This is a genomic window from Bradyrhizobium sp. USDA 3311, assembly GCF_054062495.1.
The window spans coordinates 1,366,518-1,480,266 of sequence record NZ_JBSSFI010000001.1 but is presented as its reverse complement, the minus strand read 5'-3'; the positions used below and the strand labels follow the sequence as shown (position 1 = coordinate 1,480,266).

General features: G+C 61.5%; 99 protein-coding genes, 2 tRNA genes and 4 pseudogenes (2 of these 105 only partly in view). 53 read left to right on the top strand and 52 right to left on the bottom strand.

The window, feature by feature from the left end; genetic code table 11:
* From ACVWW6_RS07000 to ACVWW6_RS06975, 6 genes are all read left to right on the top strand, one after another.
* On the top strand, positions 1-46 hold the 3' end of the coding sequence (locus tag ACVWW6_RS07000) for a class I SAM-dependent methyltransferase (protein ID WP_007598495.1). Its footprint begins 554 nt before the window's first position; only the last 46 of its 600 coding nucleotides appear in the window; the start codon falls outside the window, past its left edge; its stop codon occupies positions 44-46.
* A 57-nt stretch (positions 47-103) separates the two neighbouring features.
* Positions 104-682 carry an NADPH-dependent FMN reductase gene (locus ACVWW6_RS06995; protein WP_011083508.1) on the top strand — a complete coding sequence of 193 codons (579 nt, stop codon included), beginning with the start codon at positions 104-106 and terminating at the stop codon, positions 680-682.
* A gap of 6 nt (positions 683-688) precedes the next feature.
* Positions 689-1,402 carry an orotidine-5'-phosphate decarboxylase gene (pyrF, locus tag ACVWW6_RS06990; RefSeq protein WP_011083509.1) on the top strand — a complete coding sequence of 238 codons (714 nt, stop codon included), beginning with the start codon at positions 689-691 and terminating at the stop codon, positions 1,400-1,402.
* 119 nt (positions 1,403-1,521) lie between these two features.
* Positions 1,522-1,833, top strand: a complete 312-nt coding sequence (locus tag ACVWW6_RS06985; protein WP_011083510.1) for a DUF1330 domain-containing protein — start codon at positions 1,522-1,524, stop codon at positions 1,831-1,833.
* A 153-nt stretch (positions 1,834-1,986) separates the two neighbouring features.
* Positions 1,987-2,802, top strand: coding sequence for a 4-hydroxy-tetrahydrodipicolinate reductase (dapB, locus tag ACVWW6_RS06980; RefSeq protein ID WP_456680424.1), 816 nt, complete (start codon positions 1,987-1,989; stop codon positions 2,800-2,802).
* A gap of 27 nt (positions 2,803-2,829) precedes the next feature.
* Positions 2,830-3,453 carry a 2,3-bisphosphoglycerate-dependent phosphoglycerate mutase gene (locus tag ACVWW6_RS06975; protein WP_011083512.1) on the top strand — a complete coding sequence of 208 codons (624 nt, stop codon included), beginning with the start codon at positions 2,830-2,832 and terminating at the stop codon, positions 3,451-3,453.
* Between the two features lie 116 nt (positions 3,454-3,569).
* On the opposite strand, the gene ACVWW6_RS06970 is transcribed toward ACVWW6_RS06975, so the two are convergent.
* Together ACVWW6_RS06970 and ACVWW6_RS06965 are read right to left on the bottom strand one after the other, a co-directional pair.
* Positions 3,570-4,466: a methylated-DNA--[protein]-cysteine S-methyltransferase gene (locus tag ACVWW6_RS06970; protein ID WP_028172457.1), complete on the bottom strand. Its 897-nt coding sequence runs from the start codon at positions 4,464-4,466 to the stop codon at positions 3,570-3,572.
* 55 nt (positions 4,467-4,521) lie between these two features.
* Positions 4,522-5,055 carry a DUF2244 domain-containing protein gene (locus ACVWW6_RS06965; protein ID WP_161532820.1) on the bottom strand — a complete coding sequence of 178 codons (534 nt, stop codon included), beginning with the start codon at positions 5,053-5,055 and terminating at the stop codon, positions 4,522-4,524.
* A 22-nt stretch (positions 5,056-5,077) separates the two neighbouring features.
* Here ACVWW6_RS06965 and nth point away from each other — a divergent pair, with 22 nt between their 5' ends.
* The 3 genes from nth (at position 5,078) to ACVWW6_RS06950 (ending at position 8,724) form a co-directional block, all read left to right on the top strand.
* Positions 5,078-5,830, top strand: a complete 753-nt coding sequence (nth, locus tag ACVWW6_RS06960; RefSeq protein ID WP_028172458.1) for an endonuclease III — start codon at positions 5,078-5,080, stop codon at positions 5,828-5,830.
* A gap of 142 nt (positions 5,831-5,972) precedes the next feature.
* Positions 5,973-7,109 (top strand): HlyD family secretion protein, encoded by a 1,137-nt coding sequence (locus ACVWW6_RS06955; protein ID WP_456680423.1) that lies wholly within the window; start codon positions 5,973-5,975, stop codon positions 7,107-7,109.
* Positions 7,096-8,724 carry an MFS transporter gene (locus ACVWW6_RS06950; RefSeq protein WP_456680422.1) on the top strand — a complete coding sequence of 543 codons (1,629 nt, stop codon included), beginning with the start codon at positions 7,096-7,098 and terminating at the stop codon, positions 8,722-8,724. Before ACVWW6_RS06955 ends, ACVWW6_RS06950 begins: the two co-directional genes overlap by 14 nt.
* Before the next feature lie 8 nt (positions 8,725-8,732).
* Here ACVWW6_RS06950 and ACVWW6_RS06945 read toward each other — a convergent pair whose 3' ends face one another.
* Positions 8,733-9,473: a sulfate transporter family protein gene (locus tag ACVWW6_RS06945; RefSeq protein ID WP_028172460.1), complete on the bottom strand. Its 741-nt coding sequence runs from the start codon at positions 9,471-9,473 to the stop codon at positions 8,733-8,735.
* An 87-nt stretch (positions 9,474-9,560) separates the two neighbouring features.
* Positions 9,561-10,733, bottom strand: a complete 1,173-nt coding sequence (locus tag ACVWW6_RS06940) for a phosphorylase family protein (RefSeq protein WP_038965136.1) — start codon at positions 10,731-10,733, stop codon at positions 9,561-9,563.
* 271 nt (positions 10,734-11,004) lie between these two features.
* Here ACVWW6_RS06940 and ACVWW6_RS06935 point away from each other — a divergent pair, with 271 nt between their 5' ends.
* A complete protein-coding gene (locus ACVWW6_RS06935) occupies positions 11,005-12,657 on the top strand; it encodes a S53 family peptidase (protein ID WP_456680421.1) in 1,653 nt (550 codons plus the stop codon).
* A gap of 144 nt (positions 12,658-12,801) precedes the next feature.
* Here ACVWW6_RS06935 and ACVWW6_RS06930 read toward each other — a convergent pair whose 3' ends face one another.
* Both ACVWW6_RS06930 and ACVWW6_RS06925 read right to left on the bottom strand, forming a co-directional pair.
* The gene (locus tag ACVWW6_RS06930) at positions 12,802-14,217 is read right to left on the bottom strand and encodes an MFS transporter (RefSeq protein WP_028172463.1); all 1,416 of its coding nucleotides are present in this window, start codon (positions 14,215-14,217) and stop codon (positions 12,802-12,804) included.
* 325 nt (positions 14,218-14,542) lie between these two features.
* Positions 14,543-15,475 carry a LysR family transcriptional regulator gene (locus tag ACVWW6_RS06925; RefSeq protein WP_304549908.1) on the bottom strand — a complete coding sequence of 311 codons (933 nt, stop codon included), beginning with the start codon at positions 15,473-15,475 and terminating at the stop codon, positions 14,543-14,545.
* 106 nt (positions 15,476-15,581) lie between these two features.
* On the opposite strand from ACVWW6_RS06925, the gene ACVWW6_RS06920 reads away from it, so the two are divergent.
* Together ACVWW6_RS06920 and ACVWW6_RS06915 are read left to right on the top strand one after the other, a co-directional pair.
* Positions 15,582-16,757 carry a CoA transferase gene (locus ACVWW6_RS06920; protein WP_456680420.1) on the top strand — a complete coding sequence of 392 codons (1,176 nt, stop codon included), beginning with the start codon at positions 15,582-15,584 and terminating at the stop codon, positions 16,755-16,757.
* A complete protein-coding gene (locus ACVWW6_RS06915) occupies positions 16,754-17,701 on the top strand; it encodes a hydroxymethylglutaryl-CoA lyase (protein ID WP_456680419.1) in 948 nt (315 codons plus the stop codon). The genes ACVWW6_RS06920 and ACVWW6_RS06915 overlap by 4 nt, the downstream gene beginning before the upstream one ends.
* Before the next feature lie 179 nt (positions 17,702-17,880).
* Here the strand turns inward: ACVWW6_RS06915 and nikR are convergent, their stop codons facing one another.
* Both nikR and ACVWW6_RS06905 read right to left on the bottom strand, forming a co-directional pair.
* Positions 17,881-18,327 (bottom strand): nickel-responsive transcriptional regulator NikR, encoded by a 447-nt coding sequence (nikR, locus tag ACVWW6_RS06910; protein WP_028172466.1) that lies wholly within the window; start codon positions 18,325-18,327, stop codon positions 17,881-17,883.
* A 181-nt stretch (positions 18,328-18,508) separates the two neighbouring features.
* Positions 18,509-20,968 (bottom strand): heavy metal translocating P-type ATPase, encoded by a 2,460-nt coding sequence (locus ACVWW6_RS06905; protein ID WP_304549914.1) that lies wholly within the window; start codon positions 20,966-20,968, stop codon positions 18,509-18,511.
* A gap of 87 nt (positions 20,969-21,055) precedes the next feature.
* On the opposite strand from ACVWW6_RS06905, the gene ACVWW6_RS06900 reads away from it, so the two are divergent.
* Entirely contained in the window at positions 21,056-21,331 is a 276-nt protein-coding gene (locus tag ACVWW6_RS06900) for a metal-sensitive transcriptional regulator (protein ID WP_011083527.1), read from the top strand.
* Between the two features lie 179 nt (positions 21,332-21,510).
* On the opposite strand, the gene ACVWW6_RS06895 is transcribed toward ACVWW6_RS06900, so the two are convergent.
* The gene (locus ACVWW6_RS06895) at positions 21,511-22,494 is read right to left on the bottom strand and encodes a YiiX/YebB-like N1pC/P60 family cysteine hydrolase (protein WP_161532830.1); all 984 of its coding nucleotides are present in this window, start codon (positions 22,492-22,494) and stop codon (positions 21,511-21,513) included.
* Between the two features lie 192 nt (positions 22,495-22,686).
* On the opposite strand from ACVWW6_RS06895, the gene ACVWW6_RS06890 reads away from it, so the two are divergent.
* Positions 22,687-24,075 carry a flavin monoamine oxidase family protein gene (locus tag ACVWW6_RS06890; RefSeq protein WP_456680418.1) on the top strand — a complete coding sequence of 463 codons (1,389 nt, stop codon included), beginning with the start codon at positions 22,687-22,689 and terminating at the stop codon, positions 24,073-24,075.
* A gap of 157 nt (positions 24,076-24,232) precedes the next feature.
* Here ACVWW6_RS06890 and ACVWW6_RS06885 read toward each other — a convergent pair whose 3' ends face one another.
* The 3 genes from ACVWW6_RS06885 to pheS are packed head-to-tail and all read right to left on the bottom strand — an operon-like array spanning position 24,233 to position 28,544.
* Entirely contained in the window at positions 24,233-25,003 is a 771-nt protein-coding gene (locus tag ACVWW6_RS06885; protein WP_456680417.1) for a sulfite exporter TauE/SafE family protein, read from the bottom strand.
* Between the two features lie 53 nt (positions 25,004-25,056).
* Entirely contained in the window at positions 25,057-27,465 is a 2,409-nt protein-coding gene (gene pheT, locus ACVWW6_RS06880) for a phenylalanine--tRNA ligase subunit beta (protein WP_011083531.1), read from the bottom strand.
* Positions 27,462-28,544: a phenylalanine--tRNA ligase subunit alpha gene (gene pheS / locus ACVWW6_RS06875; protein WP_011083532.1), complete on the bottom strand. Its 1,083-nt coding sequence runs from the start codon at positions 28,542-28,544 to the stop codon at positions 27,462-27,464. The genes pheT and pheS overlap by 4 nt, the downstream gene beginning before the upstream one ends.
* A 150-nt stretch (positions 28,545-28,694) precedes the next feature.
* Between pheS and ACVWW6_RS06870 the strand changes: the two genes are divergently transcribed.
* Positions 28,695-29,108, top strand: coding sequence for a hypothetical protein (locus ACVWW6_RS06870; protein WP_028172474.1), 414 nt, complete (start codon positions 28,695-28,697; stop codon positions 29,106-29,108).
* Between the two features lie 32 nt (positions 29,109-29,140).
* On the opposite strand, the gene rplT is transcribed toward ACVWW6_RS06870, so the two are convergent.
* Positions 29,141-29,500 carry a 50S ribosomal protein L20 gene (rplT, locus tag ACVWW6_RS06865; RefSeq protein WP_011083533.1) on the bottom strand — a complete coding sequence of 120 codons (360 nt, stop codon included), beginning with the start codon at positions 29,498-29,500 and terminating at the stop codon, positions 29,141-29,143.
* Between the two features lie 80 nt (positions 29,501-29,580).
* Entirely contained in the window at positions 29,581-29,781 is a 201-nt protein-coding gene (rpmI, locus tag ACVWW6_RS06860) for a 50S ribosomal protein L35 (protein ID WP_008539890.1), read from the bottom strand.
* A 273-nt stretch (positions 29,782-30,054) separates the two neighbouring features.
* Here rpmI and ACVWW6_RS06855 point away from each other — a divergent pair, with 273 nt between their 5' ends.
* Positions 30,055-30,462, top strand: a complete 408-nt coding sequence (locus ACVWW6_RS06855) for a hypothetical protein (RefSeq protein ID WP_028172475.1) — start codon at positions 30,055-30,057, stop codon at positions 30,460-30,462.
* A 62-nt stretch (positions 30,463-30,524) separates the two neighbouring features.
* On the opposite strand, the gene infC is transcribed toward ACVWW6_RS06855, so the two are convergent.
* Complete coding sequence (gene infC / locus ACVWW6_RS06850) at positions 30,525-31,064, bottom strand: translation initiation factor IF-3 (protein WP_011083535.1); 540 nt, start codon at positions 31,062-31,064, stop codon at positions 30,525-30,527.
* Positions 31,065-31,313: 249 nt separating this feature from the next.
* Here infC and ACVWW6_RS06845 point away from each other — a divergent pair, with 249 nt between their 5' ends.
* Together ACVWW6_RS06845 and ACVWW6_RS06840 are read left to right on the top strand one after the other, a co-directional pair.
* Positions 31,314-32,126 (top strand): alpha/beta hydrolase, encoded by an 813-nt coding sequence (locus tag ACVWW6_RS06845; RefSeq protein ID WP_028172477.1) that lies wholly within the window; start codon positions 31,314-31,316, stop codon positions 32,124-32,126.
* Positions 32,127-32,268: 142 nt separating this feature from the next.
* Positions 32,269-32,735: pseudogene (locus ACVWW6_RS06840) on the top strand (nuclear transport factor 2 family protein).
* Positions 32,736-32,882: 147 nt separating this feature from the next.
* Here ACVWW6_RS06840 and ACVWW6_RS06835 read toward each other — a convergent pair.
* The 3 genes from ACVWW6_RS06835 to ACVWW6_RS06825 all read right to left on the bottom strand — a co-directional run bounded on the left by ACVWW6_RS06835 (position 32,883) and on the right by ACVWW6_RS06825 (position 35,671).
* Positions 32,883-33,680 carry an acyl-CoA thioesterase domain-containing protein gene (locus tag ACVWW6_RS06835; protein ID WP_028172479.1) on the bottom strand — a complete coding sequence of 266 codons (798 nt, stop codon included), beginning with the start codon at positions 33,678-33,680 and terminating at the stop codon, positions 32,883-32,885.
* 171 nt (positions 33,681-33,851) lie between these two features.
* Positions 33,852-35,030 carry a tRNA epoxyqueuosine(34) reductase QueG gene (gene queG / locus ACVWW6_RS06830; protein WP_456680416.1) on the bottom strand — a complete coding sequence of 393 codons (1,179 nt, stop codon included), beginning with the start codon at positions 35,028-35,030 and terminating at the stop codon, positions 33,852-33,854.
* Entirely contained in the window at positions 34,979-35,671 is a 693-nt protein-coding gene (locus ACVWW6_RS06825; protein WP_011083540.1) for a glutathione S-transferase family protein, read from the bottom strand. The genes queG and ACVWW6_RS06825 overlap by 52 nt, the downstream gene beginning before the upstream one ends.
* A gap of 169 nt (positions 35,672-35,840) precedes the next feature.
* On the opposite strand from ACVWW6_RS06825, the gene ACVWW6_RS06820 reads away from it, so the two are divergent.
* Positions 35,841-36,647: an undecaprenyl-diphosphate phosphatase gene (locus tag ACVWW6_RS06820; RefSeq protein ID WP_011083541.1), complete on the top strand. Its 807-nt coding sequence runs from the start codon at positions 35,841-35,843 to the stop codon at positions 36,645-36,647.
* Between the two features lie 220 nt (positions 36,648-36,867).
* Here ACVWW6_RS06820 and ACVWW6_RS06815 read toward each other — a convergent pair whose 3' ends face one another.
* Complete coding sequence (locus ACVWW6_RS06815) at positions 36,868-37,833, bottom strand: complex I NDUFA9 subunit family protein (protein ID WP_304549932.1); 966 nt, start codon at positions 37,831-37,833, stop codon at positions 36,868-36,870.
* Between the two features lie 150 nt (positions 37,834-37,983).
* On the opposite strand from ACVWW6_RS06815, the gene ACVWW6_RS06810 reads away from it, so the two are divergent.
* A tRNA-Leu gene (locus tag ACVWW6_RS06810) sits at positions 37,984-38,070 on the top strand.
* Positions 38,071-38,155: 85 nt separating this feature from the next.
* The gene (locus ACVWW6_RS06805) at positions 38,156-39,757 is read left to right on the top strand and encodes a DUF6538 domain-containing protein (RefSeq protein ID WP_456680415.1); all 1,602 of its coding nucleotides are present in this window, start codon (positions 38,156-38,158) and stop codon (positions 39,755-39,757) included.
* A gap of 185 nt (positions 39,758-39,942) precedes the next feature.
* Here the strand turns inward: ACVWW6_RS06805 and ACVWW6_RS06800 are convergent, their stop codons facing one another.
* Together ACVWW6_RS06800 and ACVWW6_RS06795 are read right to left on the bottom strand one after the other, a co-directional pair.
* Entirely contained in the window at positions 39,943-40,533 is a 591-nt protein-coding gene (locus tag ACVWW6_RS06800; RefSeq protein ID WP_212257796.1) for a class I SAM-dependent methyltransferase, read from the bottom strand.
* 118 nt (positions 40,534-40,651) lie between these two features.
* Complete coding sequence (locus tag ACVWW6_RS06795; protein WP_212257795.1) at positions 40,652-41,704, bottom strand: GAF domain-containing protein; 1,053 nt, start codon at positions 41,702-41,704, stop codon at positions 40,652-40,654.
* A 360-nt stretch (positions 41,705-42,064) separates the two neighbouring features.
* Between ACVWW6_RS06795 and ACVWW6_RS06790 the strand changes: the two genes are divergently transcribed.
* Positions 42,065-42,274, top strand: coding sequence for a hypothetical protein (locus tag ACVWW6_RS06790; RefSeq protein WP_456680414.1), 210 nt, complete (start codon positions 42,065-42,067; stop codon positions 42,272-42,274).
* Positions 42,275-42,278: 4 nt separating this feature from the next.
* A complete protein-coding gene (locus ACVWW6_RS06785; RefSeq protein WP_456680413.1) occupies positions 42,279-44,222 on the top strand; it encodes an NERD domain-containing protein in 1,944 nt (647 codons plus the stop codon).
* A 74-nt stretch (positions 44,223-44,296) separates the two neighbouring features.
* Here the strand turns inward: ACVWW6_RS06785 and ACVWW6_RS06780 are convergent, their stop codons facing one another.
* Positions 44,297-45,772: a DNA cytosine methyltransferase gene (locus tag ACVWW6_RS06780; protein ID WP_212257793.1), complete on the bottom strand. Its 1,476-nt coding sequence runs from the start codon at positions 45,770-45,772 to the stop codon at positions 44,297-44,299.
* Between ACVWW6_RS06780 and ACVWW6_RS06775 the strand changes: the two are divergent.
* Positions 45,763-46,974, top strand: a pseudogene (locus ACVWW6_RS06775) (restriction endonuclease); the annotation flags it as partial. The gene ACVWW6_RS06780 and the pseudogene ACVWW6_RS06775 overlap by 10 nt on opposite strands.
* Positions 46,975-47,011: 37 nt before the next feature.
* Here ACVWW6_RS06775 and ACVWW6_RS06770 read toward each other — a convergent pair.
* Positions 47,012-47,491 carry a very short patch repair endonuclease gene (locus ACVWW6_RS06770; protein WP_456680412.1) on the bottom strand — a complete coding sequence of 160 codons (480 nt, stop codon included), beginning with the start codon at positions 47,489-47,491 and terminating at the stop codon, positions 47,012-47,014.
* Positions 47,492-47,583: 92 nt separating this feature from the next.
* Between ACVWW6_RS06770 and ACVWW6_RS06765 the strand changes: the two genes are divergently transcribed.
* From ACVWW6_RS06765 to ACVWW6_RS06750, 4 genes are read left to right on the top strand one after another with little or no spacing between them, the layout of a single operon-like run.
* The gene (locus ACVWW6_RS06765) at positions 47,584-49,074 is read left to right on the top strand and encodes an ATP-binding protein (RefSeq protein WP_456680411.1); all 1,491 of its coding nucleotides are present in this window, start codon (positions 47,584-47,586) and stop codon (positions 49,072-49,074) included.
* The gene (locus ACVWW6_RS06760) at positions 49,071-51,833 is read left to right on the top strand and encodes a Z1 domain-containing protein (RefSeq protein WP_456680410.1); all 2,763 of its coding nucleotides are present in this window, start codon (positions 49,071-49,073) and stop codon (positions 51,831-51,833) included. The genes ACVWW6_RS06765 and ACVWW6_RS06760 overlap by 4 nt, the downstream gene beginning before the upstream one ends.
* On the top strand, positions 51,830-52,843 hold the full coding sequence (locus tag ACVWW6_RS06755; RefSeq protein WP_456680409.1) for a PD-(D/E)XK motif protein: 1,014 nt from the start codon (positions 51,830-51,832) through the stop codon (positions 52,841-52,843). Before ACVWW6_RS06760 ends, ACVWW6_RS06755 begins: the two co-directional genes overlap by 4 nt.
* Positions 52,840-54,684: an AIPR family protein gene (locus ACVWW6_RS06750; protein WP_456680408.1), complete on the top strand. Its 1,845-nt coding sequence runs from the start codon at positions 52,840-52,842 to the stop codon at positions 54,682-54,684. Before ACVWW6_RS06755 ends, ACVWW6_RS06750 begins: the two co-directional genes overlap by 4 nt.
* Here the strand turns inward: ACVWW6_RS06750 and ACVWW6_RS06745 are convergent.
* Together ACVWW6_RS06745 and ACVWW6_RS06740 are read right to left on the bottom strand one after the other, a co-directional pair.
* Positions 54,643-55,464, bottom strand: a complete 822-nt coding sequence (locus tag ACVWW6_RS06745; protein WP_456680407.1) for a PP2C family protein-serine/threonine phosphatase — start codon at positions 55,462-55,464, stop codon at positions 54,643-54,645. The genes ACVWW6_RS06750 and ACVWW6_RS06745 overlap by 42 nt on opposite strands.
* 71 nt (positions 55,465-55,535) lie before the next feature.
* Positions 55,536-55,907 (bottom strand): DUF4870 family protein, encoded by a 372-nt coding sequence (locus ACVWW6_RS06740; RefSeq protein ID WP_456680406.1) that lies wholly within the window; start codon positions 55,905-55,907, stop codon positions 55,536-55,538.
* A 348-nt stretch (positions 55,908-56,255) separates the two neighbouring features.
* Here ACVWW6_RS06740 and ACVWW6_RS06735 point away from each other — a divergent pair, with 348 nt between their 5' ends.
* Positions 56,256-56,492: a helix-turn-helix domain-containing protein gene (locus ACVWW6_RS06735; RefSeq protein ID WP_212257783.1), complete on the top strand. Its 237-nt coding sequence runs from the start codon at positions 56,256-56,258 to the stop codon at positions 56,490-56,492.
* A gap of 877 nt (positions 56,493-57,369) precedes the next feature.
* Here the strand turns inward: ACVWW6_RS06735 and ACVWW6_RS06730 are convergent.
* From ACVWW6_RS06730 to selA, 3 genes are all read right to left on the bottom strand, one after another.
* A tRNA-Sec gene (locus ACVWW6_RS06730) sits at positions 57,370-57,465 on the bottom strand.
* Positions 57,418-59,415 (bottom strand): selenocysteine-specific translation elongation factor, encoded by a 1,998-nt coding sequence (gene selB / locus ACVWW6_RS06725; RefSeq protein ID WP_456683126.1) that lies wholly within the window; start codon positions 59,413-59,415, stop codon positions 57,418-57,420. Before selB ends, ACVWW6_RS06730 begins: the two co-directional genes overlap by 48 nt.
* A gap of 25 nt (positions 59,416-59,440) precedes the next feature.
* Positions 59,441-60,832 (bottom strand): L-seryl-tRNA(Sec) selenium transferase, encoded by a 1,392-nt coding sequence (gene selA / locus ACVWW6_RS06720; protein WP_456680405.1) that lies wholly within the window; start codon positions 60,830-60,832, stop codon positions 59,441-59,443.
* 226 nt (positions 60,833-61,058) lie between these two features.
* Here selA and ACVWW6_RS06715 point away from each other — a divergent pair, with 226 nt between their 5' ends.
* From ACVWW6_RS06715 to selD, 3 genes are all read left to right on the top strand, one after another.
* Entirely contained in the window at positions 61,059-61,607 is a 549-nt protein-coding gene (locus tag ACVWW6_RS06715; protein WP_456680404.1) for a TlpA disulfide reductase family protein, read from the top strand.
* Positions 61,608-61,766: 159 nt separating this feature from the next.
* Positions 61,767-62,714 carry a transglutaminase-like domain-containing protein gene (locus tag ACVWW6_RS06710; RefSeq protein WP_456680403.1) on the top strand — a complete coding sequence of 316 codons (948 nt, stop codon included), beginning with the start codon at positions 61,767-61,769 and terminating at the stop codon, positions 62,712-62,714.
* Positions 62,715-62,766: 52 nt separating this feature from the next.
* The gene (gene selD, locus ACVWW6_RS06705; RefSeq protein ID WP_456680402.1) at positions 62,767-63,816 is read left to right on the top strand and encodes a selenide, water dikinase SelD; all 1,050 of its coding nucleotides are present in this window, start codon (positions 62,767-62,769) and stop codon (positions 63,814-63,816) included.
* 117 nt (positions 63,817-63,933) lie between these two features.
* Here the strand turns inward: selD and ACVWW6_RS06700 are convergent, their stop codons facing one another.
* The 4 genes from ACVWW6_RS06700 to ACVWW6_RS06685 all read right to left on the bottom strand — a co-directional run bounded on the left by ACVWW6_RS06700 (position 63,934) and on the right by ACVWW6_RS06685 (position 68,906).
* Positions 63,934-64,557: a hypothetical protein gene (locus ACVWW6_RS06700; protein WP_212257778.1), complete on the bottom strand. Its 624-nt coding sequence runs from the start codon at positions 64,555-64,557 to the stop codon at positions 63,934-63,936.
* A gap of 162 nt (positions 64,558-64,719) precedes the next feature.
* Positions 64,720-66,177 (bottom strand): di-heme oxidoredictase family protein, encoded by a 1,458-nt coding sequence (locus tag ACVWW6_RS06695; protein ID WP_456680401.1) that lies wholly within the window; start codon positions 66,175-66,177, stop codon positions 64,720-64,722.
* A gap of 1,073 nt (positions 66,178-67,250) precedes the next feature.
* On the bottom strand, positions 67,251-67,592 hold the full coding sequence (locus tag ACVWW6_RS06690; RefSeq protein WP_456680400.1) for a DUF2958 domain-containing protein: 342 nt from the start codon (positions 67,590-67,592) through the stop codon (positions 67,251-67,253).
* A gap of 351 nt (positions 67,593-67,943) precedes the next feature.
* A complete protein-coding gene (locus ACVWW6_RS06685; RefSeq protein ID WP_456680399.1) occupies positions 67,944-68,906 on the bottom strand; it encodes a PGN_0703 family putative restriction endonuclease in 963 nt (320 codons plus the stop codon).
* 253 nt (positions 68,907-69,159) lie between these two features.
* Here ACVWW6_RS06685 and ACVWW6_RS06680 point away from each other — a divergent pair, with 253 nt between their 5' ends.
* The 5 genes from ACVWW6_RS06680 to ACVWW6_RS06660 all read left to right on the top strand — a co-directional run bounded on the left by ACVWW6_RS06680 (position 69,160) and on the right by ACVWW6_RS06660 (position 71,871).
* Positions 69,160-69,774 carry a hypothetical protein gene (locus ACVWW6_RS06680; protein ID WP_456680398.1) on the top strand — a complete coding sequence of 205 codons (615 nt, stop codon included), beginning with the start codon at positions 69,160-69,162 and terminating at the stop codon, positions 69,772-69,774.
* Positions 69,774-69,950 (top strand): hypothetical protein, encoded by a 177-nt coding sequence (locus tag ACVWW6_RS06675; RefSeq protein WP_456680397.1) that lies wholly within the window; start codon positions 69,774-69,776, stop codon positions 69,948-69,950. The genes ACVWW6_RS06680 and ACVWW6_RS06675 overlap by 1 nt, the downstream gene beginning before the upstream one ends.
* 127 nt (positions 69,951-70,077) lie before the next feature.
* Positions 70,078-70,626, top strand: a complete 549-nt coding sequence (locus ACVWW6_RS06670) for a hypothetical protein (RefSeq protein ID WP_456680396.1) — start codon at positions 70,078-70,080, stop codon at positions 70,624-70,626.
* 80 nt (positions 70,627-70,706) lie between these two features.
* The gene (locus tag ACVWW6_RS06665; protein ID WP_456680395.1) at positions 70,707-71,333 is read left to right on the top strand and encodes a hypothetical protein; all 627 of its coding nucleotides are present in this window, start codon (positions 70,707-70,709) and stop codon (positions 71,331-71,333) included.
* On the top strand, positions 71,326-71,871 hold the full coding sequence (locus tag ACVWW6_RS06660) for a hypothetical protein (RefSeq protein WP_456680394.1): 546 nt from the start codon (positions 71,326-71,328) through the stop codon (positions 71,869-71,871). The genes ACVWW6_RS06665 and ACVWW6_RS06660 overlap by 8 nt, the downstream gene beginning before the upstream one ends.
* A gap of 255 nt (positions 71,872-72,126) precedes the next feature.
* Here ACVWW6_RS06660 and ACVWW6_RS06655 read toward each other — a convergent pair whose 3' ends face one another.
* Positions 72,127-72,366: a hypothetical protein gene (locus ACVWW6_RS06655; RefSeq protein ID WP_456680393.1), complete on the bottom strand. Its 240-nt coding sequence runs from the start codon at positions 72,364-72,366 to the stop codon at positions 72,127-72,129.
* Positions 72,367-72,599: 233 nt separating this feature from the next.
* A pseudogene (locus ACVWW6_RS06650) lies at positions 72,600-73,399 on the bottom strand (PHP domain-containing protein); the annotation flags it as partial.
* Between the two features lie 29 nt (positions 73,400-73,428).
* Here ACVWW6_RS06650 and ku point away from each other — a divergent pair.
* A pseudogene (gene ku / locus ACVWW6_RS06645) lies at positions 73,429-74,352 on the top strand (non-homologous end joining protein Ku).
* Between the two features lie 6 nt (positions 74,353-74,358).
* Here ku and ACVWW6_RS06640 read toward each other — a convergent pair.
* From ACVWW6_RS06640 to ACVWW6_RS06620, 5 genes are all read right to left on the bottom strand, one after another.
* Entirely contained in the window at positions 74,359-75,870 is a 1,512-nt protein-coding gene (locus tag ACVWW6_RS06640) for an AlbA family DNA-binding domain-containing protein (RefSeq protein ID WP_456680392.1), read from the bottom strand.
* A 104-nt stretch (positions 75,871-75,974) separates the two neighbouring features.
* Positions 75,975-76,271: a hypothetical protein gene (locus ACVWW6_RS06635; protein WP_456683125.1), complete on the bottom strand. Its 297-nt coding sequence runs from the start codon at positions 76,269-76,271 to the stop codon at positions 75,975-75,977.
* Positions 76,272-76,374: 103 nt separating this feature from the next.
* Positions 76,375-77,097 carry an SOS response-associated peptidase gene (locus tag ACVWW6_RS06630; RefSeq protein WP_456680391.1) on the bottom strand — a complete coding sequence of 241 codons (723 nt, stop codon included), beginning with the start codon at positions 77,095-77,097 and terminating at the stop codon, positions 76,375-76,377.
* 2 nt (positions 77,098-77,099) lie between these two features.
* Positions 77,100-77,549 carry a hypothetical protein gene (locus ACVWW6_RS06625; protein ID WP_456680390.1) on the bottom strand — a complete coding sequence of 150 codons (450 nt, stop codon included), beginning with the start codon at positions 77,547-77,549 and terminating at the stop codon, positions 77,100-77,102.
* A gap of 535 nt (positions 77,550-78,084) precedes the next feature.
* Entirely contained in the window at positions 78,085-78,453 is a 369-nt protein-coding gene (locus ACVWW6_RS06620) for a hypothetical protein (RefSeq protein ID WP_456680389.1), read from the bottom strand.
* Positions 78,454-79,347: 894 nt separating this feature from the next.
* Here ACVWW6_RS06620 and ACVWW6_RS06615 point away from each other — a divergent pair.
* Positions 79,348-80,736, top strand: coding sequence for a metallophosphoesterase family protein (locus ACVWW6_RS06615; RefSeq protein ID WP_456680388.1), 1,389 nt, complete (start codon positions 79,348-79,350; stop codon positions 80,734-80,736).
* 12 nt (positions 80,737-80,748) lie between these two features.
* The gene (locus ACVWW6_RS06610) at positions 80,749-82,773 is read left to right on the top strand and encodes a CHAT domain-containing protein (protein ID WP_456680387.1); all 2,025 of its coding nucleotides are present in this window, start codon (positions 80,749-80,751) and stop codon (positions 82,771-82,773) included.
* A gap of 272 nt (positions 82,774-83,045) precedes the next feature.
* Here the strand turns inward: ACVWW6_RS06610 and dcd are convergent, their stop codons facing one another.
* Genes dcd through ACVWW6_RS06595 form a run of 3 tightly spaced genes read right to left on the bottom strand, consistent with a single transcriptional unit; the run spans position 83,046 to position 85,501 of the window.
* Positions 83,046-83,708 (bottom strand): dCTP deaminase, encoded by a 663-nt coding sequence (gene dcd / locus ACVWW6_RS06605; protein WP_456680386.1) that lies wholly within the window; start codon positions 83,706-83,708, stop codon positions 83,046-83,048.
* Positions 83,705-85,060 carry a hypothetical protein gene (locus ACVWW6_RS06600; protein WP_456680385.1) on the bottom strand — a complete coding sequence of 452 codons (1,356 nt, stop codon included), beginning with the start codon at positions 85,058-85,060 and terminating at the stop codon, positions 83,705-83,707. Before ACVWW6_RS06600 ends, dcd begins: the two co-directional genes overlap by 4 nt.
* Positions 85,061-85,501 carry a hypothetical protein gene (locus ACVWW6_RS06595; RefSeq protein WP_456680384.1) on the bottom strand — a complete coding sequence of 147 codons (441 nt, stop codon included), beginning with the start codon at positions 85,499-85,501 and terminating at the stop codon, positions 85,061-85,063.
* A gap of 174 nt (positions 85,502-85,675) precedes the next feature.
* Here ACVWW6_RS06595 and ACVWW6_RS06590 point away from each other — a divergent pair, with 174 nt between their 5' ends.
* Positions 85,676-86,167 (top strand): MerR family transcriptional regulator, encoded by a 492-nt coding sequence (locus ACVWW6_RS06590; protein WP_456680383.1) that lies wholly within the window; start codon positions 85,676-85,678, stop codon positions 86,165-86,167.
* 588 nt (positions 86,168-86,755) lie between these two features.
* On the top strand, positions 86,756-90,262 hold the full coding sequence (locus ACVWW6_RS06585) for a CHAT domain-containing protein (protein ID WP_456680382.1): 3,507 nt from the start codon (positions 86,756-86,758) through the stop codon (positions 90,260-90,262).
* Between the two features lie 490 nt (positions 90,263-90,752).
* Here the strand turns inward: ACVWW6_RS06585 and ACVWW6_RS06580 are convergent, their stop codons facing one another.
* On the bottom strand, positions 90,753-92,024 hold the full coding sequence (locus tag ACVWW6_RS06580; RefSeq protein ID WP_456680381.1) for an MFS transporter: 1,272 nt from the start codon (positions 92,022-92,024) through the stop codon (positions 90,753-90,755).
* A gap of 345 nt (positions 92,025-92,369) precedes the next feature.
* Here ACVWW6_RS06580 and ACVWW6_RS06575 point away from each other — a divergent pair, with 345 nt between their 5' ends.
* The 7 genes from ACVWW6_RS06575 (at position 92,370) to ptsN (ending at position 98,973) form a co-directional block, all read left to right on the top strand.
* The gene (locus ACVWW6_RS06575) at positions 92,370-92,984 is read left to right on the top strand and encodes a ribonuclease D (RefSeq protein WP_011083544.1); all 615 of its coding nucleotides are present in this window, start codon (positions 92,370-92,372) and stop codon (positions 92,982-92,984) included.
* Between the two features lie 144 nt (positions 92,985-93,128).
* On the top strand, positions 93,129-93,863 hold the full coding sequence (gene lptC, locus ACVWW6_RS06570) for an LPS export ABC transporter periplasmic protein LptC (protein ID WP_456680380.1): 735 nt from the start codon (positions 93,129-93,131) through the stop codon (positions 93,861-93,863).
* Between the two features lie 5 nt (positions 93,864-93,868).
* Positions 93,869-94,597, top strand: a complete 729-nt coding sequence (locus tag ACVWW6_RS06565) for an LptA/OstA family protein (RefSeq protein ID WP_161532841.1) — start codon at positions 93,869-93,871, stop codon at positions 94,595-94,597.
* 221 nt (positions 94,598-94,818) lie between these two features.
* Positions 94,819-95,817 carry an LPS export ABC transporter ATP-binding protein gene (gene lptB, locus ACVWW6_RS06560; RefSeq protein ID WP_011083547.1) on the top strand — a complete coding sequence of 333 codons (999 nt, stop codon included), beginning with the start codon at positions 94,819-94,821 and terminating at the stop codon, positions 95,815-95,817.
* Positions 95,818-95,907: 90 nt separating this feature from the next.
* Positions 95,908-97,521 (top strand): RNA polymerase factor sigma-54, encoded by a 1,614-nt coding sequence (gene rpoN / locus ACVWW6_RS06555; protein WP_060909568.1) that lies wholly within the window; start codon positions 95,908-95,910, stop codon positions 97,519-97,521.
* Positions 97,522-97,677: 156 nt separating this feature from the next.
* Positions 97,678-98,289, top strand: coding sequence for a ribosome hibernation-promoting factor, HPF/YfiA family (gene hpf, locus ACVWW6_RS06550; protein WP_060909567.1), 612 nt, complete (start codon positions 97,678-97,680; stop codon positions 98,287-98,289).
* Between the two features lie 222 nt (positions 98,290-98,511).
* Positions 98,512-98,973, top strand: coding sequence for a PTS IIA-like nitrogen regulatory protein PtsN (ptsN, locus tag ACVWW6_RS06545; RefSeq protein ID WP_011083550.1), 462 nt, complete (start codon positions 98,512-98,514; stop codon positions 98,971-98,973).
* 29 nt (positions 98,974-99,002) lie between these two features.
* Here the strand turns inward: ptsN and ACVWW6_RS06540 are convergent, their stop codons facing one another.
* Complete coding sequence (locus tag ACVWW6_RS06540; protein ID WP_231166755.1) at positions 99,003-99,503, bottom strand: GNAT family N-acetyltransferase; 501 nt, start codon at positions 99,501-99,503, stop codon at positions 99,003-99,005.
* Positions 99,504-99,713: 210 nt separating this feature from the next.
* Between ACVWW6_RS06540 and ACVWW6_RS06535 the strand changes: the two genes are divergently transcribed.
* From ACVWW6_RS06535 to ACVWW6_RS06520, 4 genes are all read left to right on the top strand, one after another.
* The gene (locus ACVWW6_RS06535) at positions 99,714-100,826 is read left to right on the top strand and encodes a tetratricopeptide repeat protein (protein WP_456680379.1); all 1,113 of its coding nucleotides are present in this window, start codon (positions 99,714-99,716) and stop codon (positions 100,824-100,826) included.
* 415 nt (positions 100,827-101,241) lie between these two features.
* Positions 101,242-102,006, top strand: coding sequence for a hypothetical protein (locus ACVWW6_RS06530; protein WP_456680378.1), 765 nt, complete (start codon positions 101,242-101,244; stop codon positions 102,004-102,006).
* Positions 102,006-102,872, top strand: coding sequence for a hypothetical protein (locus tag ACVWW6_RS06525; protein ID WP_456680377.1), 867 nt, complete (start codon positions 102,006-102,008; stop codon positions 102,870-102,872). The genes ACVWW6_RS06530 and ACVWW6_RS06525 overlap by 1 nt, the downstream gene beginning before the upstream one ends.
* Complete coding sequence (locus tag ACVWW6_RS06520; RefSeq protein ID WP_456680376.1) at positions 102,869-105,370, top strand: RAD55 family ATPase; 2,502 nt, start codon at positions 102,869-102,871, stop codon at positions 105,368-105,370. Before ACVWW6_RS06525 ends, ACVWW6_RS06520 begins: the two co-directional genes overlap by 4 nt.
* A gap of 15 nt (positions 105,371-105,385) precedes the next feature.
* Here the strand turns inward: ACVWW6_RS06520 and ACVWW6_RS06515 are convergent, their stop codons facing one another.
* From ACVWW6_RS06515 to ACVWW6_RS06480, 8 genes are all read right to left on the bottom strand, one after another.
* Positions 105,386-106,726 (bottom strand): DNA methyltransferase, encoded by a 1,341-nt coding sequence (locus ACVWW6_RS06515; protein WP_456680375.1) that lies wholly within the window; start codon positions 106,724-106,726, stop codon positions 105,386-105,388.
* A gap of 646 nt (positions 106,727-107,372) precedes the next feature.
* Entirely contained in the window at positions 107,373-107,645 is a 273-nt protein-coding gene (locus ACVWW6_RS06510; RefSeq protein WP_011083553.1) for a BQ00720 family protein, read from the bottom strand.
* Positions 107,646-107,696: 51 nt separating this feature from the next.
* Positions 107,697-108,122 carry an Hsp20 family protein gene (locus tag ACVWW6_RS06505; protein WP_011083554.1) on the bottom strand — a complete coding sequence of 142 codons (426 nt, stop codon included), beginning with the start codon at positions 108,120-108,122 and terminating at the stop codon, positions 107,697-107,699.
* A 298-nt stretch (positions 108,123-108,420) separates the two neighbouring features.
* The gene (locus tag ACVWW6_RS06500) at positions 108,421-109,506 is read right to left on the bottom strand and encodes a sn-glycerol-3-phosphate import ATP-binding protein UgpC (protein ID WP_028172487.1); all 1,086 of its coding nucleotides are present in this window, start codon (positions 109,504-109,506) and stop codon (positions 108,421-108,423) included.
* 20 nt (positions 109,507-109,526) lie between these two features.
* Positions 109,527-110,375: a sn-glycerol-3-phosphate ABC transporter permease UgpE gene (gene ugpE / locus ACVWW6_RS06495; RefSeq protein ID WP_304549955.1), complete on the bottom strand. Its 849-nt coding sequence runs from the start codon at positions 110,373-110,375 to the stop codon at positions 109,527-109,529.
* Positions 110,375-111,256: a sn-glycerol-3-phosphate ABC transporter permease UgpA gene (gene ugpA, locus ACVWW6_RS06490; RefSeq protein WP_028172488.1), complete on the bottom strand. Its 882-nt coding sequence runs from the start codon at positions 111,254-111,256 to the stop codon at positions 110,375-110,377. The genes ugpE and ugpA overlap by 1 nt, the downstream gene beginning before the upstream one ends.
* Before the next feature lie 49 nt (positions 111,257-111,305).
* The gene (gene ugpB / locus ACVWW6_RS06485) at positions 111,306-112,622 is read right to left on the bottom strand and encodes a sn-glycerol-3-phosphate ABC transporter substrate-binding protein UgpB (RefSeq protein WP_011083558.1); all 1,317 of its coding nucleotides are present in this window, start codon (positions 112,620-112,622) and stop codon (positions 111,306-111,308) included.
* Between the two features lie 370 nt (positions 112,623-112,992).
* Positions 112,993-113,749, bottom strand: the 3' portion of a protein-coding gene (locus tag ACVWW6_RS06480) for a CaiB/BaiF CoA transferase family protein (protein ID WP_456680374.1). The gene runs 446 nt beyond the window's last position; the window shows 757 of its 1,203 coding nt (coding positions 447-1,203); its start codon lies beyond the right edge, outside the window — the gene reads right to left on this strand; the stop codon is at positions 112,993-112,995.

Sequence of the window (113,749 nt, the reverse complement as noted above, 5' to 3'; positions counted from 1 at the left end):
GATGAACCTTCCGCCGGCCCGCGTCTGGGTGTATCGCAAGGATTAATTCCGCCGGCATTCCTCTTTGCGCGGCGGGCTCGTTTCGCCGAACGCATGGAAGCGGATGTCCGCACCCAAAATCCTGGTCATTCCCGGCTCGCTACGCACCGGCTCGCACAATGCGAAGCTGGCCGCGCTCGCCGCCTATGAATTCGCCCAGGCCGGCGTCGACGTCACCCGCATCTCGCTCGCCGATTTTCCGCTGCCGATCTACGACGGCGACCTCCAGGCCAAGTCGGGCGTGCCCAAGCACGCGATCAATCTCAAGCGCATGATCGGCGCGCATCATGGCGTGCTGATCGTTTCGCCCGAATACAATGCCTCGGTGCCGCCGCTGCTTAAGAACGCGATCGACTGGGTCAGCCGCGTGCATGAGCTGCACGAGGCGCGCGGCGAGGTGTTCCGCAACCGCGCCTTCGCGCTCGCCGGCGCCTCGCAGAGCCGGCTCGGCGCCGCCCGCGCGCTCCAGGCGTTGCGGCTGATCCTGACCTCCTGCCACGCCAATGTGATTGCCAGCCAGCTCACGCTCGCCTTTGCCGGAGAGGCCTATGACGATATGGACAGGCTGAAGAACGAGGGCGATATCGCCGCGTTGAAGGAGCTGGTAGCGCAGTTGATCGACATTTCCCAACGCATGATGTGAGGTGACATGACGCCAGCCGAGATCGCCCCGAAAGACCGCCTGATCGTTGCGCTCGATCTGCCGAGCGTTGATGCCGCGGAGGCAATGATCGCAAGGCTCGGCGACAGCGTCACGTTCTACAAGATCGGCTATCGCCTCGCTTATGCCGGCGGCTTGCCGCTCGTTGCGAGGCTCGCGGACAAGGGCAAGAAGGTCTTTCTCGATCTCAAGCTGCACGACATCGGCAACACCGTGGCGCAAGGCGTCGAGAGCATCACCAGGCTGGGCGCGACCTTCCTCACCGTGCACGCTTATCCGCAGACCATGAAGGGCGCCGTCGAAGGCCGCGGCGGCTCGAACCTGAAGATCCTCGCCGTCACTGTGCTGACTTCCTACAACGAGGACGATCTGCACGCGGCAGGTTTCCGGCTCGGCGTCGCCGAGCTCGTCGAAGCGCGCGCGCAGCAGGCGCAGGTGCTCGGCATCGACGGGCTGGTGTCGTCGCCCGAGGAGGTGGGCGCCTTGCGCAAGATCGTCGGCCACCAGATGAGCCTCGTCACGCCCGGCATCCGGCCGGCGGGCTCGGCAAGCGGCGATCAGAAACGCATCATGACGCCGGGCCGCGCGATCACCGCGGGCGCCGATTATCTCGTCGTCGGGCGCCCGGTGGTGGAAGCCGCCGAGCCCAAGGCGATCGCAGACGCCATCCAGGCCGAGATCGGGCAGGCGCTGGGAGCATGATCCGGACCCGAAGGGCCGCGTTAGCGCAAAGTGTGCAGCGGTTTTCCATCGCGACAAACGCGGAACGCGTTTGCGCGGAGATCATGCTCAAATAGAGACAACAACAAGGGAGAAGAACAATGGCAAAAGGCTACTGGATCGGGCGTGTCGATGTGAACAGTGACGAGGGCTACAAGCCTTATGCCGTCGCCAACGGCGCGATCTTCAAGAAATGGGGCGGCCGCTTCGTCGTCCGCGGCGGCAAGTTCACCACCGTCGAAGGTGCCAGCCGCACCCGCAACGTCGTGATCGAATTCCCGGACTACGAGACCGCGATCGCCTGCTACAACTCACCGGAATACCAGGCCAACATCAAGGTGCGCCAGCCGCACTCGGTCGCCGACCTCATCATCATCGAGGGCTATGACGGCGCACAGCCGTCGGACGGCTGAGGTAGGCCGTCATTCCGGGGCGCCCAAAGGGCGAACCCGGAATCTCGAGATTCCGGGTTCGATGCTGCGCATCGCCCCGGAATGACGGTGGTGTCCCCCTCGGTTGCCGGAACTGCGTCCCCCCGCTACAACGGCCCCGAAGAGGATCACACCATGTCCGACATGCGCTTGATTGTTGCTGGAGCCGGCGGCCGGATGGGCCGGGCGCTGACGCGCGCGATTGCCGAGAGCAAAGGCGCGGTGCTGGCGGGCGCGCTGGAGGCGCCGGGCTCCGAGATGCTCGGCAAGGATGCCGGCGTGCTCGCGGGCCTGCCGGCCAATGGCATCAAGCTCTCGGCCGATCTCTGGGCGATGTCGAAGGAGGCCGACGGCATCCTCGATTTCACCGTGCCGGCCGCGACCATCGCCAACGTCGCGATCGCCGCCGAGCGCGGCATTGTGCATGTCATCGGGACGACCGGGCTTTCGGGTTCCGACAACGCCGTGATCAAGAGCGTCACCAATCGCGCGGTCGTGGTGCAGTCCGGCAATATGAGCCTGGGCGTCAATCTGCTTGCCGCGGTGGTCAAGCGCGTCGCCAAGGCGCTCGACCAGAGCTTCGACATCGAGATCGTCGAAACCCATCACCGCATGAAGATCGATGCGCCCTCGGGCACCGCGCTGATGCTGGGCCAGGCCGCGGCGGTCGGCCGCGGCATCTCGCTCGACGAGCATGCGGACCGTGGCCGTGACGGCATCACCGGGGCACGTAAGCCCGGCAACATCGGCTTCGCCTCCTTGCGCGGCGGCACCGCGGCCGGCGACCACAGCGTCAGCTTCCTCGGCCCGTTCGAGCGCCTGACGCTGTCGCATCAGGCTGAGGACCGCATGCTGTTCGCGCATGGCGCGCTGAAGGCGGCACTGTGGGCGCATGGCAAGAAGCCGGGGCACTACTCCATGGCCGACGTGCTCGGCCTCGCCGATATCTGAACGAAAGAAAGCAACGGAAAGCAGTCAATGAGCGAACGTCTTCTCGTGCTCGTCCGCCACGGCCAGAGCGAATGGAATCTGAAGAACCTGTTCACGGGGTGGAAGGATCCTGATCTCACCGAGCAGGGCGTCGCCGAGGCCAGGGAAGCCGGCCGCAAGCTGAAGGCGCAGGGGCTCGTGTTCGACGTCGCCTACACGTCGGTGCTGACGCGCGCGCAGCACACGCTCGACCTCATCCTCGGCGAGCTCGGCCAGAAGGGTCTGCCCACGGAGAAGAACCTCGCGCTGAACGAGCGCGACTATGGCGACCTCTCCGGCCTCAACAAGGACGACGCCCGCAAGAAATGGGGCGAGGACCAGGTCCTGATCTGGCGCCGCTCCTACGACGTGCCGCCGCCCGGCGGCGAAAGCCTGAAGGACACGCTGGCGCGTGCGCTGCCCTATTACGTGCAGGAGATTTTGCCCAGCGTGCTCAACGGCAAGCGCACGCTGGTCGCCGCCCACGGCAACTCGCTGCGCGCCCTGATCATGGTGCTGGAGAAGCTGTCGCCGGAAGGCATCCTGAAGCGCGAGCTCGCGACGGGTGTGCCGATCATCTACCGCCTGAATGCGGATTCGACCGTGGCCTCGAAGCTGGATCTGGCGGGGTAACAGACGCCGTCATTCCGGGGCGCCCGAAGGGTGAACCCGGAATCTCGAGGTTCTCAGGTGCGCAGTTGCGCACCATAGTTCGATGCCTTGCATCGCCCCGGAACGACATCAGACAATCACTGCATCCCCAGCTGCCCCGCTTCCCACCCGAGCATCGCCTGCTTGCGGGTGATGCCCCAGTGATAGCCGGTGAGCGTGCCGCTCTTGCCGAGTGCGCGGTGGCAGGGCACGACGAACGACACGGGGTTCTTGCCGACCGCAGCGCCGACGGCGCGCGAGGCCTTCGGGCTGTTGATGTTGCAGGCGATGTCGGAATAGGACACCGCGCGGCCCATCGGGATCTTCAAGAGCGTTTCCCAGACCCGCACCTCGAAATCGGTGCCGATCATCACCACGCGCAATGGCTGGTCCGGCCGCCACAGCTTCGTGTCGAAGATGCGCTGGGCGAGCGGGGCGGTGCCTTCGTGATCCTCGACGTAAGTTGCGTTCCGCCAGCGCCGCGTCATGTCGGCGAGCGCGACCTTCTCTTCACCGGGATCGGCGAAGGCGAGCCCCGACAATCCGCGATCGGTCGCGATCACGATGGCCGTGCCGAAGGGCGAGGCATGGAAGCCGTAGCGCAGGGTGAGGCCCGCGCCGCCATTCTTCCATTCACCCGGCGACATCGCCTCGTGGGTGACGAAGAGATCGTGCAGCCGGCCCGGCCCCGACAGGCCGGAGTCGAGCGCGGCGTCGAGCACGCTCGCGGAATCCCGCAGCAGGCCCTTGGCGTGGTCGAGCGTCAGCGCCTGCATGAAAGCCTTCGGCGTGATCGAGGCCCAGCGGCGGAACAGATGGTGCAGCTCATCGGGCGTGACGCCGGCCGCATCCGCCATCGCCTCGATGGTCGGCTGCGCGCGCCAGTTCTCCGAGATGAAGGCGATCGCCCGGCGCACCGAGTCATAGTCGCGTAGCGCGGCATTCTGGTGGCCCGGCTTGGTCAGGCGCTGGTCATGTATGGCGAGTGTCATCATGACCGGAAATGTAGGAGAGGGGAGGGTTCGAAACCACCCGATTTCCGACGTGAACTCAGCGGATGGGGTTGAAGGTCGGTCCGCGCTTGGCGGCGTTCAGCGCCTCAACCAAGCCATTGTAAAAGCTTGTTTTTTCTTCAGGTCCCAAAAACCCGGCGAGCTGGAGCCGGCGGCCGCGCGAGATCAGGTAGAGGTGTTCGAGGCCAAAATCCTCGTCGATCTCCAGGTCGAGCCGGACCCAGAGCGGATTGAACGTCCATTCGGCGACCTGGCCGCGATGGCTGACGCGCCGCACCCGCAGTTCCGAGGGCGTGACCACGATCTCCTCGCTGGCCCGCGCGGCGCGGAAATTGACCTTGAAGGCCCACCAGATCACCAGCATGTCGAGGCCGAAGAAGCCGAGCACCGGCCACGCGCCCATCATCAGGAAGACGAGGCCGGTGACGAAGCTGACGGCGCTCAGGAACAGCATCACGGCGAGGAAGCCGGTGCGGTTCAGCGAGCGGTGCGGCGTCAGCAGCGCCGAGAAGATTTGAGCTTCGCTCTGATCTTCAGAGTCCCTGCGCTCAATTTCGTTGCCTGTGCTCATCGTCCCTCAGTATATCCCGATCATGGCGAAAATCACCCGCAAGCCGGTCCCGCGCAAAGCCGCCGTGCCTAAGAAAAAAGCAAAGGCGGCTGTGGCGAAGCCGCGGGCCCCCGCGAAGAAATCGCTCAAAGCGATGAAACCTTGGACGCCCGCCGAGATCCGCGAGGTCTTCAGCCGTTTCCGCAAGGCCAACCCGGAGCCGAAGGGCGAGCTTGAGCACGTCAATCCGTTCACGCTGCTGGTCGCCGTGGTGCTGTCGGCGCAGGCCACCGACGCCGGCGTCAACAAGGCGACGCGCGCATTGTTCGAGGTCGCCGATACGCCGCAGAAGATGCTCGACCTCGGCGAGGAGTCCTTGCGCGAATACATCAAGACCATCGGCCTCTATCGCACCAAGGCGAGGAACGTCATTGCGCTGTCGGCCAAGGTGCTCAGCGAGTTCGGCGGCGAGGTGCCGCGCACGCGCGCCGAGATCGAGTCGTTGCCGGGCGCCGGGCGCAAGACCGCCAACGTCGTGCTCAACATGGCCTTTGGCGAACACACCATGGCGGTGGATACGCATGTCTTCCGCGTCGGCAACCGCACCGGGCTCGCGCCCGGCAAGACGCCGCTGGAAGTCGAGCTCGGTCTCGAAAAGGTGATCCCGGCCGAATTCATGCTGCATGCCCATCATTGGCTGATCCTGCACGGCCGCTATACTTGCCTCGCGCGCAAGCCGCGCTGCGAGGTATGCCTGATCAACGATCTCTGCCGATGGCCGGAGAAGACGGTGTGAGGCATTAGCTATCGTCTGTCATTCCGGGGCGATGCGCAGCATCGAACCCGGAATCTCGAGATTCCGGGTCTGGTCCTTCGGACCATCCCGGAATGACAGTGGTGAGATTCGCATTCGGGCAAAGTGGCTTTGGGGGCATACCGTGAGTCAGCAGGAACAAGTCTCGTCGCCACCACCTGCCGCCACACCCGCCCCGCCGCCCAAGCCTACACAGCGGCCGGCGAGCTCGCTGTGGAGCCGCCTCGTAATCCCGCTGTTCGCGGTCATCGTCGCGCTCGCTTTCGTCGCGCTGGCGACGCTGCGCTTCGACGAATGGGTCGGCAACGCGGTGATCCAGACCACCAATGACGCCTATGTGCGCTCCGAGCTGACGCGGCTGGCGAGCCGTGTCTCCGGCGAGGTGCTGACCGTAGGGGTGACCGACTTCCAGCGCGTCAAGGCCGGCGACCTCCTGATTCAGATCGATCCGGCGGACTATGAGGCGCAGGTCGCGCAGTCCGAAGCCGCGGTCGCCGCCGCGCAAGCCACGCTCGACAATCTGGCCAACCAGGTCGAGCTGCAATATGCGACGATCGCGCAGGCGCAAGCCGCGCGGCTGTCGGCCGAAGCCATTGAGGTCGAGGCGCAGCAGGAGCAGGAGCGTCAGCAATCACTGTCGCAGACCGAGTCCGGCACGCGGCAGCGGTTCGAGCAGGCGGTCGCCGCCTACGCCAAGGCGCAGGCCGACGTGCGCGCCAGCCGCGCCGTGATCGCCGCCCAGCAGCATCAGCTCGAAGTCCTGCAAGGCACCAGGAAACAGCGTGCCGCCGATCTCGAAGCCACCAAGGCGTCGCTGGCGAGTGCGAGGCTGAAGCTCGGCTACACGAAGATATCGGCGCCGTTCGACGGCGTCGTCGGCGAGCGTCAGGTGCAGCCCGGCGACTACGTCAATATCGGCACCAACCTCATCAACGTGGTGCCGCTGCCGAAGGTCTATGTGATCGCGAACTACAAGGAGACCCAGCTCACGCACGTCGCACCGGGCCAGCCGGTCGAGATCACCGTCGACAGTTTTCCGCGCGAGAAGCTGCGCGGCCGGGTCGAGCGTATCGCGCCGGCGACCGGCGCGCAGGTCGCGCTGCTGCCGCCTGATAACGCCACCGGCAATTTCACGAAAGTGGTGCAGCGCATTCCCGTGCGGATTCAACTCGACGACAACCAGCAGCTAACGGCACGGCTCGTGCCCGGCATGTCGGTCGTCACCAGCATCAACACCGCGGGCGCGAATGGCGGGAAATGACGATTTCGATCGCGGACCGCTCTCGCGCGGCGGCGTCGCGCCACAGCCGCTGTTCGCCGTGGCGGCGGTGCTGCTCGGCTCGTTCCTCGCCAATTTCGACAGCCGCCTGACCACGGTCGGACTGCCCGACCTGCGCGGCGCGTTTTCGCTCAGCTTCGACGAGGGCGCCTGGCTCTCCACCGCCGGCATCGGCTCGCAGATCTTCATCGCGCCCGCGGTGGCGTGGCTCGCGACGGCGTTCGGGCTCAGGCGCGTGCTCGGGATCCCCAGCCTGGTCTACGCCGCGGTCTCGCTGATCATTCCCTTCGTGCACGATTATCCGACGCTGATTGCGCTCAGCGTCGTGCATGGCCTCTTGCTCGGCACCTTCGTACCGGCGACGCTGATGATCGTGTTCCGCAACCTGCCGATCCGCTGGTGGCTGCCGGCGATCTCGATCTACTCGATCCGCGTCGGCTTTGCGTTGGACACGTCGAGCTCGCTGGTCGGCTTCTACGTCGACCATCTCGGCTGGCAATGGTTGTACTGGCAGGGTGTCGTGATCGCGCCGCTGATGGGCCTGATGGTCTATCTGGGCACACCGAGCGAGCCGGTGAACCGCGCGCTGCTGCGCGAGGCCGATTGGGGCGGCATGCTGCTGCTCGGCGCCTCGGTCTCGATGATCTATGCCGGGCTCGACCAGGGCAACCGGCTGGACTGGCTGGGCTCCGGCACGGTGATGGCGCTGCTCGCCGCCGGCGCGGTGCTGTTCGCAGGCTTCCTCGTCAGCGAGTCGCTGGTGCGCCAACCCTGGGCGCATGTGAACGTGCTGTTCTCGCGCAATATCGGCCTGTCGCTGGTGGTGATCCTGCTCTACACGCTGACTTCCCTTTCCAATTCATCGCTGGTGCCGAACTTCCTCGGCAATGTCGGCCTGCTCCGGCCGGAGCAGAGCGGTCTGCTGCTTTTGACCTACGGCGCGCTGCCGATGTTCGTGCTGGTGCCGATTTCGATCTGGCTGCTGCGTCATTTCGATGCGCGCGTGGTGACGGTGCTGGGCTTTGCCTGCTTTGCCGCCGCCAACCTCTGGGGCACCCAGCTCACCCATGACTGGGCGCGCGAAGATTTCATCGGCATCGTGCTGCTGCAATCGGTCGGTCAATCGACGACGCTGCTGCCGATCATCATCATGGCGCTGTCGAACTCCGATCCGAGCCGGGCCACGTCGTTCGCCGCCTATATCCAGATCATGCGGCTCGGCGGCGCCGAGATCGGCGTGGCGCTGATGGGGACCTGGCTGCGCGTCCGCGAGCAGGTCCATTCCTTCTATCTCGGTCAGAACCTCGGCGTCGGCGACGTCGATGTGGTGCGGACGCTGAAACAGCTCGCCGACCATTTCGCCGCCCATGGCGCCGGCCTGGCCCAGGCGCGCGCGGTGGGGACGCTCGCAAGCTTCGTCCAGCGCGAGGCCAATGTGCTCGCCTATATCGACGGCTTCTGGCTCTGCTTCTGGCTGGCGATGGCCGCGCTCGGCGTCGTTGCGCTGATCACCCGCGCCCCGCCGGGCCCGTTCACGCCGGCGCCGTTCGGCTTCGCCAAGATGCTGCTGCGCAAATGCGGGGCGCAGGTGACTTAAGTCCAGCGTCACCGCATCTGCCGCGCCGGCTCGATCAGCTCCGGCCGCGGGCCGGAGAGCCGCTTGTGCATGTGGACCATGAAGGCCATGCCGAAGATCGGCGTCGCCAGGTTGACGATCGGAATCGAGACGAAGGCCGCGATGATCAGGCCGGCGGCGAAGACGGTCGCGGCATTGTCGCGCCGCATCGCCTTGGCTTCCTCCGGCGAGCGGAAGCGCATCGCAGCGAGCTCGAAATATTCGCGTCCCAGCAGCCAGGCGGTGGCGAGGAAGAAGATCAGGAAACCGGCGCCGGCCAGCAGCACGAAGGGCAGCGCGATCAGATAGACCAGGATGGTCAGCAAGGCGGTCTTGACGCCCTCGTAGATCGCCTGGCTGAAGGGCAGCGCCACGCCCGGCCGTTCGGCGGGATAGTGTTCGCGCTCGACATGGTCGGCGACATCGTCGACGAACAGGCTCGCCACCAGCGAGGTGATCGCCGGCATCAGAAACACGGCCCCGAACACGACGCCAAGTCCCGCCGCGATCGAGACGATCCAGGCCAGGACCTCGAGCGAGGTGTGCCAGCCGGGACCGAGCAGGCCCTCGAGCCACACCTCGCCATAGGTCGCAAACCAGCTGAGCAGCCGCTGCAGGCCGATCGCCAGCACGGTGATCAGCACGAGCGCAAGCCCGATCGATCGCCACAGGATCGATCGCATCGGCGGCGAGATCATTTGCGACAGCGCCTTCACGGCGGCATCCAGCATGGGAGTTCCTCTCACGAAAACCACCCGCGAGAGGTAGACACCCCGGGCCGCTTCGGCAAGGGACGCTGACCCGCCAGCCCCTGCGGCTTACCGCTCCGCGGCGATGCTGGCCCAGCAGGTGATGGCGCTGCAGACCGTGCTCCAGCGGCCGAACCCCTTGTAGATCTGGGCTGCGACCTGCTCCTGCTGCTTCAGCGTGCCCTCGGCCTTGATCTGCGGGTCGGAGACGTTGCGGATCGCGAGCCAGCGCGGCGCCTTCTCGCCCATCTCCTGGGCCACGAGGCCAAGGATGGCGTCGCCCATCTCGGAGACGTCGCCGAGGCCCTGGAGATGGAAATGATTGTCCGAGGTGTCGAAGCCGAAGAAGTCGGTGGTGACCACGGAGGAGGACAGCCCGCTCGGCTTCACGACGAAGATCTTCGGCGCCCTGGTATTGTCCTTCGGCAATTGCCCGGCATTGGCCTTGAACAGCGTCTTGGCCTGCGCGAATTTTTTCGACACGGCGGGCCTGCTCGAAAAGTGTTCCTGCGCGAAGGGCTGCTTCTTGAATTTCGACAGGCAGTCGAAGCGCACGATCGGGCTGACGACGACGTCGCCGACCTCGAATGCCTTGCCGATGCCGCCGGCGGTGCCCGTGGTGATGACCAGCGTCGGCTGCACCTCGGTGATGATCTGGCGCCAGACGTCGATGTTCGGCAATCGCGGACCGTCCTGCGACATGTGCGAGTCGGATTTGAAGATCACGCATTTCTTCTTGCCGATCGTCGTGGTCCAGTAGGTACCGAGACGCTTCAGTTCCTTGGCCGGGCAGCCGTTGCGCATCTTCTTGGAGATGGCGGCGTAGTTATGCGTATAGGGCACGTAATCGTTGCGTGAATCCTTGCCCGGCGTCAGCACGCGGCTGAGCGCGTGGCCCTCGTCGACGGTCCAGGTCACGACCAGCACGTCGGCGCGCGGCAGCGGTCCCTTGCCATTGCCTTTCGGCTTCGGCCCGGTCTGCGGCGCGAGTCCCTTTGGCCAGGGAATGTCGGTGAAGCGCGACAGCCCGGTCGAGGTCGAGAAGGCCATGAACGCGCGGCCCTCGGCCGATTCGGAATCGAAATCGATGATCTCGCGCCGAAAGTCTTCCGCGGTGACCTTTGCGGTCTTCTTCGCCGCGGCATCCTTCACGCGTTTCACCACGAAGGTCTCGGGCGGGGGCGGTGTCGTGATCGGATCGAAACCAAGATTTCTCTCAACCCATTTGCGGTCGGCTAACATCGCATCGTCTCCGTCAATTTGATTTTGACAAATGTCTTCCATCGGTCGGCCAGTCGGGCCGACGGGTGCAATCCTAGATCGAATTCATTGGCGTCGAATGGGTCTGAGCTATTGACCGAATCGAGGCCGGTTCGGGTCGCAGACAATTTCTCCTGTCAAACAACAGTTATTCTGAAAAAAATTTGCGCAATGTCTGAACCAGGTGGCGACTGAGATTACACCTATAGTTGAGGTGCGACAATCTGCCTTCCAATCACAAACGGAGGAAGTCATGGCAAGCTCGACCAAGCGAGTTGCGCTGGTGAACAGCGCGAGGAAATTGCCGAAGGGGGCCAAGCTCGTCGGCGCGGCCGATCCCAAGCAGGAAATCGAGATCAGTGTTCGCCTCCGTGCCAAGCGCGCGCCGCCGGCGGAGGACGAATCCGTGATGGCGCTTGGCGCACAACCGCCGCGCGAGCGGCAATATCTCTCGCGTGCCGAATTCGGCGAGCATATGGGCGCCGACCCTGCCGACGTCGCCAGGATCGATGACTTCGCCCACCATCACGAGCTCAACGTCAAGAGCGTGCATCTGGCGTCCCGCACCGTTAAGCTGACCGGTACGGTGAAGGCGATGAGCGCGGCCTTCGGCGTCAAGCTCAACAAGGTCAGGCACGAGGGCGCGACCTATCGGATGCGCAAGGGCAGCGTGCAGATCCCGGCCGAGCTCGAAGGTATCGTGGTCGGTGTGCATGGCCTCGACAACCGCCCGGTGGCGCAGCCGCACTTCCGGCGCAAGATGGCGAAGACGGGTGCGACGGCGCGTGCCACACAGGGCGGCAGCTTCTCGGTCGAACAGATCGCAGAGCTCTACAACTTCCCGGGCGGCGAGACCGGCGCCGGCCAGTGCATCGCCATCATCGAGCTCAACGACATCGATCAGAAGGGCCATCCCACGGGCGCCGGCTACAAGACCTCCGACCTGCGCACCTTCTTCAAGAAGGCGGGCATCCCGATGCCGCAGATCGCGCCCGCGAGCGTCGACGGCGGCGCCAACAAGCCGGGTCATTCCGAGGCCGACGGCGAAGTCGTGCTCGACATCGAGGTGGCCGGCGCCATCGCGCCGGGCGCCAGGATCGTGGTCTATTTCGCGCCCAACACCACCAACGGCTTCATCGACGCGGTGAAAGCCGCCGTCCACGACGCCGCGCGAAAACCCTCGGTGATCTCGATCAGCTGGGGCGGACCGGAAGACGAGGACGGCTCGCAGCAATTCGTCGACGGCCTGAACGAGGCGATCCGCGATGCCGCCGCGATGGGCGTCACCGTCTGCGTTGCCTCCGGCGACAATGGTTCGGCCGATATGGGCGAGGATTGGGACGGCAAGCCGCACGCCGACTTCCCGGCCTCGAGCCCCTTTGCGCTGGCCTGCGGCGGCACCAACCTGAAGGCGCCGAACGGTCACATCCAGGAGGTGGTCTGGAACGGCGGGACGCAGGGTGGCGCGGGCGGCGGCGGCGTCAGCGTGGTGTTTCCGCGGCCGGCCTACCAGGCCCATGCCCACGTCCCGAAATCACCGTCGCATTCGGTCGGGCGCGGTGTTCCCGACGTCGCCGGCGACGCCGATCCGGCGACCGGCTACCAGATATTCCTCAACGGCGTCGGCACCACGATCGGCGGCACCAGCGCGGTGGCACCGCTGATGGCCGGATTGATCGCCCGCATCAACGAGGCCACGACCAAGAAATTCGGCAAGACGGTCGGCTTCATCAATCCGCTGATCTACGCCTCGCACGCGCAAGGCGTGTTCCGTGACATCACGGTCGGCAACAACGACATCACCGGCGATCTGCACGGCATGTACAAGGCCGGCCCCGGCTGGGATGCCTGCTCCGGCCTCGGCGTCCCCAACGGCGCCGCGTTGCAGAATTTGCTCGCGGCGTGATTGATCCTCTCCCTCTCCCCGTCCTGACGGGGAGAGGCTGGGGTGAGAGGCTGTTTCCGCGGAAATGGTGAAAGCTGTTCGTCCGCTCTCTCCCCGTCATTGCGAGCGCAGCGAAGCAATGACGAACGCGGAGCGAGACGCGGGCTACACCGCGTCCAGCGGCTTGCCGCGCACGTTCGGACCGAACAGCGCCATCGCGATCACCACGATCAGCATGGCCGCGGTGATCAGGCCGAACACGCCGGTGACGCCGCCCTCCTTCAGCATGTAGGCGACGATGAAGCCAGAGAACGTCGCGGAGAGTCGGCTCATCGAATAGACGAGGCCGGAAGCGCGCGCCCGGATCTGGGTCGGAAACACCTCGGTCTGATAGGCGTGATAGGCGTAGGACATCGTGGTGTTGCAGGCCGTCAGCAGCACGCCGCAGACGATCAGCAGCGCCGGCTCGGTCAGTTGCGCGAACGCCATGCCGAAGACGATGATGGCGACGCAGGCGCCGGCGATGATCCAGCGCCGCTCGAATTTGTCGGCGAAGCTCGAGGCGAGCAGCGGCGCGATCGGATAGGCGAAGGCGACGATGAAGGAATATTGCAGGCTCTTGGTGACGTTGATGCCCTTCTCGACCAGCAGCGTCGGCACCCAATTGGCAAAGCCGTAGAAGCCGAAGGCCTGGCAGAGGTTGAACACCATGAACAGGACCACGAGCGAGAGATAGGGCGGGCGGAACAGGTCGGCGAAGCCGACATTGGTGGTCGATCGCACCGCCTGGCGCGCAGGCGACGTCGCGGGCCGCGACCCGGCGCCGCCGCTGGCGGCCTCCAGCGTCGTCAGGATGCGAAGCGCCTCCTCGTTGCGGCCGTGCCGCGCCAGCCATAGCGGGCTTTCGGGCAGGAACAGCCTGAGCACCCAGATGATCATGCTGGCGGCGGCGCCGATCAGCACCACCCAGCGCCAGCCTTCGACACCGTAAGGCGCGAGCGGCACCAGCCACCAGGCGAGGAATGCGACGACGGGGACGGCGACGAACATGATCGACTGGTTCACCGCAAAGGCGCGCCCGCGCATCCGGCTCGGAACGAGCTCGGTGATGTAGGCGTCGATGGTGATGACTTCGACGCCGATGCCGATGCCGGCGAGGAAGCGCCAGAACAGCAGACCTTCCGGAGAGGTCTGACAGGCCATGATCACGGAGGCCGCGGTGTAGCCGAGCAGCGCATAGGTGAAGATGGCGCGCCGGCCGAAGCGGTCGGCGAGGAAGCCGAGGAAGAAGGTGCCGACGAACAGGCCGGCAAAGGTCGCGGCGACGAAGGCGCCGATGCCGGCGAAGCCGAAGAACGCCTGCGTCGTCGTGCTCAAAAGTCCGCTGCGGCTCAGGCCCGGCGCGATATAGCCGGTGAGGAACAGATCGTAGATCTCGAAGCAGCCGCCGAGCGAGAGCAGGATGACGAGGCGCCAGACATAGGGCGACCCCGGCATCGCCTCGAGCCGCCGCGAGATCTCGTCCGGCATGGACGGCGCAGCGCCGAGCTCGAAGCCTGTGTCGATGCCGACAACGCTCATGATGTCCTCCCCGAGGCGCGCGGATCGCACGCGGTTCCCGGCGGCTCATCTGTGTTGCGTGTCGTGACCTCTGCCGGATCGCGCCATGTTGGCCGGTCAAGGGCGGAAATCCAGAAGAACATATCGATGGGAGCGTTCGAGATTTTCGAACTCGGCTAATGAGAGGCAGGACAGCCGCTCGGCGAACTCGGTCACCTCTCCCGCTTGCGGGAGAGGTCGGCGCGCAGCGCCGGGTGAGGGTTCTCTCCGCAACGGGACAATCCCGCTGCGGAGATACCCTCACCCCAACCCTCTCCCGCAAGCGGGAGAGGGAGCGCACCGTTGCTCACCCCACCAGCTCCGCCTGCCAGCCGCCGCTGCGCACCTGCTCGGCGATCAATGCGAGCATCAGGCGGCGCATCTCTTCCATGGCGTAGGTCATCGGACGGTTGCGCAGGCGGCAGAGATAGAGCGTGCGGGTCAGCTTCGGCTCGATCACCTTGCGTGCGATCAGCCGGCCGGCCGCGAGCTCCTCCCGCGCGAACAGCTTTGTCGCGATGGTGCAGCCGAGCCCTTCCACCAGGGCGCCGGTCATGCCGGTGATCGAGTTGGCGTGCAGGATGGCGCCGCCTTCCAGCCGCTTGAGCAGGACCGGATCGTCCAGCAGCGCGCGCGAGGACAGGCCAAGACCGTAGCGAAGCAGGATCAGCGGCATCCGGCTCAGCTCCTCGAACCGGATCGGGGCCTTGCCCTTGCCGACCAGTTTTGGAATGCCGACCAGGAACATCTCCTCTTCGAGCACAGCTTCCGTGATCAGCTCCTTCTCCGAGGGCGGATTGTAGACCAGCGCCAGATCGACATTGGAGACCATCAGGTGCATCAGCGTCGCGCCAGACAGGCTCTCGGTGAGCGACAATTTGAGCTTCGGATATTTGGTCAGCACCGTGCGCATCAGTTCGACACCGATCGCCTTGACGCCGGAATTGGCCATGCCGATCGAGATCTCGCCGGCGATGACGCGGGCGCCCTCGCGCACCTCGGTCTCGGCCTCCGCCATCGCGCGCAGGATGATGCGTGCGTGCTCATAGAGCCTTTCGCCGGCCGCCGTCGGTTCCATGCCGCGCGACTTGCGCTCGAACAGCGGCGTTGCGAACTCGGCCTCCAGGTTCGAGATATGATGGCTGAGCGCGGACTGCGCGACGTTCACCTGGTCGGCCGCGCGCGACAGGTTCCGCTGCTCGTAGACGGCGATGAAATAGCGGAGCTGGCGTGAATCCATGGGCGATCAAGCGTTCTAGAACTGCGAAGGCAATCTTCGACAGATTATATTTTTCAGAAGGCTTGTGAAGGCCTAGTCTCCCGGGTGGACGAACAGGGAGTGACGCATGACTGAGGCCGGATTGCCGCTCGAAGGCGTGCGGATCGTCGAGATGACCCACATGGTCATGGGCCCGACCTGCGGCATGATCCTCGCGCAACTCGGTGCCGAGGTGATCAAGGTCGAGCCGCCGTCCGGCGACAAGACGCGGAGCCTTGGCGGCATGGGGACGGCGTTCTTTCCGCTGTTCAACCGCGGCAAGCGCAGCGTCGTGCTGGATTTCGAGAAGCCTGGGGATCGCGACAGCATGCACCGTCTGCTCGCGACGGCCGATGTGTTCCTGGAAAACTTTCGCGATGGCCAGCTGGAGAAGCAGGGGTTAGGTGCCGAGGAATTGCGCCGCCGGCATCCGCATCTGATCATCGCCGGCCACAAGGGCTTTCTGTCCGGCCCCTACGAGCATCGCCCCGCGCTCGACGAGGTCGTGCAGATGATGTCGGGGCTCGCGGCCATGACCGGCACCAAGAAGAAGCCGCAGCGCGTCGGCTCCTCCGCCAACGACATCATGGGCGGCATGTTCGGCGTGATCGCGATTCTCGCCGCGCTCTATCAGAAGCGCGGAGGCAAGCGCGACGGCGCCGACATTCGCATCGGCCTGTTCGAGAATTGCCTGTTTCTGGTCGCCCAGCACATGGTCGAATACGAGATGACCGGCAACAAGCCGCGCTCGATGCCCGAGCGCGAGCACGCCTGGCCAATCTACGACATCTTCGATGCCGCGGACGGCGAGCGCATTTTCATCGGCGTCGTGACCGAGGGGCACTGGCGGAGTTTTTGTCGCGAATTCGGACTGACCGAGTTTCTCGACGATCCCGCCTTGCGCACCACGACCGACCGTATCCTGGCGCGGCCGCGGATCCTTCCGCGCGTCGCCGAGATCATCCGGCAGCGGAAGGTGGCAGAGCTGTCGCAGAAGCTCGACGCGCTCAACATCTGCTTTTCGCCGATCAACCGGCCCGAGGATCTCCTCACCGATCCCCATGTGCTGCGCCCGGGCGGGCTCGTCAGCAATTTCACGGCCGACGGCAAGCCGTTCCATGTGCCGGCTCTGCCGGTCGAGTGGAACGGCAGCCATCTCGGTGAGGGCCTGAAGGTCGCGCCGCTCGGCGCCGACACGTCGGCGGTTCGTGCCGAGATCGACAAGGATGACATCACGTCAAAAGCCGCTGGGAGGCGTGCATGAGCCGGATCGAGACGATTTACCCCTCGGATCGCGTCAGCCTGCGCGAGGTCGGCCTGCGCGACGGGCTCCAGCTCGTGAAGAAATTTCCGTCGACCGAGGCCAAGCAGCGCTGGGTGCGCGAGGAATATGCCGCCGGCGTGCGGCATTTCGAGGTCGGCTCGTTCCTGCCGGCCAAGACCTTCCCGCAATTCGTCGACGTTCGCGATGTCATCGGGGCGGTCGCGGGCCTGCCCGGCGCTCATGGCATCGCGCTTGCGCTCAACGAGCGCGGCGTCAATGAAGCCCTCGAATCCGGCGTCGGCGAAATCGCGTCGGTGGTCTCGGCCACGGAAGAGCACAGCCAGGCCAACGCCCATCGCTCGCGCGACTCCGCGATCGCCAATGTCAGGCGGCTCTGCGAGATGCGCGACGCCAGCTCCCACAAGCCGCTCGTGAATGCCGCGATCTCGATGGCGCTGGGCTGCTCGATCACCGGCGCGGTTGATCCGGCCGAGGTCTTGCGGCTGGTCGACAAATGCCTTGAGGCCGGCGTCGATTTCGTCGCGATCGCCGACACCGTCGGCTACGCGGGCCCGAAGCAGGTCGCCGAGCTGTCGCGCGCCGCGGTCAAGCTCGCAGGACAAAAGCCGATCTGCATCCACCTCCACGACACCCGCGGCATGGGCATCGCCAACGCCGCGGCTGCACTGGACGAGGGCGTGCGCATCCTGGACGGATCGCTCGGCGGCCTCGGCGGCTGCCCCTTCGCGCCCGGTGCGACCGGCAATGTCGTGTTCGAGGATCTCGTGTTCCTGTGCGAGAGCAAGGGATTTGCGACGGGGATCGACCTGGAGAAGCTGATCGGAGTGCGCAGGATCTTGCGCGACGAGATGCCGAACGAAACGCTGTATGGCGGCGTCGCGCGGGCGGGCCTGCCGTGCGGGACGGCGGCGAAAGCGGCGTGAGCTTTTTTTCCTTCTCCCCTTGTGGGAGAAGGTGGCGCGAAGCGCCGGATGAGGGGTTTGTCTCCGCGAGCTCGAAGAGGAGTAGTCGCTGAGACATACCCCTCACCCGTCTCGCCGCTTCGCGGCGAGCCACCCTCTCCCACAAGGGGAGAGGGAGACGCACCGTCTATGCGACGGACTTACTCATGCCGATGCGCGTGCTTCCGCGCCTTCGCCGGCTTGCCTTCGCCCGTCGGAATCATCACCACGCGCCCATAGCGCACGCCGCGTTCGGCGATGATGTGGTCGGCGAAATGCCTGACCTCGTCGGCCGCGCCGCGCAGTGCCGTCATCTCCATGCAATTGTTGTCGTCGAGATGGACGTGCAGCGTCGCCAGCGCGAGGTCGTGGTGGCCGTGGAATTCCTGCACCAGGCGCTTCGAGAGATCGCGGGCGGCGTGGTCGTAGACATAGACGAGACCGGCGACGCAGGGGCCGGTCTGCGCCGTGTCCTCTGAGGTCTGTTGCAAGCCGGCCCGCGCGAGGTCGCGGATGATCTCGGAGCGGTTCTGGTAGCCGCGCGCCGCCGCCGCGGCATCGATCTCCGCCAGCAGATCGTCCTCGATCGTGATCGTAATTCGCTGCATCAGGTCCTCTCCGCGCGTATCGCTCCTCCTACCTCGCCCCGCTTGCGGGGAGAGGTCGGAATTCAAGCCTAGCTTGAATTCCGGGTGAGGGGGACTCTCCGCGAGTCCGTCTCTTACCGGCTGCGTGGTGGCAGCCCCTCACCCCAACCCTCTCCCCGAATGGGGAGAGGGAGTACGCCCCTCACAGCCGGGTCGCTCGAAGCCGCAGCGCATTGCCGACGACGCTCACCGAGGACAGCGCCATCGCCGCCGCGGCGATGATCGGCGACAGCAGGACGCCGAAGTTCGGATAGAGGATGCCGGCCGCGATCGGAATGCCGGCGGCGTTGTAGATGAAGGCGAAGAACAGGTTCTGGCGGATGTTGCTCATCGTCGCCTGAGACAGTTTTCGCGCTCGCACGATGCCGGTGAGATCGCCTTTGAGCAGGGTCACGCCGGCGCTCTCCATTGCCACATCGGTGCCGGTGCCCATGGCGATGCCGACTTCGGCGGCCGCTAGTGCCGGGGCGTCGTTGACGCCGTCGCCGGCCATCGCGACGCTGCGGCCGGCCTTTTGCAGCTTTGTCACCACCGCGCTCTTCTGGTCCGGCAGCACCTCGGCTTCGACCTCGGCGATGCCGAGCCGGCGCGCCACCGCTTGCGCCGTGGTGCGGTTGTCACCGGTCAGCATGATCACCTTGATGCCCTCGGCGGCGAGGGCCTTCAGCGCCTCCGGCGTCGAGGCCTTGACCGGATCGGCGATCGCGAACAGGCCGGCGAGCCGGCCGTCGACGGCCATGTTGATCACCGTCGCGCCATCGTCGCGCAGCCGTTCGGCCTCGGTGTCGAGGGCCTTGGTGTCGATCCCGATCGACGACAGGTATCGTGCGTTGCCGAGCACGATGGTCTTGCCGTCGACCTTGCCGGTCGCGCCCTTGCCTGTTGGCGAATCGAACGCCTCGACCTGGCCGAGTGTGAGCTGCTTCTCCTTGGCCGCGCGCACGATGGCGTCGGCCAGCGGATGTTCGCTGGCGCGCTCGACGCTGGCCGCCCAGCGGAGAATGTCGTCGTCGGCAAAGCCGGAAGCCGGCACGATCGCGACGACCTTGGGCTTGCCCTCGGTCAGCGTGCCGGTCTTGTCGACGACAAGCGTGTCGATCTTCTCCATCCGCTCCAGCGATTCCGCGTTCTTGATCAGGACGCCCGCCTGCGCGCCGCGGCCGACGCCGACCATGATCGACATCGGGGTCGCTAGCCCCAGCGCACAGGGGCAGGCGATGATCAGCACGCTGACGGCAGCGACCAGCCCGAAGGCCAGCCGCGGCTCCGGCCCGAACCAGGCCCAGGCCGCGAAGGCGGCGAGGGCGACGACGATGACGGCGGGCACGAACCAGCCGGCGACCTGATCGGCCAGCCGCTGGATCGGCGCGCGCGAGCGCTGCGCATCGGCGACCATCTGCACGATCTGCGACAGCAGCGTCTCCCGCCCGACCTTGTCGGCGCGCATGATGAAGCTGCCGGACTGGTTGAGCGTGCCGGCGATGACTTTTGCACCGGTTTCCTTGGTGACCGGCATGGATTCGCCCGTCACGAGCGACTCGTCGAGCGAGGAACGCCCCTCCAGGATGACGCCGTCGACCGGCACCTTCTCGCCAGGGCGAACGCGCAAATGCTCGCCGGCATGGAGCGTATCGATCTCGACCTCGTGCTCGCTGCCGTCAGCCTCGACGCGGCGCGCGGTCTTCGGGGCGAGCTGCAACAGCGCCTTGATCGCGCCCGACGTCGCATCGCGGGCGCGCAGCTCCAGCACCTGGCCGAGCAGCACCAGCACGGTGATGACGGCAGCCGCCTCGAAATAGATGGCCACCGCGCCGCCATGGCTGCGGAAGGTGTCCGGGAAGATCTGCGGCACGACAGTGCCGAGGACGCTGTAGATGTAAGCGACGCCCGTGCCCATCGCGATCAGCGTGAACATGTTGAGGTTGCGCGTCACCAATGATTGCCAGCCGCGGACGAAGAACGGCCAGCCCGCCCACAGCACCACGGGCGTGGCGAAGACGAGCTGGATCCAGTTCGAGAGTGTCTGGTCGATCCAGTTGTGCGGGCCCGCGAGATGGCCGCCCATCTCCAGCACCACGGCCGGCAGCGCCAGCACGCCGCCGATCCAGAACCGCCGCGTCATGTCGGCAAGCTCGGGATTGGGGCCGGTCTCCAGGCTTGCCACTTCGGGCTCCAGCGCCATGCCGCAGATCGGGCAGCTGCCGGGTCCGACTTGGCGGATCTGTGGGTGCATCGGGCAGGTGTAGATCGTGCCCGCCGGCACCTCCGGCTCGCTCGCCTTTTCCTTGGCGAGATACTTTGCGGGATCGGCGGCGAACTTGGTGCGGCAGCCGGCCGAGCAGAAATGGAAGGTCTCGCCGTGATGGTCGAACCGGTGCTTCGATGTCGCGGGGTCGACCGTCATGCCGCAGACGGGATCGAGCACCTTTGTCGCTGCGCCGCCATGGTCGTGATGATGGGCGTGGCCGGCATGATCGCCGTGTCCGCCGCAGCATGAGGCTGCCGCAGGCTTGTCGTTCGGCGGCGTCGCCGCCTTGCTCGAACAGCCGCATCCGGTGTGACCGTCCGCGTCGTGATGATGCTTGTGCTCGGCGTCGTTCATTTCCATGCTCCGGCTTCGTGCCAGGTCTTAGTGTCAGGTCTTGATGTAGGTCTTGCAACCCATACCCGGTAGGGGTATATAGACGGCATGCGCAAGGACATCAAGACATCTGTCGGAAAACGTCTCGGCCGGATCGAGGGCCAGGTTCGCGGCCTGTCGAAAATGGTAGAGGAAGACCGCTACTGCATCGACATCGTGACGCAGATCTCGGCGGTGCGCGCCGCGCTGCGCCGGGTCGAGGAGGAGGTCCTGAAGGACCACGTCGCCCATTGCGTCGAGCACGCCATCACGAGCGGCGACAAGGCCGACCAGCGCGCCAAGATCGCGGAGCTGATGGCGGTGATCGGACGGGCGGAAAGGTAGTTTCGTATTCGCCCGTCATTGTGAGGGGCACGGTATCTCCCCAACGTCGTCCTGGCGAAAGCCAGGACCCACACCGCGGAATCTATCGATCGCGGTCGGCAGCGGTACCGAACGACGAGTCGTCGCCAAACTTCTCCCTGGGGTAATGGGTCCCGGGCTTCGCCGGGACGACGGCGGAGTTAAGCCGCGATCTCGCGCGCCCGTCTGCGGCGCCGCGGGCGGTACATCGCCAGCTTCTTCAGCAGCGAGACATGCGCCGCGGCGGCGGCACATTCGACCATCTCCGCGGGCTGCGCGCTTACTTGCTCAGCCGGAATCTCATCCGGCGCCTCTTCGTCAGCCGCTTCAGGAACGAGCGGCGGCGCACTGATCGTTTCTGGAAACACACTGAATGTGCCCGCTACCTCCTCGAGCGGCTTCTGCTTGTCGGCCCAGTGCAGGGTGGTGTAGTCGAACCCGTGCACGATGGTGGGTTTGACGACTTCGAAATAGGGCGAGATGTCGAAGTCGCGGGGCATGTAGAGCGAGGAATCGCGGATGTGCAGGATCTCGCGGCGGGCGGCGCGGCTGCCGGCCTTGGTGATCTTGGGCAGGATCGGATAGCGCACGGCGTCGAACGCCTGCGCGATCAGCGCCGAGCAGATGATCTTGGTCGGATCGCCCGAGCCGATCGCGATCATGCGGCGCCGCCAGCGCTGCGGTATCGGCAGCGGAAACAGGAAGCGCATCAGGTCGACGATGTTCTTGGTGTCGTAGCCGAAGCCGATGCGGTTGATCGCATAGCGGCAGACCGTGGTGCGGTCCTCATGGGACAGCCCGACCGGGCGGCAGACCCGGGTGTGATAGGGGAAGTATTTCGACAGCGGCGCCGAGGTGACGCCTTCGCCGATATTGGCCTCGATCAGCACATGCGGCTCGCCGTTGGGCTCTTCCGCACCCTCGATCGGGCCGACATAGAGCGCGGCATGCGACCAGGTCGACTGCGTCAGGTATTTGATGATGCCGGAGATGCGGTTGTTGCCCTCGACCAGCAGCACGTCGCCGGGCTCGATGACGCCGCGCAGGTGCTCGGGGTCGCTTGGCGTGAACGGCTCATAGCCCGGCACCTCCTTCGAGAGGTACGCGGCAATCAGCTTGCCGACTGAATCTAGGACCGTCCCCATGTCGAGCTCCCCCGCAGCCTTTTCCGGCCGCCTTTTTTCCCTTCTCTATCATGGTCGAAACGTGTTGCAATTCGGTTCATCACTCTGTGAGATCAAGCACGATTGATTCACCATGATGGTTGCCGTGCAACATGAGATACGGCAAGGTTCGCTGGCTGTTCCCGTTTGCCGCAAGTCTCCGGAAACCATGACATGACAATCACGCGCCGCGGTTTCCTTTCGGCGTCGGCGGCCTTTGCCGCGATTCCGGTCCTGCGCGCAACCGCCGCACCCCTGCCGCGCGAGGCTGACATCGTCGTGATCGGCGCGGGGGCCGCCGGAATTGCCGCAGCGCGGCGCATCATGGCGGCCAATCGCAAGGTCGTGGTGGTCGAGGCGGCATCGCAGATCGGCGGCCGCTGCATCACCGATACCACGACCTTCGACGTACCGTTCGATCGCGGTGCGCGCTGGATGCATAATCCCGAGACCAATCCGATGATCCGGCTGGCGCGCAGCGCGGGCCTCGACGTGCTGCCGGCGCCATCGGGCCAGAAGATGCGCATCGGCCGCCGCAACGCGCGCGCCGGCGAGACCGAGGAATTCCTGGCGGCGCTGGTGCGCGCCAACCGCGCCATCGACGAGGCCGCGCGTGGCAAGCTCGATACCTCCTGCGCCTCCGTGCTGCCGAAGGATCTCGGCGACTGGGCGGGTGCGGCCGAGTTCATGCTGGGCGCGAGCTTTGCCGGCAAGGACCTGAAGGAGCTTTCTGCGATCGACAAGGCGCGCGCGCAGGACCGCAATGCCGCGATCGCCTGCCGTCAGGGCCTGGGTACGCTCATCACGAAGCTCGGCGAGCAGGCGCCGGTCGCGCTGTCGACGCCGGCAAGCCGCATCAGCTGGAGCAATCGCGACGTCAGTGTGGAGACGCAGGGAGGCAAGATCGCCGCGCGTGCCGCCATCGTCACGGTCTCGACCAACGTGCTGACCGCGGGCGCGATCAAGTTCGCACCCGATATTCCCAAGCGCACGCTGGACGCGGCGTCAAAGCTCAGCCTCGGCAGCTACGACCACATCGTGCTGCAACTGCCGGGCAATCCGCTTGGTCTCGCCCGCGACGACATCCTCATCGAGCAGAGCAATTCGACGCGCACCGCGCTGCTGTTCGCCAATATCGGCGGCTCCTCGCTGTGCTCGATCGACGTCGGCGGCTCGTTCGGCCGCGATCTGTCGGAGCAGGGCGAGAAGGCGATGGCGGCCTTCGCGAAGGAATGGATCGCAAAGCTGTTCGGCAGCGAGGCCGCGGCCATTGTGCAGAAGACCAGCGCGACGCGCTGGAATGCCTCGCCCTTCGTGATGGGCGCGATGTCGGCGTCCTCGCCCGGCGGTCAGCTCTCGCGAAAGATCCTGACCGAGCCGATCGGCAATCTGTTCCTCGCCGGCGAAGCCACCCACGAGACGCTGTGGGGCACCGTCGACGGCGCCTGGGAAAGCGGCGAACGCGCCGCAGACGCAGCGCTGCGCAAGATCGGCGCGCTCAAGGACGAGCCGGCCGATGTCCCGACGCAATCGACGAAGAAGCGGCGGGCGCCGCGCCAGTAGGGGAATTGATCCAGCTGTCGTCCTGGACAAGCGGAGCGCAGATCCAGGACCCATTACCCCAAGAAGTAGTTTGGCGAAGACTCGGAGTGACCCGCTCGCACTACAAGCGTTGATCGGGGTAATGGGTCCTGCCTTTCGCCAGGACGACATTGGGGAGTTAGCGCAAAATCCCATCCAGCGCCGGCAGCCCAAAAACAACCGCCATCGCGATCAGCACATAGCAGATGCCGCGAAATACTTTTTCGCTGGCGCGGCCGAACAGTGAGGCGCCGAATGCGACGCCGATGGCGTAGACCGGACCGACGATGAGCGAGAGCATCAGCGATTCGCGGCTGATCAGGCCTGTCGTCGCGTAACTGACCATCGAGAAGAAGTCCGACGCGCCGAAGAACAACAGGATGTTGGCGCGCGCGACGATCGAGGGGATCGGGCGGCCGAGCCAGTAGCCGACGATCGGCGGCCCGCCGGTCTGCGCCAGCCCGCTGCAGAAGCCTGAGAGGCCGCCGATGCCGACCGAGAGCCAGGCGTGGTCCTCGCCGCGATAACGCCAGCCCGACAGCAGCAGCAGCAATAGCGCGGCGACGAAGCTGGAGATGATCCAGCGCGTGGTGACGGGCTCGAGCACGCTGAGGAAATAGGTGCCTATGGGCACGCCGATCAGCGCGCCGAGCACGATCACGGCGGTGGCCTTGCGGTCGGCCTTGCGCCACGCATCGGGCAGCAGCGGCACCGCTGCGACGAAATCGATCACGAGCAGCAGGGCGGCAACGAGCCGCGGCGCCGCGAAGCTGCTCGCCAGCGGCATGAAGATCAGCGCCGAGCCGAAGCCGGAGAAGCCGCGCGCGGTACCCGAGACGAAAGCGACGGCGCAGAGCGCCATCGCAATGGTGAAGCTGACGTCCTTGGGGAGGAAGTCCGTGAGACTCATGCTTTATTTCTGGAGCATGATGTTGTCCGAAAACCGCTTCACACTTTTCGGCATCATGCTCTCAGCGTGCCGCCGGTCTTCTTCGTCACCTCCGCCACGACCTTCGCGGCGACGGCCTCGATCTCCTGGTCGGTCAGGGTCTTCTCGCGCGGCTGGATCGTCACCGCGATCGCGATCGACTTCTTGCCGTCATCGATGCCCTTGCCCTCGTAGACGTCGAACACGTTGACGCCGGTGATCAGCTTCTTGTCGACGCCTTGCGCGGCGCGCACGATGTCGCCGGCCTTCACGGTGCGGTCGACGATGAAGGCGAAGTCGCGCGACACCGGCTGGAAGGCCGACAGCTCGATCAAGGGCTTGGCGCGGGTCGGCCTCTTCTTGGCCTCGGGGACGCGGTCGAGGATGACCTCGAACACCATCAGCGGACCGTCGGCGCCGAGCGCTTCCAGCGCGCGCGGATGCATCTCGCCGAAATAGCCGAGCACGTTCTGCGGGCCGATCTGGATCGTGCCGGAACGCCCAGGATGCAGCCAGCCGGGTCCACCGGCCACGATCTGGAGCGCCTGCATCGGCGCGCCGGCAGCGGCCAGCACCGCCAGCGCATCGGCCTTGGCGTCGAACAGGTCAGCCTGCACCGAGCCCGACCAGTGCCGTCCGAGACCCTCGGACGAGGCAAAGCCGCGGCGCACGCCGCTCGCCGCCATGAACTGATCCTGCGGGCGATCGCCCTTGAACACCTGGCCGACCTCGAACAGCGCGACATCGCCGAAGCCGCGATCGGCATTGGCCTGCGCCGCCGCGATCAGGCCCGCCAGCAGAGTCGGGCGCATGTCGGAGAGATCAGATGCGATCGGGTTGGCGACTTCGAGTTCGCGCTGGCCGCCGCCGAACAGTTTTGCCGCAGACTTCGTGATGAACGACCACGTCACCGCCTCGATGATGCCACGGCTCGCGAGCGCGCGCCGCGCGCGGCGGGTGCGGAGCTGGAGCGGGGTCAGCACCGGTTTGCGCGCATCATCGCCGCGCTCGAACGGCGTCATCGGCACCTTGTCGACGCCGTAGATGCGGACGATCTCCTCGACGATGTCGGCCTTGCCGTGCACATCGGTGCGCCACGAGGGCACCGCGACCTTCACCACGGGACCCGGGCCCGCCATCATGAAGCCGAGATGGGTCAGGATGCGCTTCATCTCCGGCTGCGGCACCTCGATGCCGGACAGGCGCTTGACCTCGGTCACCGGGAAATCGATCACGCGGTCATCGCCGAAGGCCTTGCCGACCACGACGTTCTCGGACGGCGCGCCGCCGCACATCTCCATCACCAGCTTGGTCGCGAGCTCCAGCCCCGGCACCATGAAGGCCGGATCGACGCCGCGCTCGAAGCGATAACGTGCATCGGAATTGATGCCGAGCTTGCGGCCGGTCTGGGCGATGTTGATCTCGTTCCACAGCGCGGACTCGATCAAGACATCGGTGGTGTTCTCGTCGCAGCCGGAGGCCTCGCCGCCCATGATGCCGGCGAGCGATTCGACGCCGTGCTCATCGGCGATCACGCAGGTCGCGGGATCGAGATTGTAGGTGCGGCCGTCGAGCGCGAGCAGCGTCTCGCCGTCGCGGGCGCGGCGCACCACGAGATTGCCCTTCACCTTCCTGGCGTCGAACACGTGCAGCGGGCGCGCGCGGTCGTAGGTCATGAAGTTGGTGATGTCGACCAGCGCGTTGATCGGACGCAACCCGATCGCCGTCAGCCGCTTCTGCAGCCATTCCGGCGACGGGCCGTTCTTGACGCCGCGCACGAGGCGAAGCGCGAAGCCCGGACAGAGCGTGGCGTCCTCGACCGTCACCTTCACGGGACAAGGGAATTCGCCCTTGACCGGCTTGATGGTCGGGTCCTTGAACTTGCCCATGTCGGCGGCGGCGAGGTCGCGCGCGATGCCGTGCACGCCGGTGCAGTCCTGCCGGTTCGGCGTCAAATTGATCTCGACCACGGGATCGCCGAGCGCGGCCCATTCGGCGTAAGCAGCGCCGATCGGCGCGTCCGCCGGCAATTCCATGATGCCGTCATGGTCATTCGAGATCTGGAGCTCGGCCGCCGAGCACAGCATGCCGCGGCTCTCGACGCCGCGGATGGTGCCGACGCCCAGCGTGATGTCCTTGCCCGGAATGTAGGTGCCAGGGGCCGAGAACACGCTGACGAGACCCGCGCGCGCATTCGGCGCGCCGCACACGACCTGCACCGGCGCGCCACCGTCGCCGGTGTCCACCATGCAGACGCGCAGGCGATCCGCATTCGGATGCTGCTCGGCCGAGATCACCCTCGCGATGGTGAAAGGCTTCAGCGCCTTCGCCTTGTCCTCGATGTTCTCGACCTCGAGCCCGATCATGGTGAGCTTCTCGGCGAGCCTGTCCAGCGGCTCGTCGGTCTCGAGATGATCCTTCAGCCAGGAGAGGGTGAATTTCACGAGCTCAGCCCTCCCGCGAGAGTCGGCACTTCGAGCGGCTTGAAGCCGTAATGGGACAGCCAGCGGACGTCGCTGTCGAACAGCTGGCGCAAATCGGCGATGCCGTATTTCAGCATGGCGATGCGGTCGATGCCCATGCCCCAGGCGAAGCCCTGGTATTCGTCGGGATCGATGCCGCAGGCGCGCAGCACGTTCGGGTGCACCATGCCGCAGCCGAGAATCTCCAGCCAGTCCTCGCCCTCGCCGAAGCGGATCTCGCCCTTGTCGCGGCGGCACTGGATGTCGACTTCCAGCGACGGCTCGGTGAACGGGAAGAACGACGGCCGGAAGCGCATGTTGATGTGGTCGACCTCGAAGAACGCCTTGCAGAACTCGTGCAGGATCCATTTGAGGTGGCCGAGATGCGAGTGCTTGTCGATGACGAGCCCCTCGACCTGGTGGAATTGCGGCGTGTGGGTCGCATCCGAATCGATGCGGTAGGTGCGGCCCGGGCAGATCACGCGGATCGGCGGCTTCTGGCTCAGCATCGTGCGCACCTGCACCGGCGAGGTGTGGGTCCGCAGCAGCATGCGCGAGCCGTCCTCCTTCGGATGGAAGAAGAAGGTGTCGTGCATCTCGCGCGCGGGATGGCCTTCCGGGAAGTTCAGCTTGGTGAAGTTGTAGTCGTCGGTCTCGATGTCGGGACCTTCGGCGACTGAGAATCCCATGTCGGCGAAGATCGTCGTCAGCTCGTCCCAGACCTGGCTCAGCGGATGGATGCGGCCGGCATCGGTCGGCGCCTCGCGCAGCGGCAGCGTCACGTCGATGGTTTCGGACGCGAGCCGCGCATCGAGCGCCGCCGACTTCAAGACGTCGCGCCTTGCTGCGAGCGCCTCGGTGACCTTGTCCTTGGCCTGGTTGATCGCGGCGCCCTGCGTCTTGCGGTCGTCCGGCGACATCTTGCCGAGCGTGGCAAGCAGCGCGGAAATCGAACCCTTCTTGCCGAGGGCTGCGACGCGTACCGCTTCGAGGGCGGCTTCGTCGCCGGCGGCGGCGACCTGATCGAGGATGGATGTTTCGAGCGTTGCGAGGTCGGACACAGTCAAATCCTTGCTGCTAAATTCGGCTGGGTTGTCGCCGCCGGAAGGCCGTAACGTCAAGCGAAAAGCCGGTCATTTCGGGCTGAAGAACGGCTGGGTTGAACCTCGCGCGGGGCGCTGGCACCAAGGGGGATACGAGGAGACTTCGTGATGCTCTCAAGGTCCTGCCTGGCCATTCTGGCCGTCGTTCTATCGGTCGCCGGCACCCCGGCACGCGCCATGGTCTGCATGGAGAAGTCCATGACGCTGGACGAGGTCGTCGACACCATCAACGCCCAGAAGGGCTGCGAAAGCGCGATGAAGGTGTTTCAGGATTGCCAGTTGACCGCGAGCGGCGATGTCCAGCTCGGCGCCGCCGTCGAGAAGAAATGCGAGGCGGACTTCATGCCCGGCCTCAACGCTGCGCAGAAACAGGCCTATCAACGCGAGATGCGCGTCTGCGACCGAAAGTACCGGAATAAATCCGGCACCATGTATCTGTCGTTCGCAGCATTCTGCCGGGCGGAGGTCGCCCAGCGTTACTCGCAACGCGCGCTGCAGGCTGCGGGCCCCAAGAACCGCTAGTCAAGAATCGTTGGGCCCGCGAGCGAGAGACCTCAGGCCGCGAGCGCGGCCTTGGCCTTCTCGGCGATCGCCTGGAACGACGCGGGCTCGTTGATCGCGAGATCCGACAGCACCTTGCGGTCCACGGTGATGCCCGACTTGGCGAGACCGTCGATAAATCGGCTGTAGGTCAGGCCGAACGGACGCACAGCGGCGTTGAGGCGCTGGATCCAGAGCGCGCGGAACGTCCGCTTCTTGCGCTTGCGGTCGCGGAAGGCGTACTGCTGGGCCTTCTCCACGGCCGGCTTGGCGGCGCGGATGGTGTTCTTGCGGCGGCCGTAGAAGCCCTTGGCGGCCTTGTAGACTTTCTTGTGCTTGGCGTGGGCGGTCACACCGCGTTTGACGCGAGACATGACAAAAATCCTTCAGAGATGACTTGGTTTTCGGATCGCCGCGGAAGGCGCGGCTGCGGTGGCAGTGATCGTGGACGCGATCAGGCGTTCGGCAAGAAGTACTTCTTGACGTTGTCGCCGTCGGTCTTGAACAGCACGCGGGTGCCGCGGAGCTGACGGATCTGCTTCTTCGTCCGCTTGATCATGCCGTGACGCTTGCCGCGCTGGGCGTGCATCACTTTGCCGGTGGCAGTCACCTTGAAGCGCTTTTTAGCGCCCGATTTGGTCTTCAGCTTGGGCATTTGGCTCTCCTAATGGCCACAGAAATCCGCCCGCGAAGGCGGCTGGCCGTCAAAAATGCTCGTTAGAGCGTTGATTGTGCTCAGGTTTCTACGAACAAGCGCGAAACCCGCACGAAACACCGCCACGGCAGCCCTTAATCAGCCGGGCGATGAAGGCTGGGCTTATGCCAGAGCGGGAGCCAATTGGCAACGATGAACCGCCGAAACCCGCCCGCCGACTATCCGGAGTTGCTATCCTCATGTCCAAGCCGTGTCGCCTGGAGCAGGACCAAAATGGCCCATTTCTCGCAATTAATCCCGCAATTTGTCCCGCAATTTACCCGCCCGCGCCGCCTGGCGCTGCTTGCCGTGCTCGCCGCCGCTGCGCTGCCGTCCACCGCCGATGCCCGCGCCGGCGGCTATGACGGCATCTGGAACGTCACCTTCGCCACCACCCGCGGCAATTGCAGCTCGGGCTACAGCGTCCCCTTCACCGTGACCGGCGGCCGCGTTTCGTCAGCCGGCGGCGGCCGGGTCTCGGGCAGGGTCAAGCGCTCCGGCATGGTGGCGGTCTATGTCTCCGTCGGCGCGTCCCATGCCAGCGGGGGCGGCCGGCTTGCCGGCGTAAACGGCGCCGGCTCGTGGCGCGGCATCATTTCCGGCGACCAGTGCAGCGGCACCTGGCACGCGACGCGAAGCTGACACACAAACGGCCCGCCGGAGATCCGGACGGGCCGTTAACTCTCAATCCCAAATAACTGGCGTCAGCGCGGCGCCAGCACCATGACGACCTGACGGCCTTCGAACCGCGCGTCCTGCTCGACCTTGGCGAGCTCGGCGACGTCGGTCTTGATCTTGTCCAGAAGCTTGGTGCCGATCTCCTGGTGCGCCATTTCACGGCCGCGATAGCGCAGCGTGATCTTGACCTTGTCGCCCTCTTCGAAGAACCGCTGCATCGCGCGCATCTTCACGTCGTAATCGTGATCGTCGATCATCGGGCGGAGCTTGATCTCCTTGATCTCGACGGTCTTCTGCCGCTTGCGGGCTTCGGCGGCTTTCTTCTGAGCGGAATACTTGTACTTCCCGTAGTCCATGATCTTGCAGACGGGAGGGCTGGTATTCGGCGAAATCTCGACCAGATCCATGCCAGCTTCCTGGGCCATCTTGATGGCGACGACGGTCTCGACCGTGCCTTTGTTGTCACCGGTCTGATCGATCAGCTGGATCTGCGCATTGCGGATATCATCATTGATGCGCGGCCCGTCTTTGCTGGCAGCGGGCGGAGCTTTATTAGGACGGCGAATGGGTGGTTCTCCAAAGTTGTGAAAGAAGCGGCTATTTTGAAGGAAGATGCGTTTGCCGGCAAGCAAGTCGCGTACGCGAAGCGAAAAACCCTCAAATGCGAGGCATTTTGGACACGCCCCCGGGCACGCTGACCGACATAGACACCTTGCCTCTGTTCCGCAAGCGTCCCAAAGGGCCAATGCCGGTGTCCGGCGGCACCACGGAACACGCCCAGACAGCTCAAACCACACAGCCAGAGTAAACGTTCCATGACCGATGCAATTCCCGATACCGTGCTCGATTTCATCGACGTGGGCGAGGGCGCGTCCGCGCGCAGGATCGCGGTGCGCCGTCGCGCCGGAAAGGGCCCCGGCCTCGTCTGGCTCGGCGGGTTCAAGTCGGACATGCAGGGCAGCAAGGCGCTGGCGCTGGACTCCTGGGCTGGGGATCACGGCCGCGCCGCGGTCCGGTTCGACTATTCCGGCCACGGCGAATCGGGCGGCGATTTCGCCGACGGAACCATCGGGCGCTGGCTGGAGGAGAGCGTCGCGGTGTTCGAGCGGTTCTGCGACGGCCCGCAGATCCTGATCGGCTCCTCCATGGGCGGCTGGATGGCGCTGCTGCTCGCGCGCGAGATCAGGAAGCGCCAGGAGAACCGGCAAGAGAACCAGCAAGGCAACGCGTCGCTCGCCGGCCTCGTGCTGATCGCGCCGGCGCCCGACTTCACCGAGGAGCTGATGTGGAAGAATTTTCCGGCTGCGGTGAAGAAGGAGATCGAGACCAAGGGCGTCTGGCTGCGGCCGTCCGAGTATGGCGACGGCTCGCCCTATCCGATCACGCGGAATCTGATCGAGGAGGGCCGCAACCATCTCGTGCTCGGCGGCGCCATCGATCTCGGCTGTCCCGTCCGCATCCTGCAAGGCGCACAGGACCCCGATGTGCCCTGGCAGCACGCCTTCGCGCTGACGCACCGTCTGCCGGCCGACGACGTCGTGCTGACCCTGATCCAGGATGGCGACCACCGCCTCTCGCGCCCGCAGGACATCGCGCGCATTCTTGCCGCGGTGGCCGAGATCGGGTGATGTGTCGTCGTCGCTGTCATTGCCCGCCTTGTGCGCAATGCGCACTGGGGGCGGGCAATCCCCGTTGTGCTTGAACCGAGAAGCCGCGGCGTACTGGATGCCCCGCCTGCGCGGGGCATGACGGAGAATGGGAGAAGCGCCGATGACCACCACCGCCATGCTGCGCGCCTTCTGCGACGCTGTCGAACAGCGCAACGGCCGCGCGTTTGCCGATCTCTTCACCGAGGACGGCGTCTATCACGATGTCTTCTACGGCGCGTTCGCAGGCCGCGAGAAGATCGCCGCCATGACCGATGACTGGTTCTATCGCACGGCGACCGACTTTCGCTGGGACATGCATGATCCCGTAACCGACGGCACCACGCTCTATGCGCGCTACACTTTCAGCTATCGTTCGACCTTGCCGGAAGCGAACGGCGCGCGGGCGATGTTCGAAGGTGTCGCGATCATGACGCTGAAGGGCGGCAGGATCGCGAGCTATCACGAGGTCGCCAACACCGCGCCGGCGTTTGTCGATTTGAAGTTCGCGCCTGAAAGAATTGCGAAGATCGTCGCCAGGCAGGGCGCGAGCTCAAGGCGCGGCCGGAGATGAAGCGGCATCTGGCGTAGGCGCGACTCTCTCCTCTCGTCATTCCGGGGCGCGCCACTTGGCGCGAGCCCGGAATCCATTTCGCCTCTCGGCCTGCGGCTCGATGGATTCCGGGTCTGCGCCTGACGGCGCATCCCGGAATGACAAAGTCGAGAGACCTCGTATCTCTACCGCTTCGACGGATTCGCCATCGGCTTGCGCTGCGCCAGCGCGGCGACGGTGGCCGTGCCGATCGGGCCCTGTTCGTCGTAGAGCCAGCATTCGCCGATCGCGACGCCGTCGGTGGCCTGGTGGTTCACCACATCGAAGCCGATCCAGTTCGTCACCGGCAGGCGGTGCAGATAGATCGTCACGTCGCTGTTGATGTAGCCGAGCCCCTTGTCGCCGGCGTTGGCAAACGGGCTCGCGAAATCGGCACCAACAGCGACATGCACGAACGGCGTCATCGGCACGCCGGCAACGAGCTCGCGCACCTCGCTCATCCAGAGCCGGCGCGGACCGAGCGAGCCCATATGGCCGACGATCGGCCGCGTCGTCCATTTGCCGTGCATGCCGAGCCTGGGATCGGTCGGCTTGGGAATGTCGGCCGGTTTCGGCACGTCCCAGTTCGGCGGCGACCAGACATTGCCATCAGGGTTCTGCGTCTTGCGCAGCAGCTGGCAGGAGGCGCGCGCCATGCCGACGCCGCCGGAGACAAATTCCGCCTCGACCACGCGGATGCGCAGGCCGTCGCGCACGAGCCGCGTCGTCACTTCGATCGGCTTGTCGATCGTCGGCAGTCGAAACATGTCGACGGTGAGCCGCGCCGGCACGAATTCAGGGCCGGAATGCCGTTCCTCGATGGCGAAGCCGAGCAGGCCGACGATGACGCGTCCGTGCAGCGATTTCGGATCCCACGGGCCATTGGCGACTTCCGTCGGATGGAATGTATCGCCGTCGCGGGTGAAGAAAGGCATGTCTGTCATGACGCGCGAGCTTGAAGGATCGCGCGGGGAAATCAAGGGCGCCCGTTCTCCTCGTTCTCCGCTGTCATCGCCCGCGAAGGCGGGCGATCCAGTACTCCGAGACGGCTGTGGTTCAATCGATAGGCCTCGGCGTACTGGATGCCCCGCCTTCGCGGGGCATGACACCGAGAATTAGGTGGCGAGGTCCCACTCCTCACGCACGCCTTCGTCGTGCTCGTTGCCCATCGCGACGGATCTCATCGCCTCAAACGCATCCCGCGCCACCAACTGCGCCAGCGCCCACACCGCAGCACCTCGCACCAATGCGCTCTCATCCCCCAGCAATCGCTGCGCCTCCTCGGCCAGTGCCGCTTCTCCCGAGTTGCCGATCGCGATCAGCACGTTGCGCAAGAAGCGATCGCGGCCGATGCGCTTGACCGGCGACTTCGTGAACAGCGCACGAAACGCCGCATCATCGAGCCGCGCCAATTCGGCGAGGCCAGGCGCACGCAATTCGTCGCGCGCGGCGAGCTTGGCCTCGCGTCCCGCTTGCGCAAACTTGTTCCAGGGGCAGGCGGCGAGGCAATCGTCGCAGCCATAGATGCGGTTGCCGATCGCTTTGCGAAATTCGCGCGGGATCGCGCCCTTGTTCTCGATGGTGAGATACGAGATGCAGCGGCGCGCATCGAGCTTGTACGGCGCGGGGAACGCCGCGGTTGGGCAGATGTCGAGACAGGCCTGGCACGAGCCGCAATGATCGATCTCGGCAGCGTCGCGCGGCAGGTCGAGCGTGGTGTAGATCGCGCCGAGGAACAGCCAGGAGCCGAACTCGCGCGAGACGAGATTGGTGTGCTTGCCCTGCCAGCCCAGATGCGCGGCCTGCGCCAGCGGCTTTTCCATCACCGCGGCGGTGTCGACGAACACCTTCACTTCCGACGGCGCGGTCGCGACCAGCCAGCGCGCCAGCGCCTTCAGGCGCTTCTTGACCAGATCGTGATAGTCGTCTCCTTGCGCATAGACCGAGATCGCCGCGCGCGTGCGCTGCTCGAGGATCGCGAGGGGATCGGCGTCGGGACCGTAATTGACGCCGAGCATGATGACGCTGCGCACGTCCTGCCACAGCCCGCGCGGATCGACGCGGCGCTCCGGCTGTGCTGCGAGCCAGTCCATGTCGCCATGGCCGCCCGAGGCGATGAACTCGAGGAAATGCCTTCCGGCCGTCTCGATCGTGCCGGGCTCGGTCACGCCGATGCAGTCGAAGCCGAGCGCCTTTGCCTCGGTCGTCAACTTCGCCTTCAGTTCAGACAGATCGGCAGAGCTCAGAAATCCAGGTCCACATAGGTCCGCGACGCCGGCACGCCGGCGAGCCATTCGCTCAGCAGCGGGCGGAACGACGGGCGGGATTTCACCCGCGCGTACCACGCCTTTGCCGCGTCGTCCTCGCTCCATGGCACGTCGCCCAGATAGTCGATCGCCGAAAGATGCGCCGCGGCGGCGAGATCCGCGTAGGTGAGCCGGTCTCCGGCGAGGAAGTTACGCGTCTGCGCCAGCCAGCCGATATAGGCCAGATGATAGCGCACATTTGCCTTGGCGGCGCGCATCACGTCGGCCGAGGGCGCACCGCCGCCGTTCTCCTCGCTCATGAAGCGCTTGTAGATGCGCTCGGTGACGAGCGGGTGGGAGACCTCCTCGAAGAACTTCTCGTTGAACCAGGCCATCAGCCGGCGCACCTCGACGCGTTCGGGAAGCGTCTCCGGCATCAGGCGCTTGGGTCCCATCCCCGCGCCATAGGCCTCGTCGACATATTCGGCGATGATCGCCGCGCCCGGTATCGGCGGCTGTTCCTCGTCCACCAGGACCGGCGTGGTGCCGGCGGCATTGAGCAGCAGGAATGCCTCGCGCCGTTCCCAGCTGCGCTCTTCGACCAGCTTGAGGTCGAGCCCGTATTCGCCCGCGATCAAGCGGATGAAGCGCGAATGCGGACAGAACGGATGATGAAACAGCGTAAACATGAAGCCTTTGACTATTTGATGGTGCTTAAGAATCCATCAATGTTTGTGCGGCGCCACACTAGTCCTTCAAAACCGCGAAGCAAGAGCGTGATGTCGTATTTTGCGATTGCAGCATGAAGGCGAATAGGCGAGAAGAACCCCGCTTTTCCAGCGGAAATGGACCGTAAATATGTCAGATGCAATACGGGCAGTGATCCTCGGCATCATCGAGGGTGTGACCGAGTTCCTTCCCGTTTCCTCGACCGGCCACCTCCTGCTTGCGGAGCGCTTCTTCCATCTCGGCGAAGGCGCCTTCTGGGATTCGTTTACGGTTCTGATCCAGCTCGGTGCGATCCTCGCGATCGTCGGGCTGTACTTCAAGAAGCTGTGGGATGTCGTGATCGGCTTCTTCACGGGCGACACCTATTCGCGCCGTTTCGTGATCGGCGTGCTGGTGGCGTTCCTGCCGGCTGTCGTGGTCGGCCTCGTCGCCGGCAAGTACATCAAGAGTGTGCTGTTCAACCCGTGGGTCGTGTGCTTCACGCTGATCGTCGGCGGCGCCATCCTGCTCTGGGTCGACAAGCTCGACCTCAAGCCGCGCGAGCATGACGCCACCCGGTTTCCGCTGCTGATGTATCTCTATATCGGCATCGCGCAGTGCGTGGCGATGATCCCGGGCGTATCGCGCTCCGGCGCCAGCATCGTCGCCGCCATGCTGCTGGGCGCGGACAAGCGCGCGGCGGCGGAGTTCTCGTTCTTCCTCGCGATCCCCACCATGATCGGCGCTTTCGCCTATGACTTCTACAAGAACCGCTCCGAGATGACGATGGACCACATGGGCATCGTCGCGATCGGCTTCGTGGTGTCGTTCATCACCGCGGTCATCGTGGTGAAGACGTTTTTGACATACGTCACCCGCCACGGCTTCGTGGTGTTCGCCTGGTGGCGCGTCATCGTCGGCACGCTCGGCCTGATCGCGCTGGCGTTGGGGCGATAACTCTCGAAAGCTTGCTGACGGCGCCGGTCCTTGCCGCAAGGACGGTGCGCTCCCTCTCCCGCTTGCGGGAGAGGGCTGGGGAGAGGGTCTCTCCGCAGAGAGACTCCCGATGACGAGAAAGCCCTCACCGGCGCGCGGGACGATGCTTCGCATCGCCCGGAACGCGCCGACCTCTCCCGCGAGCGGGAGAGGTTAACCGAGCCCGCGGCCTAAGCGGGGCTCAAATGCTCATGCGCTGGAACTGCCCGGCGGCGCGGAAGCGCCAGAGATATTGCGGAGCGATCGCTTCCAGCGAATCCGCCGTGATGCCGAGGCCTTCCAGCGTCAGCCCAGCCGCCTTCGCCGCATCCGACACGACATTGTCGCGCTCGAGCAGCGTGACCTGGTCGGGCGTCAGCTTGAACGCGCCCGGCGCGAATTGCAGGAAGTTGGCCTGGAAGCGGGCAAGCCCAAACGGCAGCGGCACCAGCGTCGGCTTGCGAGCGGTGATCTCGAGGATGGCCTCGATGATCTCGCGCATGGTCAGCACCTCCGGCCCGCCGAGCTCGTAGGTTGCGCCCGCCTTGGCCTTGCCGTCGACCGCATCCGCGATCGCGGTGGCGACATCGCCGACATAGACCGGCTGCATCTTCGTCTCGCCGCCGATCAGCGGCAGCACCGGCGACATCCGGGCCAGCGCCGCAAAGCGGTTGGTGAACTGGTCCTCGGGGCCGAACATCACGGAGGGACGGAAGATCGTGGCCGACGGCACCGCGGCCAGGACCGCCGCCTCGCCGGCCGCCTTGGCCTTGGCGTAGCGCGAGGGCGATTCCGCGTCGGCGCCGATCGCCGAGACATGCACCAGGCGGGCCCCGGCTGCGGCCGCCGCCTTGGCGACGGTCTCGGCGCCCTTGGCCTGGACCGCGTCGAAGCTCTGTTTGCCACTCTCGGTGAGGATGCCGACCAGGTTGATCACGACATCCGAATCACGCAGCGCCGCCTCGACCGAGGCCGGGTAGCGCAGATTGGCCTGCACCACATGGACCTGGCCGACCTTGCCGGAGGGCTGGAGGTATCCAGCCAGTTCCGGCCGCCGCACCGCGACCCGGACCCGGTAATCGCGCTTGCACAGCGCCCGGACGACATTCCGGCCCAAAAACCCCGATCCGCCGAAAACCGTGACGAGAGTTTCCAGATTCGATGCCATGGGGATCTTTTCCTGAGGGAGAGTGCGCCTGACGAGGCTTGTATCGAGCCGGTTTGCGATGCGCAATCCGCAAGCCGAAACATGGCTCAAGCATGAATTGACAACGGCGTCACCGAACCGTAGTAACCGCCTCCGTGCCCCAAACGGCATGCCCAGGTGGTGGAATTGGTAGACGCGCTGGCTTCAGGTGCCAGTGGCTTAACGGCCGTGAAGGTTCGAGTCCTTTCCTGGGCACCATCGCTCTTCTAAGAGCGTGAAATCCAAAGCAAATTAGCAAATTCAACGGCTTACCCGCTCCTCAGTGGTACAGAAGGGTGGTACAATGCCGTTGGCCATGTCGCGTCCGTGGAAGCATCCCAAAACTGGAATCTATCAGCTCCGGAAAGCCGTTCCGGAGGATCTGCGTAAGCTTCTTGGCAAGCGCGAGGAAAAGGTAAGCCTCCAGACGCGCGATCCTTCAGAGGCAAAGGTGCGGCATGCGAAAGCGCTTGCTGAGCTCGAAGCTCGCTGGGCGAATTTGCGCGCTGGCCCGGTGCCTCTGACCGAGCGAGAAGCGCACCGTCTTGCCATGCTCGCCTATGAGCGATGGCTGGAGCAGTACAGGGATAACCCAAGCCAACAGACCAACTGGGATACCGTTGCTGGGGCACGCCTATTTGGCCCCCCACAGACCAGGGAAGAGATCCTGGCTGCGTCGCAACGGGCGTTAGACGGTGCCCCGGAGCTGCCCGAGGACAAGATCTTCCGGATGGAGCAAGCGTGTCTGGACGCTGCAAACGGCTATCTGACGAGCAACGGGATTATCGTCGACGATCAGAACCGCCGAACCATGGCCCGCGCACTGGGCGCGGCCATTCAGCGTGCAAGTTTGACTTTGGCGAAGCTCGCAAGGGGGGAAGGAGAAGACTCGCCTGGACCTCAGGTGATTCGGTTCCCGGAATGGCCGGCACGGGCAGAGCACGCGAAGAATGATGCCAACAGCGCCGCCTCCGACGATTCACTATCGGCACTAGTCGAGCATTGGTGGAAGGAGGCGAAGGCTGCTGGTCGCAAGCAGAGCACCTACGAGAGCTATCGCAACACTGTGGCAAAACTTGTGGGGTTCCTGAAGCATGACCAAGCGAGCCGCGTGACGCCGCAGGACATTGTTCGGTACAAGGATCACAGGCTTCAGGGCGGCGCCAGCGCGAAGACGGTCAAGGATAGTGACCTCGCGGGGCTGAAGACGGTTTTCGGCTGGGCAGTCATGAATCGACGAATGGCCAGCAATCCAGCCGAAGGACTCACCATCAAGGTCGGCAAGTCACGCAAGCTCAGGTCGAAGGGCTTCTACGACCAGGAGGCATCCGCCATTCTCAAACACTCCCGGAGTTTTGCGGCGGGCAGGGAGGCACCGAAGCTGGCGGCAGCCAAGCGGTGGGTGCCATGGTTGTGCGCCTTCACGGGGGCGCGGGTTGGCGAGATGCTTCAGCTTCGCAAGGAGGATGTTCGACGCGAGGGCAAGCATTGGGTTGTGCACGTCACGCCCGAAGCTGGCCCCGTCAAGACGGACGAAGCCAGAGACGTCGTCTTGCACCGGCAAATTATTGAGGATGGCTTTTTGGAGTTCTACGAGAACTCAAAGAGCGGCTATCTCTTCATAGACCCTAAAGCCGGCGACCTTGGCGTCCGCAAAGCGGTAAAGACCGCGCGAAATAAGGTCAATGCTTTCGTGCGTGAGGTCGTGAAGGACCCGAACGTAGACCCGAGCCACGGCTGGCGTCATCGCTTCAAGACCGTCGGCATTGAACAGGAGGTAGCCATGCGTGTGCTCGATGCCATACAGGGGCATGCGCCGCGCAACGCGTCGGAGGACTATGGCGATGTAACCATCACCGCCAAGGCAAAAGCCATCGGACGATTCCCTAACATCAACGTGAGCTAGGTAGCATTTTGCCCGAGCAACCTTGCACATCGAGTCCGAGTGCCGAACGTTTGAATCAGTCGGGAAGCGCGAAGATGCGGAGTGAGATCGGCTGAAGACACTACTTGCCGCGGGCATTCGCGATGCGATGACGGGATATACCCGCAAAACTGCGGGTGACAAGTCGTGAGGTCGAACCCCAAACGCTACGCTCGCTGCACTACAAAGCCGCTCACGATGACTTTGCATCCTGTTATTTTAGGAGAGTAAGGCTGCGGTACGGCATCGGCGGCAATGCTGTTCGTGGTAACTAACACTAAGCCGGCTTGGCGCATCATCTCAATCTGGGATTCCTCAGGCTGAACCAGAGATGGAAGATGTACGTACTCTCCGCTTCTGAGCTGGAAAAGCGCCGCGCCTTCCTGTTCGCCGATCGATTGTTTTCGGAAAGATGACGCCCACTCGTAAGATGGCGATGTAAAGATACAGTGTGCGCCGATCTTGAGAGTGCGCTGCACCTCATTCCAAAATTGAGCGACGTTAAATGGATCGGCCAGGGACGCGATTATTAGCGAAATGCTATTATCCGCAAAAGGTAAGGCTAGAGCATCTCCGATCATCAAGTCGGCGAAAAGCCGGTACTTCCTCGAATACGAAAGCATGGCCTCTGACTTGTCCAGTAAAATGAGCCTCTCGAAGGCCGCCGGACCGAGTTCGCCTGCGAGGGAATCTCCGGCGCCTACTTCGATGGCCCATCCTCGTCGTGGAAGACTGGAGAGCGCCTCGTGCAGGAACAACCGACTTGCATCTCTGAAATTGCGACAGGTTGGGTGAAGTTCAGCATTGTAGTATTCTGCAGCAACGCTGTTATAACTGTCAAACCTCAGTCGACTCGACGAACGCGCGCGAGACATTTCAATCCAGCTCTACATGCAATGAGACTGTGGCAGAATCGTCGAGGACCTTTGCTACCAGTGGCGCCAGTTCCTCTTGAGCTCTGGCTGAAACGTCGGATTGTTTGGTGCCATCAAACGAATCCTTCTCTTCCGCGTCCATGTATAGAAGGCCGACCTTTCGATTTTCATGTACGAGTGGAAAACAAAAATAGGATCGATGCTTTAGAGCACTCTCTGCTTCTCTACGGTCCATTCCCCAGTCGCTCATGATCTTGTCGATTTCCTCTTCGTGCGTCCTTTGAACCTGAGGTGTTAGTAAATCATTCTCAAGCAGCGGCCCTTCAGTGCGCCAGACTTTTCCGATGATGCCAAAGCGGGTTGAAAACTCTCGGCCTCGTCCCAATCCCGAGGGGCAGTAGTCGACCAGTTGGTAAAGACGACCGTCGCGAATCGGGTCGGGAATATGGATAGTGCAGCGGAAGCCCTTATCCCGCTTCAGCGTCAATGATTTTACAGAGCCACTATCGATAAACTTTGAAAGCGCCTGCTCGACTTGGTATCGAGCAACTATTCTCACAAGCTCCTTGTCAGCCCGCGTTTTGTATTCGCGTAGAGCCAGCTCGATCTCGCTAGCCGCGCTTTGAATTCTTCGCTTGGTCTGCTCGTTTAACTCAATCTCCGCTCCAAAGAGCTTGATCCTGCGCAATGCCCCGAACAAGCCCAAGAGCATCGGAAACGACGTTTCCGATCGAGCGACTATCCACAGTGCTAAAAGAATCGTCAGCGGCCAAGGAGCAAAGAGGAATGTGAACTCTCGGATCCAATGGAGCGCCTTTGGACCAATGACAGGGGAGGGTAGAGAGATTGATAGGAGCCAGACGCCAAATAGCACTACCGCAGCAGTGATCACACAGGCAGTCAAATAGCGAACGCCTTGGAATCTCGTGTTCTCAAGTCCCGAGAGTACATATGATCTTGCCAGATCTTCTGGGCTCATATTTCGCTTTGAAGCCACCTGTCGAAGTAGCTTGTCTGAAACCTCTCCAACGGAGATGTAGTAAGTGGCAGTCACATCACCATCCTCGAACCGCTGATCCCAGCGCTATCCTGCGGTGCAAAGGAGTCTTCCGCAAGTCACGCCACCGCCGGAAAGTCTAGGATTTTTTCCTGCGTTACCGATGGTAAGGTGACTGCGCGCCGGTCTAGTGAGGTGCTTGGGGTCCCATCCGCAGCGTCGTCGCGACCTGAACCGCTGAGCTATGTTGGTCATAAGTGGTAGCGGTCCGGAAAGCTGCGCCGCGCCTTGGCTAGTTGGAGCGCTCAGGACGCAAGCGTTGTGAACGCGCAGCGGCGGCGCGCCAATCACGCATAGATATAGACCTATACACAACGAAAAGTACTGCAAATAGATCGCTCGAAATCTCGGAAGTTCATGAACAAACCTCCTGTGCAAACCGGCCGGCTGCGGGAAGATCTCGTCAAGGAGGCGCTCGACGTGGTCGATTGGCCGAAACTGAGGGCGCATCTTGACGCGGTGGAGCTTTCGACGGAGGACCTCATCGAGCTGTGCGGACACATCCGTCGCTGTTCAGACTGGATTGCCAAATACCCGCGCAAAAGCTTCGAGGCCAAGACGGGATAAGTTCATGGCAGATTTCGCAGCTTACGCGCGTCAGCGGCTTGGCACCAATGCGCGCGACAAAGTGACCGCCGTGCTCGAACTCATCAGGCTCGTAGAGCACGGTTATCGCTCAATCCTGGATGTTCTGGCCAAGTGCGCCATCGGCAAGCAGCCGCCGGCGGTGAGGGTTAGCGCGTGCATAAGCCGGGGGTGCTACGATTACAACGACCTACTTCGCCGCCGGGATAGTGCTCTGCGAAAGGCAAAGCAACTCGACCTTGCTTCGGGGTTCTTCATTCCTGACGAGGCGGGCAGCATGGTCTCAGCGGATGCCGTGGTCGAAGGAATTGCGGCCTCGGTGGCGATGACCGTGATCATGGAGGCGTATAATAATCAGTGGTTTGCGGGAGACATTGTCGCGCTGCCCGCACTGCCCGCCGTTGGTGAGGAGGCGCGTTTTCAATCTGGTGCAACGCAGGTGATGGCCCTGTTCTGGCGAAATTGGCAGCGGCTTGAGAAACGCCGTCGATTCCAGGGCGGTGAGATTCGCACTTTGAAAGGTGCTCGGAAACCCGCCGGCACTCATCCGCAGATTGAGGCCGTCATTCAGTACCTGCCACCCGAAGAGGGCATGTCCGAAGCAGAAGTGTACGACTACCTTGCGAATGAGCGGGTGAGGGATCGCTTAACGCAAACGTTCATGGAGATGAGCGTCGAGCATCGACTCTTGGAACGGGGCGTCGGCATAGACGGCGTGGTCAAATTGCCGCCGACCGATCTGGTGTCAGGGGAGGAAGGGCATGCCGGTGTTTCGTTGTCTGAAATCCTTGGATATTCCATCGCGAGCGACATGGAGCGGCCCGGTGGCCTGCGTTTGCTGGAATGGGTCCGCGGTTATTCGGTCCTGAAGGAGCTTGGACAGAGGCAAACGGAGAAAGCGGATGCGTCTGCCGATAGTTTCACACTTGTGATCCCCGAGACGGAGCTTTTTGACATTTTGGAGCGGTGCGGTCTGGAGCGCGGCGTTGCTAACCAGTTTGTCGAGCAGACCCTCTTGCACCGGTCGAGCCGGGACATGTTTGATTGCCCGCTAGTCCGGCTTCAAGAGGGAAAAATCCTACTGTTCGTTCCGGCTGTAGTCGACGCGAATATAGCTATGGCCGTCCTCTCTAATCTGTCCAATCGAAGCGAGCAGCTCAGCCGTAAGGGAAAGGCTTTCGAACAGCACATTCGCGAGGTGTTCCAGCGAAACAACATTCCGGCTTTTGCCTTTACGGCGAAAAGGGGAAGCGAGACGTACGAATACGATGCCGTGGTCGTCTGGGACGACATTATCTTCGTGTTCGAATGCAAGAATCGGAGCCTGTCGGGCAACGATCCCGTGCAGGCATATTATTTTGATCTGGAGGTACAAAGCCAAGCGAAGCAAGCAGCTCGGCTAGCCGAAGCCTTGCAAAGGTATCCGGACATTGTCGAGAAGGAGCTAGGCGGCGAGCACGTTGGAAAAAAGATTGTGCCGTGCGTGCTTCACTCTCTGCCGTATGCGAGGCTCGAGCCAATCGATGGCGTTTATTTCACGGACGCGTCATCGTTGACCCGATTCCTGGAGCAGGAGTATTTCCGGGTGAAGGTAGAGCATAAGATCGGGAGTGCGACCCTGCTTCATCGCACGGCGCTCAAGAAGTACTGGAAGGCCGATAAGCCAACTGCTGAAGATCTTATGCGCGAGCTTTCGGAGCCTTTCGCGCTAAGTTTATCAGTGGATCATCTCGAGATGACACGAGTCGACTTCGCAATCTCTTCTAAGGAAGAGGTGGTCATGCCGGAGTTGACGCGAAAACCGATAACTACACGATCCGCGTGTGAGGCTGTTGGGGCAGACGCGGATATTGCCTTGAAGGAAATAGCGGAAGTTTCGCGGCAAGCTGCAAGAGTGCGTAATAGAGTAGCGAGACCCCGCAAGAGATGAAAGAGACGCTGCCGCCTGTGTCTTTCACGGGGATTTATCCCACGGTAAGCGCCTTGATTCGTTCGGCCGTTTTCCTACTCAGCAGCTATTTTGACCGGAAACAGAGCCGTCCGAAGACCTGAAACCAATTCAACGGCGAGCTCACGCGCCAGAATCGGAGGGACGGCATTGCCGATCTGGCGGAAGGCCGGGTTCATAGTGCCGGCGAAGACGAAGCCGTCGGGAAACGACTGCAAGCGCGCCGCCTCACGAACAGTGATGACCCGCGCCTGATCGCTGTCGTAGTGGATGTGCGTATAGGTATCCTTCCCAATATGCGCCGTGAGTGTCCGGACAGGCTCGTTCGCCTTGAGCTTCCACCAGCGATTTGGAAACTTCGTCGCGTCGTACGGGGGGACCATCGAATCGTGCAGTGACTTCCATCCCGCGCTCGAAGGAGAAAGTCCGCGGCGCCGCGCGGCAGCCTGAAACAACTGCAATGCGACGCGATGGGCCGCCGGGTATTCGTCTCCCGGCATCATCGCTTTGAAAATGCGAGAATCGCGGGGCAGATACCGGAGGACATGATCGTAGATGCCGTCGCGCGCTTCAAAGCCCGGCCAGGATCGCATCACCTGGGCATATGAGGAAAGGTTCTCCCATGCTGTTCTGCGATAATGAACCGCCTCGGTAAAGCGGCGTGCGCCACGCTTCAGTTTGCCTTCGAGATGATCAGTCACCGCGGGCAGATCGCCAAGAGCCTCGCGAGCGGTGACGGCATGCGGAAGTCCTTTGTGCCCGGTATCCGGCTTAATGAATGCGTTGACCTCTGCGGCGTTAATTAACTTTAGTGAAACAGCGCGAGTTCCTGCATAGCCTGGCGGAAGGATGCAATTGTGTGTTGCGTGAGGAAAGCGAATGGCTGCGTCCAGCTCCTTGCGATACGCGATCATGTAGACCCGATCTCGCATTTGCGGGACGCCGTGATGTGCCGCATTGATCAGTGAATAAGCGGCCTTGTATCCCATCGCATCGAGCGCCTCCACAATCTCCTGGACGACGTTGTGGCCGCCGTAGTTGAGGATGTCGGGCACGTTCTCAAAGAGGATTGCGAGCGGCTTCAGCCGGTCGACGTAGTGAAGGTATCGCAGATAGAGATTGCCTCGCGGATCAACCTTGAACGCGCGCGGATGATCCGCCACCTCGCGCAATTTCGCGCGTCCGACGCGAGCATACGCTTGGCAGGGAGGCCCGCCTACGATGATATCGATGGCCTCAGCAGTCTTGCCCAACCCGAATTCCGCGACGAGGTCTTCGGGTTCAAGCGAAGCGACGTCCCGGGGCTTTGCGTGATGCTCCATGGTCTCCTTCGGCGCTCCCTTGAAGAAGTTGATCGCATGGGAACGCGCGGCTAGCTCGTCGATCTCGAGCGCTGCGACTACCTCACAGCCGGCCGCCCGAAAGCCAAGGCTCAGGCCTCCGCATCCCGCAAACAGATCAAGAACCCGCGGGCGCGCCTGTGGATTGCTCAGCCGAGCGCATTTGGCGGCGACGGCAAAGGATGGTTTCATCGACCAAAGATTCCATGGGGCGAGGTGTCAAGGCCGCGCAACTTACCAGGTTCGGCGGACATTGCCAGGCTGTCGCATCAGTTATTGTCGGGGAGAGCGCCTTGGGGGACGCAGAAAAGTTGGTCTCATTCGATGAGCTTGGACGGGCTGATCTGCACGTCGACGCCGTATACGAAAGCGGGCGCTCAGGCAACGCGGGGGATGACCCATTCCCTCGGCTTCTCCGTGTCTCCAATATGGGCGGATTCCGCTACCGCGGTACACTTGCCGCCCTTGAAATGGTGGTTCTGACGTCCTCCATGGCCGACGCCAACTGGCCCGATGAGATCGATCGAGAGACCGGTGTCTTCACGTACTATGGAGACAACAAGCAGCCTGGCCGCGCTCTCCATGCCACACCCCGCAATGGGAATGAGCTCCTTCGTCGTATCTTTGCGGCCGCGCATGAGGGGGAAGCCGGCCGGCGGACGGTGCCCCCGATCTTTGTGTTCGGCAACACGGGGCAGTGGCGGGACGTGATGTTCCTCGGGCTTGCTGTCCCCGGCACTTCTGAGCAGCAAGTCGCCGAGGATCTGGTCGCGGTCTGGAGGACCGCAGATGATATGCGCTTTCAGAACTACCGCGCACGCTTCACGATCTTGGATGTCCCCCTCGTCGAACGAGCTTGGATCGAAGAAGTCATAGCAGGCGACCCACACACGCCCCGTGCCCCACAGGCCTGGATGGAATGGGTGGGCAAGGGCCGTTACAGATCGCTCAAGTCCACGCGCTCGATCAAGCACAGGACCAAAGTCGAGCAACTACCCGCGGGTGCGGAAGATCTCGCGATCATTCGCGAAGTGCAACAGTTCTTTGAGGGACGCCCCCACGATTTCGAGAAGTGTGCAGCCGCGATTGCCCGACTGATGTTGCCCGATATAACAGAGCTTGACCTGACCCGTCCTTCACGTGATGGCGGACGCGACGCCATCGGCAAGCTGCGACTTGGCCACGGTATCGCTTCCATCCTCGTCGATTTCGCCCTGGAGGCGAAGTGCTATGCGCTCGACAACAGCGTCGGGGTACGGGAAATGTCCCGCCTGATCTCGCGGCTACGACACCGGCAGTTCGGCGTATTGGTCACCACGAGCTACGTCGATCTGCAGGCGTATCGCGAGATAAAGGAAGACGAGCACCCGATCATCGTGATCGCGGCGGCCGACATCGTTGGCCTCTTGAGGCGACACGGGCACGCGGACCCTACTGCCGTGCGCTCTTGGCTTGAGCGCGAGTTTTCGGCCCCGAGCGTCGAGCACGAGCTCTGCCGGCGACGGATGAGAGGCCCCGCCGTCCAAGTTCTTGCGCGAGGCTCTTGGAGAGGGCGGCAAGGTCGCTCAGCTGACATTCCCATACCACAACCACCCGCCAACCTGCTTCTTCCAGTTCCCGCCTCGTTCTGAGGTCTCGCGCAACATTGCCCTCGAACTTGCGGTGCCAGAACTCGGGGCGGGTCTTAGGGACGTATGCGAGTCCACAGTCGTGGCGATGCCAGAAGCAGCCGTGGACGAACACGACGGTCCGCCTACTCCGCAAGACGATGTCAGGCTTTCCCGGCAGGTCTCCGGCATGGAGCCGATAGCGGTATCCCATTGCGTGCAAGAGGCGACGGACGGTCAATTCCGGGCCAGTATTGCGGCCCCGGATGCGGCCCATGAGTACGCTGCGTTTCTCCCGGCTCATGATGTCGAACCGCGGACTCGGCTCGCCAGCGTCCGCAACCCCTGATACGCTGTGTTTTCTGTGTTCCCGTGGGGTTCCTTTAGATTTTTCCCGTGCCAACGCGCGCTGTACCTCCATCCGCTGCCGCTCTCGTCGGCTCCCTTAGGGGGGTCGGCTATTCGCTTGAGACGGCGATAGCTGACATTCTCGACAACAGCATAGCGGCCGGTGCGAAGGGTATCGAGGTCCAATGGGAGTGGAACGACGGAGAGCCTGTTGGTTGGATCTTGGACGATGGGTCTGGCATGCATTCGGACCGCTTGGTGGAAGCCATGCGGTTTGGCGGCATCGGCCCGGAGGCCGAGCGGTCGGCAGAAGACCTCGGCCGATTTGGACTGGGCCTAAAGACCGCATCGTTATCGCAGTGCCGTCAGCTGACGGTGGCTTCCAAGACCAGGTCGGGGCTCGCCTCATTCACGTGGGACCTGGACCAGCTCCGCAAAAATGGCGGTGGATGGGATTTGATTGAAGGAGATGCCGGCCTACCGGAGGAAATCCGTAATCAATTGAAGTCGAAGAAGTCTGGAACCCTCGTTGTGTGGCGCAAAGTCGACTTTGGGCGAACCACCGATCGGCCCAGCTACGAGTCGTTTCTGGCCGACCTCCAGCGCGTCGATGCACACCTCGGCATGGTCTTCCACCGCTTTCTCGCGGGTGATGCTCGGCCGCTCAAGATCACCTTGAACGCCAGCCGGGTTCCCGCCTGGGACCCATTCCTAGAAAGGGACGAGTCGACCATCCGCAATCCGGAGCAGCACATAAACGGTCCCGGAGGCAGAGTTCTTGTGCGCGGTTTCGTATTGCCGCACCGGGACCGCTTCCGCAGTGAGATCGAATTCGAGAAGACCGGCGGACCTGATGGCTGGACGGCGCAGCAAGGTTTCTACGTCTACCGGCAGAAGCGGCTGCTCTCCGCCGGAGGGTGGCTCGGACTTGGAGGTAGCCGCGCCTGGACCCGCGATGAGACCAGCCGACTTGCCCGCATTCGTATCGATATTCCCAATACAGCCGACCATGACTGGCGCATCGACGTACGCAAGGCGATAGCTCGCCCGCCGGACGCGATCCGAAAGCCGCTCCAGCGGATCGCGGAGGATGTTCGCCGCAAGGCGCGCGAGGTTTTCGTTCATCGCGGACAATACGGCAGTCGGCAGAAGGCAGCTGGCGTATCGCGAATTTGGCAGGTCAACCCGGAAGGCTCGAAACGCCGATACACCATGCGGCGGGATCACGAGCTTATCCAGCTGATCAAAGGACGAATAGACAAGACCGGTTTCGATCTGCTCGAGGGATTACTCGATCTGATCGAGCGAACAGTCCCCGTCGACCGCGTCTGGCTCGACGTAACCGAACGCGGCGTCCCTGACGAACAGGTCGATAGCTCGGAACTCGTAAGCGCCGCGCTCTCAATGGCGAGGTTGATGGAGCGAGCGGGTCTCAGTCCGCTCGAAGTCGTGGGAAGGCTTTCGACGATGGACCCGTTCGACAAGGTCGAGGATATCGAACAGAAGCTGTTACGAAAGCTGCAGGGGGCGAAGCGATGAGTTCAGTTGAGGACGCGATCGGATCGATGGCGCTGATGATGCTGCGGCAGCGCTATCCCAACACTGCCGTTGGCAAAGAGGAGATCGAGAAGGCAGTAAATGACTGCGCAACGCTCCTCACCCAGAACGTCTCTGCCGAGCAGATCGCAGCGATCGTAGGGGAGCTGGAAACAAGGCTCATCGTGAAAGTCGGGCGGCCGACGAAGCTCATTGACGAGCGAGGACACGTTCCCTGGTATTTCGGAGACAGAAAGGAAGGTCGCAGGTTCTTCAAGCGCTACAGCGACTTTCTGCTCCAGGATCAGGGCTGGCCTCCGGCTGCGATCGATGCGATCGACCTCTCCACTGATCTGATCATGGAACAGATTGAAGATCCCAACCGCGACGGTCCTTGGGATCGCCGTGGGCTGGTCGTCGGCCATGTACAGTTCGGAAAGACCGCCAACTATGCGGGTCTAGCCAGCAAGGCGGCGGACGCGGGGTATAAGCTCATCATCGTACTTGCCGGCATGCATAACGCGCTCCGGCAGCAGACCCAGCGTCGCATGGATCGCGACTTTCTCGGCTACAACACCACTCCCACAAATGGAGGCGGCTTCGTACGGATCGGCGTCGGTGAACTCGACAAGAACATCCATGCAGAGCATCTGACTACGCAAGCGGCCAACGGCGATTTCAATCGCGCGTTCGCGGACAACCTCGGAATCGGGGTGCAACAGCGGCCGGTGCTCTTGGTCATCAAGAAAAATGCCCGTATTCTCGAAAATCTGAACAACTGGGTCGGTGAGGTTTTGGCGCCTAAAGGTGACACCGAAGCCCGCCCCCTCCTCCTCATCGACGACGAGGCAGACCAAGCGTCAGTGGACACGGGCGAACAGCAGTTCTTGGATGACGACACGCCCGATCCTGAGTACGAGCCGAAGCGGATCAACGGCCAAATACGACGGCTTCTATCCGCATTTACGCGCTCTGCGTACGTCGCGTACACGGCAACGCCTTTTGCGAACGTGCTCATTCACGATGCGGCAGCCACCGAAGAACACGGGGACGACGTGTTCCCGCGCAGCTTTATCATCAATCTTCCTTCGCCATCCAACTACGTCGGACCCAGCCTTCTGTTCGGCATTGACGGCAGCGGAAGTGATACCGCGCAAGAGCCACTCGATGTCACGCGCGATGTTGATCAGGTCGAGGAAGGCTGGATCGCTGTCGACCACAAAAAAGGGTACGTGCCCCGGTTTGAGGGAGAGGAACGTATTCCGCCGTCACTCGAAGACGCCATTTTGAGCTTCGTTCTTGCCTGTGCGGCTCGCGCGGCCCGCGGCCAGCGCAATGTCCATAACTCGATGCTGATCCACGTCTCGCGCTTCAAGGATGTACATCAAGCGGTTTTCCGACAGGTCGATGAATGGGTCTCTGACCTCAAACGCAAACTCAAATATCGAGCGAAGAAGAAGGACCCCGTTTTCGATCGTTTGCGCGAGCTCTGGGAAGAGGATTTCGCGCCGACATCGGCTGAGATCAGAGCGACGGAAATTGGTGAAACGCTTCCCGTAACTGAATGGGATGCTGTCGAGCGCGAGCTGTCCTACGCTGCCGACAAGATCAGGTCCCAGGTCGTCAACAGCGAAATTCGCGACGCGCTCGACTATGACGGCAACGCGGCGCAAGGTCTGAACGTCATTGCCATCGGCGGCGATAAACTCTCGCGCGGACTGACGCTCGAAGGCCTGACCGTCAGCTACTTCCTGCGCGCATCCAAAATGTATGACAGTCTCATGCAGATGGGACGCTGGTTCGGGTATCGGCCTGGCTACGTTGACCTCTGTCGGATCTACATGACGCCTGATCTGCGATTGTGGTTCCGTCACGTGGCTACGGCGGCAGAAGAATTGCGGGAGCGTCTCGACCACATGGCCATGATCGGAGCTACGCCAGAGCAATACGGCCTTAGAATCCAGTCCCATGACATCCTACTCGTGACCGCGCCAAACAAGATGCGTCACTCGCGGGAATTCCAGGTGTCATTCCAGGGCGAGGCGAAGATACAAACGATCTTCTTCAACGACCTGGCAACCAATCAGCGTAATGCGAATGCCATCACGAACTTCTTGGACCGGATCGGGCCGGCTGCCGATCCTTCCGAAAAAGTGCAGCTCAAATCATTCGATGGCCGTCGCGTGTGGAAGGGTGTCGCCGGTGCCGAGGTGGCGAACCTTTTGGCATCTCTACTCTTTCCAGAAGAAGCGCGCGACGTGAACGCCAGTCGTCTCAGCTCGTATATCCGCGAGCAGTTGGGCGCAGGGGAACTAACGGACTGGACGGTTGCAGTCCTCAGTGGCAGCGGTGAGCCGCTCGCCGTGAACGGATGGACATTTACGACCATCGAACGCGCTCCCTTGCCACGCGGTGAAGCATCCGGTCGGTATGTGGTGAAGACCATTCTCTCGCCCCGCGACGAGGCAATCGATCTTGATCAATCGGAAGTCGCTCGCGCTCTGGCCGCGACGAACACGAAGCGAGCGGCTGCTGGCAAGGAAGCAGCAGCTACACCGGATGGTCCCGAAATTCGAAAGGTCCGCGGCGAAAATCCCAAACGAGCGCTTCTCCTGCTGTACCCGCTATCACCCAAGAACGCGAAACTCGATGCGATCGACGTGCCGATCTTTGGAGTTGTCGTAAGCTTCCCGGATTCGCGCAGCGGTCGCTCAATCCGGTATCGGTTCAACACTGTCGAACAGCGGCTCGAACCGGTATGACATCCATCCGGGACGAGCTGGTATCCAAATGGGCCGAGGCGGCGCGCGCCAAACCTAGCGATCGCGAATGGAGAGCGGTCGCCCTCTCCGTGTCTGCCGCGGTGCGCTTCCTGGCGGGCATCCGAGAGCCTGATGGTCGTGTTGCGCTCCTCATCGAAGCTCCGCTTAGCGCTTCGCCGAACACGCCCCTGAGGATATCCGCAGAAGGTGTCAGTCTCAGTGACCGACGGGACGCGGCTCAGGGACTGGTCCGCGTCGCGATTGCCCTGGAGCGCGACCCCCTGCGTGATGTCTTTGAAGTGCTAGCCGCCGATCTTGTCGAGGTCGTGAGGCAAGCTGCGACTCCGGTTCAGGCGGTTGCACTCGTCGTTTCGCGACTTGAGGCTTGGCAGGCCTTTCTGCGCTCGGGCCGACGGGGCCTCTCCAGAGAGGAGCAGGTCGGGCTTCTTGGTGAACTTACGGTGCTGGAGTTGTTGGCAGCCGAGATCGGATATGAAGCGGCCGTCGAAGGCTGGCTTGGTCCCTTGGACGGTATCCACGACTTCAGCAGGTCGGGGATCGGCATTGAGGTAAAGGCGGTCGCCGGCGGCGGAAGTCTCATGCGAATATCCCGCCTCGACCAACTCGATCGGAGAGGGCTCTCGACCCTCCTCATCGCACGTCCGCGATTTCAAGAAGCACCCGAGGGGCGTACTCTGGTAACGGCAGCGCGTGATATTCGCAACGCTCTGGATCGATCGGCAGCAGGTGTGAGGCCGGTGTTCGATGATCGGCTGCTCAGGGCCGGCCTCATCGAGGTGAATCCCCGAGCCTTTCCCTTTTTCTCGTTTGTGCTGCAAGACCTCTATGGGTTTGAAGTACGCGAGGAGTTTCCACGGCTGACGGGCCTGTCAGTGCCGGCGGAAATTGTGGATGCCTCCTACTCCCTGGACGAAAGACTACTAGCCGGGTTTTTAATTGACGTGGATGGTTTATCTAGATTTTTCAAGTTGATGGGCGGACCCTCATGAGTGATGAAGCGATCGAAACGTTCGCCCGGGAGCTCGCGGCAGAAGTCGAAGAAGCAATCCAGTCTGGCGATGGCAGCATCTACAGTGAGGAGGAATTCACACGGATCGTGCTCGATCGCCTCGGTGACGAGGGAGCCATTGAGAACCCAACCCTGCTTTGGCAGGAGGGCAACTTTGCACGGACGAAATACAAGATAACTGGATATTCGATCCCTGATGATGAAGAGCGCCTCGTCCTCGTAACGACCATTCACACAGGAGAACTGCCGCCGCGCGCGTTGGCCCGTGACGAAATTCTCACGGCACTCCAGCAGGCGATGAAGTTCTATGAGTGCAGCTGCAAGGGACTTCATACGAAGATCGAACCGTCGAATACCGACGCGAGCGAGCTAGCGCGGCATATCCACGAGGCACGTGAACAGATCAGCGTGCTTCGGATCGTGCTACTTTCAGACGGCCTCACTGGCCTGCGATCCATCGACCTCAAAAAAGCATTCGACGGCACCCGAATCATCGTTGATCTTTTCGGCATCGAAAGGCTGCAGCGCATTCTTGGCCAGGGATTGCGTCGAGACGACATTGTCGTGGATTTCAGCGGCGACTTTGGCGGGCCGCTTCCAAGCCTCAAAGCTTCCTCGGGAAGCGCCGATTATGACGCCTACCTTGCTTCCGTGCCAGGTGCGCTTCTTGCCGATGTCTACGAGAAGTACGGGACTCGGCTGCTCGAATTGAATGTGAGGGCGTTTCTCGGGCTTCGTGGCCGCAAGAGCGTGAACGCGGGGTTGCGAGCGACCATCCGCGATCTTCCCCATCGCTTCCTTGCGTACAACAACGGTATTGTCGCAACCGTTGATGCAATGGAAGTGGAGGATCACGGCAACGGGCAATTCGGAATCAAATCGGTACGGGGCTTGCAGATCGTCAATGGCGGTCAGACTACGGCCAGCCTACATCGTGCCAAACGGCAGGACGGGGCGAACCTGGATGCAATCTCGGTGCCGGCAAAGATCATCTTCGTGGGCGGTGCAGAACTCGACGAGATGGTCGCGGCGGTCTCAAAATCTGCCAACAGTCAGAACACAGTTCAGCCCGCGGACTTTTCCGCGAATGATCCTTTTCACGTTGCCGTTGAAAAACTGGCCAACAATACCTGGCTGCCCGATGGAAAAGGACGCTGGTTCTATGAACGTGCTCGCGGCAGCTACGGCGCAGCAGAACTGAAGGCATCATTTGCCGCTGCGCAGAAGCGGCGATTTGCGCAGGAAACGCCGAAGGACCGCAGATTTTCCAAGACCGATCTAGCAAAATGCCTGAACGCCTGGGAAGGCCAAGCAAATCAGGTGAGCTTCGGTAACCAGAAGAACTTCCAGTTCTTCATGCAGACCCTGAAGGACGAGCATCCGGACGGGTTTGAGCCGGACACTGCGTGGTACAAGTCGTTCATTGCCAAGGCAATCCTCTTCCGGACAGTTCAGTCGATCGTTAAGGCGAAGAAGTTCGCGGCCTTCCAGGCGAACATTGTCGCATACACCATCGCTTGCCTTTCGTGGGTGACCGGCGGCCGCATCGACTTCGATATGGTCTGGACCCGGCAGGCAATCTCGCCTGAGCTTCACAAGCTTCTGGAGAGCTGGGTGGGCAAGATTGACAAAGCGCTTCGAAGGACAGCGGGTAACCGCATGGTCAGCGAGTGGGCCAAGAAAGAGGAGTGCAGGGATGCTCTTCGCGAACTGTCTTTCGAACTGCCCGAAAAGCTTCCGGCTGAACTAGCGCATCAGGAAACCGCCGGTGGTCGTGGGTCAAGCCGCTCCAAGGCCCGGAATGACGAGCTCAGGCTTTAATGGCTGCGCAATAATCAAAGAGACGTTGTCTCCGCCTCCGAAACGGAAGGCCTCGGCGACGAGCGTACGTGCGGCCTGAAGAGGGGACTTGGCCGTCATCAACGTATTCCTGATGGTCTGATTGTCGACCATATCAGTTAGGCCGTCGCTGCAAAGGATCAGGGTCTCTCCCGCTGCAAGCGGCGGGTCGACGGAGATGTGAGGTTCGACTGCCGTGGGGAACCAGGAGCCGCCTAACGCCTGAGTCAGGGCATGGGATCGGCGGAGACCGAACTGATTAGTGTTGCCCTCAGGCACATCGTCCTGGCTTAGCTGCACCAGCTGGTCCGCACTGAACAGGTAGCAACGGCTATCGCCAACGTTGAATGTGACCACCCGGTTGGCCGCGAGAACGGCCCCTACGAGCGTGGTGCCCATGCCGATTGCGTGTTCGTCCTCGCGCATGAGCTTGAACAGCTGTTGATTCGCTTCCTCGATCACCTCGGCACAGATGGCGGGATGCGAAAGCCGATCAGCCGCTGCGACTAGATAATCGAGGACTGCTCGACTAGCCATCGCGCCCTGCGCGTGACCACCCATGCCGTCCGCGATCAGCAGGAGGGCGCAACCGGTCTGAGCCGTGATGACCAACGGTGAGTCCATGTCACCGGTAAGGATATGGTCGCCGATGGCGACGGCGTCCTCGTTGTGCGGGCGCACACGGCCACGATGGGTAAATGCAGCTATCGTCCAATTTGCCATTTTCTTGCGCTGATCGTTCGATGCGTCGCGGAGGTGCATGCTCCGCTCAGACGTGAGGAGCCTGCTGCCACGCCGCCCCAATAGCCGCTTTGGCGCGGAAGCTCATAGCGCTAGCCGAAAAGCCACGAACTCGGATTGGCAATCGGTCGCTGATCATGCAGCAGGATAGCTCCCTTGATGATGCGAACCAACGTCCAAATCGTCCACCACAGCACGATGAGGAATCCGATGTAGAAGTATAGGAGAGCGAAGCCCACGATGAAATAAAGGAGCCCAATCCAGAACGTGCGGATCTGGAATTGGAAGTGACTGAGCCAAACGCCACTCGCGGTGGTCGCCTTCACATGAGCGATGATAAGGCCGACGACGGTCGTTATGACCGTAAAAAAGCCAAGCGCGTAAAGGGCGTAAACGGCAAGAGCGTAGCCTTGGTCATTGCTCGGGTGAGACTGATGAATAGACGATTCAGCGGTATCGGTCATTGTTGGCAGCTCTTGGTGCGATATTGGTGAGAGTTCCACAGGCCTCAGTTGCGCTTCTGTCGCTCGGCCAAGACGAGGTAGCCGCCGACTGCCGTGATCAGGAGAGCCATGAAGACGATCGCGGCCCGATCCTGCATGTCGTAGCCAAGAAGCCAGAGGAGCACGCCGCCTCCGATCAATAGGCACAACGGCCACCATCGCTTCACCAAGTCGTTCATTTGCTTCCTCAGAATGTAAGCTCAGACGCGTGAGATTCAGCCAAAGCTTCGGTAAGTTGTGCTCATGAATACCGATTTTATCGGTATCTGAAAAGTCGGTTTATGTCTCTAGCCCCCTCTGGGAGGCTGGATGCCAAAGACGGTCACGTCACCGATTCAGAAGAAGCTCGCAGCCATGCTGGTCGAGTTCAGGAAAGATGCTGGTCTGCGCCAAGTGGACCTCGCCAAGAAGCTCGGCGTCTATCAGAGTTGGATTACGCACCTGGAGTCTGGCCAGCGCCGGATCGATGTAGTCGAGCTCATAGAGTTGGGCCGCATCTTGGGTTTCGATCCAGCCGAAGTCGTACGAAGGCTGAACAAGCGCTAATTGCTTCCGTTGAGGCAGGAAAGAAAAGAGCCCCTTTCGGGGCTCTTGAGCTTCGCACCTTGCGAGTCATCAGGCTACGTCACGTTTCCAAAGCCCTTCACGTGCCGGTACCCCTAATCGCTGCTCTAGGGAGATTCGCACCAAGCCCAGGTCGGGTTCATTCCAGCGTTTGAAATGTTTCGGCCCGCGCCCCGCATGGTGCCGGCGCGTGTTGCGCGTAAGGGGCGTGGGTATGGAGGGGTTCGGTTCAATCGGTTAGAGCGGCAAACGCTGGCTGCGGGAGTCGAGGGGTGGTTCAGTCCGCGCCATCCTCTCCTTGGACCTAATCCTATACTGGTGTGGGGAGGGAAGGGTGAGTGGGGTGGGTGAAAGGGTGGGTGACGGTAGGTGGCGGTGGGGGTAAAAAATATACCGACGTGACAGTAGCTCGTGCCGCTGATTTTTGCGCAATGGTCATAGCGAAATGGTTGCGGGCGTTGGACCGCTCTGGATCAAGCAGTACCATCAATCAACTTGTCAGGGCGCATACGAATGGAGACCGGATGACGCAATTGACCGTTTCCCGTTGCCCGTCCCTCGCGCGAGGGATGCAGTAGCAGGGACTGAGCGTTCTTGCTGACCACTTGCAGAAGACTGATTCAAATTCTTCCAAGTTTGCAGAATGACTTAGGAGAGCGAAGCGAGGAGTTGGAGGTCTATGCGTAGCCTTCTTGGGGACCGGCCTGGTTTTTGGCCGATTCTGATTGCTCTCAGGATGCTGGTGGTACTGGCGGTACTGCCCGCTATCCCTTGACGGCCCCTCAGCCGAATTTACAGCGCCAACGCCTTCGTGATGTCAAACCCCTCGTGCGGAGTCTCGCAGAGAGCTTGCGCGAAGTGGCGGAAGAGAGCGGGAGTCGAACCCACCAAAGACAGGCTCGCTGCCTCACCCGGATTTGAAGTCCGGACGCCCCACCGGGGACGATTCTCTTCCATCGTTCGGTGCGGAGAGATGTACCAGAGTACCGAACAAGTCCAGCCGATGCCGGTTGACCCGACGCAGGTCGTTGCGGTTGAGCGTGAGGCCGTGCCGATCGAAGAAATCGAGGATTTGGATCGCGACCTTTCGTCCATTTGTGACCCGATCGCGAAATTGCGCCGCGGTGAAGCGGCCGTCCTTAGCGTCCGCCGACAGATCGGCGATGATCCGCACCATTTCGCCGACGGTAGAGCGAAGAAAGAAATGATCAATCGCGACTTCGTCAACGCGCCCCATTCGAGCGGCGAGTTTCAAAACCTTCCGTATATCGCGTTCAGGTCGTTCCATTGCCACCGCAATATCTCGAACACGTGGGGGCCGGAAGCGGCTGCTACCGCCGAGAATCGGTTCGATCATCGCCCATGTTTCTTCATCCGCTGGTGACATGCGTACGACGTGGGAGACGAGCCGGACGAAGGCGCCATCCAGCGCTACACGGCCCGAGGCCGCCAGACGAGTTAGCGCAGAGCCGAACGGAAGCGGCGCCAAGCGCGGCTCTAGCCCCAGTCGAAGCTTTTCTCGGCCAATTCCTTGCAAATCAGGATTTTCTGCATGAAATACCGCGAGTTTATCTGCGACACTGTTGTCGAATCTTTGCCAAAATTCAGGATCGACAACGAATCTCGATGATGGAGTTTCCAAAACGGTAAGATCCAGTGCATCTATTAAGCGCCACTCTTCGCTTTCCGGCCGCGCCCTGTCCCTTATGAAGCTCGAAATGTCCCACACAAATGGGGGTGTCGTCAGTAAAGAAGACAAGGCATGCGTTTGATCTGCTAATGCCAGCGCCGCTCGCTGAGCCCGGCGTTCCGGCGTTCGGCGATACCGACTGGGCGCGCGCAGGTCGATGAATTCGCCGCCGCCGATGGTGCGTCTAGCGGACACGTCACGGATCACAAAACGATCGAGACTGGCGGCGGCAATGGGTCGCTCGAGGACGAGTTGTACGTCCGCCTGCATGCCCGGCGCCAGCGTCTCGTCGCTGAGCAATACGATACGAGCGCCTACCTCGGTCGATGCGTGATGGAGTCTGACTGGAAACCATTGCCCAATTGCTTTAGGCTCGCTCGGCAACAGTCGAAGGCTGGCATCGATACGTTCAGTCGGTGCGTGCAGGGCTGTATCCAGCACGACATCGCCGCGTCGCAGGGTTTCCTTGGTGATGCCATCGCCGACCAAGTTGAGCGCACACCGGTCTCCGGCACGTGCGGTCTTTGCGGGACTGTTCTGAACGTGCATCGAGCGTATCCGCGCGTGAAGGCCGGCCGGACTGACAATGAAATGCTCGTCGACCGACGCACATCCAGAAAGCACCGTTCCCGTCACGACTACGCCAACTCCGGTGAGCGTGAACGACCGATCGACTGCCAGTCGGAAGCGACCGTCGGCTGAACGGCGGGGCAATTCATTCGATGTCGCGACCAATCTTTGTCGCAAGTTGTCGATGCCTTGGCCCGTGAAGGCAGACACCGAAAGCAGTTCGGCACCATCGAGTGTTGTACCTGCGAGCGCGGCGCCTACCTGCTGGGACACTTCGGCAAGCCGTTGGGGCGTCACGGCGTCAATCTTGGTAATGACGACTATGCCGCGTGTTATGCCGAGCAGATCGATAATCGCGAGGTGTTCACTGGTTTGTGGCATCAGGCCGTCGTCAGCTGCAACGACCAGGATCGCAAAGTCGATGCCGCTCGCGCCAGCCAGCATCGTGTGGACGAGGCCTTCATGACCGGGCACATCGATGAAACCAAGAATTTCTCCAGTATTGCTCGGAAGGTAGGCAAAGCCGAGGTCGATGGTGATCCCGCGTACCTTTTCTTCCTTCAACCGGTCAGCGTCGACCCCCGTCAAGGCCTTGACCAAGGCGGTCTTTCCGTGATCGACATGTCCGGCCGTCCCGATGATCACCGCAGTATCTCCCCAGCGAGCACGGTCAGGACGAGCCATCGAGCTCGAGTGTGGAAAGAGCGAATATGAGGGCGCTTTCGTCCTCCAAGCAGCGCAGATCGAGCAACAATCCCTTGTCAACGACGCGACCAACCACTGGGCTCCGCAATCCGCGGAGCGCCGCTGTCAACTGATCCAGCGACCCATTGGGGCGGCAGCGGATCACTAGTCCGGCACTCGGAACGACGTCTAGGGGCAAAGCACCCGAGCCAACCTGACTGTCGCACTCGCATATCTCGACGAAATAATTCGTGCCCAAGATCCGCGCCAAGCCCGGCTGCAGCCGCTCTGCTTGCGCCTTAACGTCTGCCGAGGAGCGCGCAAGCCACCGTAGAGTCGGCAATCGCTCAGCGAGACGATCTGGATCACGAAAGAGCTTTAGCGTTGCCTCGATGGCTGCCAATCTGATCTTGTCGACGCGCAGTGCCCGCTTCATTGGATTGCGGTTAATTTCGGCAATCAGAGCCTTCTTACCGACGATAAACCCAGCCTGTGGACCGCCGAGCAACTTGTCACCTGAGAAAGTAACAATATCGGCCCCATCAGCGATGGCTTCGCGAACTGTCGGCTCTCTCTTGAGGCCGTAGTGAGCCAGATCTACTAGCGTGCCTGAACCTAGGTCATGCATAAGCGGTACTGCTGAGCCAGCCAATAAGGCGGCAAGCTCGGCGGCTGCGACCTCCGCTGTAAAGCCCTGTATGCGGTAGTTCGAGGTATGGACCTTCAGCACGACGCCAGTGCGGTCATTGATGGCTGCCCGATAATCCGTAGTGTGCGTTCGGTTCGTCGTACCTACTTCCACAAGTATTGCGCCTGCGCGCAACATTATATCAGGCATCCGGAAGGCGCCGCCGATCTCGATCAGCTCCCCGCGAGAGACAACGGCTTCACGATGAAGCGCAAGCGTGTTGAGGCATAGCAGAACGGCAGCGGCGTTGTTGTTGACAACAGTCCCGTCTTCGGCGCCAGTCAATTCGCACAGCAATTTCCGTACGTGATCGTCGCGTTCCCCGCGCTTGCCCGTGTGAAGGTCGAATTCCAGCGCCGTCGCGCTCTGCATCGCTGCGGTAGAAGCTTCGATAGCTTCTTGAGACAGGACCGCGCGGCCTAAATTGGTATGAAGGACGATGCCGGTCAGGTTGAAGACAGGGCGCAGTGTCGACTGATCCTCGCGCTCGAGCAGTGCGAACGCATTTCGTACGATCTCCTTATCTGACGGGACCGCTATCCTGCCGATCCTCACATCCGCGCGGACACCGTTCAGGACAGTACGCAAGGCGCCCGTCGCGGCCCGTCGACCGAACCGCTCGCAAAGCAATGAGCTTTCGGCAGCGGTCAGCAAAGAGCCAACGGAGGGAATATCCCTAAGTGTCTTCATGTTCGGACGCTACTGAAGGACAGGGATATTTTGTCGCAAACTCCTGCCGTAGTTGCAACGTCCTTCTCCGCGAAATCTGAGCTTGCTCGAGCCCTGCTCGGGCTGAAGCGCGGCCGGACCGCAATTTCAAGGCCCAAATTTAAGTGGAGCCAGGTAATTGACCGCTGCCCGCTTGCTGACTTATAGTTGCAACATGGCGTGGTCCAGGGCTCCCGCGTGTCGGGGCTTGAGGTGCATCTTTGCCGTCATTCTAATCGGTGCGTCTATCCTGTCGCCGCCGAAAGTTATTGCAGGTGATTTTTTCGTCCCGAACTCCGGGACTGTTCCACCGTTTGTGTTGACCGCGGCCGATGGCACCAGCGTTACGCTGAAGCCCTCCGAATACAGCGTAACCATCGTGCACTTCTTCACGACCTGGTGCGAACCTTGCGTAGCGGAAATGCCAGCGCTCCGCCGGTTTGCCAAAAGAATCGATCCGTTATCGGTGCGCATTTTAGCGATTTCAGTTGCCGAACCCGATCTTCGCGTGCGCCGATTTGCTCAATCTGCGCCGTCGTCTTTTCCGATCTTGCTCGACCGCGATGGAGCAGTGGCCAGGGCTTGGCAAGTGTCCAGCCTTCCCTCGACCATAATCCTCGATCGAAGACTTGAGCAGCGTCTAGCGGCTGAACGGGAGCTTGACTGGGACCGCATCGAGGTCGGCCAGCTCCTTGATTCGGCAAGCAGTGTGGTCGAGCGACGGGATGTGGAAGCTGGCAATGGGGAAAAGCGATGACGTTAACGTTGAATCGACGCGCTATGATGGAGGTGGCCGGCGCGTTCGCGGCCGGGACAATGCTTCCGACATCGTTGCAAGCGAATGAACTTTTTGCGCCGCGAACTGGGTCGTGGCGTCGATTCCAGGTCGTCACTAGGATCGAATTGACGACTCCCAATGGGCAGATCCCAAGCCTGGATTCCCTTGCCGTCCGTCGACGAAAGCGAATGGTTCCAATCGAACGGAAATACGTGGCGCACTAACGGTCGCGCCAGCGTACATGTCGACGCGACGAGCAAGGCGCAGATGCTCCATGTTCAATGGGACGACAGAGAACAATCTCCAATCGTGGAGGTGACAAGCGACATCGCGACACGAGATCGGATGATAGATCTTACAAGGCCCAGCGCTATGCAATCACTGTCTTCGGCCGAGCGCAGATACTGGTTGGCAGGAACCGATCTCATTCCTGTTGATGGGATCGTTAAGGAGACATCGGCGCAAATCGTTGCAAATGCTCGATCGGACATTGAAAAAGCTCGAGCCATCTACGATTGGATTGTCGAAAATAGTTACCGGCGGGCAGATACGCGTGGCTGCGGCACAGGAGACGTGACCGCCATGTTGAAGTCCGGCAATCTCGGCGGCAAATGTGCCGATTTGAATGCGCTCTTCGTCGGTCTTGCTCGTGCCGCGGAGATTCCCTCCCGCGATATCTACGGCTTACGCGTGGCGCCTTCGCGATTCGGTTATATGAGCCTTGGTGCAAATTCCGCCAACGTCACGAAGGCTCAGCATTGTAGGGCGGAAGTCTTCCTCGATTACTTCGGATGGGTCCCAGTTGATCCCGCGGATGTGCGTAAAGTGATGCTGGAGGAGCCGCCCGGTAATCTTCCCACCAGCAATCCAAAGGTGGCCGACGTACGACAAGCATTGTTCGGTTCATGGGAGACAAACTGGCTCGCCTACAACTTCGCACACGATCTTAGTTTACCTGGATCGCAAGGTCCGAAGGTGGGTTTCCTCATGTACCCCCAAGCGGAGACTGATGATCTCCGCTTCGACAGTCTTGATCCCGAAAATTTTCGATACTCGATCCGCGCCAAGGAAGTTTCCGCGATCTAGCAAGGAAACTGTCACGTCTAACGAACAACACACCAGCAATGCTGGAGGGCACATGAATATTCCACGAGTCTCTCTGACCAGCCTCGCGCACGGTGGCGGTTGTGGATGCAAGCTTGCTCCATCCGTGCTCCGCCAACTAATTTCTAGCCAACCATCCGGTCATCCCTTTAGCCAACTGCTCGTCGGTACCGAAACAAGTGACGATGCAGCTGTCTGGTCGCTAGACGATCGTACATGCATCATCGCAACGACCGACTTCTTCATGCCCATGGTGGACGATCCCTTCGATTTCGGACGAATTGCTGCGACGAACGCTATATCGGACATATACGCGATGGGAGGGTCGCCAATCATGGCTTTGGCAATACTCGGCATGCCGGTTGACAAGCTTCCGGCCGAGACCGTCCGCATGATTCTAGATGGGGGGCGCGCGGTCTGCGGCGAAGCTGGCATTCCCGTCGCCGGCGGTCATTCGATCGATTGCCCCGAACCGGTTTACGGTCTGGCGGTTATCGGGACGTGTCGACCCGAGAATTTGAGGCGCAACGCCGATGCCAAGGCTGGCGATGCGATCATCCTTACTAAACCGCTAGGCGTTGGTGTATATTCGGCAGCAATCAAGAAGGGTATGCTCCCCGGAGAGAGATATGCGGAGATGGTCTCTACCATGACCAAGCTGAACCGCGTCGGCGCAAAGCTTGGGACAGATAAGAGCGTTCACGCCATGACCGATGTTACGGGCTTCGGTCTGCTCGGCCATGCTCTCGAAATGGCGCAGGGTGCTGATCTAAGTTTGAAGATCGATTGGAAGAACCTCCCCTTTTTGACCGATGCCGCGGATTTGGCGAGAAAGGGCTTCGTCACCGGTGCATCAAAGCGCAATTGGGCAAGTTACGGCGAACACGTTTTGCTGCCGACAAGCTTTTTGGATTGGGAACGAGACTTGCTCACCGATCCCCAAACCTCCGGCGGACTGTTGATCGCGTGCGCACCCGACAACGCAAACACGTTGGCCACCTTCATCGCGGCCGAAGGCTACCCGGCGACTCGAATAGTAGGCAGCTTCGCTAACGGCTCCGCGGGTGTCTCGATCGAGCGATAGCCGGTCCATACGCGTGCAAGCGCATCGACAGCCGCTTCAAAAATTGGCCTGCATCTGCACAGCGAAGCTTGGAGAAGTGACTCTTGCGGCCCTAAGGCCGCAAGAGTGCCGCTTTGATCATGGAGGTTTTGGTATCCACTCAAGGCCTTTCGGATAGACTTGCATGTCAGCCGCGATCGCTGTCATGCATGCGCGATTATGAAACTGCACGTAAACCATCGTCTGGTCCACGGAGTGCATAACCCTTTCCGGCAGCGGTGCTCGACCGGAAAGGACGATCGAGGCGAAGCCTCCCTTTTGGGCGGCCGACAGTACGTTTGCGAAAGCATCGATAGTGCGGTCAGTCTCGACTTGAAGGATTCGGAGGTCCCCTCTTAGATTCTCAAGCAGTTCCTTGAAGTTCGCTCCGATCGGCCCATAATTTATCGAGACGCCCGTTCCGGCACCGATGTTGGCAAAACGAGTACTCGTTAAGCTGACCCTTTCAATTGGCGGGTGGCTCTTGAGTATTCGTTCCAACGCTGTGTCGTGCTCGGGAATCGCTCTGTTATCGCGTTCGATTTCGATGAGCTTTCCGATCTGATCGTACGCTCGATCCATTTCTGCCCGGGAGTCTCTTAGCTTTTGCAACGCTCGCCCAAGGATTGGCATGGCGTCCTGTCCCTTGAGATCTGCAAGCACGCCCTGCTCGAGCCAATGGTCGGCTTCCGTCTGGGCGCCCAGCATCCGGACGTTAATCATCTCGGATTCATCGAACGCAGTTTCGTAGAACCTCAGCGTGACAGACCTGTCAACGTAGAGGCGGTGTCAGGCATAAGCGTGTGCGGACGCATCGCGCGTCCAGATCGCCGATAACGCCAGAATTGCAAATAATAGGTAAGACCGTTTCACGTTTACCTCCATTCAGTTGAACCATTGAAGTCTTTGGTGACCTGCAGCGATTTCAGAAATATTGATCACTGCAGTTTTTTCGTTGTCTGGTAACGATAGAAATGCTCGTTTCACCTCCTTTGCCTCGCCAGAGTGATGGATGATTGCCTCTGACATTGTCGTCAGGTCGCCGCGATGACCGTAGGGTCCCGACGTCCCGGCATCCCAAAGTTTTGAGGTAAGAAACTGGTTGGTTGGGACGAAGTCCTGCCGAAGTCTTTCGTTGCAGAAGAAGGGGTCATCGTCATCGCATATGACGTGACGCTTGAGGTCCGTGTAGGCTGCGACGAACGGCGCGCCGGTCGCGTCTTTGAAGAGCGCACTTTCGTCAGAAAAAGGCAATGGTATCGCTATTTGGCCGCCAACATCGGTGGGAACGACTGCTCCTGGCCTATTGTAGGGATTGGGCTCGAAAAACCATAGGGATCGGAGCGGGAGTCTCGGGATATGACAGCCTGCGCAGCCTAGTTCGCCGAAGCGTATTTCTCCGAGACGCGCAGCCTCGATGTCAGCGTCCCTCGTCCATTTCACGCGGCTTGGCGCGGGCAACGCTGCTTGAAAGGCTGACAACGCGCTCACTTGTCCAACCGAAAACTCGTCAGGCACCCCATCACCATCGAAGTCGTTCGTTCCGGTCCGCGGCCATCCGAACCGTTCGACGACTTGAATCCCATGATGTTGGTTCAAGGCGAAGATTGTAAACTCGCGCAAAGACACCGCAACGCCCTTTGAGCCAAACGGCTTCACTACCAAATCCGCATCCACGCCGCGAACGCCGCTCGTATCGATAGTCCCATCTGGGCGTGCGATAAGGTATCCGAAATCGACGCCCTTTGTTTGTAGATCAGCTCGAGATTCTCGCTTAGCCGTTGAAGCCCTTATTCGGGCTTCGGCGCGTAGATCCTGCAAATCCGCAGTCATCTCCCGTGCAAGCATCTCGATTGCGCCCGACCCAAACATGCCGATGGTATTTCGCTCACTCGTGATCGAAACCGCTACGCTCTCTGTCGGTGGGTCAGTGAAGTGTGCGCCCACGAATACATTTGCCGCAAAATCTCCACTCCCTCCGATAAACGGCTGGTTGTGGCATCCAGCGCAAGAATTCGCGTCGGGTCCCGCAATACGCTGAAAAAGCTTGGCCGGTGGTTGACGTATCGTCGGCTTAGAATCTCCAGTTCCCGTGGGCCTTCCGGCCCCGTCCAATGCATTAAACTGCGTCATGAATAACTGACGCCCATCGGCGAGGAATTCTTTTAGGGACTGTTTACCTGTCAAAACCCATTCGTGGTTTGGAAATACCTCTATCGCGGGGGGATCCCACAGGGCAGAGTTGGCAGTCAAAGCTGAGGGCAACGCGAGAATCGCGCAAACAAAGATGGATCCGCAAACGCGAATCAGGGGGTACCGCTCCGTGAAGGCCTTCCCGAACATCAGTCGACCCCGGCTTCAGGCCTACGGACTATGCTTCGACATTCCTAAGCCGTCAATTACAGATTGCAAAAGCGGCGAGTTGAGCTAGAGCCATTCTGCTCCATCTCTCGCGGCCTAGTGGAAGAGACGAAACTCGCTCCTCGACATCTCCGGCGAGTCGTCGAACTGCCGCGGCTGAAGCCTGCAGTATCGATTGAGGATGATTTCCGGTTGAATGAGTAGTTGGAGGTTGACACATGCAAAGCTCTGAAGATCTCCAAAACGGCAGTAAAATCAGTCGTTGGTGCCTCTCTTTCGCCAATTGTCAAATAGGCTTCGAGAGTTCAACGCAGGGCTCTTTTGTGCGAGAAGTGCTAGGCAGGCCCGCGGTGTAGCGTGGAGGCTGCGGACGCTCTCGGCGTTACGTCGGGCTAATACAGTCGGTCGTGAGCTGTTCAGCCAGCGGGTAGCCAGGGGTTGGCGCGCGGCTTTGTAGCGCCATTAATCAGCAGTACCATCCTTCAGACCGACTGGAGCGGACACAGATCGTGGCTGCGAGCCTATGCGACGCTGCGCGAGGACGAAGTCAGCCGAGCCGTTCGCAAAGTGCCCCTAATTTTGCCCTTAAAAGCGTCGTCGCCATTATGCTTCCCAATCTCGCGTAAAGGGCAGGGAGGTGGGAGGGCGAGACGGAGGATGGGAAGGGAGGGGGCAGGTGGAAGGTGGGTGGCGGCCGATGGCGGTGGGGGCAAGAAAATATAGCCGTTTCGTGCGGCTTCGCAGTTGCATTTTTTTGCGCGGTTGGTGGACCGAATGATCAAACTCTCCGTGTCTGGTCCTGAACGATGCATGGAGGACCAGCACGTTCAGGCATTGGAAGGGCCCGTGTGTGGTCTCAGTGCCCGAGGTAGTCAGAAGCGCAGGGAGCGACTTGCAGAGTGCCAGTCGGCATCTATCCCGCAGTTCAGACATCGCATCTGCAGGACCACGCGTCCTCCCACGCGTTACCGCAGCTTGCGCACGTGTACCTATTGATGAAGGCAGGTTGGCAGTGGGACCCGTGGTCCCACTGATGCTCGCGATGCCTTCGCTTGTTACGCAATGATGCGGCCCTTGGCTCGAGCTTCCGCGGCGTGTGCCGAAATCGGCTTGTCTGAGGCGAAGTGAAGGTCACGTTCGACCGGCAGTCCGAGCGGCCCCTTGAGCGCAGAAAGCTCAGCCAAAGACACATAACCCAGCTCCGGGTGCCCTTGACCCAAATCACAAAGGCCAAAGAGGCGATCGGGATCATCCGGGTCGACCTCGCTGATGAGCCAAGTTGCATTTGCGTCCGGTGTGAACAGCTTCACGACAGCCGGTGGATCCCTCGCGTCGGATATCGCATTGACGAGCAGTCGGACGCGATCTTCAACCGTAAGAAGTTCTCTGCCAGCCATTGAAGTTTCTCCCGCCAAGCGCCGGTGCGGCGTGCTCAGTGGGATTCGATCGGCGGCATGGGAAATTGCGAGCTCTCGCAGCCCTCTGGATCCAACTGCAGCATTCAAGTTGGAGGAATTCGCAAGGAGCTTGGAATGTATATCGAGAAGTGGGGTCGCCTAGATGAAATGAAGTTTATGAACCGATAGCTTAGGCGCGGCGCATTTTTAACATCGGGACAGGCGAATTTTTGCTTGGCCGTTAGCCTCGAAGGCGCTTTTTGGCAAACCGGGATGGGGCCATGCTGCATCGGAGCCTCGACCCCCGGCTGGAATTCGGCGAGGGCGATTCCGCCCCCGCCGCATCGTTTATCAGATCAAGCCGTCTACCGCATCGAAGCAACAGTATCGCGCATAGAGCGCATCGGAGAGATCCTTTGCCCCCGCATGACCGATGCAACGGACGACATCGTCGAACGTCACCGAGTCGAACTCAACGCCATTGGCAGTATTCGTAAGATGCCGTCGGTATTCGGCGATGGCCTCCTGGACGTTGAGATTGTATTTCGGAGCGACGACGATGAAGCGTCCCCGCGTGGCTTGGCCGTTGAGAATCATGGCGTAGGCTAGAAGATGCTGACGCCAGAACTGTTGCAAGGGATTCGACCGAAGCGCCGGGTGGTCGGGGTCTTTGTATAGGCCGCTCAGCCGGGACAGCTCATCGTGGCGCGGGCGCAGAGTGGGGGCCGGCTCTTGTAGTGTCTCGCTGAGCTTGAGCTCAATCGCGATGAAGCCGTTTTCCTGCTCAACCGTGGTGCATCTGATGAAAGTATCCCAGGCCGTCCTACAGCCTGTGTAGGCGGGGTGCTGGCGCGCCGGTGAATGTTCAAAAAGGACGTTGGTTACCTCGCGGACGAATCCAGGAGCGATCAGGCGGAACGTCTCCGTTGCCAAGCAAAGGTCTAGTTTGAGCCCGCCAAAAAAGTTAAAAACTGCGGGATGTGACGACAACATATTGCAATTTAAGCGAGACACATCGATGAGTGCGCCGTCTTCACGGTAAGCCACCTCCCGCCGCACCAACTTTGCAATTTCTGTCGAGATGAAGTTGGCGCCTTCCGACGCCGCCGCCGCGCTCAGATAGTTGCCCATCTTGCGCATTGTGCCTCTGGCCGTTTTGTAGCGGCCGATCGGCCAAGCACGTCCTTCCCGGAAGAGGGCCTGCTGTAGCCGACTGGCCGATCGGAAGCGGTCGTCCCCGCCCTCGTAGACCTTATGACGCCGGAGGGTCGGAGCCGGGATGAAGGGTACGCGGCCGTAGTTTTCGGTATTCACAAGCAGACCTCCAAATGGGCGCCCTCGCGCCCCGCAGGGCTGCTTCGGATCACCCCCACCGAAGTTCACGCCGATGTTGCATTCGGCAGCGGCGGTGCATGCCGGAAATGCATAAGGATGCTCCGTGAGTGCATACATTAAAGGCCAAAAATCCAGCATATAGATGGTGAGACGCTTCTCGCCGTTAATCGGCCGGCTCCCTCACGATCTGGGGGAGCCACGGTGGTTCCCCACAATATATAGGGTACCCCATATGAACGTCGTTTTTGATGCTATCCCCCTCAATGAGACTGAGCCGCGTGACCCCGCGCACGGGCTGATGCACGTCGAGACCGCGGCTTTGTGTAAAGAGACGGGGGCGCGATCGATCATCGAGGAACAGGCAGCCCCTCCGCAGGACGCCTTCGTGCCCAACGACATCGACTTCAGCAACCCCGTAGCAGTCAAGGCTGCACTGACGCAGACGACCTTCGGCCACATCGTCCCTGACGACACGATCGAGGCGATGTGCAGAGCAGGTATCGCCCGCGAACTATTCGCCAACTGCGGCATGGACGAAAACCACCCACAGCTCGTGGCATTGCGCGAGTGGGTCGCCCCCACGCCCGACCACTTGTGGCTGATTGATGATCTCGAGCTTCGTGCCTTCGAGATCATCGTGAACCGGGTGCACGGCACCGATCCACAGCGTCGAGAGCTTATCCTGTCGGTCGCTGATTCCGGAGTTTTCGGAACGTTGGCTCAGGCCAACCTCTGTGAAGCCCGGACGATCGCTCATGTTCGTCCATACTGGTACACCCCCCGTTCTCGCAAGCGCTCGCCGAACGTGATGCCCAGTCTTTTCACCTCCGCCGAGGAGGCCAAGTGATGGGCAAGCACGACTCTGGTGTCCGCCGCGAAGATTACCCTGAGTACGAGGACTACCTCCGCGCGCTCCATGAATCCGGGGAGCCGATCCCGGACGAGGTCCTGTCCGGCCGTGGCGGTGGCTTCTATGGAGACCTGATCCGCGCGATCTGCGGATCTGACGACGAGTTCGCGTAACGCGAGATCGATATCCAACAGCTCGTGCTCACGACCATAAACCCGGCGACCTCGGTCGCCGGGTTCCTTATCAACCACACTCCGCGCGGCTGCTCAGCTCCGGCGCGCCTCAATCGAAAGCCCAAGCATGTCCTCTCAAAGCAACATCTACCGGTTCCAGACCGATCCGCGCCTCGATCACCAGCGACAACATCTTGCCCTGCGCGGTGAACTAAACATCGACTTGGTGGCGCCGATTGTTGCCGGCCACGACTTCCAAACGGTTGCTCGTGCGGTCGCCGGCGTCGGCTTCCTGCCGAAAGACGACTCGCCGATCGAGTACATGTGCTCGAAGGGGTTCGCCGATTACCTCATACCTGTTGCCGACCCCCTGGCGACCGGCGCGACGTGGCCCACGATCGCGGTACCACCAACGGAAGAGCTGCTCTCGCTGGAGTCGGACGAGCGTGAACAGGTGCTTGAGCTGCTGTGTTTATGGCGCGGCATCGTTGAGGATGCAGCATCTGGCCGTTGCGACTTCCATGGTTGGGTCGGCGGCATCAGGGTGCTGCATCCCCATTCCCGGAGTGCAATGTCGATTCGCTGGCCCTGGCGCCATCGGGAGTTCGGAAAGAGCGCACGCCCGGGTGCTGATCGTTACCACAAGCTGTTCGGCGTCTCCGTTGATGGTCGCTAGCCAAGCCCTTGTTGGTGATCGCCACCATGTTCTCCGTCCCGCCTACGCAGCCGGGCCACCACAATCAAGGAAATTTCTCGATGAACAATTCGGGTACTGAAACTGAGCTGAGGCTCTCGTTGTCCAATATCGGCGACAGAAACGAGCTGGCATGGAACATAATGGATTTCGGCTTGATGTACGATTCCGAGATTGCCGATCTCGTCGGTCGTGCAGCTTCAGGCACGGGTGAGCACTCGCTTCGCCTACGAGCCATGTTGCCGTCGCCTGAAGAGCTGCTGACCATGCCGACCATGGTGCCGGTCGCCCCGCCGATGCCGGCCAAGGCCTATCGGACCAGGCCGATGTCGCGCCGTGAGTACATGAAGGCGAACCCGTTCGCTCGGCCGCAGTTGACCGAGCGGCAGGTGACGTCGTTGAAGCAACCGAAGGCGCGCTCGGCGGTGCTAACCAACGAAGCCGGTGCGCTCTACAACTGTCTAGCCTTCGCAATGCGTGAGCACGGCATCATCATGAATGGCCACATGACACTGACGTGGCCGCTCCTAGGCATCAAGGACCACGTGCAGGCAGCGGCGGTGTTGACCGAATTCAATGCGCGGATGCGCAAGTGGCTTGGTGTAGACGCGTCCGGTCGCCGCGCGGAAGGGGGCAGCGTCGCCGACCTACGGGACGGGCGAACCGTACTACTACGCGTATGTGCATGAAACCGCCTCGACCCATGGCTTTCACACCCATCAGCTGTTTCATGTGAGCGATGGTAAGGCGAAGGCATTCGCGGAGCGCGCGGTGACGTCCCTAGCCCGCTTGGCCGGCAAGACAAAGCTGCCGGCCGAGGCGGTGGTGATCACGCCGAGGACGGTACGTGATGGCTTTGCGCCGTACCTGCCCCGGTTCAAGCGAAACGAACAGGAGAGGTGCTGGGTCTGGTTCCGGTATCTAGCCAAGAACTTGAGTCCCCATGAGATGAAGCAGGTCGGTGATCAATGCGCGTTACAGCGGACGATCTTCCGCATTCGGCCGCTGTTCACGGCGCCGGCGCCGGTCATGTGCTCGGACGTGTTTGGATGCTCGGAAAACATCAGCGTGGGAGCGCAAGCGAGGGCTGGGTTCGTGTCAAGGTTCGACAAAGGTGAATGGGAGCACCTCTACAAGAATTACGAGCTAGACGAATACCGACTTCGCGAGCAGGAACGTCTGCGGCAGGCGGAGCTTGCCGCTGTTCTCGGCAACATCAAGATATAGCTTCCCTGTCGTCGCGAGGCGCGCGAGCGATTTTGGATCCTAGCGCGCTTGCCCGCGATCTTCAGAATGGTCCAATGCTCGAGGCTGTAGTTCGTGGCGGCAGCGAGCGACAGGAGCAGTCCTGGGCTGTAGATGATCGGGAACGCGTGGGATGACGAAGTCCAGGCCGTAGGCTGTTCTGGCTCTGGAGCTGGGCTTCTTTGGACGGAGTGTCTGCGACGTACGACGAGAGGAACCGATGGCCTAGTGAGGATTTCAAGCGCACGCGACAGCCAGGCGTGGCATGATGGCGGTCTCCCGCGCGTGGATGGAATCAGGCTGCCGGTACGTCACGAGGGTAACGGCGGACCCTGACACGCCGCCGAGGTGCGCCGATGCTTGGCCGATGATGTTCTGTGTGAGCGCCACGCGTTCGTCATGAACGGCCAATTCCCAGATCAGCTCTTCCGCTTGGCGACTTTCTTCGCTGGCGCGGACTTCGCCGGCGCGCAGCACGGAGCGTCCTTGCTGACCACTTGCAGACCGTCATTCGAATTCTTCCAAGTTTGGAGAATGACTTGGACGGACGGGGAGACCAGTTGGAAGTCTATGCGTGACCTGCTCGGAGAGCAGCCTGTTTTCCGCGGATTTTGACAGCTGTCAGGATGTTAGTGGTACTGGCCGCTAACCCTAGACAGCACCTCTGAGCTGTCATCGAGGGCGTCAGGCGACCTCACTGGCCTGCGACATCAGGCCGCCCGGGCCAGCGAGCGCCGCTTCTGGCGGAGGTAGCGCGTGATTTCCGGCAAAGTCATCGCGTTCAGGATCCGATCGGCAGGGACGCCGCCCTTGCGGGCCATCTCGACGCCCCAATGCATATGATCGAGTTCGGGAATCGAGTGCGCGTCCGGATTGATGCTTAACATGCAGCCGAATTCAAGCGCCGCTCGGTGCCAGCGCCAATCCAGATCGAGCCGCCATGGATGGGCGTTGATCTCCACGACCACGTCATGCTTGGCGCAGGCCCGCAGCACCTTCTCGACGTCGATTTCGTAGCCCGGCCGCCTCTGCAGCTGCCGCCCAGTCATGTGGCCGACGATGGTTGTGTGAGGATTGGAGATGGCCCGAAGCAGGCGCTGCGTCTGCGCCTTGCGGTCCAGCTTGAACGGCCGTGGATGCTGGCGACTACGAAGTCGAAACGTTCAAGCATCTCGTCGTCGTAGTCGAGCGAGCCGTCCGCCAGAATGTCGGACTCGATGCCTTTCAGGATCCGGAAAGCCTTGTCAAAGCGCTTGTTCAGCCGGTCAGCTTCCCGGTGCTGCTGCGCAATCTCCTCCACCGACAGACCTCCGGCATAGTGCGCAGACTTGGAATGGTCGGCGACCCCGAAATACTCAAGCCCGCGTTGGCGCGTCGCCTTCGCCATGGTCTCCAGGGTCTCTGTCCCATCGGAAGCATCCGTGTGACAGTGCAGGATTCCGCGCAGGTCCTTGTCGGTGACGAGCCTGGGCAACTTACGCTTCAGAGCCAGCTCGATCTCGCCACGGCCCGGCACCGCCCCTCCGGAGTACCGCGTTCATGGCCCCCCGCGCCAACTGGAAAGGCTTCCTGCGTCTGTCCCCGGTGACCTGCCCGGTCGCGCTCTATCCAGCGACTTCCGAGTCCGAGAAGATCTCGTTCAACCAATTGAACCGCGCGACCGGCCACCGCATCAAGTACGTGAAGGTCGACGCGGACACGGGCGACGAGGTGCCGAACGAGGATATCGTGAAGGGCTACCAGATCGAGAAGGATCAGTTCATTGAGGTCAAAGGAGGAACTCGAAGAGATCGCGCTCGAGTCGACGCGCACCATCGAGATCGACGAATTCGTCGACCGCAGCGACATCGATCCGCGCTACCTGATCCGTCTCTATTATCTGCGGCCGGACGGGAAAGTCGGGCACGATGCGTTCGCGGTGATCCGCGACACCATCCGCAAGATGGACAAGGTCGCGATCGGTCGCGTGGTGCTGACCAACCGCGAGCACATAATCGCAATGGAGCCGCTGGGCAAGGGCTTGATGGGGACGTTGCTGCGGTACCCCTACGAAGTACGGGACCCGAAGGAGTATTTCGACGAGATCCAGGACGTCAAAGTCACCAAGGACATGCTCGATCTCGCCCGTCACATCGTCGAGCAGAAGTCCGGCTCTTTCGAACCCGATAAGTTCGAGGACCAGTATGAGACGGCGCTGATCGACCTGATCAATTAAAAGCGGGCCGGCAAGCCGATCACGCCGAAGGAGCGCCCAGCATCGACCAACGTCGTCGATCTGATGGAGGCGCTGCGCCGATCCGTCAGCAGGGAGGCCGCGCCGGCGAAGGCCGCAAAGCCCGCCAAGAAGCCGCGAAAGGCAGCGGCCGGCCAGAAGGAAATGCTGATGTCGATCGAGGGGAAGAAACCGGTCAAGGAGGCCGCTGCCAAAAAGCCGGTCGCGGGGCGCGGCGGAAGTCGGCCTAGCGCAGGTCACTTCTTCGAGTAGAGCAGTTCGTCGAGACGGGCCGCGGCACGGTAGATTGCCCCGCGACGATTGCTGCTGCGCGGGTCGGTTCCTTGAGCCCGATCGAGACATTCCAGAAGGATTGCTCGGATGCTTTTGAGGTCCTGTGGCTTCACCGTCGCAGGCAGGGCCTGCACCGCGCTGGCGAAAACGATGTCCTCGTCGACGTCGATGGGAGCCTTGATGTCGCCCCGCGCCAGTTTCCCGCGCAGCGCTTCGGCCTTCCCGGTGGATTGCCGGAAGGCCGACTCCTTCCCCGCGAGCCGGTCGACCAAGGCGTCGCGGGACGAAGGATAGGTGGCTACCTGTCTGCGCAGGTCCTCGGCGACGTCGGTGGCGGTCGACTGGGCCTGCTCGATGTAGAACCACACGGGAAACCACTTCCGCTGGGCGTGCGCCTGGAAGTGGATGTACTGCATCGGCTCGGCGACCTTCTCGGCGCGCAGGAAGTTGCGGACGACGGCGTCGGGCGTGACATTCTCGCGAATGATCCTCGTCCGCTCCCTTTCCACCTCGGAGACCGGCTCGACGTCGCCGATTAGCCTGAGCGCCGGCGCGCCCTTCTTCTCGTCGAACTCTCCCTCGCGCACGAACTGGATGCTCGGGAGCAGAGACTTGTCGATGAGGAATTTGCCGCTGGTGCCTGCGACTTCGCCCGAGTCGAGATCGATGGTGGCTTCCTTGCCAATCGCGACGCGGTTCATGCGGGCGCTGAATTCGGCGACCGCGCGCTGCTCACGCGCGGCGATGATCTGCCTGAGCTCTCCGGGCTTGACCAGGCGGGTCTCGCCGACGTACCGGAAATAGATCCCTCCTTCCTTGACGTCCTGACCGACGTTCTTGATGGCGATGACCGGCCCATGGTCGTGCTTCTCCACGTAAAGCACGCCGACTTGCTTACCGCCGAGCTCGATGAGGCCCTTCGTAACGTGAGCAATCGGATCGAGAGCTCCAGCCAGGATTCTGTTGAGGAGCGAGATGTCCGACTTCGTGAAGACGTCGTCGGAAAGCCCGTCCGCCTGGTATGTTGCATCGGTGACACCGAACAGGAGGTAGCCGCCCTTGTTGTTGGCCAAACCTGCAATCGCGCGCAGCGCCTTGGAGAACCGCTCCTCCGGCTGAAGCCGGAAGCCTGCCTTGCATTCGATGCGGTCAGTCTCGCCGCCGACCAGACGCCAGACGCCCGTATCGCGGACGAACAGGGAGCGAAGGGTGCGCAGGTCGACGGGAGAAGGCGCCGGGGGCGTCTTACCCTTCGGATCCCGCCAAGTGGATAGGAAGGTCTCAAGCTCGTCCGGCTGAGCTTCCTCTACTGATGCGCCGTACTTCCCGTTCTTGATCTGGGTAATGCGTCCGGAACTAATCAGTCGGTCTGGCCTGTTGAAGTAGTAATGGATGACGTCGTTTCGCCAGCCTTTCCTAAGCATCGCCTTCACGATGCCGATCTCGGCATCGGACAGATTCCGCTGCTTGGCCATGTCGCCCCCGGGCACCCAACCGTGCGGCCAGACGGCGCGACGGTTCGTACAATGTTGCTTGCCGCTGGTGCTACCGGAGGATGTAGGTGCCCCGCAAGTCGAAGTTACCGGGCCGAACCGGGCGTGCACTCGGGGCAGGTATCCCCGATCGAATCCAAGACGGTACGGATTTCTGCAACAGCCTCGTTCGCGGAGACATAGGCGGGATGATCCTGCCGAGCGAGTTCGAGCGCTCGTTCGCGCGCATGGGGGTCCGCCCGGTCCTTCGTCCAGCCGTGCTCCCCGCATTCGTGGATGGCACCCGCCTCCTGCAGCACGTTGATCGCCCACCCGCGCAGCGTACGGATCGCCGGCCGCCGTTCCTCGTCATCAGCATCGAAATCGCTCCTGACGGGACGAATCCTTCTGCCCGCCTGCTCGTTCCGCGCGGTTAGCACGCAGCAGGGATTCGCGATCGGCAGGGCTTCGGCTTGTCCACCTGTTCCGCAGCGCCTATGGAGAATGCTAAGTCGCCGGCGCGGGGTCTTCCTTGGTGCCGCGGGCGACGATCTTTAGCGCCCCGTCCGGCAGCGGCCGCTGCAGCTTCAGCGCCTCCTCGGCCGGCGCGATCATCCACGTCTCGACCTCTTCGGGCGTCGTCAGAATCACCGGCATCGCCTTCGGGTGGATGGCGAACACTTCGGCGTTGGCGTCCGTCGTCAGGAATCCGTAGAGGTCGTTGGTCGTCTCGCCCTCCTTGACCTTTCGGACCGACGTCCAGCTCGTCCAGATGCCGGCGAAGCAGGCGAGCGGGCGAGTCTCATCGAGCGCGAACCAGATGTCGCCGCCTTCGGCCTTGTTGAACTCGCTGAACGAGTTGAACGGCACCACGCAGCGATGCTCCGGACCCAGCCAGCGCGTCCAATGCTTCGACTTCACGTTCCGGATGTTGGTGGTGCCGCTGTCTGGCTCCATCCGCAGCAATTCCTTAAAATCGACGGTCTTGCCTTTCGCCTGCAGTTTCTCGGCTCGTTTTTTAGTTGCCTGCAGGAGGGCTTGGCTCGAGGACGGCATGCCCCACCGCGCGGTCGCGAGTTCCCGACCATCGGCTCCATTGCGCACGATCGGCGCCTTGTAGTCGGGGAAGACGCCGGGCATCGGCGCGAGGTTGCCGACGTACCGGTTGACGACGCGAAACAGCGCGCTGATCGCAGCTTGGTTGGTGGTGATCGAATACAGATTGCACATCGTCAGGTCTCCAGAGCGGCCTGGCGAGGGCGCTGCGTCATCTGTAGCAGCGTGGCAGCGGGCCGGCGATTGGCTTTGGCGCACTTGCTGCAGCGAAGTCGGCTCGCCAAGTCGTGGACGAAGGTTGTCGGTGGATGGGACAGCGCGGCCAAGTCGACGTCCCGCTTGGTCTTGCAGCGCGAGCATTCGATTTCCAGCCAGGGATAGCCACCATTGACCGCCTGATCGACGGTTGGCGATGGATCGATGGGACCGCCGTCGGCCCACATTCGTTCGTTCCAGCTTTCGCAGATGAGCCTGTCGGCCTGACGAATCATCGCGTCGCCTTTGGCTCGTGCTTCGTCGGATTGCGTGGCGAGAATCGTCGCCATCGTCCGAGCCTTGCCAAGCTCCTTCCGAAGAGCTTTGCGATCCCCACCGGACAGGGGCATTGGGTGGTGCTTCGGCGCCATCAAGTTTTACCCGCGCTGAGGACGGGTGTCTTAGGAGCTCTTGAACGAAGGCCAGCAGCCATCTTCCTCGTGGCGGCCTGTACGATTCTCGCAGGTCTGGCCGAGCAACTTGTGTCCGACGTCTTTCCAGATGGCGTGTTGACCGAAGAACCTGACGGCGTCCGCTTTTTGGATTTCGACGACACGCTCGCAGCGCAGACAACTGACCCGGAGGACGTGCCGAGGGATTTCTGCTAGGCGCCGTTGTTGGATCGGAATACCAGCGCCCTCTGCCACCCGTGGGTCATGAAGAAGCGAATCCCAGTATCCCCCCGGCACATCTGCTTGCGGGGCGTCGGATGGATTAGCGGTTGGGCGCCCGGTGGCGGTCCACTTTTCGATTTGCTTTGGGGACGGCATTCGCCAACTCGCGGGTCGATCGCTCATGGTCCGGATTAGAACATAAAGAGAACAAAAGTCGAGTCCGTTGAGGTGAAATTTTTGACCTGCCCCGAGCGTTTGGGTGGCACGTCGAGCGTTCCGAGGCGAGGTGAATTTAATGCGGGTCAAGTGCGTCGGTGATGTCGAAGCCCACGGGTCTTCCGTCTTTCTGATTGCTGACGTCAGCTGGCGAGCCGGCGACGGTGGAGGCTCGGTGAGAGCTTACTATGGAGGTTCGTGGATGAGGCGAGCGGCTCGGCTTCGGTGGACGAAGGTTGGAGCGGCTGGTCCCTTGCTCGTCCCGCGTGAGGATCGCGCAAAGCCAGCGGGCCTGGGCGACGCTGATGAAGGCTTGGTCACGATAGCGTTCAATTCTGTGTAGGATGGCCTCGAGGAGGCTCAGCTCCTTCGGAGTCAGGGCGCTGTTGTTGATAGTTGTGGTGATGCGCCTCTCTAATCTGTTGGCGCCGTATCCGATAATCATGCGGATTCTCCATTGCATTCGATGAGGTTGTCGATATGCAAATCTGAGGGCGTGCCGCTCGGATGAATTTTACGTGGCTGGGATAGGAATTGATCGAGCGGTCAGGCGAAGGGCACCGCTCCTCGTGTTCTCTAGTCTCGAAAATTGGTGGACGTCGGAGGGAGGTCTCTGTGCCTCGAAGAGGCACAGCTTCGCCTGCGAGGGCGAAGCTGCTGATTGAGGGCCATGCTCGAAAACCGGAGCCACGCCGTCGGTCAGTCATCGGATAAGCGCACCCGTGGGGTAGGCCGGGGTCAGCCGGTCGGCCTTTTACGCGCCGCTTCATCTGGCGGGACTACTGCGCAACACATCCGTCAATTGCGCAGCGTCTGTGGGTCGGGAGTCACCGGAGCCCACTCCTGCTTTCAGCTTTGACACTGTCAGCTTTTGCCGATGCCTTTCGGCCGTGTCCGCTTGATCTCCACTGCATGGCTAGCTTGAAGGGCGGAGCCCGTTGGGGGCTGGCTATGTGCGTTGTAACCAAACGATGTAAATCCTATGTACGGGCCAGGCCGAGAGCGATGAGTGAGCTGGCCGGAAGTGCGCTATGGTGATGATGGCCGAGCTCGGGCCGCTGATCGGCAAGATCTGGTGATGTTGCGAATCTGTCGGTACACACAGGCGAAGGTCGCTTCTTGGTATTGTCGATCTTGGTCGGCGGCGACACGCTGCCTTGCCTCTGGGGCACACGCTTGAATTGAGTCGAGTGCTCTGCAATGATGGAGTATCGGCCACGGACTCACAGGACTATCAGGGAGTGGACTATGGCCACGTCAGGTCAGCGAATCCGCTTCACCTTCTGATCGAGGCATTCTCCATGCGTCAGTCATCAAATCCGTCCGTTAGGCCTTCCCAATGATTGCAGAAATCCTCGACAAAGCGTTTGTACTCGAACAGCTGAGATTCGTTCGCGACTCGCTCCGTTCCGGTAGGCGACGGAACGAGGAAGAGCCACCCCCGGTGGACGTCGACGAGACGGCGTTGCAATCTGCCGCGGATGCGATCGACGCCGCCTTGGCGTTTGATGAAAGCGCGTCACCCGAAGCACAGGCTACCGGTCGTCGACGCGATCCGGCTGTGCCGGTCTCCGACATCGAAAGCCGGGCCTTCATCAGCAGCGATCCCGTCCTGAGCATCGCGCAGAGCGCCCTCGAACGATACTTCGAGCATAAAAACGCCGTAGCCGCCGATCCCCCGATGGCCGCAAGGAGAGGCGGCGGCACCTCCGCCGATCCGGTGACTGGAAACCGGATCGACAGGAGGATATTCGATAAATTCTCCATCACGGACCCGGGGTGGGTCAGCTCGCTGATCGCGATGGGCGTCCAGAAGTTTAGAAACCCCCACGTTTTCAACCAGACGCCGGCTCAGAGCGTGGAGATGAAGGAGCGCTGCCGTCTGGTGATAGTGGGCGACTGGGGTAGCGGACTTCCTCGTGCCCGGGCGACAGCCGACGCTATGCGGACCTTCATCGACGCGTGCCTAGCCGACGGGACCGACTGTCACGTGATCCATCTTGGCGACGTCTACTATTCCGGCTGGGACTGGGAGTACCGCAAGCGCTTTCTTCCCTACTGGCCTGTCCACGCCGGCGAGGAAGCCCGGATCGGTTCATGGTGCCTGAACGGAAATCACGACATGTACTCGGGAGGTTACGGGTACTACGACACGTTGCTCGCCGACCGACGGTTCGGGCGACAGGAGAGATCGAGCTTTTTCCGCCTATTCAACAAGGATTGGCAGATCCTCGGTCTGGACACCGCGTATGACGACGACGGACTGCGGGATCCCCAGGGCAAGTGGGTGCTCGACACCTTGGCCGCCAATTCGCAGAAGACGATGCTACTTACCCATCATCAGTTCTTCAGCGCATTCGAGAACGCAGCACGCGTCGGTGCGGTTCTACGCGCAAAGCTGAAAGAACCGCTTGCCGCGGGTCGTGTCGACGCCGCCATTTGGGGCCATGAACACCGGTGCGTGGCCTATTCGGAATACGGCGGCATTAGGTATCCTCGCCTCGTCGGGCACGGAGGCGTTCCGGTCTACATGACGCACGCCGAGGGAGAGGCTTATCCGGTGCCGGCCATCTTCGAAGACCGCAGATTCATAAGCTACAACGGGAGCGTCTTGCCGGAGAAATGGGCATATATGGGATTTGCTGTAATGGATTTCGACGGTCCGGAATTGACGACAAGATACGTCGACGAGAACGGCTTGGTGCTCAAGGAAGAACGTTTCTCATAAGGATCGACCTTAATGATGCAGGTCGCTAGCTCGGCGCCCGAGATCAAATCCGACGCGCTATTCAAGCAGGCTCTGGCTTCGTACGAAGCCGGACAGCTGCGGCAGGCGATGTCCATGTTGGACGGCGGAGACGATGCCTGGTTCGCGAATGCTTATCCCTACCTGCACGAGATCCGGCTCAAGTTAATGGCGGGTCTTCAAGAGGGCTCACCCGACTGGACGGCCATCAAGGAAGCCGACCGCTCCGCATCGGCCCGTTTCGCTCTACTTCATCCAAGTCCTTCGCTTCCGGATACGGAGGATGACTTCGGAGTGCACAACGACGAGGCTGAGCATCACTACCTCGACGGTCCCGGGGACGACGGTGACGAAGATTCCTGGATGAAGTCGGTCGAAGGACTTCCTGGCGATTCCGGGAGCGAGAACGAATCGACCAAGTTGCGGGGCAGGCGATCCGACTTGAAAGTCGGCGGCCGCCTTATCGAAGGCGAATCCGCCGACGCGCCCACATCCACGCAGGGCACCATCGAAAGGACGCCCCACATCGGACTGACCGAGACGACGCCGTTGCAGCCGGGAGCTCGGTTTTCGATCAGAGTATATCTCGATACGTCCGAGCAATTGCCCGAAGAGACCGGTCGCTCGCTGCTGGTCGCCGACGGCAGTGTCGTCGAGGCCACCTTAGTAACCAGTAGTCACTTCTGGCTGGAAAAAGACCGTACGACGACGTCCTTCGTGGTCAGAAGCGGAGATTTGAGAACGGAGGTCGGAACGTTCTGGGCCACCGTCGCCCCGATGGAACGTTGGACAGACGGCATCGCGTTTGTCGGCGCTCTCTTCTTCGTCGACGGGAGACCCTGCGGCAAGGTGACGCGCGAGGTACAGGTCGCCGGGCAAGACGCCGCCAGCACCGCTTCGAAGAAGGACGATGTGATCGCCGTTGCCAGCAACGGCGGCCCCGTCGCCGATTTGACCGTGACGATTATCGCAGATCCCGCCAACGACGGTCGTTCGTACTACTGCTTCGTGAGCACCCCGCATCTCGATCAGTATCGACAGCGCGTGATGAAACCGTGGAATCTTCAGAGCTCAACCCAGCAATTGGTGCGGGGCTTCATGGATCGCTTCACGGCCTCCGCAGTGCCGCGCGAGCAACTCATCTCAGAACTCAGAGGCTCTGGCGTAATTCTCTTCAAGTCGTCTCCGGAGATATTCCAGGAAGTCTTCTGGGCGCTCATCGACGGAAAGAAGCCGCTCGAGACCATCGCCATTGTCAGCGCCGAGCCGTTCGTTCCATGGGAATTGATGGTTCCTACCCGTTCGTTGCCGAAGTACGAGCAACGCTTGCCGCTCGGCGTCGAGTTCTGCATAGGCCGCTGGACCGACGAGAAGACAATCGCGCCTTCTAGGACGTTGAACATCGTCGACTCCTCAGTCATCGCTCCGGCTTACAGCGGCTCGATGATCCTGAAGAACTCTCTGCCGGAAGCGCAGATGGTCGTCGCCCAGTATCCGGGAGAGATCATCCGGCCTGCCCCGTTTGCGACCGTGGGTAAGGAACTGGGGACGGTATCTCGATCGCTGATCCATTTCGTCTGTCACGGCAAGGACATGGCGAGCGGGATACAGTGCATACGGCTCGACAATGGCGAGGAACTGAGTTCAGCGAACATTCTCGGCATCGCCGGCCTGGGTCAACTGTTCGCCACAAAGCGCCCGGTTGTGTTTCTCAACGCCTGCGAGGTAGGACGCACGACGCCTTCGCTCGTGGGCTTGGGTGGCTTCGTCGCCTCTTTCATAAACCTGGGCGCGACCGCGGTCATCGCACCTTTATGGAGCGTGGAGGATGCGATCGCGCACGAGATCGCGGTCGAATTCTATCGCGAAACCAAGAACAATCCTACCCGACGCCTTTCCGATATCTTCAAGAAGATCAGGACGAAAGGATACGATCCCGATTCCGGGAAGGACACGTACGTGGCTTATTGCTTCTACGGCGATCCCGGAGCGCGCCTGAGCGGCGTGGAGACTTCGTGAGTCCGATCGAGGCCGTCCGGAGATATAAGCCACCGATGTCTGTGGTGGCCGAGATGAGCCGTCCGCTATTTATCGACGACCGAGTCTCGACCAGCGGCGAGAAGCTCGAGGTCTCGTCCACTGCTAACGACGACGAGCTGGTAGATGGCGACAGGGTGCACGGGTTCGTCGGCGCCCGAACGGCGAAGGTATTCAAGATATTCCGCTGGACATGGCCAGCGGATAAACTACGTCGGGCACAACGAAGCAGAAGTGCCGCGACAATCGTCGCTCTAAGTGCCGGCGGCCTTCTTGCCATCGTCCTCGGACCGTCCTTCCGCCGCCTTCTCTTCGGGCAGAAACGCGAATTCCGATTTCTTCGCTATGGTGCCTTGCTTGGGCTCGAACGACAGGTTGAACTGGCCCGCGTTTGGCCTCCTCGTGTCACCCTTCGTCTCGAAGAACGATATCTGGGCGATCTCCAATCCGGGATATAGCGCTATCGGAATCTCGCCGAGGTTGGCGAGCTCGAGCGTTACGATGCCCTGATAACCAGGTTCTATGAGAGTAGCCGTCGCGATGCTCAGTCCTTCTCGGGCCCATGTCGAGCGGGCGGTTACCGCGCCCATGACGTCGTCGGGCAGAGTGACCCATTCCAACGTGGGAACGAGCACCAAAGCGCCTGGGTGAAGCAACAGCCGTGTACCGAAAGGGAGTTCGTGCCGCTCGTGCTTCTGTTGGTACCGCGTCTCGCTTTCGTGATCCCTCTCTTCGGTCCGGCTCACGAACTTCGGATCGACGTGCGAGGTGCCCCTTGCACGAACGAAGAGCGCTACATTGCCCATGCGGAGATCCACGCTCGCCGCGCCGACCTGGTCGTTCGCAAGAAGAGGCGATACCGTCAGATCACCCTTGATCATCCTTCTCACGATTTCTCCCCGGCCGAGCGCTGTCATAGCGGCATCCCTTTGGAATGCGCTATCGCGCGCTGCTGGAGCAGGGCGTGATCGCAAAGCTTGTTCGTCTTGAGAAAGTCCAATTCGGGAAGGCGCGGGTACTCTGAAAGGCGGGCCTCGCGAAGCTTGGCGCGCCCGAACCAGAACGTCCATCCGGCGTACAGGCAATGGTGGGTCGTAACCTCTTCCGTGGAGAGATTCCCTGCAGCATCGATACGCTGGATGATCGGCGGTCTGCAAAGGGCTAGGCGATCGACCAACTCGTTCAACTGCGACGGATTCGGCTTGGAGTAGGCGACACCGGCGTGCGGCGCAAATATCTCTTTGAGAAGGTCCAAGACTTTCTTGAGCTGATCGGGCGACAAGACGTCCGGCCACGTGGTAGCGGAGTCGCCGCTCGTATAAGCAAGAAACTCCGCCTCAGCCTCTCGGACCAGCGGCACGTCGATTCCACAGACCGGCTCGTTCCAGCCGAGACTCTTCACCGCCTGTGTTATGGCCCGCCGCCGAACCATGAAAGGTGGATGGGTCGATTCGTCCGAGATGAGCCGTTCTGGATTTCCGGACACCGGCTCCAGGATCATTCTGTGCGCTGCCGCGAAGGATGGTCCGAACAGCAGAAGACCGAAGAGGTCGCAGACGATCTCCCTTCTCCAGCTTCTCAACGACTTGCCGCGAAAGCGGAAATTGGGGTCGTTCGAAAGAACTCTCTTGACTTGGTCGGGAGCGTCCGGCCGCTTGAACCATTCGGTGGCGGTCGTTTCGTCTCGCAACGGGCCATCCTCGAAGAGAGCCATCGCGTCGCGTACGATTACGGCCGGATCGACGTCGGAGGTCGTCTCTGGCGTCATAGCAGCAGTATGCGCAAGCTCATGACCGAACAGCGAGTGAAGCAAGACATGATGTTTGAGTTGCCGCGGGAACGCGACGATCATGATCCGACGTCTTCCATACGACGCGCGTTTGTCGTTCACGATCTGGTAGTACATGCCCTCGGCTATCACGTGAACGATCGGCGGTTTGGGCTCGCTCATGTGCTTGCGAACGAAGATCTTCCCGGCGATCTCCTCGATGGCCGCGGCGAAAGGCCAGGAGAACTCACCCAGACGAGATCGCTCGATGAGGCAGATGCGGCTACCTAGCGCGCTCAGGGATTCCATAAGATCGGCGACGTCGGCAGCGTCTTCGGGCGCGGTCTCTGCGATCTTGTCACCGATGAAATCCAATCGGTGCATGCATTCTTCGAAGTAGTCCTTGGATCGGCGTGCCGAACCGTAGTCGTGACGCAACGTCTCGTCCAACGCCGCCTTGACGCTGAGAAATTCCTCTCTGAGAAAGTCGAGATTTTCCAATCAGGGCGTCGAGTAAAGGTTGTTGATGAAGACGGCGAGGAAATTACGCACGGCAAGCCTCTCGTCACCGCTCGCAGACGCGGTCTTCGGATAGGCGACCGCTCGCAGAACATTTTCGACCCGGCCTAGCGCGACGTCTCTCTCGACGTCGCTGTACACGGCCTGAAGAGCGCGGTCGAACGCCACGCGAAGATCATCCACGTGCCGTTCGGGAGATGGAAGCAGGTTCAACGCTTCCGGACCGCGCGCGCCGGACGCAACGTAGTCGAATCCCTCGAATCCGTGCGACTTGTAGTCCTCGATCATGCTGTAGAAATTGTCGAAGGCGGAGACGTACTTGGGCGGCTCCTTGCCTTCCTCCATGCACCGACGGACGGTATTGGCGAGAACTCTGGCGGGACCCCGGGCGTCGTTCTCGTCGTATGCTGCCATGATGGGCATCGGCATGCTCTCCCGCGTCTGTCCGGCGTTACGCTAGGACAATGTCTTGGCGCCTACAAGAGTAAGGCAGGCACCGGCTCAAGCTACCGGAAGTTGTTCCAATTTGGGAATAATAATTGAAGTCAGCTCAAATTTCAATTATTTTCCGAAAACCCTCGCATTTCACGGTGGAAATTGCCGAAGCCTCGAGCGGTCCTAAACGCCTTTCCGCCCGCGCAAGCCTCGCGGATCGTGGGCATGAGCTACCACATGCTCAACTACCTCTCGCGCGAGGGATATTTGGTGCCTCACTATGGCAAGACAGGCCAACGAGGCAGGACGCGCTATTATTCCTACCGCGACCTCGTGATCGCACGGTTGGTGCAGCGCCTCTTGGACTGCGGCCTCGAAATCAAGCGGCTGAAGAAGGACCTGAAGAAGTTGTCGCGTCACCCGCACTGGTCCGAGGGGCGGTCATCAAAAGAACTGGGGCTGCTAGCGACGGACGGACGACGCCTCTTCTTCGTCGGGGGCGACAACAAGGTGCTGGACCTAACCGGTAACGGGCAGATGGCCTTCGCATTCGTTCTGGACGTGGTCGCAGCGCGAAATGACGTGGAAGCGAGCCTGACCTTGGATCAGAAGCGGGACTTCGACTTGATCAACCGGCCGATCAAGTACGCTTAGCGAATATGCAATCCGCGGGCTGATGAGCAGCGGAAAAAGAACCGTCATTCGAGGATCCCTCACATCTGTTTCTTCCGATAGCGCGGCATCCTGACTTGGATCGTTTCGCTCCCGATATGATCGCTCCGCCAGCAGCGAGAGCCTGCACGGGCTCGGCTCTGACGGGGAAGCCGCTGTACATCTGTCCGCCGGAGGGAGAGACTGTTCATCGAAGAAGAGCGCATTCTCCGACAGGTGCGACGACAATGAACACGCCCCAGCAACCTACCCTTCAAGACTGCTTCAATCAGTTCGTCGACCGCGACTACCGAGCCTGTTCGGTCAGCGCCGTAATGTTGGGCGAGAACGACGGCTGGTCGCTTCACTTGATGATCTTTCTGCTGGTAAGCCTGATACGCACGGATGACGTCGAAATGGCCCAGGAGATCGGCCAGCGATTTCTTGAAGCCGTAACAAATCCCTGGGATCGTGAACTCGTGGCATTGATCTTAGGCCGTGCCGACTACCGGCAAGTACTGGCGAAAGCGAGGGATGCGAGAGCAGAGTGCCAAGCACTGTACTGCGCCGGGATCCGCGAGGTGAGCAGAGATGACGTCGCGGGCGGGAGCCAGCTTCTTCCAGCGTGCGGGAGCGGTCGGTGTAGAATGCCTCGAGGCAATGCTTTCGGCCTATGAACTCGAACATCTTCAGCGTGGCGAGCCCGACGAGCCCAACGAGCAACATTTGATCGAAGTCCTCGATCACGAGGCCCGTACCAAAGGCAGGTTGACCGACGCGTATGCTCAAGCCTGCGCCGGGTTGGGATTTCTACAAATAAATCGGGGTAAGGCGGTTGCCGGGTTGGAGCGCATTGGGGAAGCGCTGAGGATCTTTCGTGAACTCCATTCCTCCGGTCACGAAGATACGTCGAGTTGCAGCCAACGCTTGGCCGCCGTCACGCAGCAGGTGGTCCAGCACCTGCTCGGCAATGGCAACTCCGCTCTTGCAGAGACGTGCCTCCGAACGGCTCTGCCTCCGTTACGGGAGGTTGGCAAGACCCCGGAATTGGCAGCCATCCTCAATATGTTGGCGCGCATGCTCCGCGACCGAGGCGCTCTCTCCGATGCCGAGCAGCTCTATCGAGAGGGTATTACCGTGATTGAAGAGGTGTACGGCAACGCACATCCGATCATGGCCTCGACACTCAGCAACATGGGCATGCTATACCTCGAGCGGCCGGACGTCAGAAGTGCCATCCGATTCTTTGAGCGGGCACTCTCGATATTGCGTGGCGCGCAACGGCACCAGCCATCGGAAATGGCCGTTGTTCTGCACAATCTCGCGGGTGCATGCCGACGAGACGACGATCCAGATAGTGCCGAACGGTACCTTCGCGAGGCGATGAGCCTTATAGACCGGATCGACAAGCGAAACCCGGTGATCGGCGAGGTCCTCGCAGCACTGGATCGCTTGCTTTTCGACCTCGGCCGTTTCTCAGAAGCCGCCGTCGTTTGCGAGAATCTGGTCGCTCACGATGATATTGCCGGCAACTCGGCGGATGCCCGCGCAGAGCACCAACAGAATCTGGGCGTTCTCTATCGCATACTCGGTCGTTATCGGGAGGCCGAGCAGCCACTTTTGCGCGCGACGGAGATTCTGAATTCCTTGGGAAGCGGCTACCGACGTAAATATGCGCGCGCCTTGTGCGAACTATCAATGTTGTGGCTTCGTACGGGAGATTACTCCCGCGCGGATATTGGCTTCCATGATGCGCTAAAGGTCTACGAAATGATTTCGGCGCCTTCGGCGGATCGTGTTCTAGCACTCAATGGCTTGGCATCGCTTCGTGAGGCAGTCGAGGATTACGGCGCGGCGCGGCGTTACTACGTCGAGGCGTTAAGAGAAGTTCAAGGCAGCGACGAAGGACGGTCATTCAGTGGAACTATCCTTTCGAATTTGGCGCAACTGGAACAAAAGGACGGCAATTTCCAACGTGCCAAAGAGCTATTCGAGCAAGCGGTAGCTTTTCGCGAGCGGCGACGTGGCGAATCTGCAGTCGGCTTCGCTACACTCCTGATGAATTTCGGAAACCTGTATGAAGTGATGGGCGGACAGGCGGCAATGCGCCATGAGCCGGGCGAGCCGTTTTATGCCGAAGCTGAGCAACATTATCGGCGCGCCATGCAAATCCTGGAAGGGTCTCGCGAGACGAACAGTCGTGCATGGTCTCAGGCTTTGCGATCGTTGGGCTGGATCAGCTATGTTCGGGGAGATGCAGAGGCCGCCATAGCATACTACGACCAGGCCATGCCCAAGGGGGCCCACGTAGACAGCGCCTACTCAGCAGTCGACCTCAAGACGCAAGAGAATCTCGCGACATTCCTGGCTGTTGTCGGACGAACGGCAGACGCGATGCAGCTCATGCTCGAGGGTGCCGATAGAGACGACCGCATTCTGCGTCACGCCTTTTCGCTGACTTCGGAGAGACAGCGTATAGCCATCGCCGACCGTTGTCGTGCCGAGCTCTACGGGTTCTTGTCTCTGCTGGTGCGGGATCCTTCGCTACCCGGGGGCGCCGCCCGCGGCTTGGAGATGGTGCTCCGGCGTAAGGGAATCGTGACCGAGGCTGGGTTGTTGCAGCGTTCGCTGCCTCTCGAAGGGCTCAACGAAGAGACACGCGCTTCGGTGGAGGAATTGAGGCATCTTAGTTCCGAGCTGGCACGCCAAGCCCTGCAAGTCGGTTCCGTCGATTATCCGATCGAAGCCTTGACCGAGCTGGAGCGACGTCACGAAACCCTCAGCCTCGAGGTTGCGCGCCTCTTCCCCAAGCTCGAATTCGAGCGCCGTCTCGGCCAAGCCAAGGTGACCGAGCTTGCGAACGCTCTGCCCGAAAATTCCGTCCTGGTGGAGTTCGTCCGCGCTCCCATACTCAGCTTCGATGCCCTTCCTTCGCGGGGCGATCGGCGATGGTCCGCCGATCGATACTTTGCCTTCGTCCTACTTGCGGCAAGCGAAGAACCGGTTCTCATGGATCTCGGCAATGCCGAGCCAGTCGATCTCTACATAGAGAAACATCGGCGGGCCATCATGGGCGAATCGCGAGCAGCCGTTCGCTCCACGAGTGCTCAATTCGACACCGGACTTGCGCTCCGTCGCATCTTGTTTGATCCGCTCAAGGAGGCGCTGCGAGGCAGCACGCGTGTGATCATCGCTCCCGACAGCAATCTGAACACATTGGCGTTCGAGGTGCTGCCGGGCGAGAAGGCAGGTTATTTGGTCGATGAATACGATTTCAGCTACGTAAGCGTCGGTCGCGACCTGCTGCGGCCCGCGACTGAAGGTCTTGCGCAGCAGCCGTTCGTGTTAGCGAACCCCGACTTCGACCTCGGAAGTCCCGGTGCATCGAAGGAACCCGATGGACGCCGTTCGTCCGTCTTCGATCAAGAGTTCGCACCATTGCCGGGCACGGAGGCGGAGGGGCGGGCGGTCGCAGAGTCCCTCGGAGTCATTCCCCTTATGGGAGATGCGGCGCTCAAGACGAAATTGAAAGAGGCCCGTTCACCTCTTATTCTGCATCTGGCTACGCACGGCTTTTTCCTGCCTGACCAGGCCAGCGGCGATTCCGATCCGTCGAAGCAGACCGCTCGGCTCGAGAATCCAATGCTTCGCTCCGGACTCGCGCTCGCCGGCGCCAATTGGCGAGCAAAAGGATTTCTTCCGCCAATCGAGGCCGAGGATGGTCTTCTGACGGCGGAGGACGCCGCTGCGCTGGATTTGAGCCATACTGAACTTGTTGTCTTGTCGGCCTGCGATACCGGGCTCGGAGCGATAAATTCCGAGGGCGTATTTGGTCTACGTCGTGCGTTTATGCTTGCAGGCGCACGGACGTTGCTCATCAGTCTATGGAAGGTACCGGACCAACCGACCGCCGAGCTGTTCGCAGCCTATTACCGCCACTTGCTTCGAGGCAAAGGCCGCTCGGAGTCGTTGCGGGAAGCCCGTGCGGAGATCCGGCAGCGTTGGCCGCACCCGTCTTGCTGGGGAGCCTTCATTTGCCAGGGCGACTGGGGCGCGATACCGCAATTTAGGGAGCGAAACGTAACCAAAAGCTTGTAGCCATAGAGGAATACCATCGGCCGCATGCCGTGCGACAGGCAGGGCGAAGGCGGCTGCCCGCATGTAGAGCGAACGTGAAAACGGCTTCACGATCGATGTCCTATAGCGCACAGCCGGTTGCACGACCGTCGGATTGGCGGTGTCAATCGGCCAGTAGCAGCATTCTGAGTAGATAGCCTAGGGCGGGGCGTCGAAGGCCGTTCGGACGAAGTAGCCGAGCGTACCAGATGGATCCAAGCCGCTCTTCCATGTGTAGTCTCGCGGCCTTCCGTGCATGTCGGCGGCGATCAGAGCAGGGTGACAAAAGCACAGTCCGGTGGTACAAGCGTCGGACTTGGCGCAAAGGTAAGTCACTGTTTTTGCTGTAGTTTGCTGGATCGGACCTCAATCCTTTCCTGGGCACCATTTTGCGGGATCTGGACCCAAAATGGGGTCGCTCCCGGTCTGCGTCGCCGTCGCGAAGATCCCTAGGGGACAAATCCGCCCGCCCTCAGACCACCCTTTTCCCCGCCCGCTCCGCCACCGCCTTCTGCACAAAATACATCGCGACCAGCGACACGATCGCCGATGCGACGACGACGTAGCCGATCCGGTCGAAATGGATCAGCGAGCCGTCAGGCGCTTGCGCGATGATTGCGCCGGCGAGCATCGAGCCGAGTCCGCCGGAAAGCTGCTGGAGCGAGGCGCTGATCGCGCTGAACGAGCCGCGCTGGCTCGGATCGGGGATCGCCGACATCAGCGCCTGCGACGGGATCATGCGCGAGAAGATGCCGACGAACATCAGGACGTTGACGAGGATCGCGGTCGCGAGCGAGACGTGGCCGAGATGGGTGTAGATCAGCACCATGATCACCGAGACCACGCTGCCGAAGACAAACGTCGGATATTTGCCGAACGCGTCGCTCGCCCGGCCGACCAGCGGCCCCGTGACGATGCTGAACAGGCCGGAGACGAGATAGATCGTCGGCAAATGCAGCATGTCGATGCCGAGATTGTTCACGGTGTAGGCGCTGGAGAACGGCATCAGCATGTACCCGCCCGTCGCCAGCAATGTCGTGACCGCGAAGGCCAGCGTGTAGCGCGTCTGTCCGACGGTCGCGATCAGATGGTGGAACGGGTTCTTGTCCTGCTTCAGCCGCAGATGCGCGTCGACCGGCTCCATGGCGAAGGCAATGATGGCGATCGCCGCGATCGACAGGCCGACGATCGCGGCGAAGCAGACATGCCAGTTCCAGTGATTGGCGAGAAACAGCCCGGCCGGAATGCCGAGCACCTGGCTCGCGGCGAACGCGGTCTGCACGAAGCCCATCACGCGGCCGCGCAAATGCAGCGGGAACAGGTCGGTGATGATGGCCAGCACGACCGAGCCGATCACGCCGCCGAACAGTCCGGTCACGATCCTGCCGAGCAGCAGCACATGGTAGGTCTGCGCCATTGCGCAGAGCAGGGTGCCGAGCGTGAAGCCGACATAGAAGAACAGCAGCAGGCGCTTGCGGTCGAAGCGGTCGGCAAAGCCGGCGGCCAAGATACCCGACAGTCCCGCGCTGAATGCGTAGGCCGACACCGCGACGCCGAATTGGGTGGCCGTGATGTCGAGCGCGGGCATCAGGATGGCGCCGAGCGGCGACATGATGATGAAATCGAGGATGATCGTGAACTGCGTGAACGCGAGCAGCGCGATGAGGAGCGCCTGGTAGCGCGAAAAGCCGCGCTGGCGGTCCTGTTGATCGTCGATAGGCGCTGCGAGCGTCTGTTCGGTCATGACATCTCATTGGTGATGAGCGGGGCAAGGGCGCGGGGGATCGGCAACAGATGGGGTGGGTGGGGACGATTTTCACGGGGCGCATGACGCAAGTTGTGCCGGACCATGAAGCTCGCGCCGGGTTGTGGGATCCATGCAACAGCCCGGGGGCCGGAAGCCCTCCATCTCCGCTCGCAACCTTGATCGCGTGCCACGCACCTGCCGCCAGCTGCATGGCGGTGATCTGCCCGGCCCCGTGAGGGCATGACCGCGGTTGCGCGGACGGCCCGCAATGGCTACATCGCGGGCAATCCGAATTAGCCTATTGTGCCGACAGACCGATTCGACCCGAGGTTTTGAAACGCCATGACCGTACGCCTGCACCGCGGCGACCTGCCCGACCTGTCCCGCTACACCGGAGCGGTGGCGATCGACACCGAGACCATGGGGCTGAACCCGCACCGCGACCGGCTCTGCGTGGTGCAGCTCTCGCCCGGCGACGGCAGTGCCGACGTCGTGCAGATCCCCAAGGGCCACACCGACGCGCCCAACCTGAAGGCGCTCTTGGCCAATCCCGCCATCACCAAGATCTTCCACTTCGCGCGGTTCGACGTCGCGGTGCTGTACCAGAGCTTCGGCGTCATGACCGGGCCGATCTATTGCACCAAGATCGCCTCCCGCCTGACCCGCACCTATACCGACCGCCACGGCCTCAAGGACCTCGTGCGCGAGGTGCTCAATGTCGACCTTTCCAAGCAGCAGCAATCCAGCGACTGGGGCTCCGACAGCCTGACCGAGCCGCAGCTCGCCTATGCCGCCTCCGACGTGCTGCACCTGCACGCCCTGCGCGAGCGGCTCGACGCCATGCTGGTGCGGGAAGGCCGTACCGGGCTGGCCAAGGCCTGCTTCGACTTCCTGCCGACCCGCGCCCTGCTCGACCTCCAGGGCTGGGCGGAAGAGGACATTTTCGCGCATTCCTGACACCTCGACGGGCGGCTAGGTTGGGCCAATCGCCCCGTTTCGGACACTTTCGTATCGGCCTGTCCGAGGCTGCATATTCAGGCGGCGCCGGGTACAATGGCGTGCACTTGACCGGACCAGGCGAGCGACACCTCAGGAGCCCAGGTGAATTCGGCCCAGAATCCCACCTACGACGCCGCGCTTGCGGCGAAGTTTGCCAGCGCGGCGCGCCACAGCCGCCTGGTGCGGATTCTGCGCGTCGCGGTCCCGGGCGCGGTGCTGTTGTCCCTGGCCGCCATCGTCGGCGTCTCGATCTTCAATCCATTTCGCATGCTGTTGCCGAAGCTGCCGCTCGATTCCGGAAACCTGGTGGTATCGGGCACCAAGATCACGATGGAAACGCCGCACCTCGCCGGCTACACGCCGGACCGGCGGCCGTACGAGCTCTGGGCCAAGACCGCGACGCAGGACATCACCGACCCCGACCATGTCGATCTCTCGGACCTTCGCGCAAAGGTCCTGATGGAAGATCAATCGACCCTGTTCCTCGATGCCCGCACCGGCCGCTTCGACAACAAGCAGCAGCAGCTCGACCTGCACAAGGACATCTTCCTGCGCACCTCGACCGGCTATGAGGCGCGGCTGAACTCGGCCTTCGTCGACATGGGCAAGGGCACGGTCTCGTCGGACGAACGTGTCGACGTCAAGCTGACCAACGGCACGCTGACCGCGGATCGGCTGCGCATCACGGAAGGCGGCGATCTCATCCGCTTCGAGGGCAATGTGGTGATGCATCTGGACAAGCTGGATGACCCCGCCGCTGCTCAGCCCGCGCCGGCCGAGCCGACGCCGCCGGTGAAGACACGTACGCCGCAGAACAAGTCCGCCAATTCAAAGTGATTTTCATGATCAGGTTTTTCCCGCGCAACGACAGCAAACGGTGCGCCGCCATCGGTGCGGCCGCGCTTGCCGCCACTGTCGCGCTGATGGCAACGGGCGCGGCGATCGCACAGAGCACGATGCAAGGCGTGCCGAATGCGATGCAGGGCTTCTCGCAGAACCGCGATCAGCCGATCCAGATCGAGGCCGCTTCGCTCGAGATGCGCGACAAGAAGAAGGAGGCGACCTTCGCCGGCAACGTGAAGGTCATCCAGGGCGACACCACCATGACCTCGAAGACGCTGGTGGTGTTCTACGAATCCGGCGGCGACAAGCCGGCGACGCCGCAGCCCGCGGCGAAGGGGGCCAAGGCGGCCCCGATGCAGTCGGCGACGCCGGGCCCGGGCGGCAGTTCCTCGATCAAGCGGCTGGAGGCGCGCGGTAATGTCGTGGTCACCCAGAAGGACCAGGTGGTCACCGGCGACACCGCCGTGTTCGACACCAAGACCAACCTCATCACCATGCTCGGCGGCACGGGCGGCCAGGTGGTCCTGACGCAGTGCAAGAACGTGCTGCGCGGTGACCGTCTGATGGTCGACATGACGACGGGCGTGTCGCGTGTGGAATCCGACAATGGCAGGGTGCAGGCCCTGCTGCCGCAGGGTGGCGGCAGTGATTGTGGCCAGGGGGGGCAGGGCGCCAAGCCCGGCGCGGCGTCGCCCCTGCAATTGCCCGGCGCAACTAAACCGAAGTAAATTCAACAGCTTGTGTCGGGCGCTCCCGATCCGAGGTTGAAGCTTGCCCGGCGAGACTGTATCTAGCGCGCAGGGCTTTCGAAGCGGGGTCCTCCGCTTATCGGGCGTGTTTCACTGGGCATGAGACATCCCTTCACCCATGCTGCGTCGGCGAATCGTAACGCCGCCGCGGCAGATCGCGCGAAGACCGCGCAAAAACTGCGCGAGGCTAGAAGGCGGGGATGGTCGATCTTTTCAGCATGTTCCGTCGGCGCCCCGCCAAGCGCGGCCGGCCAGGATTTGCGCGTCAGGACATCACCGCGCTCGGTGACAGCGTCGGCGGGCTGGTGGCGAGCCCCGTGCGCGACGCGCCGCCGATCGCCCGGGACCAGCCGATGCACGCGCCCGACCACTTTCAGGCCGATTATCAAACCGAGCCGCCGCGGGCGCAGGCGGTCCACCCGGTCAGGGCCGCCGCCAGGCCGAACGGCGCCGGCGGGCCGCAGCTTCTGAAGCGGCCGGGCTTCCTGGCTGTGCATAGCGTGGAAAAGGCCTTCGGCAGCCGCCAGGTGGTGCGCGGCGTCAGCATCTATGTGCGCCGCGGCGAGGCGGTCGGCCTGCTCGGTCCGAACGGCGCCGGCAAGACCACCGTGTTCTACATGATCACCGGCCTGATCAAGGCCGATCGCGGCGCGATCGAGCTCGACGGCCACGACGTCACCAAGCTGCCGATGTATCAGCGCGCGCGGCTCGGCATCGGCTATCTGCCGCAGGAAGCCTCGATCTTCCGCGGCCTCACCGTCGAGCAGAATATCCGCGCCGTGCTCGAAGTGGTCGAGCCTTCGCGCAAGAAGCGCGAGCAGCAGCTCGACTCGCTGCTCGACGAATTCAACATCACGCGCCTGCGCAAATCACCGTCGATCGCGTTGTCCGGCGGCGAGCGGCGCCGCGTCGAGATCGCGCGCGCGCTGGCGACGCGTCCGAACTACATGCTGCTCGACGAGCCCTTCGCCGGCATCGATCCGATCGCGGTCGGCGACATTCAGGATCTCGTCCGCCATCTCACCAATCGCGGCATCGGCGTGCTCATCACCGACCACAATGTGCGCGAGACGCTCGGCCTCACCGACCGTGCCTATATCGTCTATGCCGGGGAAATCTTGACCGAGGGCAGCCCGGATGAGATCGTCGCCGATCCGGATGTTCGCCGCCTTTACCTTGGCGAGGAATTCCGCCTCTAGCCTGTTTTTGCGCTACGTCAAGACGTGTACATCGGGCTCAGACTAGGATAAGCAAAAATCGGACCAACTTTTGGGATCGGTTCTTGCTTCATGGCGCTCACGCAGAGATTAGAGTTCCGGCAATCGCAGTCGCTGGTCATGACGCCGCAGCTGATGCAGGCGATCAAGCTGCTGCAATTGTCCAATCTCGATCTCACGACCTTCGTGGAAGAGGAACTCGAGCGTAATCCGCTGCTGGAGCGGGCCAATGACGAGGCCTCCGGCGGCGAAGCCCCGGCCGAGGCCGGCCAGTTCAGCGATTCCGACGGCGGCCACAACGACGAGCCGGGCGGGGGTCCGGGCGAGGCGTTCGAGCCGGGCCAGGAAGAATGGATGAGCAAGGATCTCGGCACCCGCGCCGAGATCGAGCAGACCCTGGACACAGGCCTGGACAACGTCTTCTCCGAGGAACCGGCCGAGGCCGCGGCGCGCAACGCCCAGGACGCCGCGCCGACCACCTACACGGAATGGGGCGGTGGCGCCTCCGGCGACGAGGACTACAATCTCGAGGCGTTCGTCGCCGCCGAGGTCACGCTCGGCGATCATCTCGCCGAGCAGCTCTCGGTCGCATTCACCGCACCCGCGCAGCGCATGATCGGCCAGTACCTGATCGATCTCGTCGACGAGGCCGGCTATCTGCCGCCGGATCTCGGCCAGGCCGCCGAGCGACTTGGCGCCTCGCAGCAGGAGGTCGAGGGCGTCCTGGCCGTGCTGCAAAAATTCGATCCGCCCGGCGTCTGCGCGCGCAATTTGAGCGAATGCCTGGCGATCCAGCTCCGCGAGCTCGATCGCTACGACCCGGCGATGCAGGCGCTGGTCGAGCATCTCGATCTTCTCGCCAAGCGCGACATCGCGGGCTTGCGCAAGGTTTGCGGCGTCGACGACGAGGACATCGCCGACATGATCGGCGAGATCCGCCGTCTCAACCCCAAGCCCGGCATGAAATTCGGCGCGGCGCGGCTCCAGACCATGGTGCCCGATGTCTATGTCCGTCCGGGTCCGGATGGCGGCTGGCATGTCGAGCTCAACAGCGACACCTTGCCGCGCGTGCTGGTCAACCAGACCTACTATTCCGAGCTGTCGAAGAAGATCGGCAAGGACGGCGACAAGTCCTATTTCACCGACGCGCTCCAGAACGCGACCTGGCTCGTGCGCGCGCTCGACCAGCGCGCCCGCACGATCCTGAAAGTTGCAACCGAGATCGTGCGCCAGCAGGACGGCTTCTTCACCCATGGCGTCGCGCATTTGCGGCCGCTGAACCTGAAGGCCGTCGCCGACGCCATCCAGATGCATGAATCCACGGTGTCGCGCGTCACTGCCAACAAATACATGGCGACCAACCGCGGCACGTTCGAGCTGAAATATTTCTTCACCGCCTCGATCGCCTCGGCCGACGGCGGCGAGGCGCATTCGGCCGAAGCCGTGCGCCACCACATCAAGCAGCTGATCGATTCGGAAGCGCCGGCCGCGATCCTGTCGGATGATACCATCGTGGAACGGTTACGCGCTTCGGGCATTGATATTGCCCGCCGCACGGTCGCGAAGTACCGCGAAGCCATGCGCATTCCTTCCTCGGTGCAACGTCGCCGCGACAAGCAGAGCGCTCTTGGTAACGTCCTCTCTACCGCAATGTCCGATCGCTCCCGCAACCCCGAGCCGGCCTGATTGCGCTGGCGCCAAATCGCGCTACTCTCAATCTCCCATCGAGACCGATCCATGCGCGCGCATGATCCGGACCCGGAGGGCCGCGCCAGCGCCAGGTGTGCAGCGGTTGTCCGCATGGATCACGCGCAGACAAGAACCTAACCAGGTGAGGTTCACATGACTCTCCGCATTTCGGGAAAGAGCGTCAGTGTCGGCGAGGCCCTGCGCGGCCGCGTTTCCGACCGGACCGAAGAGGTCCTGCGCAAATATTTCGACGGCAATTATTCCGGCCACATCACGCTGAGCAAGGATGGCTTCGGCTTCCGGACCGATTGCGCGCTGCATCTCGATTCGGGAATTACGCTGGAGGCCGATTCGAACGCGCCGGACGCCTATGCCAGCGCCGACCAGGCGCTCGTGATGATCGAGAAGCGGCTCAAGCGCTACAAGAGCCGGCTCAAGGACCGCTCGGCCCGCAAGGCCCATGTCGCCTCCGCCGCTCTCGCGGCCATGGACGCCACCAGCTACGTGCTGGAGGCGCCGGGCGAGGGTGAGGACGAGGACGAGGTCACCGGCTACAGCCCGGTGATCATCGCCGAGGCAACCACCTCGCTGAAGCAGCTGTCGGTCAGCGAAGCCGTCATGGAACTCGACCTCAGCGGGGCACCCTGCCTGGTGTTCCAGCATGGCTCCAGCGGCCGGGTGAACATCATTTACCGTCGGGCTGACGGCAATGTGGGCTGGGTCGACCCGCCCGGAGGCAAGGCAGATGGCAAAGTGGGCGGTTAGGGCCGGATTCGGGCCCCGTACGATCCGCAGGCCTTAACAATGACCGGGGCAAAGCCGCACGCAGGAGTTGGCACCGGGATTGCGTTGGAGTAGAAGCGCCCCACATCAGGACCGGGGCTAAGTCCCCCTCCTGCTTCACCTTCTTGACGCCGGCCCGGCGTGGTTTCTCTCCAAGCTGGCCAATTCGGAACCTGACGGTTTAATTCACCTCGGAAACCCTCCATGCCGATTACCGATCTGGTCGCACCCGAGGCGATTCTCCCGGCATTGAAGGTCAACAGCAAGAAGCAGGCCTTGCAGGAGCTCGCGGCCAAGGCTGCCGAGCTGACCGGGCAGAACGAGCGCGCCGTGTTCGAGGTGCTGCTGCAGCGGGAGAAGCTCGGCACCACCGCGGTCGGCTATGGCGTCGCCATTCCCCACGGCAAGCTGCCCAAGCTGGAAAAGATCTTCGGCCTGTTCGCGCGCCTCGATCGCCCGATCGATTTCGAATCGATGGACGGCCAGCCGGTCGATCTCGTCTTCTTGCTGCTCGCCCCCGAAGGGGCCGGCGCCGATCATCTCAAGGCGCTCGCCCGTATCGCCCGCCTGTTGCGCGACCAGGACATCGCCAAGAAGCTGCGCGCCTCGCGCGATGCCCAGGCGATCTACTCCGTGCTCGCGCTGCCGCCGGCGACGGCGGCCTAAGGCCGCCCGATCTGCTTTCTTGAGTGCGTTTAGAGGGTGCGCGACAGATAGCGTACCGTTTTGCTGCCCTTGTGGATGCTTGCGCGGCCGACCTCGGCAAATCCCAATGCAGCGTGAAAGGCATCCGACGCCGGATTCGGAGGCTGCTGGTTAACTTCGCAGACAATGCGATCGTACCCGGCTTCGGCCGCGCGATCGAACAGGTCGGCATAAAGCCGGCGCGCGCATCCCATGCCTCGAGCGGAAGCTGCGACCACGATCCGGTCGACATAGACAAAGCGCGCGTAGCGGGATCGAAACCACAGGAAGTTCGGGCTGTCGTATTGTCCGTCCTGATCCAATGCGATCATGAAAGCATCGAGATTGCCGATCCTGCGGGCGTAGAAGGCTTGCGCGACGAGGTCTTGCAGCCGCTCGCGCTCAAGCCATGACAACTCCTCTGCGTGGCTGTTGTTGAGCGCAAGCAGGGCGTCACAAAGCGGTGTGCCGGACGAAATCTCGAATTTGGTGACCGGGACGGGGGCGATCATGTTCATGGCGACGATCTACCAGCCGCGAGATGCAAAGCAAAACCGGCACAGGTTTGCTTGCCCGAACCTGTGGCAGCGCCTGCGGCGTAACCCTCACCCGTTCGAACCGAAGCCGCGCCATCTGCGACTTATTTTGCAGCCGGGCGCTGTGATACTTCGTCACCACGTCCACCGGCGACCGGCACGGCTTCGGCGCAGGAATTTTGAGATATGGTTTGCGGTTCGATCGGCCGGGTCTTCGGCCTGCTTTGCTCGGTCACCATCGCCGCCACGGCCATGGCCCATGCCGACGAGGCATCCAACGACCGCGTCATCGCGGAAAAGACCGAGATCATTGCAGCCGATCCGGCCAACGCGGTCGCCTACGAGCTGCGTGGGGAAGCTTACTACCTCAAGCATGACTGGACTCGCGCTTTCGAGGATTGCAGCACTGCGATACGGATCGATCCGAATTTCGGGCGGGCCTATAACTGCCGCGGTCGCGCCACTTCTGCCAAAGGCGATCGCGATCACGCCATGGCCGACTACAACGAGGCCATTCGCCTCGATCCCGGCTACGGACCGTCCTATACCTCCCGAGCGCAGGAATATTTCAACAGGCGCGACTTTGACCTCGCGATCGCTGGGTTCACCGAGGCGATCGAACGCAGCCCCAAGCAAGCCTACCTTGCGCTCGTCATGAGAGGGGAGGCGTATGCGGCGAAGGGCGACACCGATCACGCCGTCGCCGATTACACCGAGGCCATGCAGCGTAATCCGGCGGCCGCGTGGCCCTACGAGCTGCGCAGCAGCATCCATCTCAAGAGGGGCGAGATCGATGCAGCTCTCGCTGACTGCGATAGCGCCATCCGTCTGGAGCCCGCAAGTGCCGGTGGCCACTATTGCCGGGCCATGGTGTTCCTGAAAAAGGACGATGCCGACAGCACCATCCGGGAGCTGGATGACGTCATCAGGATCATGCCGTCTTTCGAGAGAGCCTATCTCGTTCGAGGCGTCGTCCTACACGGGAAGGGCGACGACAAACGCGCCCTTGCCGATCTCGACGAAGCGATTCGGTTACAGCCGGGGAATTTGGACGCCTACAAAGATCGCGCCGGTGTGTTTCGGGACATGGGACAGCACGCCCGCGCGCTCGCCGACTACAACGAGGCGCTTCGACTCGATCCCAAAAACCAGGATACGTTGGTCAATCGCGGTCTCCTCTACATGATGATGCCCGACCCCAAACATGCGCGCGCGGATTTCAACAGCGTGCTCGCGCTGCCGCCGGACGACAAATGGGCCACCGACACGGCGCGCGAAGGGCTTGGCTTTCTGAAATGACACGCGGGCAGGGCGCGCCGTAGCCTCACACTCCGTCATTGCGAGCGCAGCGAAGCAATCCAGAATCTTTCCGCGGAGAAACTGGCCGTGCCTCACGCAAGTGCCAGCAAAAGCCTGAAGTTCAGGTGAGCCACCTGATGCAGGGACTAGAAAAGTGGCGCCCAGTAAAGGATTGCGATGGCCTGGACTTTTTGCAAATGTTATCAATGCCTTAGAGGCTCTTATTCCTACCGTGTTACACAGCGCCGTGACAAGGTCTCTCTGCACAGCACAATTTTCGTGAACCAGTCTTTTGGCTACCTCCGAGGTAGAAGTCCGATGTGCAGCGGCGGGGCGGTAACTATGACGCCCACGATAGACACCATATACGATGCACGTTATGCGTGTTGCGCAGGCTGGGGGAGAGAAACGAATAATGGCGCTTCGCGTACGGCCGAACCATTTACCCGAGATTATCTATGATAAAATCCAGAAGGACTTATCCTCCGAATTGCTAAGAAATGCCCTCTTAGATGCATGCGAGGCCGTGGGTGCGGTCGGCATGGTTGCTGAGTTCGACGCGCATTGTGAGCGCAATCCTCTTGCAGGGGGCACCGTAGCGTTGGCACCGGGTGAGTTACTAGGTCACGTAAAGCCGGAGCAAAGAACGATTGCTCACATCGCAAGGGAGCTTAGTATCGACCCGGCGGAGGTAGCGTTTTTGTTCCAAGGCTTGGCCGGCGAGCTGACCAAGGTTGATAATGACTTGGCAGCTGAGTGGTTTACCGAAGAGATCGTTAACGGACCGGGTCAGAGCATAAGTCTCGCACGACGAGTTGCTTGGCTTTTTCGAACAGACCCTCCCGCCGGGGATCCTTTTTTGTGTGACGTCGAATGCCTACCTTGGAATCTCCGGCTGCCGGTTTGTGCAAATCTTGCCGGTAGAACTCCTCCAACCGCGAGCCTCGATTGTGTTGGATTTCGCGTGCCGGCTTCTTGCGTGACCAGCGCAAGCCAACCAACAGTCTTCGATGCTGGCTTCGAGGCCGCTTTGCACTATTGGTCGCCCGGCGGCAAAACCATCCCTCATCCTCATCGCCCCGCTACTTGTTCGGGAGCGTTCGATGAAATCGTAGCGGAAACACCTATGTTGCGAGAGGTGTCGCCAGAATTCGTACGTTTTAAGAGCAAAGTTTCGTGATGGCCAAAGAACCGAAAAACGATCTCGCTAGGACAATCGAGGTAGCCATCGATGATCACGTCGCCGCTGTGGAGGATCCAAAAGGTTTCTCCAAACTTGACGTACTGTTGGCAACCCTCCGCGATGGGCAAACACCCAACGATCTCATGGAGGTTTCCCTTCTGCAAATTTTGCCAAAGGTGCAACCCGCTGGCGAACGGGCATGGGAGGCCCTGCGATTGATCGTCGAAGCCGCAACGATCAAATCAGCCAAACTTTCGACAGCTGTAATGCGGATACTTGATCAACAGGGCGAACCAACGGACGGCCTTGCGCGATTCCAGGCCTTCTTAGTCGTCAGGGCTTTAGGGGGCGCGTTGGTGCGTCGCCGGCTGGATGAGGAGCGAGCGCTCTATTCCGAGCATCGACCGCTCTGGGTGGATCTTGTCATCTCCTCGCTGAAAGGAATGCCCGATCACATCGTTGCGTTTCTCGAACAACAAGCAAGCCAAGGGGCACCACAATTCACTTGGCGAGATATCATCCGTCGCTTGCCGTTCCTGTTTCGCTTACTGGGCGATGACTTCAATCGGGCAATCGTACGGATAACTCACGCCATACCGAACGCAGCGGGTAAGGCAAAGCTCGCCGAAATTGTCAATAAGTCCTTCAATATCAACCCACTTGTAGAGCAGAACCCAAGCTTAGAAGATCAACAGGCACCTCAAAAAAGGTTCGGCAGGCTTTCACGGTTGACCCGCGCTGCTGAGCGAGGGCCGCATGCTTCGCGCAGCATGGACCGCGTGTTCAAGGACGTGTTGTCGGCTGGCATGTCCAACTTGAAACACCAGAAGAACATTCAGGCGGCTTACGGAATTCATCCATGAAGCCCCGCCTAGGCTCAGACGCCTTCTTAGGCTCCACGCCGTTTGGCAAGGCGTCGAACATCATCATTGATGGATGGTTCGCTGCAGCTAAATTGTTCACTGAGACGCTTCCTACTGAATGGGAGAGCGATCATTTTGTCGAGTCTGTGAGCAGTTGCTTCTCTGGGCTTGGTAGACTCGCGACCTTTAATGATCCGCACCTCGCTCAGGGTCCTTACGGCAGTGTTCGTCGGACGCGAAGCGACAGCAAGCGACGGGCAGTGATCACCCGGCCGTACTTGCTCCTTACGAATGACTTTAACGATGAAGCGGTGTTCCACAGTCTTTATGCTTTCGAGATCGACGGCCCAGATAGCTTCAATCGGCCGAGACAACTGCTCTTTTCGCCGCTCTACTTTCTGAGGCGAATGTTAACGTCGCCAGAATTTCTCACCAGCGATGCTTATGCGCACGCAATCATTCGCGCTGAGATTTTTTCGCTCAGCCTAGGCTGGCCTGTACGGCGCCGGCAGGAAGGATCCGCCGAGGACCAGATCAAGGAGATAATTGGCTTCGAACGCGTTGCAGCCTCATTGCATAAAGCTGAAGCCTATCGCAGCAACGGTGATACCTTCTATCTGGCGGATCAGACCGACGTAATAGTCGGCCATTTGCTCGCCTCTCTCGGCATGGCTTACTATTCGTTCGCGCCAAATTCTTCGACTTATACTTCAAAGAGAGCGCATGAATTTCCTATTTTGGGCCGCGATAGTTATGTGGCGGGAAAACAGTTAGCCCCTGCTGAAGGGATGACATTTGAGATTCGCTTTATCGACAACATTGAGCGTCTACCATCTGCATCGTCCGTCATGAACTTGCTCGATGGAATCCCGATCCCTATCCCCGGTGCTGATGCTATCTTCGCTGGCGGACTACGCCTTTCGAAAGCAAGAGGGGTTGTCGCTCGCGTATCGGGCGCATCGGGCACAGGCAAAACAAGTCTGGCGCTGGGAATTGCGACCGCCCTCGCCCCGCTAGGAACGCGGACTTGCTATCTATCATGCGAAGAGGATCCCCGCGATCTTGCTCAGCGCATTCTTACGCTCACGCCGCCATTCGTCGCACGCACCTCAAGTTTCGCTAACCTCGATTTTTCGGACTGGTTTGCAGCAATCCATCTTGACAGCTCCGACCCAGAAGAGAATCGCGAGCAGATTTTCCAATTCATACAGCACGTGCAATCCACGGCCGAACAAAATGGCATAGACCTTACGGAAGATCGCTCACCAGGCTACACGCCCTTCTTTGTCGTTTTGGACGGCGTTCACGAGCTGATCAATCGACCAGCATTGGAAGGAACCGACGAAGTCGGTGACATGCGAGAGCTAGTAGAGGCTTTTCGCAACCTTGGCGTCTTCGTCATGATCCTGACTGCTCAAACTGGCGAAAGAGCGCTTCAGGAGCTAGATTACCTTGTCGATGTGGTCCTCACACTGGAGCACGAAGATAGATCCAGTATTGCACAGGAGCCCAAGCGAAAACTGGTGCTTCATAAAACTCGTCTCCAGCATTCGTGGCCGGGTGCCCACCAGCTGCATATTTCGAAGCGTGACGGCATAAAGCTCTATCCGCAATTGCCCGCTCAGCTTGAACAATTTGCCGGATGGCGGTGGCAAACAATTCGCCGCTCCCGCTACTTCGATATGTTGCTGACGGGAGTTCGGGTCGGACCACAGTTGAAAGACGTTCCATCGCTCGTCCGGATCTTCGAGAGATCTCAAGTCCTGATCTCCGGTAAGGGAAGCTCTGGCAAGGCCGGTTTCGGTCTGAAGCTCTTAGCTTCACCAATCATCTCAGAGGACGAAAGCGAACCTGGCGTTGGCTTGTTTGACGTCGAAGACACTCGCATGCCGAAACGTCGAATTCTCGTAGTCTCGTTTCTGTATCCGCCTGAATATTACCAAGGCTTGCTTGACAATATTTCTCAGCAAGGAGCGGACCAATTATCCTTTGAAACGCAAGAGTCCGAAGTTGAGACTTTGTCTTTCTATCCGGGCTTTATCACCCCGGAGGTCCTAGTCTCTAAGATCGTCACAAAACTTAAGTCCGCTGACCTCCAAGGAATTCCTTTTCACGGTGTACTGATAGATGGTCTTCATAACGTTTTTCTTCAGTTTCCTCGCCTGCAGGAGAACGTACTATTTTGGCCGGTCTTGTATGAAACCTTTCGCGTTCTCGGCCTCACCGTCGTGACTACTCACACACATTTCGCTGTTAAGGGCATGGACGCTAATCCGCTTTACGGTGCAGATGTAAATCTTGTCACACACCGAATTGCTCCTCTACTCCAAGCGATCGTGAACGCGGCGGATTTTTATCTCAACATTTCTCAACCTACTGAGGACCATATCGTCAGTTCGCCGATTGAACTCGTCAGTGCGCTTGCCCAGCCCATTCAACAGCAGCCTTATTTCTGGAATTCACAGGCGCTGATGGTCGAGGTCCGCTCCCGGCGTTAACCTCGCCTGCGGCAGCTATGTGCGCGGCTTCCGCAGAACGATTAGAGTTTCAGCAAGACCGGGCCTCCCACCCTGCTGAGGGGCGACTCTCATAGATCGGAACGGTTCCTGGCTCAGCACCTGAAATCCCAAGTCTGCGGACAGAGCGCTTAAGATCGGGGCTGTGGGAATTTTCACGTCTGCGTATCTGCTCTCGCCAACGACCATAAATACCTTCCCCCGAGCCGAAAGTCGGCCGTAGATGGAATGCAAGATGGTGCGCATGTCGGCGAAATAAGCACCAATCATTGCGGGAATATCTCTGTGCCAGAGTTCGTTCCGCTGTTCCTGAAGCTTTGCCAAAACCGCGGTCAGAAGTTTGGAGCCATTTGGAGGAGCCGCATAAACGCGCTGTAGCTGAACGTGAGAGCTTAACGTTCTTGCTCGCAATTCAGCATTGCTAGCCCTAGAATTCAAATACCCGAGGGTCCACAGCTCGACATTATACACGTCAGTGTAGTCCGCCGAGTTCGGGTAGGGCGGAGAGAATACGACAAGATCTATTGGCTCTGACTTAGCTGTAAGCAAACGCGCGTCGCCTCTCAACAACGAATAATCTCGTACAGGACGGCTTCCAAACAGCTTAAGGTCCGCTTCTGCGCCCTGTACCAGTTCGGAAAATAGCCGATCAACGTCTTGAGTCTTTGTCAGGCGATCCCGCCATCCTCCTCTGTAGCGCCGCCCTTTTCCGCTCACAGTGACGTTGCTGACTGGGATGGCCACGGAACCGAGCAAGACCTTGAACAGTCGTCGAAGCCGCTCATCGCGAACGAGGTCTATTGCAGATCGAAATTGCAAAAGCCGCTTGAGAATTGCTCGCTTGTAGATGAATTTTGAATCTACACCAGGTTCTACAAATGTAGCCGGCGCATTCCGTTTGAACGCGTTCAAGTCCGCCGACACCTCCATATCATCAACCCTGGCGATCAATCTATTAAAGGCACCTCGGAGGGCGGGCAGATGGTACGTGCTCAACTTTGCTTCGATAAGGTCGCTCAAATATGGATTGACCTCGATGGTCGTCGGGCGAATGCCAAGAAACTGGCAAGCAAGCGCGGAGGTTCCAGAACCACCAAAAGGGTCGAGGCACGTAGCAACACGGATATCGCTCTCACGCACAGCCCTAGCAATCAGCTCGGGAGGGAAGGCCTCTTTGAAATGCCTCCAACCTTGGAAGGGAATTTCAGGTGCGCCTGCATTCGTTCCTATCGATGCGATCGACCGGTTTCCTAACCAGCTTTCAAATAGATCTGCTGGCTCCGAAATGCTGAGAGTCGAAAGCTTTCCCTCGATTTGAATACTATCAATCGCTTGCATGTCATCCGGCCTGCCCTGGACAACCTTAGCGAGCCCGCAAGGTTGGGCAAGGGAAAAGGCGATGCAGCAATCGCCGGAAGCAAGAACGCTGTGGGTCCTCCGCAGCTAAGCAGTATCTTGGACGACAACGATATCTTGGCCACCTACCGGGAGTTTTCGCTCTTCACCGTTCTGTTGGCCTTATGGAAGCTAGCTGCCAGCAGGCTAGTTGGCCGCCCCGGCAGTTATTCAAGTGGGGGGCTCTTACCTCAGACGTGACCTCTTGGCAGCGGCTTCGAGATTCCCCCCTGCCTTCTTCAATTTCCTACATTGACACTCTTCATCAGGCTCCTATGCGTTGAGCAAATAGCGTTCACCTGAGTCCTTTTGACTCACGTGGCTCCTCTTGCTCTGCCACTCCTCCGAAAAATATGGTGACAACACTCTTCGGCTAAGTTTTCGCGGGCCATCATCGAAAGGGAAGTAGCTGGGAAGCGCTTCGCGCCTACCTCCTCCGCAAGCGGTAGAGGCTGATGGGGCCTACGGCTCGATCAAGCCAATCTGAAGCACATTCGGCTCTGGAAAAAATGCATGCCCAAAAACAGACGGGCACGCCTTCGTGCGAAGGCATGCCCGCTGAAATCCTATTCGTGCGACGCGCGTGCGCTCAGTGCACGCTGACGGCTTGCAGCTCGTTGCTCCAGGCGTTGGCGACCGCGGCTTCGCGGCTGTCGGTCAGCATGATCGGCGTGCCATCGGCGGCGTGGAGCGCGAAGAGCTTCAGGCCGGGCGCAATCTTCGGAGCCTCGGGGAACAGCCCAGGCACGTCCTCGGAGCGGATCTGCTTCACATAGGCGATATGGCCTTCGCCGAGGGTTGCCAGCGTCTCCGGAGAGACGTTCTTGGCTTCGTATTCGAACGCAACGTGACCTTCACTCATGGTCTCGACTCCTTCACAGAAACTAAGCGGTCGAGTCCGCTACTCGTTCCATTATTCGTGCTCATTGATAGCGATTGTCTTAACGATCCTCTCCGGTTCAGGCCGGGCCAGGTCGATCGACAACAACCCGTTCTTCAGATCCGCACCCAGCACCAGCATCCCCTCCGCCAGCACGAAGGTGCGCTGGAAGTGACGCGCGGCGATGCCGCGATGGATGTATTGCCGGGTCTTGTCGTCCTGCTGCCGCCCGCGGATCACGAGCTGGTTTTCCTCAATGGTTACATCGAGTTGGTCGCGCGTGAATCCGGCGACCGCCAGCGTGATGCGCAAACGCTCGGGCTGGCCGTCCGACCGGTCGCACCTCTCGATATTGTAGGGAGGGTAACCGTCGGCGCCTTTGACGACCCGATCGAGCACGCGCTCGATCTCGTCGAAGCCCAGAAGGAACGGACTGGAAAGCGTGGGAACACGAGACATAGTTTACAAAGTCCTCTCGAAGCGACTTTGGCATTTCAGGGCCCGGAAGCGGCGCCCCTTGGTCAGCAATATGGGCATATCCCCGTGGTGGTTCAAGGACGTAGCGCTGGGCTGTGGATTCATTGCTTCCAGCGGCGCCTGGCCCAACATCGCATAGATGCTCCAGGATCATCGTAGCCGGGAGCAGCCCCGGGTCATGACGAATCTGACCGACGATTTATCCCAATGAAAACAGGCCCCTTCTACTGTGCATGGGGTTGTTTTCGCGGTTTTTGATCGAGCGGCCCCGCGGAACCGCTCAGGCCTCCAGCCGCGTCCGCCCGTCGTCGCTGAAAAGGTGCAGCTTCGGCCGTATCGCGGCGACCCGGATTCTTGCCCCGATCGCTGGTGCCTCGGTGCCGGGGATGCGGACGATGACCTCGCCGGGCGGCAGCTCGCCGGGCGTGGCGGCGACCCGCTGGTCTTCCTGCTCGCGGGAACCGTAGACGAAGGTCTCGGCGCCGACGCGCTCGATCGCTTCCACGGTGAGCGGCAGGGCGACGCCGCCGGCTGGGGTCTGGTCGGTGATGACGAAATCCTCCGGGCGGATGCCGAGGACGCCGGCCTCAGTCGCACTGCCACCGAGCTGCGATTTGATCTCGTCGGAGCGCGTCGACATCAGATTCATCGGCGGTGCTCCGATGAACGAGGCGACGAAGGTCGTGGCCGGCTTCTCGTAGATCGCCAGGGGATTGCCGACCTGCTCGACCTGTCCGCCGTTCATCACGACGAGAACGTCGGCGAGCGTCATCGCCTCGAGCTGGTCGTGGGTGACGTAGATCGAGGTCGTGTTGAGCCGGCGCTGCAATTTGCGGATCTCGACGCGCATCGCGATGCGCAGCTTGGCATCGAGGTTCGAGAGCGGCTCGTCGAACAAAAACACCTTCGGCTGGCGCACGATGGCGCGACCCATCGCGACGCGCTGGCGCTGGCCGCCGGAGAGCTGGCGCGGCTTGCGCTCCAGCATCGAGGTGAGCTCGAGCACGCGCGCGGCTTCCTCGACGCGGGTCTTGATCTCGGCTTCCGCCATGCCGCGGTTGCGCAGGCCGTAAGCCATGTTGTTGTAGACGCTCATATGCGGATAGAGCGCGTAGTTCTGGAACACCATCGCGATGTCGCGATCGGCGGGCTCGATCTGGTTGACGACGCGGCCGCCGATGTCGATCTCGCCGCCGGTGACGGTCTCGAGCCCCGCAACCATGCGCAGCAGCGTGGACTTGCCGCAGCCGGAGGGGCCGACCAGCACGCAGAACTGCCCGTCGGCGACATCGACGTTGACGCCTTTGATGGCCTCGAAGCCGCCGGTGTAGGTCTTGCGGACATTGCGCAGGGTGACGTTAGCCATGAAAACTCACTTCCAAGAACCTACTTTTCCGTCTCGACCAGGCCGCGCACGAACAGTCTCTGCATGGCGACGACGACGAACACCGGCGGCAGCATGGCCAGCACGGCGGTCGCCATCACGATCGGCCATTCGGTCAGCGCGTCGGTGGTGGTGATCATCTTGCGGATGCCGACCTGGATGGTCTGCATGTCGTCGCGGGTGGTGATGAGCAGCGGCCAGAGATATTGATTCCAGCCGAGGATGAACAGGATCACGAACAGCGCCGCCATGTTGGTGCGCGACAGCGGCAGCAGCGTGTCCCAGAAGAAGCGCAAGGGACCGGCGCCGTCGATGCGCGAGGCCTCCAGCAATTCGTCCGGCACGGTCATGAAGAACTGGCGGAACAGCAGCGTCGCGGTGGCCGATGCGATCAGCGGCAGCGACAGGCCCGCATAGCTGTCGAGCATGTGCAGGTCGGCGACGATCTTGTAGGTCGGATAGATGCGGACCTCGACCGGCAGCATCAAGGTGATGAAGATGATCCAGAAGATCGCCATCCGGAACGGAAAGCGGAAATACACGATCGCATAGGCCGAGATGATCGAGATCGCGATCTTGCCGATCGCGATCGCCAGCGCCATCACCAGCGAATTGAGCATCATGTTGCCGACGGGCTCGCGGGTCGAGCCGCTCGTGCCGACGAAGATGGTCTGGTAGTAGACCTCGAAGAAGTGCCCGCCCGGCAGCAGCGACATCTGCCCGTTCGCGATCAGTGCGTTGTCCTGGGTCGAGGCGACGATCGCGATGTAGACCGGGAATGCGACGATCGCGATCCCGATCCAGAGAATGAAATGGGCGACGTAGCGCCTGATGCCCTCGTCCTCGACCATCAGTAGGTCACCTTGCGTTCGACGAAGCGGAACTGGATTCCCGTCAGCACGATGACCATGACCATCAGGATCACCGATTGCGCCGCCGAGCTGCCGAGATTGCCGCCGAGCAGGCCGTCGGAATAGACCTTGTAGACCAGCGTGACCGTCGATGTTCCGGGCCCGCCGCGGGTCATGGTGTCGATGATGCCGAAGGTGTCGAAGAAGGCGTAGACGATGTTGACGACCAGCAGGAAGAAGATCGTGGGCGACAGCAGCGGGAAGGTCACGGTCCAGAACCGCCGCATCGGCCGCGCGCCGTCGATCGCGGCGGCCTCGAACACGCTTTTCGGGATGGCTTGCAGGCCGGCGAGGAAGAACAGGAAATTATAGGAGATCTGCTTCCACGCGGCGGCGAGGATGATCAGCGCTGCGGCCTGGTTGCCGTCGAGCAGCGGATTCCAGTCGACGCCCAGGCCGCGCAGATAGCGCGAGAGCACGCCAAGCGAGGGATGCAGCATGAAGATCCAGAGCACGCCGACCACGGGCGGCGCGACCGCATAGGGCCAGATCAGGAGCGTGCGGTAGAGCATCGAGCCGCGCAGCGGCTTGTCGGCCATCACGGCGAGCAGCAGCGCAAAGGACAGCGACGAGACGGCGATCGCGAACGAGAAGAAGAAGGTGCGGACGATCGCCTCGAAATAGGCAGGATCCCTGAACAGCTCGATGTAATTGTCGAACCAGACAAAGGTGCTCGACAGACCAAAGGCATCCTGGAGCAGGAAGGACTGGATCACCGCCTGCAGGGCCGGCCAGTAGAAGAAAATCAGGACGATCGCGAGCTGCGGCGCAACCAGCGCGTAAGGCAATAGCTTTGACTGGAAAATGGCTTGCTTTTGCATGATGTCAGCAGAAGCGGCAGGCCGGGTCGCGGCCTGCCGCTTCGATGCCTCACTTCACAGCGGTCTTTTCGAACTGCCGCAGCATCGTGTTGCCGCGTTCGACAGCGGCGTCGAGCGCCTGCTTGGCGGTCTTCTTGCCGGCCAGCGCCTGCTCGATCTCTTCCGACCAGACGTCACGCAGCTGCACCATGTTGCCGAGGCGCAGACCGCGCGAGTTCTCGGTCGGCTCCTTGTTGGTCAGCTCGAGCAGCGGGGTCTCGAGATAGGGCTGGTCCTTGTAGAAGCCCTCGGCCTTGGCCTTCTCATAGGCCGCCTTGGTGATCGGCAGATAGCCGGAGGCCTTGTGGATGTAGACTTGGCGATCGGTGTCGGAGAGGAACGTCAGGAATTTTGCGACGCCCTTGTATTCCTCGGCCGACTTGCCGCCCATGACCCAGAGCGAAGCGCCGCCGATGATCGAGTTCTGCGGCGCGCCCTTGACGTCGGGATAATAGGGCATCGGCACGGCGTTGAAGTTGAACTTGGCCTGTGCCTTGACGTTGCCGAAGAAGGCCGACGACGTCAGGTAGATCGCGCACTCACCCGAGGTGAAGCGGCCTTCGCCGGTGTTGGTGCGGCCGGCGTAGTCGTAGGTCTTGTCCTTCTGAAGTTCGACCAGCTTCTCGAGATGCTTGACCTGGAGCGGGCCGTTGAACTCGAGCTTGGTGTCGAAGCCGTCGAGGCCGTTCGCCTTGGTCGAGAGCGGCACGTTGTGCCAGGCGGAGAGCTGCTCGAGGTTGACCCAGGTGATCCATGAGCCGGAGAAGCCGCAGGTCGGATGACCGTTGTCGTGCAGCTTCTTGGCGACCTCGAACACTTCGGGCCAGGTCTTCGGGATCTCGGCGTTGACCTTCTTGAACTCGTCGAGGTTGACCCACATCACGGTCGAGGACGAGTTGAAGGGGAACGACAGCATCTCGCCCTTCGACGTGGAGTAGTAGCCGGTGATGGCGGGCAGATAGATCTTGGGATCGAACTTCTCGCCGGCGTCGGCCATCAGCTTGTAGACGGGCTTCACGGCGCCGGTCGCGGCCATCATGGTCGCGGTGCCGACTTCGAACACCTGCATGATGTGCGGCGCGTTGCCGGCACGGAACGCGGCGATGCCCGCGTTCATCGTGTCGGGATAGTTGCCCTTGTAGGTCGGGATGACCTTGTAGTCGCTCTGCGACGCGTTGAAGTCGGTGGCAAGCTTGACGATGACGTCGTTGTTGGCGCCGGTCATCGCGTGCCACCACTGGATTTCGGTCACGGCCAGGGCCGGCGAGGCCGACATGCCGACCGTGATTGCAAATGCGGCAGCCGCCCCAAAGTGTCGAAGTGCCATCAAGAAAACCTCCCTTGGCCGTCAATAAAGAAGCGCTTGCGCTAGCAGCGCCATATGACGTTCACATGACTGTGTAAGCGGCCGAAACGAAAGCGGCAAGCGTTGGAAAAGGGAAGCCGTCAAATAGGCGAATGCGACGCGGACAGCCTCGTCCGTTCGCGCTGCACACGCGTGGGTCGCGCCGCAGTGCGGCATTGCTCGTGTGAGGTCGACGATCAGGCCGCGGGCTCCAAAACCTCTCCCGCTTGCGGGAGAGGTCGCGCCGAAGGCGCGGGTGAGGGCTCTCTCCTCTGGGGGATTGTCCCATTGCGGAGACACCCTCTCCCCAACCCTCTCCCGCAGGCGGGAGAGGGAGCGCAGCATCGTTGCCCTAGCGCTTGCGCTCGGGGCCGCAGACCGTGCCCTTCTCGACCATCGCGTCGATCTCGGCCTTGGAATATCCGAACTCGCCCAGCACCTCCGCCGAGTGCTGGCTGAATTTCGGCGGCAGCCGGCGCAGGCTCGGCTTGCTGCGATCGAGCCGGATCGGCGAGGCGACGCCCTTGTACCAGTCCTTCTCGATAATATCGCCGCGGTAGATCGTGTGCGGGTTCGTCAACGCCTGGTCGATCTTCTGCACCGGGCCCGCGGGCAGGCCCGCCGCGAGCAGGCGATTGCAGAGCGGCTCGGCCTCATGCTGGCTGAACACCGCGGCAAGCTCGGCGCGCAGCGCCTCGCGATTGGCGATGCGGTCTTTGTTGCGTGCAAAGCGCGGATCGGTGCCGAGCTCGGGCTTGCCGATCTCCTTGGCGAGCTTGCGGAAGGTGCCGTCATTGCCGACGCCGATGAAGATGTTGTCGGTCCTGGTCGGGAAGATCGCGTAAGGCACGAGATTCGGATGCTCGTTGCCGGTGAGGCCCGGCGGCTTGCCATGCATGAAATAGTTCGCGGTGTGCGGATGCATGATGGCAAGGCCGGTCTCGTACAGCGTGGTCTCCAGGAACTGGCCCTTGCCCGAGCGCTGCCGCTCCGACAGCGCCATCAGGATGCCGATCGCTGCATAGAGGCCGGTCGTGATGTCGACCAGCGGCACGCCGATCCGCATCGGGCCGCTTTCGGGCGAGCCGGTGGCCGCGATCATGCCGGTC

Excerpts from the sequence above, each read along its gene's own strand:
- ACVWW6_RS06940 (WP_038965136.1), bottom strand. The coding sequence starts at position 10,733 with ATGTTAGCCGACCGCAAATGGGTTGAGAGAAATCTTGGTTTCGATCCG.
- ACVWW6_RS06805 (WP_456680415.1), top strand. The coding sequence starts at position 38,156 with ATGCCGTTGGCCATGTCGCGTCCGTGGAAGCATCCCAAAACTGGAATC.
- ACVWW6_RS06610 (WP_456680387.1), top strand. The coding sequence starts at position 80,749 with ATGATGCAGGTCGCTAGCTCGGCGCCCGAGATCAAATCCGACGCGCTA.
- ACVWW6_RS06970 (WP_028172457.1), bottom strand. The coding sequence starts at position 4,466 with ATGATGACACTCGCCATACATGACCAGCGCCTGACCAAGCCGGGCCAC.
- ACVWW6_RS06540 (WP_231166755.1), bottom strand. The coding sequence starts at position 99,503 with ATGATCGCCCCCGTCCCGGTCACCAAATTCGAGATTTCGTCCGGCACA.
- ACVWW6_RS06825 (WP_011083540.1), bottom strand. The coding sequence starts at position 35,671 with ATGTTTACGCTGTTTCATCATCCGTTCTGTCCGCATTCGCGCTTCATC.
- ACVWW6_RS06510 (WP_011083553.1), bottom strand. The coding sequence starts at position 107,645 with ATGAGTGAAGGTCACGTTGCGTTCGAATACGAAGCCAAGAACGTCTCT.
- ugpE (WP_304549955.1), bottom strand. The coding sequence starts at position 110,375 with ATGGTCGAGGACGAGGGCATCAGGCGCTACGTCGCCCATTTCATTCTC.
- ACVWW6_RS06890 (WP_456680418.1), top strand. The coding sequence starts at position 22,687 with ATGACAATCACGCGCCGCGGTTTCCTTTCGGCGTCGGCGGCCTTTGCC.
- ACVWW6_RS06690 (WP_456680400.1), bottom strand. The coding sequence starts at position 67,592 with ATGGCTGGCAGAGAACTTCTTACGGTTGAAGATCGCGTCCGACTGCTC.
- ACVWW6_RS06535 (WP_456680379.1), top strand. The coding sequence starts at position 99,714 with ATGGTTTGCGGTTCGATCGGCCGGGTCTTCGGCCTGCTTTGCTCGGTC.
- ACVWW6_RS06915 (WP_456680419.1), top strand. The coding sequence starts at position 16,754 with ATGAGCCGGATCGAGACGATTTACCCCTCGGATCGCGTCAGCCTGCGC.
- ACVWW6_RS06750 (WP_456680408.1), top strand. The coding sequence starts at position 52,840 with ATGAGTGATGAAGCGATCGAAACGTTCGCCCGGGAGCTCGCGGCAGAA.
- selD (WP_456680402.1), top strand. The coding sequence starts at position 62,767 with ATGAATATTCCACGAGTCTCTCTGACCAGCCTCGCGCACGGTGGCGGT.
- ACVWW6_RS06985 (WP_011083510.1), top strand. The coding sequence starts at position 1,522 with ATGGCAAAAGGCTACTGGATCGGGCGTGTCGATGTGAACAGTGACGAG.
- ACVWW6_RS06870 (WP_028172474.1), top strand. The coding sequence starts at position 28,695 with ATGCTCTCAAGGTCCTGCCTGGCCATTCTGGCCGTCGTTCTATCGGTC.
- nth (WP_028172458.1), top strand. The coding sequence starts at position 5,078 with ATGGCGAAAATCACCCGCAAGCCGGTCCCGCGCAAAGCCGCCGTGCCT.
- ACVWW6_RS06950 (WP_456680422.1), top strand. The coding sequence starts at position 7,096 with ATGGCGGGAAATGACGATTTCGATCGCGGACCGCTCTCGCGCGGCGGC.
- ACVWW6_RS06520 (WP_456680376.1), top strand. The coding sequence starts at position 102,869 with ATGAAGCCCCGCCTAGGCTCAGACGCCTTCTTAGGCTCCACGCCGTTT.
- ACVWW6_RS06820 (WP_011083541.1), top strand. The coding sequence starts at position 35,841 with ATGTCAGATGCAATACGGGCAGTGATCCTCGGCATCATCGAGGGTGTG.
- ACVWW6_RS06625 (WP_456680390.1), bottom strand. The coding sequence starts at position 77,549 with ATGGCGCCGAAGCACCACCCAATGCCCCTGTCCGGTGGGGATCGCAAA.
- ACVWW6_RS06620 (WP_456680389.1), bottom strand. The coding sequence starts at position 78,453 with ATGATTATCGGATACGGCGCCAACAGATTAGAGAGGCGCATCACCACA.
- ptsN (WP_011083550.1), top strand. The coding sequence starts at position 98,512 with ATGCCGATTACCGATCTGGTCGCACCCGAGGCGATTCTCCCGGCATTG.
- ACVWW6_RS06700 (WP_212257778.1), bottom strand. The coding sequence starts at position 64,557 with ATGATTAACGTCCGGATGCTGGGCGCCCAGACGGAAGCCGACCATTGG.
- ACVWW6_RS06780 (WP_212257793.1), bottom strand. The coding sequence starts at position 45,772 with ATGAAACCATCCTTTGCCGTCGCCGCCAAATGCGCTCGGCTGAGCAAT.
- ACVWW6_RS06770 (WP_456680412.1), bottom strand. The coding sequence starts at position 47,491 with ATGAGCCGGGAGAAACGCAGCGTACTCATGGGCCGCATCCGGGGCCGC.
- nikR (WP_028172466.1), bottom strand. The coding sequence starts at position 18,327 with ATGCAGCGAATTACGATCACGATCGAGGACGATCTGCTGGCGGAGATC.
- ACVWW6_RS06920 (WP_456680420.1), top strand. The coding sequence starts at position 15,582 with ATGACTGAGGCCGGATTGCCGCTCGAAGGCGTGCGGATCGTCGAGATG.
- pyrF (WP_011083509.1), top strand. The coding sequence starts at position 689 with ATGACGCCAGCCGAGATCGCCCCGAAAGACCGCCTGATCGTTGCGCTC.
- ACVWW6_RS06815 (WP_304549932.1), bottom strand. The coding sequence starts at position 37,833 with ATGGCATCGAATCTGGAAACTCTCGTCACGGTTTTCGGCGGATCGGGG.
- ACVWW6_RS06615 (WP_456680388.1), top strand. The coding sequence starts at position 79,348 with ATGATTGCAGAAATCCTCGACAAAGCGTTTGTACTCGAACAGCTGAGA.
- dapB (WP_456680424.1), top strand. The coding sequence starts at position 1,987 with ATGTCCGACATGCGCTTGATTGTTGCTGGAGCCGGCGGCCGGATGGGC.
- ACVWW6_RS06845 (WP_028172477.1), top strand. The coding sequence starts at position 31,314 with ATGACCGATGCAATTCCCGATACCGTGCTCGATTTCATCGACGTGGGC.
- ACVWW6_RS06505 (WP_011083554.1), bottom strand. The coding sequence starts at position 108,122 with ATGTCTCGTGTTCCCACGCTTTCCAGTCCGTTCCTTCTGGGCTTCGAC.
- ACVWW6_RS06580 (WP_456680381.1), bottom strand. The coding sequence starts at position 92,024 with ATGACCGAACAGACGCTCGCAGCGCCTATCGACGATCAACAGGACCGC.
- selA (WP_456680405.1), bottom strand. The coding sequence starts at position 60,832 with ATGAAGACACTTAGGGATATTCCCTCCGTTGGCTCTTTGCTGACCGCT.
- ACVWW6_RS06515 (WP_456680375.1), bottom strand. The coding sequence starts at position 106,726 with ATGCAAGCGATTGATAGTATTCAAATCGAGGGAAAGCTTTCGACTCTC.
- ACVWW6_RS06585 (WP_456680382.1), top strand. The coding sequence starts at position 86,756 with ATGACGTCGCGGGCGGGAGCCAGCTTCTTCCAGCGTGCGGGAGCGGTC.
- ACVWW6_RS06695 (WP_456680401.1), bottom strand. The coding sequence starts at position 66,177 with ATGTTCGGGAAGGCCTTCACGGAGCGGTACCCCCTGATTCGCGTTTGC.
- queG (WP_456680416.1), bottom strand. The coding sequence starts at position 35,030 with ATGGCTCGCCGGCGTGCCGGCGTCGCGGACCTATGTGGACCTGGATTT.
- ACVWW6_RS06595 (WP_456680384.1), bottom strand. The coding sequence starts at position 85,501 with ATGCCCATCATGGCAGCATACGACGAGAACGACGCCCGGGGTCCCGCC.
- ACVWW6_RS06965 (WP_161532820.1), bottom strand. The coding sequence starts at position 5,055 with ATGAGCACAGGCAACGAAATTGAGCGCAGGGACTCTGAAGATCAGAGC.
- ACVWW6_RS06855 (WP_028172475.1), top strand. The coding sequence starts at position 30,055 with ATGGCCCATTTCTCGCAATTAATCCCGCAATTTGTCCCGCAATTTACC.
- hpf (WP_060909567.1), top strand. The coding sequence starts at position 97,678 with ATGACTCTCCGCATTTCGGGAAAGAGCGTCAGTGTCGGCGAGGCCCTG.
- ACVWW6_RS06745 (WP_456680407.1), bottom strand. The coding sequence starts at position 55,464 with ATGCACCTCCGCGACGCATCGAACGATCAGCGCAAGAAAATGGCAAAT.
- ACVWW6_RS06945 (WP_028172460.1), bottom strand. The coding sequence starts at position 9,473 with ATGCTGGATGCCGCCGTGAAGGCGCTGTCGCAAATGATCTCGCCGCCG.
- ACVWW6_RS06675 (WP_456680397.1), top strand. The coding sequence starts at position 69,774 with ATGGGCAAGCACGACTCTGGTGTCCGCCGCGAAGATTACCCTGAGTAC.
- ACVWW6_RS06785 (WP_456680413.1), top strand. The coding sequence starts at position 42,279 with ATGGCAGATTTCGCAGCTTACGCGCGTCAGCGGCTTGGCACCAATGCG.
- ACVWW6_RS06925 (WP_304549908.1), bottom strand. The coding sequence starts at position 15,475 with ATGGATTCACGCCAGCTCCGCTATTTCATCGCCGTCTACGAGCAGCGG.
- ACVWW6_RS06835 (WP_028172479.1), bottom strand. The coding sequence starts at position 33,680 with ATGACAGACATGCCTTTCTTCACCCGCGACGGCGATACATTCCATCCG.
- rplT (WP_011083533.1), bottom strand. The coding sequence starts at position 29,500 with ATGTCTCGCGTCAAACGCGGTGTGACCGCCCACGCCAAGCACAAGAAA.
- ACVWW6_RS06790 (WP_456680414.1), top strand. The coding sequence starts at position 42,065 with ATGAACAAACCTCCTGTGCAAACCGGCCGGCTGCGGGAAGATCTCGTC.
- ACVWW6_RS06575 (WP_011083544.1), top strand. The coding sequence starts at position 92,370 with ATGACCGTACGCCTGCACCGCGGCGACCTGCCCGACCTGTCCCGCTAC.
- ACVWW6_RS06935 (WP_456680421.1), top strand. The coding sequence starts at position 11,005 with ATGGCAAGCTCGACCAAGCGAGTTGCGCTGGTGAACAGCGCGAGGAAA.
- ACVWW6_RS06640 (WP_456680392.1), bottom strand. The coding sequence starts at position 75,870 with ATGGCCAAGCAGCGGAATCTGTCCGATGCCGAGATCGGCATCGTGAAG.
- ACVWW6_RS06665 (WP_456680395.1), top strand. The coding sequence starts at position 70,707 with ATGAACAATTCGGGTACTGAAACTGAGCTGAGGCTCTCGTTGTCCAAT.
- ACVWW6_RS06975 (WP_011083512.1), top strand. The coding sequence starts at position 2,830 with ATGAGCGAACGTCTTCTCGTGCTCGTCCGCCACGGCCAGAGCGAATGG.
- ACVWW6_RS06710 (WP_456680403.1), top strand. The coding sequence starts at position 61,767 with ATGGGCAGATCCCAAGCCTGGATTCCCTTGCCGTCCGTCGACGAAAGC.
- ACVWW6_RS06885 (WP_456680417.1), bottom strand. The coding sequence starts at position 25,003 with ATGAGTCTCACGGACTTCCTCCCCAAGGACGTCAGCTTCACCATTGCG.
- ugpB (WP_011083558.1), bottom strand. The coding sequence starts at position 112,622 with ATGGCACTTCGACACTTTGGGGCGGCTGCCGCATTTGCAATCACGGTC.
- ACVWW6_RS06755 (WP_456680409.1), top strand. The coding sequence starts at position 51,830 with ATGACATCCATCCGGGACGAGCTGGTATCCAAATGGGCCGAGGCGGCG.
- dcd (WP_456680386.1), bottom strand. The coding sequence starts at position 83,708 with ATGACAGCGCTCGGCCGGGGAGAAATCGTGAGAAGGATGATCAAGGGT.
- ACVWW6_RS06930 (WP_028172463.1), bottom strand. The coding sequence starts at position 14,217 with ATGAGCGTTGTCGGCATCGACACAGGCTTCGAGCTCGGCGCTGCGCCG.
- ACVWW6_RS06740 (WP_456680406.1), bottom strand. The coding sequence starts at position 55,907 with ATGACCGATACCGCTGAATCGTCTATTCATCAGTCTCACCCGAGCAAT.
- ACVWW6_RS06530 (WP_456680378.1), top strand. The coding sequence starts at position 101,242 with ATGGCGCTTCGCGTACGGCCGAACCATTTACCCGAGATTATCTATGAT.
- ACVWW6_RS06680 (WP_456680398.1), top strand. The coding sequence starts at position 69,160 with ATGAACGTCGTTTTTGATGCTATCCCCCTCAATGAGACTGAGCCGCGT.
- rpmI (WP_008539890.1), bottom strand. The coding sequence starts at position 29,781 with ATGCCCAAGCTGAAGACCAAATCGGGCGCTAAAAAGCGCTTCAAGGTG.
- lptB (WP_011083547.1), top strand. The coding sequence starts at position 94,819 with ATGGTCGATCTTTTCAGCATGTTCCGTCGGCGCCCCGCCAAGCGCGGC.
- ACVWW6_RS06900 (WP_011083527.1), top strand. The coding sequence starts at position 21,056 with ATGCGCAAGGACATCAAGACATCTGTCGGAAAACGTCTCGGCCGGATC.
- ACVWW6_RS06565 (WP_161532841.1), top strand. The coding sequence starts at position 93,869 with ATGATCAGGTTTTTCCCGCGCAACGACAGCAAACGGTGCGCCGCCATC.
- ACVWW6_RS06905 (WP_304549914.1), bottom strand. The coding sequence starts at position 20,968 with ATGAACGACGCCGAGCACAAGCATCATCACGACGCGGACGGTCACACC.
- ACVWW6_RS06735 (WP_212257783.1), top strand. The coding sequence starts at position 56,256 with ATGCCAAAGACGGTCACGTCACCGATTCAGAAGAAGCTCGCAGCCATG.
- ACVWW6_RS06670 (WP_456680396.1), top strand. The coding sequence starts at position 70,078 with ATGTCCTCTCAAAGCAACATCTACCGGTTCCAGACCGATCCGCGCCTC.
- ACVWW6_RS06525 (WP_456680377.1), top strand. The coding sequence starts at position 102,006 with ATGGCCAAAGAACCGAAAAACGATCTCGCTAGGACAATCGAGGTAGCC.
- ACVWW6_RS06500 (WP_028172487.1), bottom strand. The coding sequence starts at position 109,506 with ATGGCTAACGTCACCCTGCGCAATGTCCGCAAGACCTACACCGGCGGC.
- ACVWW6_RS06760 (WP_456680410.1), top strand. The coding sequence starts at position 49,071 with ATGAGTTCAGTTGAGGACGCGATCGGATCGATGGCGCTGATGATGCTG.
- ACVWW6_RS06995 (WP_011083508.1), top strand. The coding sequence starts at position 104 with ATGTCCGCACCCAAAATCCTGGTCATTCCCGGCTCGCTACGCACCGGC.
- ugpA (WP_028172488.1), bottom strand. The coding sequence starts at position 111,256 with ATGCAAAAGCAAGCCATTTTCCAGTCAAAGCTATTGCCTTACGCGCTG.
- rpoN (WP_060909568.1), top strand. The coding sequence starts at position 95,908 with ATGGCGCTCACGCAGAGATTAGAGTTCCGGCAATCGCAGTCGCTGGTC.
- ACVWW6_RS06630 (WP_456680391.1), bottom strand. The coding sequence starts at position 77,097 with ATGTGCAATCTGTATTCGATCACCACCAACCAAGCTGCGATCAGCGCG.
- ACVWW6_RS06895 (WP_161532830.1), bottom strand. The coding sequence starts at position 22,494 with ATGGGGACGGTCCTAGATTCAGTCGGCAAGCTGATTGCCGCGTACCTC.